The sequence below is a fragment of the Streptomyces dangxiongensis genome, assembly GCF_003675325.1.
GTDB classification, from domain to species: Bacteria; Actinomycetota; Actinomycetes; order Streptomycetales; family Streptomycetaceae; genus Streptomyces; species Streptomyces dangxiongensis.
The window spans coordinates 6,142,800-6,257,693 of record NZ_CP033073.1 but is presented as its reverse complement, the minus strand read 5'-3'; the positions used below and the strand labels follow the sequence as shown (position 1 = coordinate 6,257,693).

Here is a 114,894-nt window from a genome sequence, read left to right as displayed (position 1 = left end):
TCGCCGACCCCGAGACGGCACGCCTGCTGGAGGTCCCGCTGCTCAGCCCGATCCTGCACTACACAGGCGTGACCTACGACGGCGAGGGCCGGGTGCTGGACGTGGCCGTCATCCACTACCGGGGCGACCGCTTCTCGTTCACCGTCACCCTGGACGCCTAGTACTCCAGTCAGAAATCGTTGCCTGAGCTGGTTCTTCTTCGGTAGTGGCAGCGGCGGGCTGTGGCTTGGTGTCGTCTGCGCCAGAGGGACCAGTTCAGGGCATGTGCAACGGGTCCGAGGCGGGGTGTGGGGCGGGGCAGCAGAGCGTCCAGGAGTCGGCGGACTTCTGCCACGGTGAAGTGGATGGTGCTGGTGGGCTCGTTTCTGCGGCCCCCCTTTCGGTGGTCTGGGCTGCGACGGCGGCCAGGAACGCGTGGGCGAGCATGGCAAGTGTGATGTGCCGGTACCAGCCCGGGTAGCGGCGAACTTCGTACTGGTCGAGGCCGCATTCGTTCTTCGCTGCCTGGAAGGCTTCCTCGATCGCCCAGCGCGATCCGGCGATGCGGACCAGGTCGGTGACGCTGGTGCCGTTGGGTGCGTAGGCGAGGTAGTAGGCGATCTCCTCCGGTCGGGCCGGGCTGCGGCGGGCCAGCACCCACCGCTGATGGGTGGGCCGGTCACCGTCGAAGACTTCGATCACCGGCAGACGGGCGGCTGCCCAGTCGTAGAGGCGCGGGCCTTTGGCGCCGTCGCCGCAGGAGCGTCGTTCCCACGCCTGATCGGGAACGTCGGCGATGGCCTGGTCGATACGGCCGAAGGGAGCGTGCAGTTGCTGGGACTTCGGCACGGCCAGGACATAGCCGATACCGGCTTCCTCCAGGGTGCGGCGCATGCGCCATTCCTGTCCATAGGCGCAGTCGCCCGTCACCCAGGCGATCGGGAGGGGGGAGGCAAGAGCCCGCAGGATCATCGCGCGGGCCAGTTCTCCCTTGGTCGCGAAGCCACGGCTGTCAGGGACTCTCGCCGCCCGGCACCGGTCTGCATCCGAGGTCCAGGACTTGGGCAGGTAAAGCTCCCGGTCCACCAAAGCCCTTCCTTTGGAGGAGGCATACGCGGCGAAGACCCCGATCTGGCAGTTCTCGGTACGGCCGGCGGTGCCCGAGTACTGCCGCTGCACGCCGGCAGAGGTGGTGCCCTTCTTCAGGAAGCCGGTGTCGTCGACGATCAGAACCCCGTCCGGGGTGCCGAGCCGCTCGGCGACGTACTGCTGCAGGTCGTCCCGGACCGCGTCAGCGTCCCAGGAGGCACCGTTCAGCAGGTGCTGGAAGCCGGCCGGTCCGCGGTGACCTGCGTACTCGGCCAGCTGCCAGCCGTTCTTCCGCTCCACCGGAGCCAGCAGACCACGCACGTAGTCCCGCATCCGCCACCGCAGATCCACCCGCGAGAAGCGGCCCGCCACACGGGCGAACACCGACTCCAACTCCCCAGCCCACAGGTCAGCTTCGCCCATCCCCACCATGCCTGGAACAACGAGGCCGACCAGCTCAGGCAACGATTTCTGACTGGAGTACTAGGCGGTTTCGTTTGGATCACCTGGCTGACCAGAGGAAGATGTTCGCAACGTGGAGTCCGGCCAGGTAGACGGCTGCTGTCTTCTCGTAGCGGGTGGCGATGCCTCGCCACTGTTTCAAGCGGTTGATGCAGCGTTCGACCGTGTTGCGTTGCTTGTAGGTCTCGCGGTCGAAGGCGGGTGGCCTGCCACCCCGGCTGCCGCGTCGCAGACGGTGGCCGCGTTGATCGGCCGGCACGGGGATGACCGCCCGGATGCCGCGCCGCCTGAGGTGCTCACGGATGGCACGCGACGAATACGCCTTGTCTGCGAGGACTGCCGCTGGCCGGGTCCGGGGCCGTCCACGCCGTCGGGGAACACGCAGCCGCGCCATCACGTCAGCGAAGGCAGGCGCGTCACCGGCCTCCCCGGCCTGTCCGGCGGTGAGATGGAAGGCCAGGGGCCGGCAGTTGCCATCGGCCGCGAGATGGATCTTCGTGGTCAGTCCGCCACGGGACCGGCCGATGGCGTGGTCGTACGGCTCGTCGGCCGGGGCCCCTTTTTGCGGGCTCCGGCCGCGTGCTGACGGGCTCGCACGATCGTGGAGTCCACCGAGACGACCCAGTTCAGCTCCTCGTCGGCGTCGGCCTGTGCCACAAGCGCGGTGAACACCCGCTCCCATGTGCCATCGGCGGACCACATCCGCAGCCGGTTGTAGACCCCCCGCCAGTTGCACCCGTGCATGGTGTTCTCCGGTGGATCGATTCGGTCCGTGGTACCTGGTCGGGCGGTCGGCGTCATGCGGGCCGGCTCAGCGCCCGCAGCGCCAGCCGGCCGCACAGCGCGGCGAGCGGCAGCTCGGCGCCGAGCGCCATGGCAACCGCGGTGGCGAAGTCGCCGCCCGGGGCCGCGGTCGTGGTGTCGAACCAGGCGTCCACCACAAGCAGCGTCGCGGTCGCGGCGGCTGCCAGGGCGTGCCGCCGGTCGCCGCGGGCGGCAAGGAGGCCGGTGGCGATCAGGCCGAGCGCCTCCAGCGCGTCGAGCCCGACCCAGGCGACCGGCCAGTGCACCGCGGTCGCGGTGGCCGGCAGGCCGGTGGCCAGCACGTACAGCCACGGCAGCAGGGCGAGCCCGCAGGCGACCAGCAGCCACCCGGCCCGCCGCATGCCCCGCGCCGGGCGCGGCTCCTCCGCCTCTTCGTGGAGCGGGATGACCTCGGCGCGGTCGAAGCCCTCGGCACCGGCCACTTCCTCACCGCACAAACCCAGTTGACGCATCGTCTTCCCCCGCTCCCCGCCGGCTCTCCCCTTCACGTGCTCCACCCTCCGCCGCACACCAGGGCGCCGTCAGTCACGCAGGGTTCCGACCCAGGGTGGAGATAAGTGCACCCCCGAACCGGGCGGGAGCGTCATGGCACGGGGATGGCCTGCGGCTTTACCGTTTGACGCATGCAACTCACGACGTGGCTGCAGCTTGTGCTGGGCCGGCCGTTCCGCAGGGCGGGACACCGGACCGCGCTCGTCGCCGCCGGCCTGCCGCTCCACCTCGCCGTGGTGCCACTGTGGCTCTGGCTGCTCGGCACGATGGCGGCGTTGGTGCCGGCCGTGACTCCGCTGCCCGTGCTGCTCACGCTCGTGGCGCTGCCCGTGCTGCTCACGCTCGTGGTGACACCCCTGCTGACCGTCGGGCAGCGGCGGCGCTACCGGGCGCTCGTCGGCAAGGACCTCCCGCGCCCCGCCGTACCCGGGCCGGGACGCAACTGGAAGTCGGCGGTGCGCCGGCTGACCGCGCGGGCCTTGTGGCGGCAGGTCTGCTACCACGCCGTGGCGGGTCCGCTACTCGCCGTCCTGGACCTCGCCGTCCTCGCCGTCTGGGCCGCCGCTCTCGTGGCCGCCTCCATCTACGTGTGGAGCTGGGCGCTGCCCCCGCAATGGCGGGTCACCGACCTCGGGTACACCACGCAGGCCGCGTACATCACCGCCGGCGGCCTCGCCCTGCTGTTCCTCGGGCCCCGGCTGACCGGCGCTCTGGTGCGGCTGGACACCCGGGCGGCCGAGGTCCTGCTCGGCCCCAGCCGCACGGAGAAGCTGACCCGCCGGGTCGCCGACCTCGCCGAGAGCCGGGCCGGCGTGCTCGACGCCGCCGACGCCGAGCGGCGGCGGATCGAGCGCGACCTGCACGACGGCGCGCAGCAGCGCCTCGTCTCACTCGCCGTCAACCTGGGCCTGGCCAGGGCCACCCTCGGCGACCTGCCGGAGGACGCCCGCAAGGTGATCGACGAGGCGCACCGAGAGGCGAAGGAGGCGATCGCCGAGCTGAACAACCTGGTGCGCGGCCTGCATCCGGCCGTCCTTGAGGACCGCGGCCTCGACGCCGCGCTGTCCGGGGTCGCCGCCCGCCTCCCGATCCCGGTGCGCGTGGCGGTGGACCTGCCGCAGCGACCCTCGCCCACGGTCGAGGCCGTCGCGTACTTCGTGGTCTCCGAAGCCCTGACGAACGTGGTCAAACACGCCCAGGCGACCCGGGCGGACGTGACCGTGGACCGGATCGGGGAGACACTGCTGGTGGTCGTCGCGGATGACGGCGCGGGCGGCGCGGATCTCGCAGCGGCCGACGGCGGCACCGGGCTCTCCGGGCTCGCCAAGCGCGTCGCGTCCGTCGACGGCACGTTCTCCTGCCGCAGCCCCGCCGGGGGCCCGACCGTCATCACCGTGGAGCTGCCGTGCGCGCCGTGATCGCCGAGGATTCCCTCTTGCTGCGCATCGGCGTGGTCAAGGTGCTGGAGGCGGCCGGCTTCGAGATGTGCGCGCAAGTCGCCGACGCAGAAGGGCTGCTGGCGGCCGTCGAGGAGCACCGTCCCGACATCGCCGTGGTCGACGTGCGCATGCCGCCCGGCTTCACCGACGAGGGAGTACGTGCCGCGCTGGTGATCCGCCGCCAGTATCCGCGTACCGCCGTGCTCCTGCTGTCGCAGTACGTGGAGGAGCGGTACGCCGCCGATCTGCTCGCCGCCAACACCTCGGGCGTCGGCTATCTGCTCAAGCAACGGGTCGCCGACGTCGAGGAGTTCGCCGAGGCGGTACGCCGGGTGGCGGCCGGCGGCACCGCGCTCGACCCGCAGGTCGTCGCGCAGCTACTGGTGCGCCGGCACAGCGATCCGCTCGACCGGCTGACAACGCGCGAGCGGGAGGTGCTGGAGCTGATGGCGGGCGGCCGGTCCAACTCCGGCGTCGCCGCCGAGCTGGTCGTGAGCGAGAGCGCTGTCGCCAAGCACATCAACAGCATCTTCACCAAGCTCGACCTGCCCAAGGCCGACGCCGACCACCGCCGCGTCCTAGCGGTGCTGCGCTTCCTGGGCGTTGCGACCGCATAGTGCGCGATCACGCCCCCATGCCCACAACACGGTCGAACGCTGCATCAACCGCTTGAAACAGTGGCGAGGCATCGCCACCCGCTACGAGAAGACAGCAGCCATCTACCTGGCCGGACTCCACGTTGCGAGCATCTTCCTCTGGTCAGCCAGGTGATCCAAACGAAGCGGCCTAGGCGCTCCCCCGTCCCGCGGCCCGCGACGGCCCACCGTCCGTCCGCGGACCCGTCGCAGCCACGCGCCGACCCGCCCCGGCCGGTCGTTCGCGCGGTGGAGCCGGGTGCCGCACACGGCCCCCGCCCCGCCGGAGCGCTGTCGTACGATGCCCCGCGTGACGCACGACGACGCTCCGCCGCTGGCGGACCTCATGCCGTGGTCGGTCGCACCCCTGCGGCTGGGCCGCGCCTGGCCGGCGGCGCCGGATCCGGCGTCCCTGCGGGCCCGTTGGGACGCCCTGCTGAAGGCCGGGGGGCCGGACCGGGAGGCCCTGTTCCAGCCGAGTCGCGCCCGCACGCTCACCTCGGCGGTGGGCCGGCTACCCGGCCGGGCCGGCGGCACGCAACGCCTGGTGCGCGCCGAGGGTCCTTGCGCGGAGCCGGTCCGGGTGCTGGCCGCTCCCTTCGACGAGCAGTGGCTGATCCCGGACCACCGGCTGATCGACACCGCCCGCCCGGAACTGTGGCGGGTGGCGGACGCGCACCAGGTGTTCACGGTGGAGACGGGCGATGCCGGCACCCCGCTGCTGGCGACGTCGGTGCTGCCCCTGCTGCGCACCGGCCGCGTCCGCCCGCTCTACCGCCGCCCCGGGGGCACGGAGCCCAACCTGGTGCCCGGCCTGCCGGACCACCTGGCGGCCCGGCTGGGCGCGCCCCCGTCGGCACCGGACGTGCTGGCGTGGATCCTGGCGGCGGTCCGCCCGGACCTCACCGTCCCGCTCACGGCGGACCCCGGTCTGTGGTCCGCGGGCGTGGACCTGGGCCGCCGCATGCTGTGGCTGTTGCGTCGCGACGGCGAACGCCCCAAGCTGCCGGGCGGGCGCCGCCCCTACGTCCGCGCGCCCCTGCCGGGCCGCCCGTCGACCCTGAGCTACGACCGTGCCGAGGAGACGCTGCACCTCGACGAGGGCCGCGTCTCCCCCGTGCCGCCGGAGGCCTGGGACCTGGAGGTGGCCGGGGTGCGGGTCCTGGAGACCTGGTTCGCTGCCCGCACGGCCCCGTCCGGGGCCGGCACCCTCGCCGCGATCCGCCCGGCGGCCTGGCCGCAGGCCTGGACGTCGGAACTGCTGGAGCTGATCACCGTCCTGGCCCTGCTGGCGGAACTGCGTCCGCTGCGGGCCGCGCTGCGGACGACGTCACCGGTCACGGCGGCCGACCTGCGCGACGCCGGCGTCCTCCCGCCACCGGAGCGCTCCCGCCGCCCCGCCTCGGTCCTGGACCACCACGAGGAGGGCCCGGACGGCCAGTTCGCCCTGGTCTAGCGCACGGACACGACACGACGACGGAGGGAACACGCCACGGGTCCGGACGGCCGGCAGCCGCGGACGCCGTCTCCCCGGCGAGGTCCCGGGCCGGCGGCCAGGCCCCCACTGCTGACAAAGGCGCCGCTCAGGGGCCATGATCCGGGCATGGATCAGCCGATGGACCCGCACGCGCCCGAGAGCCAGCCCCTGCCCCAGCCCCTGCCTCTGGCGGGCATCACCGTCGTCGCCGTCGAACAGGCCGTGTCCGCGCCCTTCGCGACCCGGCAACTCGCCGACCTGGGCGCCCGGGTCATCAAGGTGGAGCGGGTCGACGGCGGCGACTTCGCGCGCGGCTACGACACGGCGGCCGGCGGTCTCGCCTCGCACTTCGTGTGGTGCAACCGCGGCAAGGAGTCCGTGGCCCTGGACCTGAAGGACCCGCGCGGCCTCGACGTCGTACGGCGGCTGGTCGCGGACGCGGACGTGTTCGTGCAGAACCTGGCGCACGGCGCGGCGGCCCGGCTCGGCCTGGACGCGGCCACGCTGTGCGCCGCGCACCCGCGGCTGGTCGCCGTGGACATCTCGGGGTACGGCGGCTCGGGACCGTACGCGGACAAGCGGGCGTACGACATGCTGGTGCAGTGCGAGGCGGGGCTGGTGTCGGTGACCGGGACGCCGGAGCAGCCGGTGAAGGCGGGGATCCCGGCGGCGGACATCGCGGCGGCCATGTACGCGTTCTCGGGGGTCCTGGCCGCGCTCGTGCGGCGCGGGACGACCGGGCGGGGCGGTCCGGTGGAGGTGTCGATGCTGGAGGCGCTCGCCGAGTGGATGGGGCATCCGCTGCACCACGCGATGCACGGAGGCGAGCCGCCGGCGCGCACCGGGCTCGCGCACGCCGTCATCGCCCCGTACGACGCCTATCCGACGGCGGACGGCGGGCGGGTGCTGCTGTCGGTGCAGAACGACCGGGAGTGGCGGCGGCTGGCCGGACAGGTCATGGGCCGCCCCGAGCTGGGCACGGACCCGGCGTACGCGACCAACGCGGCCCGGGTGGCGCACCGGGAGCGGACCGATTCCCTGGTCGCGCGGGCGCTGGGGGCGCTGGGCACCGAGGAGGCCCTGGCGCGGCTGGAGAAGGCCGGCATCGCCTGTGCGCGGCTGCGGGATCTGCACGAGCTGGCGGAGCATCCGCAGCTGGCGGCCCGGGAGCGGTGGCGTCAGGTGGGTTCGCCGGCCGGGCCGCTGAAGGCGCTGCTGCCGCCCATCACGATGCCGGGCGGGGACGAGGCACGGATGGGCGACGTGCCCGCGCTCGGGCAGCACACCGGGGCGCTGCTGCGCGCCGTGGGGATGACGGACGACGACATCGCAGCGCTGCGCCGGGACGGTGTGGCGGCCTGAGCGCGGGAATCGCCGCGCGGTGGCCGCTTCGGTGGGCGGGTGACCGCTCGGTGACCGCTAGTGGCCGCCGAACAGCGAACGGCGCAGCCTGCGCAGCGGCGCGAAGAGGGAGACGCGACTGACTCGTCGGCCCCGGTCACTGCGCTCGTGCACGGCGTCACGCGCTGTCAGCTCACGCATCAGCAAGGTCGCCTCGATCGTCTCCCGCTGCGGTATGGCGGGACCCGCCAGTACCGACAGATGGCGGTCGAGGCGCGAACTGCTCGCGCTGCTCCCGCAGGTGATCGCAGGGACCCTGGCCCTGCTGCGCACTGCTATCTGCTCCATGTCACTCCCCACCCGTACGAGTCCACCCGGCCCGGGCAGGGTAACCCTATCGCCCCGGTGGGGCACGCGTGTATCTCGGCCACAGGATTCACCTTCCCTGCAAGGCGGTTGACCATCCCTCGTCGGCTACTCTCCGAATCCGACCGATTCCAGGGTGAGTTGGACAATCGGCTGGCCGGTGGGCCGTGTTGAGCCGCCGTCAGGTTCGACGGTCACGGCGAGTGACGTCGAGGAGGTGTCGAGACTCCGCGCGACCAAGGGCGTGTCGCCCGTGAAGAGCCCCAGGGAGCGCGGTTGCGCACGGGGACGCACGAGCCAGAGCTGGTGTACGCGCCCGCCGGCCGGTGCGCCGTACCCGCTGAGGGTGACGACGGCATCCCGTCCGGAAGCGGAAGCGATCACTCCGATCCGGCGCCCCCGCGCGTCCACGCTGCTCGCCGCGCGGGCGTCCGGAGCGGCGAGAACGTGGGCGATCTCACGTGCCCGGTCCTGCTCGGCGGCCAGCCGGTCACCGGTGCGGTGCGCCTGGACCGCGAAGAGGGAGGCGACGACGAGGGCGGCGGTGGCGGTGGCCGTGGCGAACGGCGCGAACAGGGGGCGCCTGCCGGGGGCGTGCGACCGTCCCGGCGGTGGCTGGACGCCCCAGACGTGCGGCGGCAGCCGACGTGGTCCCTCCAGGGCCGGCGCCTGCTCCTGCGGGGTGGTGCGCACGGCGGCCAGCACCCTCTCGCGCAGGGCGGCCGGCGCGGGGACCGCCGCGGACCAGGCGAGCCGCACCGCGTCCTCGGCGAGGTCCCGCACCTCGGCGGCGCAGCGGTCGCAGCCCGCCAGATGTTTCTCGAAGCGGCGCCGCTCGCCCGGTTCGAGGGCGTCGAGCGCGTAGGGCGCGGCGAGCGAGTGCGGGTCCTCGCGGCGCACCAGTCTGCCGAGGATGCTCATACGGCCCCTCCCAGGCACTGGCGCAGCCGGGTGAGCCCGTCGCGCATCCGCGTCTTGACCGTGCCGAGCGGCAGCGAGAGCCGCTCGGCGACCTCACGGTAGGTGTAGCCGTCGTAGTAGGCCAGGGTGACGGACTGGCGCTGGAGGGCGGTGAGCCGGTTCAGGCAGCGGCGCACCCACTCGCGTTCCAGGCCGGCCTCGACCTCCTCGGCGACCTGGTCGAACGCGGGTTCCCCGGCGCGCAGGGCCTCGCGCTGCTCGCGTTCCCCGGCCGCGCGGGCGCTGCGCACCCGGTCGACGGCCCGGCGGTGGGCGAGGGTGAGGACCCAGGAGAGGGCGCTGCCCCGGCGGGGGTCGAACCGGGCGGCGGAGCGCCACAGTTCGAGCAGCACCTCCTGGGCGACCTCCTCGGACTGGGCGGGGTCGCGCACCACCCGCCGGACGAGTCCGAACACGGGCCCGGAGACCAGTCCGTACAGGTCCTCGAACGCCCGCTGGTCGCCGCGCGCGACGAGCACCAGCAGGTCGTCCGCCTGTGCGCGGGTCCCCTCCCCGTGCCCGCAGCCGGCCCTTCCTCGCACCCCGCGCATCCGCACCGAGACACACCTCCCGGGAAACATACGGATCAGCGGGCCGAAAACGCGGGCCGGCGGGCGCAGAAAAGTTTTTTCCCGCGGACCAATCCGAACGGCGTGTCCGTTCCGTATACCCGTCCGTCAAGGCAAGACGGCACTGAGGACGGACGGCATGACACCTCTCATCTCCAGGAGCGGCACAGGACGCAAGGGCCTGGTCTCGCTCATCTGTGGCGCGCTGGCCGCCGGAGGGCTCGCAGCCGCCGGCGTCGCCACGCTGGAACCCGGGGCGGCCTCCGCCTCCTCCCACCGGGAAGCGCCACTGATCTCGGGGACCCCGCAGTACGACAACACCGACCTGTACGCGTTCGTCAGCCCGGACAAGCCCGACACGACGACGATCGTGGCGAACTGGATCCCGTTCGAGGAACCGGCGGGCGGACCGAACTTCTACACGTTCGCGGACGACGCGCAGTACGACCTGCACATCGACAACAACGCTGACGCGCAGGGCGATGCGGTCTTCCGCTACACCTTCAAGACGCACACGAAGAACGGGGACACGTTCCTCTACAACACGGGCCCGGTCAGCAACCTGGCCGACCCCGACCTCAACATCACCCAGACCTACGACCTCGACCTCATCCGCCTGAAGAACGGGCACGAGGCATCGAGGACGAAGCTCGCGGACGACGTGCCGGTGGCGCCGTCCGACGTCGGCAAGGCGTCCATGCCGGACTACGGCAAACTGCGCTCGCAGGCCGTCTACAAGACGGCGGGCGGCGCCACCACCTTCGCCGGGCAGGCGGACGACCCGTTCTTCGCCGACCTGCGCGTCTTCGACCTGCTGTACGGAGGCAACCTCAGCGAGGTCGGCCGGGACACCCTCAAGGGCTACAACGTCAACACCATCGCCCTCCAGGTGCCGAACGACCTGATCCGCGAGTCGGCCCACCAGCCGGTCGTCGGCATCTGGTCGACCACCCAGCGCCGTAACGCCCAGGGCTACTACAGCCAGGTCTCACGCCTGGGCAACCCGCTGGTGAACGAGGTCGTCAACCCGCAGAAGGACAAGGACAAGTTCAACGCGTCGCAGCCCGCGTACGACGGCCAGTTCCTGAAGAACGTCACCAACCCCGAACTGCCGAAGCTCATCGAGTCCATCTACAAGATCAAGGCGCCCGCCGAGCCGCGCAACGACCTCGTCGACGTCTTCCTCAAGGGCGTCAAGGGCCTGAACCAGCCCCCGAACGTGCGGGCTTCGGAGGAACTGCGGCTGAACACCTCGGTCCCGCCGAGCATGCACCCCAAGCGGCTGGGCGTGCTGGACGGTGACAACGCGGGCTTCCCGAACGGGCGCCGGCTCGGCGACGACGTGATCGACGCCGCGCTCCAGGTCGTCGAGGGCGAACTGGTCGGCTCCAAGAACGACCTGGGTGACGCGGTCGACAAGAACGACAAGAAGTTCGAGAAGTACTTCCCGTACGTCGCCGAGCCCACGGCCGGTTCACGCGGCCGGCTCGCCAAGGGCACGACCGCGGGGACGGACGTGCGCAGCCAGCTCGGGGACGCGCTCCAGCCGGCCGGCTCCTCCGCCGGCGGCTCCGGCGACACGACGCTGATCGCGGCCTCGGCGGCCTCCGGCGCGGCCGGGATCCTGCTGCTCGGCACGGCGTTCGCGTGGTGGCGCCGGCGTATGCAGCGCGCGTACTGACCCCGCACCCCACCCCCAGACCGGCGCGGCCCGTGTTCCCCCCATCCCCCACGGCGGGCCGCGCCTCCCACACGACCGACGGAGGAACAGGCATGGGCCCGCGCGGGCAGCACGAGGAGCACGAGGAGAACCAGGCGCACGGGGAGAACGGGGAGCGGCCGGTGAGCACGACCCACGACCCCCGACCGGCGGTGTCCCCGCGCCGCAGACGACGGCGACGCCTGACACCGGGGGGGACCGCAGGTGCCGGTGAGCGTGCCGGCGAGGGAGCCGGAGACGGCGTGGGTGCCGGGCCGGGTACGGCCGGTCGCGCGGGCGAAGGGGCCGGAGGAGGCGTGGGTGCCGGGCCGGGCGCTGCCGGTGGTGGGGGTGAGGGCGGCCGGGGTGGGGGGCGGGTCGCTGCTGTGCGGCGGGTCGGGGAGGCCGGGCGGCGGTGGCGGGCCGCGCGGCTGGCCGGGTCCGCCGTGCTGGTGGCCGTCGCCCTGACCGGCGGCGCGATCGCCCTCGGTGCCCAGCGGGCACCGGCGACCGCGCCCGTCGTGGCCGACGCCGTCGACCCCGGTGTCCTCGGCGGCGGGAACCTGGACGCGAGCATCGCCGCACTCCAGACGCATCTGCGGTCGCAGCCCAAGGACTCCGGCGGCTGGGCCACCCTCGGCCTGGCCTACGTGGAACAGGCGCGCACCAAGGGCGATCCGGCCCGCTATCCGCAGGCGGAGCAGGCGCTGCGGCGCTCCCTGTCCCTGGCACCGGACAGCGACCAGGCCCTGGCCGGCCGCGCCGCGCTCGCCGCGGCCCGGCACGACTTCGCGCACGCCCTGACTTTCGCGGACGCGGCCCTGCGGCGGAACCCGTACAGCGAGCGCGCCCTGTCCTCCCGTATCGACGCCCTGGTCGAACTCGGCCGGTACGCCGACGCGGCGAAGGCCGCCGCGACCGCCGACGCGCGCAAGCCGGGCGTACCGGTCTTCACCCGGTACGCGTACGTGCGCGAACTGCGCGGGGACGTCACCGCGGCACGCCGCGTTCTCGAACAGGCGCTGTCCGCGGCCACCTCACCGGGCGACACCGCGTACGTGGCCACGCAACTCGGCCAACTCGCCTGGAACCAGGGCGACTACCGGTCGGCCCTCACCTGCTACGCCCGCGCCCTGGCCGCCGACGACGGCTACCTCCCGGCGCTGGAGGGCCGGGCCCGCGCCCAGGCGGCCCGCGGTGACCGGACCGCCGCGATCAAGGGGATGGAGGCGGTGGTCGCCCGGTATCCGGTGCCCGGCCCGCTCGTCGTCCTGGGCGAGCTGTACGAGGCGCGCGGCGCGGCCGGTGACCGGGCGCGGGCCCGGCGGCAGTACGCGCTCGTCGACGCCTGGACGGCGCTGGCCCGCGCCAACGGCGTCAACGCCGACCTGGACACCGCGCTGGCCGCCGCCGACCACGGCGACAGGACGGCCGCCCTGCGCGCGGCCCGCGCCGAATGGGCCCGCCGGCACACCGTGCACACGGCGGACGCGCTCGCCTGGGCGCTGCACGTCAACGGCCGTGACCGCGAGGCCCTGCCGTACGCCCGCCGCGCCACCGCCACCGGCTACCGCAACGCCGCCTTCCGGTACCACCGGGGTGTGATCGAGCTGGCCACGGGCCACCGGGCGGCCGGCCGCGCCTCGCTGACGTCGGCCCTGGAACTGAACCCCGGCTTCTCCCCGCTGGGTTCCGCCGCGGCCCGCAAGGCCCTGGAGGGATCCGAGTGAAGCCACGCCCGCTGTATCTGCTCGTCCTCGCCGTGTGCGCGCTCACCCTCCTCCCGGCCGGCACCGCGAGCGCGCACCCCCTCGGCAACTTCACCGTCAACCGCTACGACGGCCTCGTCGCCGCTCCCGGGCAGCTCCGGGTCGACCATGTGGAGGACCTCGCCGAGATCCCGGCGACCCAGGCCGGGCCCGAGATCGAGCGGCTGGGGCTGGACGGGTGGGCACGGCGGCGGTGTGCGCGGGCCGCCGCGGACAGCACCCTCACCGTGGACGGGCGTACGACGGCCCTGACCGCCGCCCGCGGCACCGCGCGCCCCCGCCCCGGCCAGGCCGGGTTGCACACCCTGCGCGTGGAATGCCGGCTGACCGCCGCGCTCCCCCGCACCGGTACCGTCACCGTCCGCTTCCACAGCGCGGGTGCCACCGGCGGGCCCGGCTGGCGGGAGATCACCGCGCGCGGCGACCGGATGACGCTCACCGCGACGGACGTACCGCGCACGTCGGTCTCGCACGAACTGACGACCTATCCGAAGGACCTGCTGTCCTCGCCCGCCGACACCGCGACGGCCGCCCTACGGCTGCGGCCCGGTGGTCCGGCGCTCGCCGGGGACGCGGCGCGGCGGGAGACCCCGGGCGCCGGCGTGCTGCCCCGGGGTGCCGACCGCTGGACCCGGGCCCTGGACGATCTGGTGGCCCGGCGTGATCTCACCGTCGGCTTCGCCGCGCTGGCGCTGCTCATCGCGGTCGCCCTGGGCGCGCTGCACGCGCTCGCACCGGGGCACGGCAAGACCCTGATGGCCGCGTCGGCGGCGGCGCGCGGGGGCCGGGCCCGGCCGCGGGACGTGCTGCCGCTGGCCGCCTCGGTCACCGTGACCCACACGCTCGGCGTCGTCGCCCTGGGCCTGCTGGTGACGGCCGGTTCCGCCGCCACACCGGCGGTGATCGCCTGGCTGGGCCTCGCCAGCGGGGTCCTGGTGCTCGCGGCGGGCGTCACCCTCGTACGCCGGGCGTGGCACAGCCGGCCGCGTCCGGCCGCCGTTGCCCGCGAGGAAGTGGTGCGGCGGGAGTTGGCGGTCGTGGGCGCCGCAGGTCGCGGCGCCGCCCCACACCCTCACCACCACGACGGTGTGGAGCCCACCCATGGTGGCCACACCCACACCCACCCACGCACCCCCGACGGACACACCCACGCCCACGACGGTCACACGCACACCCACGGCAGTCACACCCACACCCATGGGGGACATACACACACCCACCCCACCGCGCCCACCCTCCGCGGGACGCTTCTCCTCGGGTTCGCCGGTGGGCTGGTGCCCAGTCCGTCCGCCGTGGTGGTGCTGGTCGGCGCCGCCGCGCTCGGCAAGGCCTGGTTCGGGCTGCTGCTCGTCGTGGCCTACGGTGCCGGTCTCGCGCTGACGCTCACCGCGGCCGGGTTCGCCGTCGTCCGGCTGGGCTCGGGCGCGGCCCGGGTGCTGGAGCGGCGTCCGCGCTGGACCGCGCATCCGCTGGCCACGCTGGCGCGCCGTACCCTGCCGTTCGCGTCCGCGCTGGTCGTGGTGGCGCTGGGTACGGGGCTGGTGCTCAAGGGGGCGGCGTCCGCGCTGGGCTGAGCCGTTCCGGCGGGACGACGGCGGCGGAGACCCCGTGGGACCGGGTCTCCGCCGCGCTGTCTGGTTCGCCCTGAGGAACCGGCCCCGGGGAGGTTCACCCTGCCGGGCGAGCCCTGACGGATCAGGCCGCGTTCGTGAGCACCGGCAGGTAGCCGCCGGAGTGGCCGGCCGCGGTCGGGTGGTACGACGTGCCGATGTCGAGCCAGTTGACGCTGTGCAGCCAGGAGTCGCTGGAGCAGATCTCGTGGCCGGTAAACGTGGTGCGGACGTCGCCGAAGGCGAAGTTGTGGGCGGTGGCGCGGGCCTTGATGACGGTGTCGATGTAGTCGGCCGCGCCGTTGATGGCGGACCGCTTGGTCTCGGAGAGGCCGAGGCAGGTCTGGCCGAGCAGGTAGAAGCGGGGGTAGCCGATGACGACCACCCGGGCGGACGGGGCCTTGGCGCTGATCGCGTTGTAGACGGTGTCCAGCTTGCCGGGGAGCGTGTTGGCGACGTACGCCCTGGCGGTGTCGATCTTGGAGAGGCAGGCGCTGTCGGACTGGATCACACAGGTCGTCATGACGTCGGAGAAGCCGGCGTCGTTGCCGCCGATCGTGAGGGACACCAGCGAGGTGGCGGAGTTGAGGGAGCCGAGCTGGTTGGCGAGCACGTCGTCCGTCTTCGCGCCGGAGCAGGCGTTGAAGGCGAACGAGGAGTAGCTGTGGGCGGCGTTCCACAGGTAGGGGTAGGCCTTCGTGCTCCGGTCGCAGCTACCGCTCGAGCTGATGTAACTCCCGGCGCCCACCCCGGAGGAGTAGGAGTCGCCGAGCGCCACGTAACCTCCGGCCGCGGCCGTGCCGGACGCGTTCGCCGAAGCGGCCCCGGTGAGACCGAGGCCGGCGGCGAGGAGGAGTGAAGTGAGGAATCCGGTAAGTCGGGAACGTCTCATGGAACCTCCCTTTAGCAGGATCTCTGCCTCAACGTTGGTACCAACTACGCGTGTTGACGGGAAGTGTTCATGCCAAGAATTTTGTGATCTCAACAGGATCGGTCCGAGATGTTCACTGCTCATCTATTGCATGTGCATGTCACATGTGTAGGCGCTCGCCCGGGTGCCCACAGGCCTCGCAGGATCGCCTTCTTGACGCCCACTCCGGTCTGCGCCACATTGAAGCCCGGCATCCGGCGCGTCGGGGGGCGAAGTCGCCAATGCGGACCTCACGCAGCGGAACACGCATCGAGGGACACTTCCGGGCAGGGCCGGGACGGCTCCTGCCACCCCTGCTCGCCGGGGCCGCGACCGCCGTGGCGGTGGCCGGTGCGCTGCTCGCCCTCCTCGACCTCGGCTCACCCCTGCGCGCCCCGTGCACTCTGTTCTTCCTGCTCGCGGCGCCGGCCGGGGCGATCGGCGCGGCGCTGCGCGGACTGGAGCCCCGAGGCCGGGCACTCACCGCCCTCGCGGGCGCGGTCGCCGTGAACATGCTGGTCGCCCAGAGCATGCTGGCCGTGCACCGCTGGTCGGTCCGTGGCGGGGTGGCCGCGGTGGCCCTCCTGAGCCTGCTGCTCCTCCTCCCGATGCCACTGCGGGAACGAGTTTCCGGAAAACACACACAAAAGTGACCGGCATGGTCCAAGGTGGTCTAACGGTCGAACCAGCATGAAGGTGAGGCAGCCTTCCGTGTCTTGCTATTCGGGTGCAACCGTCAATACCGTCGTACATCTCACCCGCACCGGTCCGCCGGCACTCGGCTCCAGGGGAGGGCTCAGGGCCGCGGTGTGCCCGGCGCGGGGCGCGGTAGGGGGGTGCCGTGCTCGGTGACCACAACCGTGACCGAGTCGTGCCGCGCGACCGGTTGCCGTCGTTCCCCGGCGGACCGGCAGCTTTGCCAGCTCGTCCACGGAGACGGAGACCACCCCGGGTACCACCCCGGAGACCGGCCCGCCGTACCGAGGATGAGAACCCCCCTTTCGAACCGGACACCGAGCCGGACCGCCCGTGGGCGGGCGGTCCACCGGACGAGAGGGAAACACTCATGAGTTCCGTGCTGCGCCCGCCGGGTCCGGGTCAGGATCCGCTGATCGCCGCCGACTACCGGCCCATCTCCTCCCACCTGGCGATCACCGTGCCGGTGAGTGTGGTCATCCCCGCCATGAACGAGGCGGAGAACCTGCCCTACGTCTTCAAGAGTCTGCCCGGCTGGATACACGAAGTGGTCCTGGTGGACGGCAACTCCACGGACGGCACCGTCGGCGTGGCGCGTTCCCTTTGGCCGGAGGTCAAGGTCGTCGAACAGCGGGGCAGAGGCAAGGGGGATGCCCTGATCAGCGGGTTCGAGGCCTGCACCGGCGACATCATCGTGATGGTCGACGCGGACGGCTCGGCCGACGGCGGGGAGATCGTGTCGTACGTCTCCGCCCTGGTCTCCGGCGCCGACTTCGCCAAGGGATCGCGCTTCGCCAACGGCGGCGGCACCGACGACATGACCTTCGTGCGCAGGCTGGGCAACCGGGCGCTGTGCGCCACCGTCAACCGCAAGTTCGGCGCCCGCTACACCGATCTCTGCTACGGCTACAACGCGTTCTGGCGGCACTGCCTCGACAGGATAGACCTCGACTGCACCGGCTTCGAGGTCGAGACTCTGATGAACATCAGAGTGGTCAAGGCGGGACTGAGGGTGCAGGAGATACCGAGCCACGAGTACCTGCGCATCCACGGCACGAGCAACCTGCGGGCCGTACGGGACGGGTTCCGGGTGCTGAGGGTGATCCTGCGGGAACGCTCCAACCGGCGGGAGCTGCGCCGCCGGGCACGCCGTTCACCACTGCTCGACACGGTCCGGGGCGAGGCGTCTTGACCGCTCCCGGCATCTCCGTCGTGATCTGCGTGTACACCGAGGACCGCTGGGAGGACATCCTCGCGGCGGTCTCCTCGGTACGCGCACAGTCGTGTCCGGCGCTGGAGACGCTCCTGGTCGTGGACCACAACCCCGCCCTGCGGGCCCGGCTGGAACGCGCGTACGAGCGGGGCGACGGCGTCCGGGTCCTGGCCAACGCCGGCCCGCGCGGCCTCTCCGCGGGCCGCAACACCGGCATCGCCGCCTCCCGGGGCGAGGTGATCGCCTTCCTCGACGACGACGCCGTCGCCGAACGGGACTGGCTGCGCCGCTTCACCGAGGGGTACGCCGACCCACGTGTCCTGGCGGTCGGCGGCCGTACGGTACCGGTGTGGGCGTCGGGCCGGCGGCCGGCCTGGTTCCCGGAGGAGTTCGACTGGGTGGTGGGCTGCACCTACAAGGGGCTGCCGCCCGGCCGGGTCCGGGTCCGCAACGTCCTCGGCGGCAACGCCTCCTTCCGGCGCACGGCGTTCGAGGCGGCGGGCGGCTTCGCCACCGGCATCGGCCGCGACGGCGACCACCGCCCGCTGGGCTGCGAGGAGACGGAACTGTGCATCCGCCTCAGCCGCGCCCGCCCCGACGCCGTCCTGCTCATCGACGACCGCGCGGTGATCCACCACCGGGTGCCCGCGTCGCGCGAGCGCTTCGCCTACTTCCGCAGCCGCACCTACGCCGAGGGCCTGTCCAAGGCCCTTGTGGCACGCAGCGTCGGCACGGGCAAGGGCCTGGAGTCCGAACGCCGTTACGTGGCACAGGTGCTGCCGGCCGGGATCGCGCGGGGTATCAGGGACGCACTGCTCGGCAGACCGGGCGGGGCGGGCCGCGCGGGCGCGATCGTCGCCGGAACGCTGAGCGCCGCCGCCGGCTACACACTGGCCGGCCTGCGGACCCGGCGAACGGCCGGTACGGCGCCCCCGCCGCCGCCACCCCAGGAACCGGCCCGCGACCCGGCCGAGGAGCCAACCCCCGGCCGGGCCGAGGAGCCGACACCGACACCGACCCAGGAACCACCCCGCGACCCGGCCCAGGAACCGACCCCAACACCGACGCGGAACCCACCCCGGGCATCCGTCCAGGTGCCCTCGGAGGCGTCGGCCCCCGGGGGTGGTCCCGGTGAGTGACGCCGGCGTGCCCATCCTCATGTACCACTCCGTCGCGACCGCCCCCAACGACGCCACCCGTGGCCTGTCGGTCGCCCCGGAGGCGTTCGCGGAGCAGATGGGGCTCATCGGCGACCTGGGGCTGACCCCGGTGACCACCGCCGACCTCGCGGCCGGCTGGCGCAGTGGCCGTCCGCTGCCCGCCCGGCCGGTGCTGATCACCTTCGACGACGGTTACGAGGGCGTGCACCGGCACGCGCTGCCCGTCCTCGCCCGGCACGGCTTCCCGGCCACTGTGTTCGTCTCCACCGGCTGGCTCCGGGGCGTCCACGACACCGGCTGCGGCCCGGACACCATGCTCGACTGGCCGCAGGTCCGCCAACTGGTCGCCGTCGGGGCCGAGATCGGCGGGCACAGCCACACCCACCCCCAGCTCGACCAGCTTCCCGACGACGTACTGCGCGCCGAGCTGGACCGCTGCACGCGGATCGTCACCGACGAACTCGGCGCCCCACCCGTGTCGTTCGCCTACCCGTACGGTTACTCCAGCCGCCGGGTCCGCCAGGCGGTCCACGCGGCCGGGTACGCCCAGGCGCTCGCCGTCGGCAACGCCCTGGCCCGTCGCCGCCAGGGCCCGTACGCGCTGCGCCGTGTCACGGTCCGCCGCGGCACCGGCGCCGAGGAGTTCGGGCGGCTCCTCGAAGGTCGCGACCTGGCACGGCACTTCGCCGGGGACCGCGTCCTCACCAAGGGGTACGCCCTCGTCCGCAGAGCCCGCCAGCTCCGCCAGGTCCGTCAGCTCCGCCAGCTCCGCCGGAAGGCCGTCCCCGGCCGTGTCTGACACGACCACCGCGCCCACGACGGCCGGGACGGCGGCACCCGGCGCCACGGCACCCGGGTCCGGCCGGTCCACCGGCGGCAGCCCGCTGTTCCGCAACGCCTACGCGCTGATGCTCAACACCGGCATCTCGGCCGTCCTCGGGCTCGGCTTCTGGCTGGCCGCGGCGCGCTACTACTCCGAGTCGGCGGTCGGGCAGGGCTCCGCCGCCATCGCCGCGATGAAGTTCCTCGCCGGACTGACCGCGGTGACCCTGACCGGCGCCCTGGCCCGTTTCATCCCCGTCGCCGGTGACCGCACCGGGCGGCTCGTCCTGCGTACCTACGCGGGCGGTTCGCTGGTCGTGGCGGTCGCCGCCGGGATCTTCCTGCTGACCCTGGACGCGTGGGGGCCGTCGTACCGCTTCCTGCACGGCACCCCGAACGGGCTGGGGTTCGTCGTGGCCGTCGCCGCCTGGAACGTGCTCACCCTCCAGGACGGCGTGCTCACCGGGCTGCGCAGCGCGCCCTGGGTGCCGGTCGGCAACACCGTGTTCTCGGCGGTCAAGCTCGCCCTGCTCGCCGCGTTCGCCGTCGCCCTGCCGACCACCGGTGTCTTCGTGTCCTGGGTGGCCGCGATCGCCACCTCCGTGGTGCCGCTGGGCTGGCTGGTGTTCCGGCGGCTGGTCCCCCGGCACGTGCGGGCCACCGCGAACCGGGCCGGCCCGCCGACGCCGAGGGAGATCGGCAGGTTCCTGGCCGGGGACTACACCGGTTCGCTGTTCTCCCTCGCCGTGGTCTACCTCGTGCCGGTGATCATCGCCGCGCGGGTCGGCTCCGAGCAGAACGCGTACTTCTACATCGCCACCACCATCGGCGGCACGACCAACCTGCTCGCCGTCAACATGGGCGCCTCCCTCACCGTGGAGGGCTCGCACGACCCGGCACGGCTGGCCGCCGACACCCGGGCCGTGCTGAAGCGGATGGCCCGGATCATGCTGCCGGTCGCGGCCCTGCTGTTCACCGGCGCGCCCTGGATCCTCGGCGTGTTCGGCGAGGGCTACGCGGACGCGGCGACCCCGCTGCTGCGCTGGTACGCGGTCGGCGCGGTGCTGCGGACCGTGATGGAGACCCACTTCGCGGTGTTGCGCGCGCAGAGCCGCACCGCCGGACTCGCGTGGCTCCAGGGCCTGTTGTGCGTGCTGGTGCTGAGCCTGACCGTGCTGCTCCTGCCCCGGCTGGGGCTGACCGGCGCGGGCGTCGCCGAGATCTCCAGCCTCGCGGTGGTCGTGGCGATCGCCGCGCCGAAACTGTGGCGGACGGCGCGGTCCACGCCCACCACCGTGCCGGACACCACGGCACCGGACGGTGACCTCGCCGACCTGGAGCCGCTCTCCCGCGCCCGGCTGCGCTCCGGCGGGGGCACCCCCGCCGTCCCGGCGCGCCGGTCCGGCCCGGCGTGGGTGCGCGACCGCGACACCTGGGCCGGAGTGCTCCTCGGGGGTCTGCTGGTGGCCGCGCTGGTGCTGTACTGGGTGCCCGCGCTGCGGCTCGGCGAGGCGGACCTGGACCGGATGGGCGGGCTGGGGCTGGTCTCGGTGCTGCCGCCGCCGACCCTGGCCGGGGCGGCCCTGCTGGTCACCGTGTTCGCCGTGCTGCTCCGGCTGCGCCGCGAACACCGGGCGCTGCTGCTGCTCACCCTGCTGGCGACCGTGGTCTGCCTGCACGCGCTGCCCGCGGTGATCGAGGCCGAGCCGCGGTTCCCGACGGCCTGGCAGCACCTCGGCTTCCTCGACCACATCGACCGGACCGGTGCCGCCGTACCGGACCTGGACGCCCGCTGGAGCTGGCCGGGCTTCTTCGCGCTGGCCGCGTTCGCCGGCCGGGCGTGCGGGATCACCGACTTCACCGAGGTCATCCGTTGGTGGCCGACGGCCGTACAACTCGCTTACCTGGCCCCGATGTTCTTACTCACCCGGGTGATGCGGGCGAGCTGGCGGGCGAAGTGGAGCGGGGTGTGGATCTTCGCGCTGAGCGGCTGGGTCGGTCAGGACTACTTCTCCCCGCAGGGCTTCACCTATCTGCTGTACCTGGTGTTCGTGGCCGTCCTGCTGGTCTGGTTCCGCCCGCCCCGGGTCATCTGGACGGGACGGCGCCCGGGCGAGGCCGAGGTGGAGCCGGCCGGCCGGCGGCAACGCGCCGTGCTGCTGCTCGTGCTGATGGCGCTCTACGCGGCGACGGTGCCCGCGCACCAGCTCACCCCGTTCATGATGCTGGGCGTGCTCACGGTCCTCGTCCTGCTCGGCCGGTCCGAACTGCGCGGGCTGCCACTGCTGTTCGCGGTGCTGGTGGCGGTCTGGGTCGGCTTCATGGCCGAGCCGTACTGGTCGGGGCACTTCGACGAACTCTTCGGCGGGGTGGGCGGGGTCGGCGGCAATGTCTCCACGTCCGTCTCCGGCCGTATCCAGGGCGGCAGTGCGACCCACAAGCTGGTGCTGTACACCCGGGTGCTGCTGGCCGGTTCGGTGCTGGGCCTGGCCTGCTGGGGCTGGTGGCGGCGGCGCCTGCACCGGTACCGGGAACGGTCCCTGCCGGTCCTCGCGTTCGTCCCGTTCCTCGGCTTCGGCATGCAGTCGTACGGCGGTGAGATGGCGCTGCGCGTCTTCATGTTCGCGGTGCCGGGCGCGGCCCTGCTCGGCGGGCTCGCGCTCTTCCCGCGCACCGGTGGCGCCGTGGGGAAGGTCCGGGTGCGGCTCGCCCCGCCGGCCGTGCTGCTCATGGGGCTGCTGCTGATGGGCGGTTTCCTGGTGGCCCGCTGGGGCAACGAGCCGTTCGAGCGGGTCCGGCCCGGTGAGGTCGCGGCCATGGACTGGGTGTACGCCCACGACCGGCCGACGGTACGGCTGCTGTGGCTCAGCCAGGACCCGGTCAACGAGGTGACGCCGGCGCTGCCGTGGGGGGCGCGGGACATGGAGCGGGTGAGCTACGTGCCGACGCTCGCACCGGCCGACCCCCGTCGGGTGGCGGGCCTGGTGAAGGCGCTGGAGGACGCCGGGCCGCACGCGTATCTGATGGTCGACCGGAGCCAGGCGACGTATCTGGAGCTGGACGCGGGCTACCCGGCGGCCTGGCGGTCCCGGCTGGTCCGTCGCCTGGACGGCCGGCGGGAGCTGACGCGGGTCCTGGCCGACGAGGACGTCACGGTGTACGCGCTGCGGGAGCGGCCGGCGGGGCCGGTGCCCGAGCCGGATCCGGGGCCGGCCGGACCGCAGGTGACGTGGACGCCGTGGTCGGTGGCCGGAGCGCTCGCCGCCGTCGTCCTGGTCCTGCTGCTGGCCGCCCGTGAGCTGGTCCGGGTCGGGGCGCGGCCGGGGGTGCGCCGGCTGCGGCTGGTCCAGGGCGGTTTCTGGTTCTCGCTGCCGCTGCTGGGGCTGGTGCTGGCCTCGCTGGTGCAGCGGTTCGTGACGCTGAAGTGAGGGTGCGGTGGCTCAGCGGCCGAGCCACTTCACCTCGTACGCGCCCATCGTGAACCGCCGGCCGTCGACCCGTGCGCTGATCCGCCGGCCGAGGGTGTTGACGACGAGGACGGTCCGCCGGGTGGCGAGGACGCGGAGGTGGGGCGCGGCGTCCGGGGCGACGGACACGGTCGCGTACCGGGTGCCCGGCGGGAACGCGCGCGCGAAGCGGGACACCAGGCCGTACAGCGGGAGTTCCCGGCCGCCGCCGGCGGTGTCGGTCGGGGACCACAGGCAGCCGGGGCACGGGCCGGTCCGCTCCTGCGGGTTCCAGTAGAAGCCGGAGCCGGCGCCGCCCCTGACCATGGCGATCATGCCGGTGGCCTGGACGGCGACGCGGTGCGGTTCGCTCCAGCCGGTGCGTTCGCCGTCGCCGTCGCCGGGCTCGACGTAGTACTCGGCCCACCACAGGGGCAGGTCGCGGGTCAGCCGCCGTACCCAGGTGCCGACGGCGGTGAGCTTGGCGGTGGCCGCGAACTCGTCCGGGAGCAGGGCGTCGTCGCGGGTGTAGCTGGCGCCGTCGACCACGGTGAAGTCGGCGCCGGCCCGGTGGGTGTTCCAGTAGGCGAAGGCGTCCAGGACCCGTTGGTCCATGGCGCCCCAGGGGCCTCTGAGCGCGGTCGAGGCATGGGGGCCGCGTGGGTCGACGCTGTCCATGACCAGGTACGGGCCGCCGACCATGACGTCCCGGTCGACGTTCTTCAGCGCCTTGTACACCAGGTTGTACATCCGGGTGTAGCCCTCGTAGTCCCAGCGGGACCCGGCGTCGTTCCAGAAGCCCTTGAACTCGTTCCAGACGATGAAGTGCCGTACGTCCGGGTAGCGCCGGGCGACGGTCGCGGCGAGGTCGGCGAAGTCCTGGTAGTGGGCGGGGAGCGGGGCGCTCTCCAGTGCGGCCCGGCTCCAGTCGGTGCGGCCGGCCCCGGCCGTAGCGCCCTTCATCCAGTCCGGGGAGCAGCACAGCGTGATCACCGGGGTGCCGCCGGAGGCGCGGACGAGGCCGATGCGCCGGTCCAGCGCGTCGAAGTCGTAACGTCCTCTGGCCGGCTCGGGGTTGTCGGCGCCCCAGCCCATGATGTGCTGGTTCTGCGCCAGCCCGCCGTCCCGGCCGAGGAGCCGTGTCACGCGCGCGGTGGCGGCCGGTGAACCCTGGTCGGCGCTGTACCGGGTGTGCGTGAAGCCCCAGCCGACGTGCGGTCGGGGGCTGCCGGCCGGGGCGGCCGGGGTGCCGTGCGGCCTGTCGCCGTCGTGTGCGGTGCCGAGGCCGCCGGGCTGTGTGCCGAGCAGGGTGAGCAGCAGGGCCAGCGCGGCCAGGCCCGCGCCGAGCAGGGCGGTGAGCCGCCACCGCCGCCTTCGCGCGTCCCCGCCAGGGCGTCCCATCGGGGACCACAGTAACGGGGGGAGCCGGGCGGCGGGCAGGTGTCGGCCGGGACAGCGGTCACGGCCCCGGGAGGTCGGGCGACCGTCCCGGGACACCCGGAACAAGCGGCGGAAATGCCGTGCGCGGAGCGCATCCGTGCCGGATCATGGCGGCATGGCTGCCAACCCGCACGACGCTCTGCCGATCCGGCTCCACGTCGACGACTCCGACTCGCCGTCCGACGTCGTCGACGCGCTGTTCCTCGGCCGTTTCGCAACGGGCGAGCAGCCGTACTCGCACGCGGTGAACATCGACCGGGTGCGCTCGGGCGCGTCCCTGCTGCCGGAGGGCGCCCAGGTGCTGCGGGTCGCCCGCGACGACGACCGCAGCGCGACCCTCGCCGAGGGCGAGGGCTGGACCCTGCTGGTCTCCCGCTGGAACCGGGGCGCGGACGTCACGGTCACGGCGACCAGCGCCGAGCTGGCGAAGCGGATCCTCGACCAGGCCACGGACGGCGCGACCGACGAGCCGGAACCCCAGCCGGAGAACGTGGCGATGGGGTTCTGGTACGTCTCCCCGCGGCGCGGCCCGCACCGCACCACCCGTCAGATCTCGGCGGGCACCTGGAACGAGGTCCGGTCCAACTACACGGCGCCGGTGGCGGGCGCGATGGACCGCCTCATGAAGACGACCCCCGAGGACATCGCGGGCCGGCTGCTCCTGCTCCACGGACCGCCCGGCACCGGGAAGACCTCCGCGCTGCGCACCCTGGCCCGCTCCTGGCGGGACTGGTGCCAGGTGGACTGCGTCCTGGATCCGGAACGTCTCTTCTCCGACGTCGGCTATCTGATGGACATCGCCATCGGCGAGGACGACGGTGCCGGCAAGGGCCGCTGGCGGCTGCTGCTGCTGGAGGACTGCGACGAGCTGATCCGCGGTGAGGCCCGGCACACGGCGGGCCAGGCCCTGTCGCGCCTGCTGAACCTCACCGACGGCCTGCTCGGCCAGGGCCGCAACGTCCTGGTGGGCGTCACCACCAACGAGGACCTGGAGCGGCTGCATCCGGCCGTGGTCCGCCCCGGCCGCTGTCTGGCCCGCATCGAGGTCGGCCCGCTGACGCACCGGGAGGCGGTCGACTGGCTCGGCACCGAGGAGGGCGTCGGCCGCGAGGGCGCCACCCTGGCCGAGCTGTACGCACTGCGCCGGGGCACCACGCCGACGTCCGTGCCCGGCGCGCGGGAGGGAGCGGACGCGGGCCTGTACCTGTGATGCTTTCATGAGGGTATGACCGTGTTCGTCGGCACGTCGGGTTGGCAGTACAAGGACTGGCGGGACGTCGTCTACCCGGCGGGTGTCCCGACGCGGCTGTGGCTGGAGGAGTACACACGGCTCTTCGCGACGGTGGAGATCAACAACGCGTTCTACCGGCTGCCGTCGTACGACACCTTCGCCGCCTGGCGCGACCGCGTCCCGCCGGACTTCGTCGTCACGGTCAAGGCCAGCCGCTTCCTCACCCACATCAAGCGGCTGAAGGACCCCGAGGAGCCGGTCCACCGTCTGATGACCCACGCGGCGGGCCTCGGCGACCGCCTGGGTCCGGTCCTGCTCCAGCTCCCGCCGACCCTGCGCGCCGACCCGCCCCTGCTGGACGCCTGCCTGGCCCGCTTCCCGCCGGGCACACGGGTCGCGGTGGAACCCCGCCACGACTCGTGGTGGACCCCGGAGCTGCGGCGCGTGCTGGAGTCCCGGGGCGCGGCCCTGTGCTGGGCGGACGTCCTGGCCCGCCCGGCCGGCCCGCTGTGGCGCACCGCCGACTGGGGCTACGTCCGCTTCCACCAGGGCCGCGCCCAGCCCTGGCCCCGCTACGGCCGCCGCTCCCTGGAGACCTGGGTGGACCGGATCGCGACGGCCCGGCCCGGCGGGGAGGACGTGTACGCGTACTTCAACAACGACCCGGGGGGCGCGGCGGTGCGGGACGCGGTGGCGTTCGCGGCGGCGGCGCGCAGGGCGGGTCTGACGGTGACACGGACACCGGAACCCGTGCGACCGCGGTGACCGCGGTGACCGCGGTGACCGCGCGGGCCCGACGCGAGCGCTATCCCGCGTAGGCCGCCAGCACGGCGTCCCGTACGGCGGCGAGCGCCTCGTCCTCCCCCAGCCCGAGCCTGCGCACCCGCTCCGCGTACGCCTGCGCGGCCGAGGACGCCTCCCGCTGTGCGGCCGAACCGGCGGCGGCCACGAACGTGCCGTTGCGTCCGCGCGTCTCGATCACCCCGTCGCCCTCCAGCGCCCGGTAGGCCTTGGCCACCGTGTTCACCGCGAGCCCCAGGGACTCGGCCAGCCCCCGCACGGTCGGCAGCCGGTACCCCACGGGGAGCGCGCCGGACCGCGCCTGCTCGGAAATTCGCGCCCGCACCTGCTCGTACGGAGGCGCGCTGTCATCGATGCGGATCTTCAGGCTCACGGCCCGATTGTCCCGCACCCGGCGGGAAAATCGGGAGGCGGTCGGCCGTTCCCGCCGCGTACGGTCCCCCACATGACCGTGCTCGTGCGCGACCTGCGCCCCGGCGTCCCGGCCGACACCGAGGGCTTCGCCCGTGTCCGCCGCCTCGCCCTCCCCTTCTTCCTGTGCACCCCGGAGTCGGTGCGGCACGCGGCCGCCCGGGTCCATCCCGGCGCCCGCTACCGTCCGCTCGTCGCGGAGGAGGACGGCGAGGTGATCGGCACGGCACAGGTGTATCTGGCCCACGACAGCCCCGAGCCGGGCCAGGGCTGCCTGAACGTCCACGTCCGCCCGGACCGGACCCACCGGGGCGCCGGCGGGCTGCTGGTGCGGGCGCGCCGAGGAGTACCTGACGGACCTGGGCGTGACCAGGCTGCTCGCCTGGGCGATGGACGAGCCGGCCTGCCGGGCCTTCGCCGAGCGGCGCGGCTACCGGCGGGGCCGCTCCGCCCATTTCCTCCGGCTGGACCTCGCCCACGGCACCCTCCCCCCTGCGCCGCCGGTCCGGCCCGGCGTCGAACTGCGCACCGGCGCCGACCTCGCGGACGACCCCCGGCCGCTGTTCGACCTGGACGCGGAGACGGTACTGGACGAACCCGGCGACGTGACCGCCGAGTTGGGGGACTACGACGCCTGGGTCGAGGAGACCTGGAACCATCCGCTGCTGGACCGGGAGCTGACCACGGTCGCCTGCGTGGACGGCCGTCCGGTCGCCTTCACCATGGCCCGCACCGACGGCGGCACCCGGTACGAGACGGCCATGACCGGCACCGCCCGCGCCCACCGCGGCCGGGGCCTGGCCAGGCTGGCCAAGAGCCGTTCCCTGCGCCTGGCCCGCGCCGCCGGTCTCACCGAGGCCTTCACGGGCAACGACACCGGCAACGCCCCCATGCTCGCCGTCAACACCTGGCTGGGGTACGAGAGGTGCGCGTCGGAGGTGCGCTGTGTCCGTGAACTCGGCTGAGTCCGTGCGGTGGCTGGAGGTCGTCCTGGTCAAGGGGGGCCGTACGAAGATCCGTTACCCGGCGCAGTCACTCCGGGACGACGGCACCCGGATCGCCGTACGCGCCCGCTGGGCGGGCTCGGGGGTGCGCGACTTCGGGTTCGTGCGCTTCGAGCCGGGCGACGTGTTCACCGAGTACTACTGGCGGGACCGGTGGTATTCCGTGAAGGAGGTCCGCGGCGCGGACGGGGTGCTCAAGGGCTGGTACTGCGACATCACCCGCCCCGCGGTCCTGTCCGGCACGGAGCTGGTCGTGGAGGACCTCGACCTGGACCTGTGGCGCTCCGGGGACGGGCGGGACGTACGGCGGCTGGACGAGGACGAGTTCGCCGGGAGCGGGCTCGCGCGGACGGACCCGCGGGCCGCGTCCGCCGCCATGGCCGCCCTGGACACCCTGGAGGCGCTGGCCCGGGCCGGCGGCTTCGAGGAGCTGCTGACCTGAGCCGCCGTCGCCCGCGCTGTCACACGGTCGCCACCACTGTGTACCGCTCGTCGGTGACGGTCTTCCCCCACAGCAGCGGGTCGTCGGACAGTCGCTCCACGTGTACGTCCCCGGCGAGCGGCCGGAGCAGCGCGGTGAGCCGCTCGGCGGGTATGCCGACCGGGGTGAGGGTCCCCCACACGCCCTCGGTCAGCACGAACCGGCCGCCGGGCCGCAGCAGGCCCCGCCGGTGCCGCAGGACGCGGGCGGGGTCCGGCAGCGTCCACAGCACGTGCCGTACGAGGACGACGTCGAAGCGGCGGGCGCCGACCGGCGGGCTCGCGGCGTCCCCGCACAGGATCTCCGCGCCGTGCCCGGCGAGCTTGGCGCGGGCCCCAGTCCACTTCCGGGGCAGCCGCAACCGTGTGCCGCTTCCTGCTCGTCATGCTCAGAGAGTGACACATGCCATTGACAGTGCGGACGTGACTGCCGCCACTGACATCCCGGCACCGATGAGGAACTCTCCCCGAAAGCGTCTACCTCCGTGACAACACGGAACCCGGTAGGCACTGAAGGAGGCAGCCATGCGCCCGCGTGACCGTGCAGAAGCCCCTGAAGAGGACGGACAGCCGCCGGATCCGCGAGGAGGCGGAGGAGCCTCCCGCGGGACGTCCCGAGGTGCGCAAGGACATCGCGCGCACCTGGTGGCCCGAGGCCTGACACCGCGGCGCCCCGGCCCGGCCGGCGCCTTCCACCTCAGCGCAGCCTGAGCACTGCCTTAAGCGCACCATAAGGATCGTCTCCGGCCGCCCGCGGCGGGCGGTTCCGCGGTTTCCTGGAGGCGGCTTCCGAACACCCCCACGGGCTTCGGTGAGCGGCCGGTCAGCCACGTCCCGCGGCGCTGTCCGGGGCCTGTCCGGCGGCTCAGGCCGGTCAGGCCCCGGTGGCCGTCAGCCGAACACCGACGCGCAGGTGGTCGCGGTGGCGTGGGCCGGGTCGAGCGCGTTGGCCACCTCGTGGAACGCGATGCGGTCGAGCAGGCCCGATCGCGACGTGTTCGGAGAGGTCGAGCGGGCACAGGTCCTGGAGCAGGACGTTGTGGACGTCCGGGCCGTTCAGGTACTGGCTGCGCCAGGGGGTGACGACCTCGTCGTCGCGGGTGGCGATGACCGTGTAGTGCACTCCGGGGACGGTGTCACCGCCCGCCGTTGAGCCTGGTGAGGAACGCGGAGCCGGTGATCTGGTCGGCGAGGCCGGGCGTGGTGGCCCTGAGCAGGTCCTCGGCGCCGGGGAAGTAGGGCAGCAGCCGGGTGAGGCCGCTGAGGTTCGTGCCGTGGTTGTCGGGGGCGATGCCGACGAGCGCGTCGACCTTGTCCGCCCCGCCCAGGAACCGCAGGTAGTAGCGGGGCATCATGCCGCCCTGCGAGTGACCGACCAGGTCGGCCTTGGCGGCGCCGGTCGCGGCGAGCACCCGGTCGACGAAGGCGGCCAGTTGTCCGGCGGACTCGTCTATGGGGGCCGAGTCCGTGGAAGAGGGGGACGCCGGGGAGCTGACCGTAGTCCAGGGAGTAGACGCAGTACCCGCGGCTCTTCAGGTAGGGGGCGAGGGAGAGCCAGTTGTCGACCGAGTTGCCCAGGGTGCCGTGGACGAGGACGACGGGGCGGGGGTGGGCGGCGGAGGGCTTGCAGGTGTAGTCGTTCCAGCCCGCGCTCGGGGCGGCGGTCTCCGAGGCGCTGGCGGTGGCGGCGGGTACGGCGGCGAGGGTGGCGGTCAGGAGGAGGGCGGCGAAGGGTCTGAGCGCTCGCTTCCAGGGCAGCATCGGGGGATCTCCTTGCGGCTCAAGGGAGGTGCACGGCCTCAACCTGTGATCCGGATCACGGGATGCTGTTCATTCGTCAAGTTACGGGCGGGTAGTGGACGTGTGAAGTTACGCGTCGGTAAAAACTTCCGGCGCTCACCGGCGGCCCGGCGACCGGCGGCTCACCGCGGGGCCCAAGGCTCACCGTCCGACCGAAGGCTCACCGCCGGACCGGCGGCTCGTCATCAGGCCGGCCGGACCGGGCCGCGGGGAGCGAGCCGCGCCACCCGGTCCCCGAGCAGGCGGACCTCGCCCTCGCCCAGCAGTTCGCCCCACCCTCCCACCACCTCGGCGGCCGCTTCCTCCGCGGCCCGGGCGCACGCCCGCCCGCGCTCGGTCAGCACGATCAGCCGCGCCCGCGCGTCCTCGGGATGGGGCCGCCGCTCCGCGTAGCCCTTGCGTACGATCGCCGCCCCCGTCGGCCTGACGGCGGAGCCGGCCGACGGTACGCACCTCACCCCGCCGTGGGCCAACTGACGCCGGGGCAGGGCGGTCAGGCGGCCAGCCGCCCCGGCAACACCGCCCGCGGCCCGAACTTCGCCCGCACGCGGTCCGCGACCTCCTCGATGCGGCGGACCTTCTCGTCCACGGGGTCGAAGGTGAGCTGGTGGGAGGCCTGGTCGGCGGCCCCCAGGTCCTCCGCGCGCAGGGCGATCGCACGGACCCGGGCCCGCTGGAGGCCCAGGGACTCGTACATGCCGTAGGCCGTCCTCGTCAGCGCGGCCGAGTGCGCGGTCGGCTCCGCGAGGGTCCGGCTGCGGGTGGTGGAGGAACGGTCGGCGTAGCGCACGGTGAGGGTCAGGGTGCGGCAGACCTTCTCCAGGGCGCGCAGCCGGGCGCCCAGCTCCTCGGCCGCCGAGAGCAGGGCGCGGCGGTGCCGGTCGGGGTCCAGCTCGTCCAGCCGGAAGGGGCGTTCGGTGGCCAGGGAGCGGGAGACGGCGTTCGGTACGACCCGGCCGCGGTCGACACCGGCCGCCTTCTCGCGCAGTTCCCGGCCCGCCCTCGCGCCGATCAGGCGCTGGAGCGTGGACAGCGGCGCGGCGGCGACCCGGCCCAGGGTGTCCAGGCCGTACTCGTCCAGAGTGCGGGCGGTCGCCGTGCCGACGCCGGGCAGCGCGGACACCGGCCGGTCGGCGAGGAACCCGGCGATGCCGTCGGGGTCCTCGGGCACCGCGCAGGTCACCCCCGGCCGGGCGTCGCGCAGCGCCACGCGGGCCAGCATCGGGCCCGGTCCGGCGCCGATCACGCAGTCGACGCCGTACCGCGCGAGGGCGCGTACCCGGATCACCGAGGCCAGCTCCACCGCGCCGCGCCCGAAGTACCGCTCGGCGCCGCGCAGATCGGCCAGCGCCCCGTCCGGGGGCAGCGCCTCCACGACCGGTGTGAACTCCTCAAGCAGTCCGAGCAGTTCCGGCAGGGCCGCCTCGTCCACCGGCGGCGGCTGGAAACGTACGCAGAGGATGGTCATCCCGCACTCCCCGGACTCTGGTGCCACAGTTTCCTTCCCACCGCGGGCCCTTCGCCTGCGGGGCGCAGATCGGCCCAGGGGTGCATCTCGTACCCCGTGGGCAGGCGGATCCGCCGCCGGTCCATCGCGTCCTGGGCCGCGGAACCCGCCGGGGCCGGCAGCCCGTCCGAACCGGCGAGCCGGGCCCGGGCCGGACCGTCGCCGTCCCCCGCCGGGGACCCCTGCCCGGCCGTGCCGGACGGTGCGGCCAGCCGGGCGGCGACCCCGTCGAGTCCCTCCTCGTGGCGTACGTCCACCAGCTCGGCGAGGTTCCAGGCGGCGGAGGCCACCACGCTCAGGCTGCGCGGGCCGCGCCGTTGCACCACTCCGCGCACCAGCAGCAGCCAGGAGTGGAAAACGGTGTGGGCGCACGTGTCGTGCGAGTCGTCGAAGAACGCGAGGTCGACCAGTCCGGTGCCGTCGTCCAGCGTGGAGAAGATGACCCGCTTGCCGGAGCGGATCGGCGGGGTCTGGGTGGCCGCCTTGGCGCCCGCGACCAGCACGGTCTCGCCGTGGCGTGCCTCGCGCAGCCGGCGCGCGGAGACCACGCCCAGCTCGTCGAGGAACTCCCGGTGGTCGTCCATCAGATTGCGGGAGGCGTCCAGGGACAGCACACCCAGCTCGGCGCTGAGCCGCTCGGCCGGGGTCAGGTCCGGCAGGCCGGCCGGCGCGGTCTTCCGGCCTCCCGCGAGCGGGAGCTGGCCGCCGCCACCGCCCCGGGCGCCCCGGTGCAGCTCGGTGAGGTGCAGTTGCAGGTCGCGCCGGTTGGCGCCGAAGGCGTCCAGCGCCCCCACCTGGGCGAGCCGTCCCGCCAGCGGCCTGCTGGGCCGGGCCCGCTCCCAGAAGTCCAGCAGGGAGGCGTACGGCTGGCCGTCCTCGATCCGCTTCGCCTCGGCCTCGCTGATGCCGTGCACGTCGCAGAGGGCGAGGCGCAGCCCCCACACCCCCGGGGATTCAGACACCAGTTCGATCTTATGGGCGACCCCGGAGACGTTCACGTCCAGCGGCAGGACCGGCACCCCGCGCCGCCGCGCGTCCGCCAGCAGCAGCCGCTTCGGGTACATCCCGGGGTCGTGCGTGAGCAGCCCGGCGTAGAAGGCGGCCGGGTGGTGCGCCTTCAGCCAGGCCGACTGGTAGGTGGGTACGGCGAAGGCGACCGCGTGCGCCTTGCAGAAGCCGTACGACCCGAAGGCCTCCACGGTCCCCCAGGTCTGCTGAATCGTTTCTGCGCTGTATCCCCTGGCCGCCGCCCGCTGGGCGAACCACACCTTGATCCGCCCCTGCGACTGCGGATCGGACAGACCGCGCCGCATCCGGTCGGCCTCGCCCCGGCCGCAGCCGGTCATGACGGCGATGATGTCGATGATCTGCTCGTGGAAGACGACGACCCCGTACGTCCCCCTCAGCGCCTCCTCCAGGTCCGGGTGCGGACAGCGCACCGGCGCCCGCCCGTGCCGCGCCTCGATGAACGGCCGCACCATGTCGGCGGCGACCGGGCCGGGCCGGAACAGCGAGATGTCGACCACCAGGTCGTGGAAGGTGGCCGGCTGCAACCGCCCCACCAGGTCCCGCTGGCCCGGCGACTCGATCTGGAAGCACCCGAGGGTCTCGGTGGACCGGATCAGCCGGTACGTCTCCGGGTCCTCCGGCGGCACCGCGTCCAGGTCGATCCGCTCCCCGCTCGCCCGCTCCACCTCGGCGACCGCGTGCGCCATCGCCGACTGCATCCGCACGCCCAGCACGTCCAGCTTGAGCAACCCCAGGTCCTCCACGTCCTCCTTGTCGAACTGCGACATGGGAAGCCCCTCGCCGCTGGTCGGCACCACCGGCGTACGGGCGAGCAGGGAGGCGTCGGACAGGAGCACCCCGCACGGGTGCATGGCGATCCCGCGCGGCAGGGCGTCGAGAGCCTCCACCAGCTCCCACAGCCTGCCGTACCTCTCCTTCTCCCCCGCCAGCCGCCGCAGCTCGGGCAGCTCCGCCAGGGCGGCCCGGGCGTCCCGGGCACGGATGTGCGGAAAAGACTTGGCGATCCGGTCGATCTCGGCCGGGTCCATGGACAGCGCGGCGCCCACGTCCCGGATCGCGTGCCGGACCCGGTAGGTCTCCGGCATGGAGACGGTCGCGACCCGCTCCGCACCGAACCGGCCGATGACCGCCCGGTAGACCTCCAGCCGGCGCGCGGACTCCACGTCGATGTCGATGTCGGGCAGCACGACGCGCTCCCTGGACAGGAAGCGCTCCATCAGCAGCCCGTGCCCGACCGGGTCGGCGTGCGCGATCCCGAGCAGGTGGTTGACGAGCGACCCGGCGCCGGAGCCCCGCGCGGCCACCCTGATCCCCATCTCCCGTACGTCGTCGACCACCTGGGCGACCGTCAGGAAGTAGGAGGCGAAGCCGTGGTGGGCGATGATGTCCAGCTCGTGGTGCATCCGCTCCCAGTACGCGCGCCGGCCGCCGTACCCGAGCCGCAGCATCCCCGCCGTCGCCCGTGAGGCGAGCGTCCGCTGTGCGGTGCGCAGGCCGGCGCCGACGAGGCGCGGCTCGGGAAAGTGGACGGTGCCGATGCCGAGGCCGTCCTCGGGGTCGACCCGGCACTCGGCGGCCGTGGCCCGGGTCTGCTCCAGCAGCCGGCGGGCGGTGTCCGGGCGGAACCCGGCGGCCTCCACGACCCGCTCGGCGACCCGCAGCATGGCCCGCGGGTCCTTCAGCCAGGCCTCGCCGGAGTCCAGCTCGCCCCGGGGGTCGACCGGCACCAGACGGCGCGCGGCGTCCAGCACGTCGGCGACCGGCCCCTGGCCGGGGTCGGCGTACCGGACGGCGTTGCTGAGCACCGGCCGGATCCCCTGCTCGGCGGCGAAGCCGACGGTACGGGCCGCGAGCCGCAGGGAGCCGGTTCCCGTGCCGGTGCGGCCGTGCCAGACGGCCTCCAGGCGCAGCGCGTCGCCGTAGATCTCGCGCCACGGGGCCAGCAGCGCCGCCGCCCGGTCGGGCCGCCCGGCGGCCAGCGCGCGCCCTACGTCCGATCCCGGGCCGAGGAGCACCACCAGGCCGTCCCCCTGGTGCGCGGACCAGGGAAGCAGCGGCGTGCCCCCGCCGGCGTGCGCCTGTGTGACCAGCCGGCACAGGCCGCCCCAGCCACGGGCGCCGTCCCGGGCGAGGAAGGTCACCCGGGGTGCCGACTCGTCCACGAAGGCGCCGCCGCGCACCGGGGTCCGCCGCCGGTCCCGCCGTACGTCCTGCCCCGCCTCCACCGCCAGGTCCACGCCGAACAGCGGACGGACGCCCGCGCCGGCGCAGGCCTTGGCGAAGCGCACCGTGCCGGCGAGGGTGTCGCGGTCGGTCAGGGCGAGGGCGTCCATGCCCCGTTCCGCGGCGCGCTCGGCCAGCCGCTCCGGGTGCGAGGCCCCGTATCTCAGGGAGAACCCGGAGACGGTGTGCAGATGCGCGAAGCCCGGCACGCCCACCTCCCGCACTCGTGAGCCCCGAACGGCTCTCGAACATCTGTTCCAACTCCCTCACCCCACCATACCCCCATTCCCGAACATGTGTACGACAACCGTTCGGGCGCCTCCCACCTGCGCAAACACCCGCACCGGCCGGACCGCGGGGACACGGCGCAGGCGGCCCGGCAAGGCCCGCCGACCGCCGTGATCCCCGCCGGGGCCGCCATGGCCGGCCGGTCCGGGGCACGGCGAAGCCCCCGCTCGCGCTCGCGCTCGCCAGCGGGGGCTCATGTCACCGGGGCGAGCCCCGGCGACCGTCAGGGCAGGGTGACCCCGTAGTAGCTCAGCGCCTCGGTGACCGGCTGGAAGAAGGTCGTACCGCCCGAGGAGCAGTCGCCGCTGCCGCCGGAGGTCAGACCGTAGGCCACGCTGCCTCCGTAGAGCGGGCCGCCGCTGTCGCCGCCCTCGGCGCAGACGGTGGTCTGGATCAGCCCGGAGACGACGTCACCGCTGCCGTAGTTGACCGTGGCGTTCAACGCCGTCACCCGGCCGCTGTGGGTGCCGGTGGTGGAGCCGCGCCGGTAGACGGTCGTCCCCACGGACGGGGTGGCCGCGCTGCTGATGGTCTGGCTGCCCACCGCACTCGGATGCGCCACCGAGGAGTTGGTGTAGCGCACCAGCGCGAAGTCGTTGCCCGGGAAGCTGTAGCCGACGTTGGTGCCGAGCACCGTGGTCTTGCTGGAGTTGCTGTACCAGGTGGAGGCGACCTCGCCGCAGTGTCCGGCGGTCAGGAAGTAGTACGTGCTGCCGCTGTGCACGTTGAAGCCGAGCGAACAGCGGTAGGCGCCGCCGTAGATGGCGTCGCCGCCGGTGATCAGCTTCTTGAACCTGCCGGGGGTGTGCTTGATGGTGAGCGCGCCCGCGTCGGCGCCCGCCCGTTGCTTGATCGTGGCGATCTCGGCCGGGGACACCGTGCTGTCGACGGTGACGACGACGCGGTGGGTCCTGCCGTCGACCGCCCAGGCCGTACCGGGGATGTCCGCCTTGCGGACGGAGTCGCTCGCACTGCTCAGCTCGGCGGCGCTGAACGTGTGGGTGTCGCTGGCGTTGGCGGTGGGGGCCGCGAACGCCGCTGCGGCCAGGAAGCCGGTGGCCACGGCGGTCAGCCGGGTCCGTCTCGTGGCACCGTTGCGGGGAGTGATGCGCTTGATCCTCACGTGTCGTTCCCTCCAAGGGAAGTCGGGGGGCCCGCGTGGGGTCGGGGCCCGTGAGGCGCAGCCAGGGAGCCGACCGGATCCGAATTGCATGCCCCTGACAAGCGCTGGGGGGAGTATTCGGCCGAACGGCCGGTCGGCACAAGGGTGCCTTTCGGCCGTCGCCCCCGAACCACTCGAAAGCATCAAGGCGCCCCGCGCCGGCCCCGGCCGCGCGCCCCGGTCAGCCCACCCGGCGCTCCCCCGCCGGCACCGCCACGTCCAGCGTGTTCCCGGGGGGCGGGAAGGGGCAGAGGAAGTGGTCGGCGAAGGCGCACGGCGGGAGCTGGGCGCGGTTGAAGTCGGCGGTCGTGCGCCCCTCGCCGTCCGGCGCCCCGGCGAACAGGAAGCGGAACCGGAAGCTCGTGTCGCCGCTGGTGGCGTCGGCGAACACCGCCCACAGCGCCCCGTCCGCCTGCCGCGCGACCTTCAGGGTCCGCTCCCGCCCGGCCAGGGTGAAGCCCAGTTCCCCGGCGAGGTCGAACCCGCGGTCACGGCCGTCCGCGTTGCCGACCCGTACGGTGCGCGTGACGTCGTACGGCGTGAACCGCGCCGGCACCGCCCAGTCCGGGTCGTAGGGGCCGGCCTCGATGCCCGGGAAGGCGCGGCGGGCCTCGGCACCGGGGTCGTGGACCCGTACTCCCCAGACGCCCTCGCGGACCAGGACGACCAGTCGCTTCTCGCCCAGCGCGACCCGCGCCCCGGCCTCCGGGCCGCGGTCGGCGGCCAGCCGAACCGCCCCCGCGAGGGGCCGGCCGTCCAGGGTCAGGCCGTCGGCGTCGCCGGCGGTGAGCACCACCCCGTCCTCTTCGGCCACCCAGTTCCCGGGAATGTCCGGAAGTCGACCCTCCGGATAGTCCTCGATCCAGTGGGTCCCGGTCAGCGCGAGCGGCCCGTAGGGGGCCGTGACCGCCTTCACGCGCTCCTCGTGCCACTGCTTCCAGGCGTCGGATGCGTCCGTCGTCATACCGTTGTCTCCTTTCCTGTGCGGCCTGCCGCTCCCCGGCGGGTGCGGCAGGCCGGGACCGGGGGCGCGGGGTGCGCCCCGGTATCGCGTGCGGAACGCGCCGCGCTCCTGGAGCGGCGGCACGACCCGGTCCACGAACTCCTCCGGTCCGCCGGCCGGGACCTCGGGGCGGGACTGACGGCCGCTCACCTCACGGCCGCTCACCTCACGGCCGCCGGATGCACCCGCCGCCGTACGGCCATGACGTCCCGCCCGGTCATGAAGTCCCGCCGGTCATGAAGTCCCCCCGGTCACGGCGTACCGGTCGGCGGCGGGCCTGCCCAGGTCCAGGTGCTCGCGCAGCGTGTCGCCCGGGTAGAAGGTGCGGAACAGACCGCGGTGCTGGAGCAGCGCCACCGTGCCGTTGACCAGCCGCTCCAGGTCACGGCGCGGCTCGACGGGGATCAGGTGGAAGCCGTCGGTGACGCCGTCCGCGTGCCAGGCGGTGACCAGTTCCGCGAGATCGACCGGGCCGCCCCGGTACAGCGGGCCCCGCGCGGTGGGCCGCGGGCCGCCCCCGCCGTGTCCCGGCTCGGCCGCCCGCTCGCCGTCGCCGAGGTCCACGAGCAGGCTGACCAGGATCCGCAGCGTACGCGGGTCGCGGCCGGAGGCGCGGGCCCGTTCCCTCAACAGGTCGCGTAGGCCGGCGGCCTGGGCCGGGGCCGTGGCCCGCACCAGGGCCACGTCCGCGTACCGGGCGGCGACCGTGAGAGCGTGGTCGTCGGTGGCGTCGACCACGCGGACGGGGTGGCCCTGCGGCGGCCGGGGCACGGTGGCGGGGCCCCGGACCGAGAAGGCGGTGCCGGTGAGGTCGGCCCGGTCCGGCCGGTCCCGGTCCGGGAACCGGCCGGTGGCCGCGTCCCGGATCCCGGCGCCGTCCTCCCGGCTGTCCCACGGCCCGGCCGCCGCGTCGGCGCCCCCGCCCGCCTCCCGCCACGGTGTCTTCGGCGGTCCCGCGTACCGGCGGCCGGACAGCCGGGCCTCCCCCTCGGTGGCCGAGGCGTCGATCCGCCAGCCGGCCCGCCCGCGGCTGACCCGGTCCAGGGCGGCCACGGCGGCCTGCACCCGGAAGGGCTCGGTGTGGGTGGTGGTGACGGTCGGCACCAGCCCGATGCGCCGGGTCGCGGGTGCCAGCCGGGACAGCACGCCGAGCGCGTCGGCCCCGGGCCGGGCGAAGCAGTCGTCCAGCGTCACGAAGTCCAGCCCGCCGCGCTCGGCGAGCAGGGCCAGCTCGGCGCAGGTGCCGGCGTCGGGGGTGCCGGGCTGGTCCACGGCGGCGGCGAGGTGCAGCAGACTGCTCATGCCGGGTGCCTCCGCGGTTCCCGTTCCCCCCGCGACGGCGAGCCGCCGCCCGGGCGCGGCCGGGGGGCCGCCGACGCCGTCCGGACGGCCGGTGCGGTGCCCGGCGCGCCGCCCCCGGTGGCCACGGCCGCCATCCTCACAGCACCTTCGCCAGGAACGTCCGCGTCCGTTCCTCCCGCGGGGCGCCGAGCACCTCCTGCGGCGGCCCCTGCTCGACGATCCTCCCGTCGGCCATGAACACCACCGTGTCGGCGACCTCCCGGGCGAACGCGATCTCGTGCGTGACGACGATCATCGTGCTGCCCCGCGCCGCCAGGTCCCGGATGACGTCGAGGACCTCGCCCACCAGTTCGGGGTCGAGCGCCGACGTCGGCTCGTCGAACAGCAGCAGCTTCGGCTCCAGCGCCAGTGCCCGCGCGATGGCGACCCGCTGCTGCTGCCCGCCGGACAACTGCCGCGGATAGGCGCCGGCCTTGTCCGCGAGCCCGACCCGCTCCAGCAGCCGGCGCGCGTTCTCCAGCGCCTCCTTCCGGGGCCGCCTCAGCGCGGACACCGGCGCCTCGACGACGTTGTCGAGCACGGTGAGGTGCGGGAAGAGGCGGAAGTTCTGGAAGACGAACCCGATCCGGGTGCGCTGGCGGAGCACCTCCCGTTCGGGCAGCTCGTACAGTCGGTCCCCGGCACGCCGGTAGCCCATCAGCGCGCCGTCCACACTGATCTCGCCCCGGTCCACCTTCTCCAGGTGGTTGATGGTGCGCAGCAGCGTGGACTTGCCGGAGCCGGACGGGCCGAGGACTACGGTGACCTCGCCGGCGCGCACCTGGAGGTCGATGCCCCGGAGCACGTCCAGCGGGCCGAAGCTCTTGTGCACCGACCTGATGTCGACCATGACGGTCATGGCGGGTGAGTTCCTTTTCGAGTCGAGGGGTTCAGGCGGCCAGGCGGCCGGCCAGGTCCCGCAGGAGGACCAGCGCCGCCCGGGCGGTGGCGTCGTTCTGCCGGAACGCGGGTCCGCCGGTGCGGGGGCGGGTGAAGGCGCCGGGGGTGCGGGTGTCGGTGTACGGCCCGAGCGCGAAGCGCCGCGGGTGCGGGCGCCCGGCGCCGTCGAGGACGCGGCCGTCGCGGGGGTCGACCCGGAGAAGCCCGTCGGGGGTCGCGGCGGCGCCGTCGGCGTGCAGTTCGCGCAGCAGGCCGTCCCGGGCGCGCCCGACGGTGGGCTCGGGCAGCCGGGCCTCGACCAGCGCCCGGGCCTCGACTGAGAACCCCGGCACGGTGGGGCCGGTGGCCCGGAACACCCCGTCCTCGGCGGTGACGGTCATGCCGGCGCCGACGAACTTCAGCAGCCCGGCCCGGGACAGCGCGAGCATCTGCCGCAGCCGCGGGCCGGGCGGCCCGGACGCCAGGTGGCTGAAGAAACCGTGCCACCAGGGCCCGATGTCGCCGAGCCGCACGAGCTGCCCGTAGACGGAGAGCAGCCCGAGAAAGACGCCCAGGTCCGCGCTGTGCGCGGGGTCGTGACGCCGGTCCAGGTCGGCTTCGACATAGTCCCTGAGCCCCGCCTGGAACTCCTCGTGCGAGGCGTACCGGACGCCGTCCAGCGGGCGGTCGAGCGCGGCGAGGTCGAGCCGGTCGGCCGGGTCCGGTACGGCCGCGGCGACCAGCACCCGCAGCTCGGCGGGGTCGCCGGCCACCGCGTACCTCTTCTCGAATTCGGCCCAGGTCATCGCCGTACGCCCGGGGTGGGCGGTGAACAGCCGGTGGTAGTGGGCGAAGCCCAGCTCCTTCTCGACCAGGGGCCACACATCGCGCCGGAAGTCGAAGCCGCCGGGCCGGGCCAGCAGTTCCGCCACCTCGGTGGGGCCGAGGAAGCGGGGCAGCGGCGGGCGGTCGCCGGTCCAGTCGTAGCCGATCTTGGAGTGGTACGGCACTCCGCGCCGCGAGCCGACGTACAGCACCGGCTCCCGCCCCGAGGGGAGGTACGTCTCCCCCTCGTACCGTCCGCCGCGGCCCTCGGTGAGCAGCACCATCAGGTCGACGAAGGCCAGGCCGAACCCGCGGACGAGGACGGGTTCGCCGGGCGCGAGCGACGAGAGGTCGCTGTCGGCGGTGAAGTCGGGCGGCAGGTGCACCAGGCCGTGCTCGCGGGCGTACTCCGCCAACTCGGCCTGCTCCTCGTCCAGTTCGGTGTCCAGGTGGCCGAGGGTGAGGATCACCAGGTCGGCGAGGAGGGGGCGCGGGCGGCCCTCCAGCCACACCTGCTGCCGGCCCTCGCGCGGCCCGCCGACCCGGAGGGCGCGCCGGGGGTGGTGGTACACGGAGACGTCGGCGGGGAGGTCGGCGAGGGCCCGCTCGTACACCCAGCGCAGATAGCGGCCCTGGACCCGGCGGCCGGCGAAGACGCGGCCGTCGAGCCGGGCCCACTCGTGCAGGGTGGGGCCCTCGCGCACCGGGCCGTCCATCGCCACCGTGTCGTCGGTGAACATGGTGACGTCCTCGGCGTGCGAGTTCATCCACAGCAGCGGCGACTGCTCCTCACGCCAGATGCGTCCGCCGCCCGGCGGATGGGGGTCGACCAGGTGGATGTCGAGGCCCGAACCGGCGGCCAGGGCGGGCGCGTTGGCGGCGAGGCGTTCGAGGATGCCGGTCCCCCGCGGACCGGCTCCGACGATCACCAGTTGCTGTCTCATCGGGCGCTCTCCGTGCCGCGCGCGTAGCGCTTCTCGACGTAGTACTGGCCGACACCCAGCAGCGAGGTGACCACGGCGTACCAGAGGGTGGCGACCATCAGCAGCGGGATCACCTGATAGGTGCGGTGGTAGATCAACTGGGCCGAGAAGAGCAGGTCGTTGACGGCGATGACGCTGACGATCGACGTGCCCTTGAGGGTGCCGATGAGCATGTTCCCGGCCGGCGGCACGATGGCGCGCATCGCCTGCGGCAGCACGATCCGCCACCAGCGCCGCCACCGGCTCAGGCCGAGCGCCTGGGCCGCCTCGATCTGGCCGCGGTCCACGGAGAGGATGCCGCCGCGGACGACCTCGGCGGCGTAGGCGGCCTCGTGCAGCGTGAGGCCGACGACCGCGACGGCCACGGGGCTGAGCAGGTTGACGGTCTTCACGCCGAGGACCTGCGGGTACAGCGCCCCGATGTTGAACCACAGCAGCAGTTGCACCAGGATCGGGATCGACCGGAACAGCCACACGTAGCCCCAGCCGACCGCGCGCAGCACGGGGTTTGCGGAGAGCCGGAACGCGGCGAGCAGGGTGCCGAGGGCGAAGCCGAGGACCATCACCACCGCGGTCAGCCACAGCGTGAGCCACAGCCCGCGCAGGACGGAGTCCGAGGTGAAGTAGTCGGCGACGACGTCCCATTGGAACGCCTTGTTGCGCACGACCGAGTTGACCGCGAGGCCGAGCAGGACGAGGACGGCGACGGCGGCGGCCCACTGCCCGTACCGGCGCTGCGGGACGATCCGCGGGACGTCCGGCTCGGGCAGATCCGGGACCGCGGGGGCTTTGGCGAGGGTGTCGGATGACATGCGAAGGCTCCGTGACGGGGCGAGTCCCCCGCTCGGGCCAGGCCGGGAGTGGGGGAGAGTCGTCGATACGGGGTGGTGCCTTCACACGGACGCGCCATGCGGCGCGCTACGGCCGAGCCCCTCAGCAGGGCCGTGCACCGAGAGTACGGGGGCGTTTCCCTCCGCTGTCAAGGCTGTCCGTACTGTGAGCACTACATCTCAACTCGGTTGACGCGGAACCGAATGCCTGTTCCACTTGGCCCATGCATCCACAGCAGTGGCTGGTCACCCGCTCCCACATCGACTTCGGTCGCGTGTGGTCCTCCTCCTGTTGAGCTGACCCCCTGCGCACACCCGCCCTCACGGCGGGCGCACTCGCGTTCTCCCGCTTCTCCGCCTTCACACGCGCACCCCTCCCCTCGCGTTGTCGCACCCCCTTCGGCTCCAGGAGACCGCTCCCCGATGCGTAAGCCTGCCTATCGCCATTTCATATCTTTTGTCGGCATCACGTCGGCGGCCCTGCTCCTCACGGCCTGCGGTTCCGGATCCGGCGACGCGGGCGGGACGGACGCCTCCGGAGTGGCGGCCAGGTCCGTCAAGGTGCCCACCACGGACGTCGTCTCCGCCGAGAAGAAGGACGAGGCCGCGGCGAAGCTGCTGCCGGCGGGCACCACCGGCCTCACCGTCGCGGTCAGCGTCGGCGGCACCCCGCCCGGCACCACCTACCTCGCCGACGGCACGACCCTCACCGGGCAGGACGTCGACTTCGCCAAGGCGGTCGCCCGGGTGCTGGGCATCGAGCTGAAGCTGGAGCAGGCGAGTTTCGAGGCGATCCTGCCGGCCCTGGACAGTGGCAAGTACGACGTGGGCGCGAGCAACTTCGGCGTCACCGACGAGCGCCGCAGGACCATCGACTTCGTCACCTACATCAACGACGGCCAGGGCTTCGCCACCCGCAAGGACAGCAAGCTCTCGAAGATCACGGAGCTGACGGAGCTGTGCGGCCTGACCGTCGCGACCGCCGCCGGCACGACCTTCGAGGCCACGCTGGAGGAGAACAAGCACGTGTGCGCCGACGCGGGCAAGAAGGCCTACCAGGTGCAGACGTACGGCGAGACGAGCGCGATCTGGTCCTCGCTCCAGCAGGGCCGCAGCGACGTCGTGATGTCCACGATCAACGGGCTGCGCTACGCCGTCGCCCACCAGCAGGGGCTGAAGTTCCTCAACGAGTTCCACCGCCTGGACGTCGGCTTCGCGTTCAAGAAGGGCACCGCGCTGGCCCCGGCCTTCCGGGCGGCGGTGAACAAGCTGCTCGCGGACGGCACCTACGACCGGATCCTCAAGAAGTGGGACACGACGGGCTCCGCGATCGACAGGTCGCGGATCTCCCCTCCGGAACTGAAGAACTAGGGAAGCGGGACCTCCGGTCCCCCGTCGCACCCGAGCCCCTGGCGAAGCCGGCCGAACGGCCCCGGCCCCGCCGGGGGCTCGGCGCGTCCCGGCCCCGGCTCCGCCTGAGGCTCCGTCAGGGCGGATATGAGCAGCCCGTCATAACGTGTCACGATCCCCGGGACCGGCCGTGGTCACGGCGGCGCGCGGGCCCGGGTCCGCGCGCCGGAGCGCCGGGTGCGCCGTCCGCATTACGCACACGCGGTCTGCCGGTTTCGCCCGTAGTGTGGTAAGACGTTGGGGTTCACCCATACGCACTGTGCATCACCCGTCCGCCGTGAACCATCATATTTCACTCTCAGTCAGCACCCGTATGAGTCCGGCCCCTTGGGGCACAAGGACTCTCGACGGATCTGCTGTGCACCAGTACCGTCACAAACCCCCCGCGCGGCGTCTATCCACTTGGCGCACCGTCCGCATCATGGATGACCATAGGGATACGGAAAGCAAGAAAGAACGCTGTGAGAGGAGGCGTCCATGGGATCGGTACGCAAGGCGAGTGCGTGGCTCGGCCTCGTCGACGACAACGATGACGAGCGCTACTACGACGACGACTACTCCGAGGGCTCCGAGTCCGGGGACGCCTGGGTCACCGACCCGCGCGTGAAGGTGGCCACGGACACGGCCGAGGAGAGGGACCGCAGAATCGGCACGGTCACCCCGGACAGCTTCCGGGACGCCCGCGCCATCGGCGAGCTGTTCCGGGACGGTGTCCCGGTCATCATGAACCTCACCAACATGGAGCCCGGTGACGCCAAGCGCGTCGTGGACTTCGCGGCGGGGCTCATCTTCGGGCTGCGCGGTTCGATCGACCGTGTCTCCAACCGGGTGTTCCTGCTGACCCCCGCCGACACCGAGATCATCAGCGGTGAGGCGTCCTCGCACCGCTCCGACGGCTTCTTCAACCAGAGCTGAGGCGGGGCCGCTCCCGGCCCCGCCCCGACGGGGCTCACCGGAAGGCGTCGAGCCCGGTGAGCGCCTTGCCCAGCACGAGCTGGTGCATCTCGACGGTGCCCTCGTAGGTGAGCACCGATTCCAGGTTGGTCGCGTGCCGCATCACGGGGTATTCGAGGGAGATCCCGTTGGCACCGAGGATCGTCCGGGCCGTACGGCAGATGTCGATGGCCTCGCGGACGTTGTTGAGCTTGCCGAAGCTGACCTGCTCGGGACGCAGGCGGCCGGCGTCCATCCGCCGCCCCAGATGGTGGGCGAGCAGGATGCCCTTGTGCAGTTCGACCGCCATGTCGGCGAGTTTGGCCTGGGTCAACTGGAAGCCGCCGATGGGCCGGCCGAACTGCTCCCGCGTCCGCGCGTACTCCACGGCCGCCTCGAAGCTGCTGCGGGCCGCGCCCATCGCGCCCCAGACGATGCCGTAGCGGGCGTGCGACAGACAGCTGAGCGGTCCGCGCAGTCCGGTGACCTCGGGCAGCACCGCCGTGGCGGGCAGTCGTACGTCGTCGAGGACGAGTTCGCTGGTGACGGAGGCGCGCAGGGACCACTTGTGCCTGATCTCGGGCGCGGAGAAGCCGGGACTGTCCGTGGGCACGACGAATCCGCGGATGCCGTCCTCCGTCTGCGCCCACACGACGGCGACCCCGGCCACGGACCCGTTGGTGATCCACATCTTGCGGCCGTTGAGCACCCAGTCCCCGCCGTCCCGCTTGGCGTGGGTGCGCATGGCGGCGGGGTCGGAGCCGTGGTCGGGCTCGGTCAGCCCGAAGCAGCCGATCACCTCACCCGCGGCCATCCGGGGCAGCCACTGCTGCTTCTGCTCCTCGCTGCCGAACCGGTGGATGGCGTACATGGCGAGCGAGCCCTGCACCGAGACCAGGGAGCGGATGCCCGAGTCGGCCGCCTCCAGCTCCAGACAGGCCAGCCCGTACTGCACGGCGCTCGCGCCCGCGCATCCGTACCCGGTGAGGGACATGCCGAGCGCGCCGAGCGCGCCGAGTTCGCGGGCGAGGTCCCGGATCACGGGCAGCTCGCCCTTCTCGTACCAGTCGGCGACGTACGGCAGCACCCGGTCGGCCGCCCAGCCGCGGACGGTGTCCCGGACGGCCAGGTCCTCCGGCTCCAGCAGGTCGTCGATCCCGAGCGGGTCGGCGGGGTCGAACGGGGGCAGCTTGGCGGACGCGGACATGGAACACCCTCCGGGACATGGATCCGGGACATGGGAACGGAGTAAAACTAGCAGCGCTAGTCACGGCTCTCCGGCCGACGTTACGGTGCGGTGTCCCGCACGTCCAGAGCGGCTCAGGCGGAGACCCGTGGCCGGCCGGCCGCCGCCTCCCGCGGTGCCGGCACCTCGGCCCCGGTTCCGTCCGGCCCCTCGTCGCACTGCATGGTCCGCGGCAGCCGCAGGGCCATCAGCGCGCCCAGCAGCAGCAGGCCCGCGCTCACCAGCAGGGTCACATGCAGCCCGTGCACGAAGGAGTCCCGCGCCGCCCGGCGCAGCGCGGCCCCCGCGGGCCCGCCGAGCCGTCCGGCGACCTCGTACGCCTCGCCGAGGGAGTGTCCCGCCGCGTCCGAGGCGCCCCGCGGCACGCCCGGCACCGACCGCAGCGCCGGGGCGTAGGCCGCGTTCATCACGCTGCCCAGCAGCGCGATGCCCATGCCTGCACCGAGCTGGTACGACGTCTCACCGATCGCCGCCGCGCCGCCGGCCCGGTCGGCCGGGGCCTCGCTGAGCATCGACTCGTACGCGCCGAACAGCGTGGTCTCCAGACCGAAGCCCAGCAGCACGAAGCCGGCCAGCAGCAGCGGCGGATCGTCGGCGCCGCCCATCACGGTCAGGGTCAGCACGGCCACCGCCGTCAGGCAGAAGCCCGAGGACACCGTCCGGCGCGGCCCGAAACGGCGCAGCATGCGCGCGCCCGCCAGCCCCGCCGCCATCGCGGCGACGGTCAGGGGCAGCAGCCTGAGGCCGGTCTCCAGCGGCGACAGGCCCAGCACCAGTTGCAGGTACTGGGCGGCGATCAGCTCCAGGCCGACCAGCGCGAGCATGGCCAGCACGATGCAGCCCACCGAGGTGCTGAACGCGGGCCGGCGGAACATGCGCAGGTCCACCAGGGGGTACGGGAGCCGTCGCTGACGCCGTACGAAGAGCAGGAGGAGACCCGCGCCGGTCAGCAGTGGCAGCGCGGTGAAGGGACTCGCCACCGCCTCCCCGCCGCCGAGCCGCTGCACGGCGAGGACGACACCGAAGAGACCGGCCGCCGCCGTCAGCGCGCCGGTCACGTCCCAGGGGCCGTCGCGCTCCCCCCGCGACTCGGGCAGCAGGAGCCGGCCCACCGGGAGGCTGACCAGCATCAGCGGGATGTTGACCAGGAAGACCGCGCCCCACCAGAAGTGTTCGAGGAGGAAGCCGCCGAGCAGCGGTCCGACCGCCGCGCCGACCGCCGCCACCGCGCTCCAGATGCCGATGGCGAGGGCGCGCTCGCGCCGGTCGGGGAAGGCCTGGCGCAGGATCGACAGGGTCGCGGGCATGATCATGGCACCGCCGACGCCGAGCAGCGCGCGGGCCACGATGAGCATCTCGGCGGTCCCCGAGAACGCGGCCACGGCCGAGGCCACGCCGAACAGGGCGTAGCCGAGCAGCAGGACGCGTCTGCGGCCGACCCGGTCGCCGAGGGTGCCGAAGAGGATCAGCAGCGCGGCGCAGACCAGTGGATAGGCGTCGACGATCCAGAGCAGTTCCACGGCCCCGGGCCGGAGGTCCTCGGTGACGGCGGGAACCGCCACGTGCAGCACCGTGGCGTCGAGGGCGACGAGCAGCAGGCTGGCACAGAGGACGACGAGGACGACCCAGCGGTGGGCATCCGCCCCGGGCGCCCGACGGCGCGGCCCTGCGGCAGCCGTGGTCGTCCCGGACATGTAGGTACCTCCCAGATGATCCCTCGTGCGGGGCGGACCGGCAGGGTGGGGACTCCCTGTGGTACGGCCGGGGAGGAGCGGTGTCCCCGGCCCGCGCGGACCCGTGCGAGTGACTCGTCAGCGTACGCGAGTTCGCCGCGCGGCCACGTGGCGGACATCTCACACGCGCGACGGGACCCGTGTGGCGTACGCCACGCCTCCTTCTCCTGACCGCGCCCCGGCGACCGGTGCGGTTCCGGGTGCGGTCGATAATCGAGCCCGTGACCGATCTCGCCGCGCGCGCAGCCGCGCCCCCCGCCTCCCTCCTGCGCCGGGCGGCCCCCGCCGTCCTGGGCTACGCGGCGGTGCGCGCCCTCGGGCTGGCCGTGCTGGCGGTGTGGAGCGCCGCGCGCGACAGGAGCGCGTACACCCTGCTGACCGCGCGCTGGGACTCGCTCTGGTACGCCCGGGTCGCGGAACGGGGGTACGGCTACGAGGTGCGGCTGCCGAACGGGGACGTCCACTCCGACCTGGCGTTCTTCCCGCTGCTGCCGTGGCTGGAGCGGCTGCTGCACGCGCTCGCCCCGCTGTCGTACGCGGACGCCGGCTTCGTGGTGAGCCTGCTGGCGTCCCTGGCCGCGGCGGCCGGGATCTTCGCGGTCGCCGACCGGGCGTACGGGTCCCGGACCGGGGTCTGTGCGGTGCTGCTGTGGGCGGTGCTGCCGGTCGGGGCCGTGCAGTCGATGGCGTACAGCGAGTCGCTGTTCACGGCGCTGGCGGCCTGGGCGCTGTACGCGGTCCTGGACGGGCGGTGGCTGACCGCGGGCGTGCTCGCCGGGCTGGCGGGGCTGACCCGGCCGGTGGGGGTGGCGGTGGTCGCCGCGGTGTGGGTGGTGGGCGTGGTCTCGTTCGTGCGAGCGCGCGGCGCGATGCGCGCGCCGGGTGCGTCGACGGTCCCGCGAGCCCTGGCGCGCACGCCGGGCGGGCGAGGCGGCCTCCACGCCCAGGCGCGCACACCGGGCGCGCCGACGGACACCCCCGCCCGCTCGCCCGCCGGCCCTGTCGGCGCACCATCCACCTCGTGCGCCCCCGCCCGGCGCCGCGCGCTCGGCATGCTGATCGCTCCGCTCGGTGCCGCCGGTTACGTCCTCTGGGTAGGGCGGCGCACGGGCGGGGGGCCGCTCGGGTACCTGGACGTCCAGGCGGGGTGGCGCAACGGGTTCGACGGCGGCTACGCCTTCGCCCGCTTCGTGGGCGACAAGTTCACGTCATTCCCGTCGGCCCTCGCCGGCCTCGCCCTGATCACCGGCGTCGCCCTGCTGATCTGGCTGTACGTCAGCGGCGTCCGCGCGCGTCAGCCTGTCGCGCTGCTGGTGTACACGGGGGTCGTCCTCGCCCTCGCCCTGTGCGCGTCGAGCTACTTCGGCTCCAAGCCCCGGCTGCTGATGCCCGCCTTCCCGGTGCTGCTGCCGCTCGCCTGCGCCCTGGCCCGGTCGCGCACCTCCCGAGCCGCCCTGGTCACGGCGGGGTTGGCGGTGGCGGCGGCGGTCTACGGCGCGTTCTGGCTGAACGGCTCCGGTCCGCCGTGACCGGCCCCGGCGCCCCCGATGACGCCCGGGAGAAATCCGCGCCAGGACCGGGTTAACGCATTCATAAGCGCCATATAAACAACACCCGGCATGATCAAAGGAATTGGCGCGGGTGGCCTCGCACGATTGCGGAATCCCGGGAATTCGGGCCGCCCTTGAGAGGTTTGCCACATCACATCGTCATCACAAAGCCGCTGTTTCGACCGGGGACACAGCTCACTCGCTGTAACGTCGATTGGGTGCGTACCGAACGAAACCTCATCCGGCGTCTGGACCGGGTGTTCACCAGACTGGACCGTGAGCCCGAACGACCGGCTCACATCGATGTGCCGAGGATGAGCCGGCACCGGGTCGTCCTGTTCTCCGCGACCCTGGCTTTCTACCTGGCGATCGTGTGGGCCGTGGTGACCACCTCCTGGCTGGTCCGGCTGGACTGGCAGGTCATGTTCTTCCGGCCGTACCAGCAGTGGCCGCAGATCCACGCCTTCCTCGACTACTACGTGGTGCTCGGCCAGCGCGGCCCCACCGCGGTGATGGTCGCGGCCTGGCTCGGCTGGCGCTCCTGGCGGCAGCACACACTCCGCCCGCTGCTGACCCTGGCCGCCTCGCTGCTGCTGCTGAACATCACGGTCGGCGCCGCCAAGCTCGGCATGGGGCGGCTCGGTCCGCACTACGCCACCGTGATCGGCTCCAACGAGATGGGCCTCGGCGGCGATATATTCCCCAGCGGCCACACCGCCAACGCGGTCGTGACCTGGGGAATCCTGGCGTATCTGGCCTCCACCCCGAGAGCGCGCCGCTGGCTGTCGGCCCTCTCGGCGGTCACCTCGCTCGGCGTCGGCCTCACCACCGTCTACCTCGGTACGCACTGGCTGAGCGACGTGCTCCTCGGCTGGGCCGCGGGCCTGCTGATCCTGCTCGCCCTGCCCTGGTTCGAGCCGCTGATCGCCCAGGCCGAGCTGTGGCTCTTCGTCCTGCGCGACCGTCTGCGCGCCCGCGGCGGCCTGCCCGCGCCGGAACCGGCCGTCCCGGTCCGGCCGGTGGCGCTCCGGCCGCGCGGCACCGCGGCGGAGCCGGCGCCGGTCCGCGAGCCGGTCTCCGCGACCCGGGCCTCCAGGGGTCCGGCCCACCTGGCCCCTGGGCCGCACACGGCCCGTTCGGAACGCACCCCGGTCACCCCGGTGGGCAGCCGCCGCCCGCCGCACTCCGACCGTCTCCCCCGCGGTACGTCCCAGCCGGCCCGCCCACTGACAGGCGGCTGACGGCGGGAACGGCGCCGGGGTCCGGTACGCACCACCACCCCGCGCCACGGCGAAGGCCCCGCTCCTCCCCGGGGAGGAGCGGGGCCTTCGCCGTGTCGGTGTCCGTGTCCCCGGCCGGGGGTCAGCCCTTCCAGGCGCGGGCCACCCGGCCGTCCCGCACCTCGAAGTTCAGCCGGCCCGCACGGTACTCCATGGTGATGACCGTGCCCGGCGGCAGCGACCGTACCGACGGCCAGCCGCGCTCCCGGGCGAGCCGCTCGGCCTGTGGGGCGTCGAGACCGACGTACCCGTCCGGACTGTCCTGGGGCTCCGCTGGCGGAGTGGGAATCGGTGCCATGCCGCCACGCTAGGCCGCATACGGCGATGACGGAAGCGGGCACAGCGGGGTAAGAGCCGTATCCGGTTCCGGTCACACCTTCGTCACAGCCTCCCGGCCCGGTTTCAGCCATCCTGACATCCGCTGACATCGCTGCCTGCCATCACCCGAACGAGGGTTTCCGTTCGGCCTATCGGGGTAATCGAGCGCAATTCACGCGTGTCGGCGAACCGTTTGGAATTACCCGGCGGAAAGTGCCCCGGTGGAGATCGGGGCGGGCCCGCGCCGCGATTCCCCCCGCAATCCCGTGCGGTGCCACGGGAGCTGACGCCGCATACGAGATTTCACGGATTCAGCACACAACCGCCGTACGCCCCGTGCCGGGCACACGGCCCGGGGCGCGGCGGGACGGCGGCCCGCGGGGCACGCGCGCCGCGTGCCGCGGCGGGCCCGGGCGCGACGACGCGAAGGGGCGAGCGAGCGATGGGGACCGAGGTCGCGGGGACGACGGCACGGCCGGTGCGCAGCGGCCGGGGCGGCCGGCTGCTCGTCGAGTGGCTCATCACCACCGACCACAAGAGGATCGGGCATCTGTACCTGATCACGGGGTTCTGCTTCTTCCTGGCCGGCGGGGTCATGGCCCTGCTGATGCGCGCCGAACTCGCCCGGCCGGGACTCCAGCTCATGAGCAGCGAGCAGTACAACCAGTTGTTCACGCTGCACGGCACGATCATGCTGCTGCTGTTCGCCACCCCGAGCTTCGCCGGCTTCGCCAACGAGCTGATGCCGTTGCAGATCGGCGCGCCGGACGTGGCGTTCCCCCGGCTGAACATGCTGTCGTACTGGCTCTTCACGTTCGGCGGGCTGATCGTGATGGGCTCGCTGCTGGTGCCGGACGGGCCGGCCGACTTCGGCTGGTTCGCCTACGCGCCGCTCAACGACTCCGCCCACTCCCCCGGCCTCGGCCCGGATCTGTGGATCATGGGGCTGGCGCTGTCCGGCTTCGGGACGATCCTCGGCGCGGTCAACTTCATCACCACCATCATCGGGATGCGCGCCCCCGGGATGACGATGTTCCGGATGCCGATCTTCACCTGGAACACGCTGTTCACGTCGATCCTGATCCTGCTGGCCTTCCCGGTGCTGGCGGCGGCGCTGCTGGTGCTGGAGGCGGACCGGCGGTTCGGCGCCCGGGTGTTCGAGGCGGCCAACGGGGGCGCGCTGCTGTGGCAGCACCTGTTCTGGTTCTTCGGGCACCCCGAGGTGTACATCATCGCGCTGCCGTTCTTCGGGATCGTCACGGAGATCATCCCGGTGTTCAGCCGCAAGCCGGTCTTCGGATATCTGACGCTGGTCGGCGCCACCATGACGATCACCGGGCTGTCGGTGGTGGTGTGGGCGCACCACATGTTCGCCACCGGCGCGGTGCTGCTGCCGTTCTTCTCGCTCACGTCGTTCCTGATCGCGGTGCCGACGGGCGTGAAGTTCTTCAACTGGACCGGCACGATGATCAAGGGCTCGCTGTCCTTCGAGACGCCGATGCTGTGGACGCTGGGCTTCCTGGCGACCTTCCTGTTCGGCGGGCTGTCCGGGGTGATCCTGGCGTCGCCGCCGCTGGACTTCCACGTCACGGACTCGTACTTCGTGGTCGCCCACTTCCACTACGTCGTCTTCGGCACGGTCGTCTTCGCGGTCTTCGGCGGCTTCTTCTTCTGGTGGCCGAAGTTCACCGGCAGGATGCTCGACGAGCGGCTCGGGAAGATCCAGTTCTGGACCCTGTTCATCGGCTTCCACACCACCTTCCTCGTGCAGCACTGGCTGGGCGCCGAGGGCATGCCCCGCAGGTACGCCGACTACCTGGCGGCCGACGGCTTCACGGCGCTCAACACGGTCTCCACGATCGGCGCGTTCCTGCTGGGCGTGTCCACGCTGCCGTTCCTCTACAACGTCTGGACGACGGCCGTGCACGGCGCGAAGGTCGAGACGGACGACCCCTGGGGGTACGGCCGTTCCCTGGAGTGGGCGACCTCCTGCCCGCCGCCCCGGCACAACTTCGTCACCCTGCCCCGGATCCGCTCGGAGTCCCCGGCGTTCGACCTGCACCACCCGGAGTACGCGGGCCAGGCTCCGCAACCCGAGCCCGAGCGGCACCAAGCCGGTCGCTGATCCTCTCGACCGCCCCGGCCGGCTCCAGGGGCGCCGGGGCCGCCGGTGGACGCGGACAGCCGCTGCCCTCGTCGGTACAGCGGCTGCCTGCCGTGAGCGGCCCGGGGCTCAGAACCCGGGGCTCAGGACACGGGGGCTCAGAGCGCGAGGTGCTGGCCGGGCACGATCAGGTCGGCATCGGCGCCGATGACGGCCCTGTTGGCGGCGTAGAGCCGCTGCCAGCTGGTTCCGTACCGGGCGGCGATGATGCTCAGGGTGTCGCCCTCGCGGACCGTGTAGGCCCCGCGGGACGCGCTGCGGTTGGTGGTGGCCGCCGGGCGTTCCGGCGTCGCGGCCGGGGCGGACGGCGTCGTCGCGCTCCTCGGTGTCGCGGTGTTCCGGGCCGGGCTGTTGTTCCCGGTCGAGCTGTTCCCGGTCGCGCTGCTGTGGGACGCGCTGTTCCCGGAGGACGTGCCGGAGGCGGACGCCGGGGCGGCGCCGGCGGCTCCGGCGCGGGCCGAGCAGACCGGCCAGGCGCCCCAGCCCTGAGCGCCCTGGACCTTGGTGGCGACGGTGATCTGCGCGCTTCTGGAGGCCTGGTCGGCCGTCGGGGCGTAGGCGGTGCCGCCGTACGCGCGCCAGGTGCCGGCGGAGAACTGGAGCCCGCCGTAGTAACCGTTGCCGGTGTTGATGTGCCAGTTGCCGCCGCTCTCGCACTGGGCGATGCGGTCCCACACCCCGTTGTCCGCCGCGGCGGCGTTGCCGGTCGCGGCCAGCAGCCCCAGCGGGGCCAGCAGGGCGGCTCCGGCCAGCGCGGCCGTCGTGCGGCCCTTGCGGGCGCTGCCGGGGCGGTCGGTGTTGCGGGTGGTATCAGCACAGTCGGACATGTGGTTCCCTCTCCACGAACCCGGGCTCCCCCGGACGGAGCGCGTCTTGCCGCGTATGGCCGCGGTTCGTCGCGCCCGCCCCGTCCGCCGCCGCCGGAGCGGCGGTCGTGCTCTGCCTGATGCCGGCCGGCGGACGTACCCGAGCGGTGCTCGATGCACACGGCGGAGGAATGTAGAGAGGGCGGGCCACCGGAATCAACCAACTCACCGTCGCACCAGGCCAATTGGCCGTTACCAGAGGTAGCGGCGATTTCCGGACACCCACCTCATCCCCTTATGTCCGGACGAGTCGACCACGGGGCCGAACGACCTGTGACCCACCTCACCCGATCAAGACCTCTCGTGCGACGCATCAACTACACACAGCAATCATTCACATACCCATCGTGAGCGTATGCGGCAGGCGGTTCGAACCGGTGCTCTCCGGGGCGTGACCCCCACCACAGGACGCCCGTTGTCTTCTTCATGAGCCCGGAACCCCGGGGCTCATCGGCCGGGAGCCACCCGGCCGATCCCCGCACCGCATTCCGAGGGAGCCACCCGTGCCGCGCATGCTCGACGTCAGTGACGACGTACGCGCCGAGATCGGTGACGAAGAAGCCGACCGGCTGCTCGCCGGAGAGAACGCCCCGGGCAGTTACGACTGCACGTCATGCCGCACCCCGGGCGACTCCAAGCAGGAGCGCACCAGCACCGTCCTGTTCGTCGGCGACGAGACCGCCGTCCTCGCCTTCGCCCACGCCGGCTGCCTGCCCTCGCAGGTCGTCCAGGTCACCGAGGAGCAGTTGCAGGGAGCCGTCCGGTCCATCGGCGCCGCGGGTGAGATGGCCGGTGCCGACGCCGCCGGCGCGCCGCACGTGACCGTCCCCGAGCAGGCGGTGCTGGGTGTGACCAGCGGACTGGTACTGGTCGACGGGGAGTTGCACCCCGCGCTCGTCGTCGAGCCGACCTCGGCGATCGCGCGTCCGGGCACCACCGGGACCGGTGACGCATTCCTCCCGCTCCTCGTCGAGCAGGGCTTCACGCCGGTGACCGAGCTGGCGTCCGTCCCGCCGGTGCTGCACGGCTGGTCCGTCCTGCTGGCCGTGGGACAACTGCACGCGGTGCTCCAGCCGTCGCTCAACGGGGGCCAGCCGGTGGCCTGGTGGCAGGCGCACCAGCCGCTCCAGGTGACCGAGAGCTGGCGGGCCGCCGCCAACAAGCACCAGCAGGCGCTTCTGTTCGCGGCGCCGGTGGGGTCGATCGGGCGCCAGCCCCGGGAGGACCTGCTGCGCGGCGCGCTGGACAGGGCCGCCGCCCACGGCAGGCTGGTCGCCGCGGCGCTCCCCCTCGCCGGTACCTGAGGGCTGCCCGGACAGCCGCACGACCGCGCCGGCCGCATCCCTTTGCACGTCCGGTCGTTTGGACATACGTGCACGCATACGACACTCCTCCCCGCCGGTCCTTCTCCTCCGTGCCGTCCCCCCGGACGGGCCACGAACCGTCCGGCGGATCTTCGGCCACGCCGATCTACGACTCGCTCTACGCGGAGTGGGTCAGGACCTTCCGCACGCTCCCGGGGGACCGCAGCGGTGAGGAGGGGCTGAGGTTCAGTGCCTTCGGCGACTTCCCGGACGGCACGGACGGGTACGGCGGTCACCGGGCCGGGTCCTTCAGCAGCTCCTACAGCGCCTACAGCGCGGGGGCCTACAGCGCCCGGCAGCAGTCGCAGTGGCAGCGGGTCGGCACGCTCGGGCGGCAGCAGGACACCACCACGCACTACGTCCCGGCGGCCCTGCCGCCGGGACCGCGCCGGGGCGTGTGACGGACGCGGGCACGGCGAAGGGCGCCCCCTGGAGAGCCAGGGAGCGCCCTTCGCGGCGTACCGCCGTCACTTCTTCTTCGCGCCGCGCTTCTCGCGCACCCGCACCGAGAGGTGGATCGGGGTGCCCTCGAAGCCGAACTGCTCGCGCAGGCGGCGTTCGATGAAGCGCCGGTAACCCGCCTCGATGAAGCCCGAGGCGAAGAGCACGAACCGCGGCGGCTTGGTGCCGGCCTGGGTGCCGAAGAGGATGCGCGGCTGCTTGCCACCCCGGACGGGGTGCGGATGGGCCGAGACAAGCTCGCCGAGGAAGGCGTTCAGGCGGCCCGTCGGGACGCGCGTCTCCCAGCCCGCCAGCGCCGTCTCGATCGCCGGGACCAGCTTCTCCATGTGCCGGCCGGTGCGGGCCGAGACGTTGACCCGGGGCGCCCAGGCGACCTGGGCCAGCTCCGTCTCGATCTCCCGCTCCAGGTAGTAGCGGCGCTCCTCGTCCAGGGTGTCCCACTTGTTGAAGGCGAGGACGATCGCGCGTCCCGCATCGACGGCCATGGTGACGATGCGCTGGTCCTGGACCGAGATGTTCTCGGAGGCGTCGATCAGGATGACCGCGACCTCGGCCTTCTCCACGGCGGCGGCCGTACGCAGCGAGGCGTAGTAGTCGGCGCCCTGCTGGAGGTGGACCCGCTTGCGGATGCCCGCCGTGTCGACGAACTTCCAGGTGACGCCGCCCAGCTTGATCAGCTCGTCGACCGGGTCGCGGGTGGTGCCCGCCAGTTCGTTGACGACGACGCGCTCCTCCCCGGCCACCTTGTTCAGCAGCGAGGACTTGCCGACGTTCGGGCGGCCGATGAGCGCGATGCGGCGCGGACCGCCGACGGCGGTGCCGAAGGTCTGCTCGGGCGCCTCCGGCAGCGCCTCCAGGACGGCGTCCAGCATGTCGCCGGTGCCGCGGCCGTGCAGGGCGGAGACCGGGTGCGGCTCGCCGAGGCCGAGCGACCACAGGTAGGTCGCGTCCGCCTCGGCGCTCGGGCCGTCGACCTTGTTGGCGCACAGCACGACCGGCTTGCCCGCCTTGCGCAGCAGCCGGACGACCGCCTGGTCGGTGTCGGTCGCGCCGACCTTGGCGTCGACGACGAAGACGACCGCGTCGGCCGCATCGATCGCGTACTCGGCCTGCGCTGCCACGGAGGCGTCGATGCCGAGGACGTCCTGCTCCCAGCCGCCGGTGTCGACCACCTTGAAGCGGCGGCCGGCCCACTCGGCCTCGTAGGTGACACGGTCGCGGGTGACGCCCGGCTTGTCCTCGACGACCGCCTCGCGACGGCCGATGATCCGGTTCACCAGGGTCGACTTGCCGACATTGGGGCGGCCGACGACGGCGAGCACGGGCAGCGGGCCGTGGCCCGCCGCCTCGATGGCGCCCTCGACGTCCTCGATGTCGAAGCCCTCTTCCGCGGCGAGCTGCATGAACTCCGCGTACTCGGCGTCGCCGAGAGCCCCGTGCTCGTACTCGTGCGCGGCCGAGCCGTCGGGCTGGATGTCGTCGTTCATGAAGTCCGTACCTCGTCGTTCATTCGTGGTGATCGGTGGAGCGGCCCTCCTGGGCTGATCCACTACTCAAGTGTCGCCTAGCGCCCGGTCAGGCGCCTGGCGTTTTCCAGGTGGCTGGTGAGCTGCTTGCGGATCCGTTCCGTCGCCTCGTCCAGCGCGCCGCGCGTGCACCGCCCGGTGCCGTCGCCCGCGTCGAACGGGTCACCGAAGACGACGTCGACCCGGGAGCGCAGCGGGGGCAGCGCCTTGACCAGTCGTCCGCGCCGCTCGGAGCTGCCCAGGACGGCGACGGGCACGATCGGCGCCCCGCCGCGGACCGCGAAATAGGCCAGCCCGGCGCGCAGCGCGGCGAAGTCGCCCTCCCCCCGGGTGCCCTCCGGGAAGATGCCCAGCACTCCCCCGGCCGCCAGCACGCCGAGGGCCCGGGTGATCGCGCCGCGGTCGGCGATGGCGCGGTCCACCTTCAACTGGCCGATCCCGGTCAGGAAGGGGTCCAGCGGGCCGATGAACGCCTCTTTTTTGATCAGGAAGTGCGTCGGCCGGGGCGCCACGCCCATGACCATGGGGCCGTCGACGTTGTGGGAGTGGTTCACCGCGAAGATCACCGGACCCGTCGCGGGCACCTTCCAGGCGCCGAGCACCCGCGGCCGGAACAGCCCGTACATGAGGCCGACGCCGATGCGCCGCCCGATCTCGGCGCCCCGCTCCGACGGTACCGGGGGACGGCTCACTTCCCGGCCCGCTTCCCCTCGACCAGGGTGACGACGCACTCGATGACCTGCGCGAGGGTCAGCTCGGTGGTGTCCACCTCGACCGCGTCGTCGGCCTTGGCCAGCGGCGAGGTCTTGCGGCTGGAGTCGGCCGCGTCCCGCTTGATCAGGGCCTCGCGGGTGGCGTGGACGTCGGCGTTCCTCAGCTCACCGCTGCGGCGGGCCGCACGGGCCTCCGGGGAGGCGGTGAGGAAGATCTTCAGGTCGGCGTCCGGCAGGACGGTCGTACCTATGTCCCGGCCCTCGACCACGATGCCGTGCTCCGCGGCGGCGGCCAGCGAGCGCTGGAGCTCGGTGATCCGGGCGCGCACCTCGGGGACCGCGCTGACCGCGCTGACCTTGGAGGTGACCTCCTGGGTGCGGATCGGGCCGGCCACGTCGACGCCGTCGACCGTGATGGTCGGGTGCGCCGGGTCGGTGCCGGAGACGATCTCCGGCTTGCCCGCGACGGCGGCGACGGCGGTGGGGTCCGCCAGGTCGACGTCGTTGTTCACCATCCACCAGGTGATCGCCCGGTACTGGGCGCCGGTGTCCAGGTAGCTCAGGCCGAGCTGCGCGGCCACGGCCTTCGACGTGCTCGACTTGCCCGTGCCGGACGGACCGTCGATCGCGACGATCACGGGCTTGGCGGTCGGGGCGGCGCCGTTTTCCACGGGAGGGCACCTTCCTGGTGAAGGGTGGTGGGCGGGGGCGGGACGCGAGGGCGCCCCGCACAAGGTTACTGGCTCGCGGCAGGCGCCCTCACCGGGCTTCACTGCCGCAGGGCCCAGCCCCGCTCGCTCAGTGCCTCCTTCAGCGTCGCCGCCGCCTTCGGCTCGACCATGAGCTGGACCAGGCCGGCCTGCTGTCCCGTCGCGTGCTCGATGCGCACGTCCTCGACGTTGACCCCGGCCCGTCCCGCGTCCGCGAAGATCCGGGCTAGCTGGCCGGGCTGGTCGTCGATGAGGACGACCACGCTCTCGTACACGCGGGGCGCGCTGCCGTGCTTGCCGGGCACCCGCACCTGGCCGGCGTTCCCCCGGCGCAGCACGTCCTCGATGCCGGCGCCGCCCGAGCGCCGCTTGTCGTCGTCGCCGGACTGGAGGGCGCGCAGCGCCTGAACGGTCTCACCGAGGTCGGCGGCGACGTCGGAGAGCAGGTCGGCGACGGGGCCGGGGTTCGCGGAGAGGATGTCGATCCACATGCGCGGGTCGGAGGCGGCGATCCGGGTGACGTCCCGGATGCCCTGCCCGCACAGCCGTACGGCGGCCTCCTCGGCGTGCTCCAGGCGCGCGGCGACCATGCTGGACACCAGGTGGGGCATGTGGGAGACGAGGGCGACGGCGCGGTCGTGGGCGTCGGCGTCCATGACGACCGGGACGGCCCGGCAGTACGAGACCAGTTCCAGGGCGAGGTTCAGCACCTCGGTGTCGGTGTCCCGGGTCGGGGTGAGCACCCAGGGCCGGCCCTCGAAGAGGTCGGCGGTCGCGGCGAGCGGGCCGGACTTCTCCCTGCCGGACATGGGGTGGGTGCCGAGGTACGTCGTGAGGTCCAGGCCGGACGCCTCCAGCTCGCGGCGGGGGCCGCCCTTGACGCTGGCGACGTCCAGGTAGCCGCGGGCCACGCCGCGGCGCATGGCGTCGGCGAGCACCCGGGCCACGTGGGCGGGCGGGGCGGCCACGATCGCCACGTCGACCGGGCCCTCGGGCGCCTCGTCGGTGCCGGCGCCCAGCGCGGCGGCCGTACGGGCCTGGTCGGGGTCGTGGTCGGCGAGGTGGACGGTGACACCGCGCCGGACGAGGGCCAGGGCGGCGGAGGTACCGATGAGACCGGTGCCGATGACGAGTGCGGTCCTCACTGGGCGATGTCCTTGCGCAGGCCGGCCGCGGCGCCGAGGTAGACGTGGGCGATGCCGGCGCGGGGCGTGTCCGACTCGACGTGGGCGAGGATCCGCACGACGCGGGGCATGGCGCCCTCGACGTCCAGTTCCTGGGCGCAGATCAGCGGGACGTCCACGAGGCCGAGCCCGCGGGCGGCGGCGGCCGGGAAGTCGCTGTGCAGGTCGGGGGTGGCCGTGAACCAGATGCTGATGAGGTCGTCGGCGGTCAGCCCGTTCCGCTCCAGGACGGCGGTGAGCAGGGCTCCGACCTGCTCCTCCATGTGTCCGGCCTCGTCGCGCTCCAGCTGGACGGCCCCCCGGACCGCTCGTACCGCCACGGTGCTGCTCCTCGCTGACATACGTGTGTGTTCTTGGTCCGTCCAGCGTAGTCAGCCCGCGCGGGGCGGGCGTGCGCCGCCCGGTCACTGAGACGATGCGCTCGTACCGCTGTCTACCGTTTTGACGTCCTGCAGGGAGGCGTGACATGACCCAGCCCTCGACCCGGCGCACGGTTCTGGCGACGAGCGCGGGGGCGCTCGCCCTGGGATGCGTGGGATGCGGCGGCGGCAAGAGCGGCGGCGGCTCCTCGTCGTCCGCCACGCCCACCGGGGCCGGCAGCGGCTCCCCGTCGTCCGCCCCGCCCAGCGCCTCCCCGTCCTCCGCTTCGCCCAGCGGCTCCCCGTCCTCGGCCGGCGGTGCGGAGCTGACCCGGACCGGCGACATCCCGGTGGGCGGCGGCAAGGTGTTCGGCGACCGGAAGATCGTGGTCACCCAGCCGACGAAGGGCGAGTTCAAGGCCTTCTCGGCGATCTGCACGCACCAGGGCTGCACGGTGAACAAGGTCGCGGACGGGACCATCGACTGCCCCTGCCACGGCAGCAGGTTCCGCGTGGCCGACGGCTCGGTGGCGCACGGCCCCGCGACCCGGCCGCTGCCCGAGAAGCGGATCACCGTGCGGGGACAGTCGATCCGGCTGGCCTGAGGGGCCCGCGTAGGCTCCGGGAATGCAGCCGCAGGATCTCGTACGCGACCACACCGTCTACGCCTGTGTCATGGGCTCCCGTGCCTTCGGTCTGGCCACGGACGCCAGCGACACCGACCGGCGGGGCGTGTTCGTCGCCCCCACCCCGCTGTTCTGGCGGTTCGAGAAGCCGCCGACGCATGTGGAGGGGCCGGGTGAGGAGCGGTTCTCCTGGGAGCTGGAGCGGTTCTGCGAGCTGGGGCTGCGCGGCAACCCGAACATCCTGGAGTGCCTGCACTCCCCGCTGGTGGAGCACGTCGACGACACCGGCCGCGAGCTGCTGTCCCTGCGCGGCGCCTTCCTGTCGCGCCGGGCCTACGACACGTTCACCGGCTATGCCCTCGGCCAGCGCAGGAAGCTCGACGCCGACGTCCGCGTCACGGGCGCCCCGCGCTGGAAGCACGCGATGCATCTGCTGCGGCTGCTGGCGAGCGCCCGGGACCTGACGCGCACCGGCGAGCTGCGGATCGGCGCCGGCAACCGGCGGGAGGCGCTGCTGGCGGTGAAGCGGGGCGAGGTGCCGTGGGCGGAGGTCGAGCGGCGGATGGTCCGGCTCGCCGCCGAGGCCGAGGAGGCCCTGCGGGGCAGCCCGCTGCCGCCGGAGCCGGACCACGCGCGCGTGGCCGACTTCCTGCACCGGGTGCGCCGGGCGTCGGCCCTCCGGGCGGAGCCGGACCGGCGGTCGGTGCGGGACGTTCCGGGTGCGGGGCGCGTCGTTGGACACCCCGCAGGCCTGCACCCGGGTCCCGGCCTAGGCGTCCCAGAGTGATCCCAGCGCCAGCAGATCCGCCCGGTACTCGATCCGCCCGGTCCAGTCGGCGGGCCAGGCGCCGGCGCCCAGCCGGGCGCCCGCGAAGGCGCCGGTGAGGCAGGCGATGGAGTCGGAGTCGCCGGCGGTGCAGGCGGCCCGGCGCAGGGCGGTGACGGGCTCGTCGGGGAAGAGCAGGAAGCACAGCAGCCCGGTGGCGAGGGCCTCCTCGGCGATCCAGCCCTCCCCGGTGGCCAGGCAGGGGTCGGTCTCCGGGGAGACGGTCCGTACGGCCTCCCGGAGGCGGTCGAGGACCGCCAGGCACTCGTCCCAGCCGCGCGCGATGAACTGCTCGGGGCCGGGGTCCCCGGCGCGGGTCCACAGGTCGCCGAGCCAGCCGTGATGGTAATGGGTGCGGTGGTCCAGGGCGTACGAGCGCAGGGCGTCGACCAGTTCCGCCGGGCGGGTGCCCCGCGCGAGCAGGTGGACGGCGTGGGCGGTGAGGTCGGAGGCGGCCAGCGCGGTGGGGTGGCCGTGGGTGAGCGCGGACTGCAACTGGGCGGCGCCGGCCCGCTGTTCGCCGCTCAGTCGGGGGGCGAGGCCGACGGGGGCGACCCGCATGTTGGCACCGCAGCCCTTGGAGCCGGCCTGGCTGGCGTCCTGCCAGGGCCGGTCGGGCTCCGCGAGCAGGGCGCACGCCCGCAGACAGGTGCCGCCGGGGGCGCGGACGTTCTCCGGTGACCGGTACCAGGCCACGAACTCCTCGCGCAGTGGCCGCTCGAACCCCCTCGGCGTGAGGTCGCCGCGCTCCGTGGCCGTCCTGAGGGCACGGCCGAGGGCGAGGGTCATCTGGGTGTCGTCGGAGACCAGGGCGGGCCGCGCCGGCTCCAGCGTCCGCCAGGGCCCGAAGGCGGCGAGGATCGCCGGCACGGTCTTGAACTCGGTCGGGTAACCGAGGGCGTCCCCGAGGGCCAGGCCCAGGAGTGCGCCGGTCGCGGCTCGTTGTGACACGCGGTTCACCATCCCCTTTATCGTCATTATGACAATAAACGGGGATGGTGATCACGGCAAGGTGCTCTAGAGGTCGACTTCCTTCATGAGCATGCCGACCTCGGTGTTCGACAGGCGGCGCAGCCAGCCCGACTTCTGGTCGCCGAGGGTGATCGGACCGAAGGAGGTGCGCACCAGCTTCTCGACCGGGAAGCCGGCCTCGGCGAGCATGCGCCGCACGATGTGCTTGCGGCCCTCGTGCAGGGTCACCTCGACCAGGTAGTTCTTGCCGGTCTGCTCGACCACCCTGAAGTGGTCCGCGCGGGCGTAGCCGTCCTCCAGCTGGATGCCGTCCTTCAACTGCTTGCCCAGATCGCGCGGGATCGGACCGACGATCGCCGCCAGGTAGGTCTTCTTCACGCCGTACTTCGGGTGGGTGAGACGGTGCGCCAGCTCGCCGTGGTTGGTGAGCAGGATGACGCCCTCGGTCTCGGTGTCCAGCCGGCCGACGTGGAAGAGCCGCGTCTCACGGTTGGTGACGTAGTCGCCGAGGCACTGGCGGCCCTCCGGGTCCTCCATGGTGGAGACGACACCGGCGGGCTTGTTGAGCGCGAAGAACTGGTACGACTGCGTCGCGACCGTCAGGCCGTCGACCTTGACCTCGTCCTTCTCCGGGTCCACCCGGCGGCCCTGCTCGGTGACGATCTCGCCGTTCACCTCGACGCGAGACTGCTCGATCAGCTCCTCGCAGGCCCGCCGGGAGCCGTAGCCCGCGCGCGCGAGCACCTTCTGGAGCCGCTCGCCCTCCTGCTCCGCGCCCGGGAAGGTCTTGGGCAGCTTGATGTCCGGCTTGCCCGCGTACCGCTCCCGGTTGCGCTCCTCCACCCGCGTCTCGTACTCACGCGAGCGCGCCGGGGCCGTACGGCCGCCCTGCTGGGGCCGCTTCGGGCCGCCCTTGGTGCCACCGCGCGCGGCGCCGCCGCGGCCCGCCTTGGGGCCGTCCGTGGTGGCCCCGGGGCCCACGTCGTAGCGGCGCTCCTCGGGGCGGGGCTTACGGGGCCGGCCCTGCCCCTGCTTGTCGTCCCTGCCGTTGCCGGCCCCGCGGTAGTTCCCGCGTCCGCCACCGCTCTTGCCGCTGCCGCTGCTTCGCATCAAAGTTCCGTCTTAGTCGTCTGCGTCGTCTGCGCCGGGCGCGTCGGGCGCGTCCGGCTCGAACGACGGGACTCCCTCCTGGGTCTCGGCCTCGATCGCCTCCGCCTCCGGGAGGAAGGGCGCGAGTTCCGGAAGCTCGTCCAGGCCGCGCAGGCCCATCCGCTCCAGGAAGTAGTTCGTCGTCCTGTACAGGATCGCACCTGTTTCGGGTTCCGCGCCCGCCTCCTCGACCAGACCGCGCTGAAGGAGGGTGCGCATCACACCGTCGCAGTTCACTCCGCGCACCGCGGAGACGCGGCTGCGGCTGACCGGCTGGCGGTAGGCGACGACCGCCAGGGTCTCCAGCGCGGCCTGGGTGAGCCGGGCGGTCTGGCCGTCCAGGACGAGCCGTTCGACGGCGGGCGCGTAGGCGGCGCGGGTGTAGAAACGCCAGCCACCGGCGACGAACCGCAGCTCGAAGCCGCGGCCCTGCGCGGTGTACTCGTCGGCCAGCTCCCGCAGGGCGTCCGCGATTCTCCGCTTCGGCCGCTCCAGGAGCCTCGCCAGGTGCTCCTCGGTCGCGGGCTCGTCCACGACCATGAGCATCGCCTCCAGGGCGGGCTTGAGGTCGAGGCCGGCGGCGGTCCGGGGCCCCGCGGCCGGTTCCGCGGTCTCCTCGCTCATGCCTTCTTCTCCTCGGGCCGCTCGGGCGGCCGGTCGAACTCGTCGGTGACCACGGGCGCCGCCTCCCCGTCACCGGTCCAGCGCACGAGCAGCGGTCCGAGCGCGGCCTCCTGGTCCAGGGCGACGGCCTTCTCCCGGTACAGCTCCAGCAGGGCCAGGAACCGGGCCACGACCGTGAGGGTGTCGTCGGTGTCCTCGACCAGCGTCCGGAAGTCCGCCTCGCCCAGTTCCCGCAGCCGGGCCACCACGATCCCGGCCTGCTCCTGCACGCTGACCAGCGGGGCGTGGATGTGGTCGAGGTAGACCTGCGGCCTGGGTCTGGGCTGCATCGCCTTGACCGCCAGCCCGGCGAGACCCTCGGGACCGATGCTGATGACGACCTCGGGCAGCAGCTCGGCGTGCTGCGGTTCGAGGCCGACGGTACGGGGATAGCGCCGGGCCTCGTCGTCGAGCCGCCGGTCGAGGATGCGGGCGATCTGCTTGTACGCGCGGTACTGGAGCAGCCGCGCGAACAGCAGGTCCCGCGCCTCCAGCAGCGCCAGGTCGCCCTCGTCCTCCACCTCGGCGGCGGGCAGCAGCCGGGCCGCCTTCAGATCGAGCAGCGTGGCGGCCACGACGAGGAACTCGGTCGTCCGGTCCAGGTCCCAGTCCGGCCCCATGGCCCGGATGTGCGCCATGAACTCGTCCGTCACGCGGGACAGGGCGACCTCGGTGACGTCCAGCCGGTGCCGGGAGATGAGCTGGAGGAGCAGATCGAAGGGCCCCTCGAAGTTGGCGAGCCGAACCGTGAAGACACCGCCGGAGGGCGCGTGCGGTTCCTGCGGCGCGAGGGACTGGGCAGCCTCCCGGGGCGCGGAGGGCTCCGCGGGCTCCTGGGGCCCCTGCGGCTCTCGCGGCCCGTGCGGTTCCTGCGGCGTTCCTGGAGTGGGTGGCGCCGCGGCTTTCGGTTCGCTCCGGGTGGGTGCGGGCTCACCGCCGGGAGTCCCGGGGGCGTCCTCCGGTCCGCGCCGGGGAGCGCCCGGCCCCCGCCCCAGCGCACGCCGGCGGCCGGCGGATGCGCCGGGGGCGGGGGCTGCGTTCGAGGTCATGGCCCCCGCAGGCTACCGCTACCGCCCGCGCAGCCGTCGTACGAGGATGCTCGCGTCCCCGCGGGACTCCAGGTCGGCCAGGACCACGGCCACCGCCTCGCGGACGATCCGCCCGCGGTCCACCGCGAGCCCGTGCTCGCCGCGGAGCACGAGACGGGCGTGCTCCAGGTCCATCAGTTCCTCGGCCGAGACGTACACGGTGATCTTCTCGTCGTGCCGCTCGCGCCCGCTGGGCCGCCGGGCCGCCGCCCGCCCGCGCTTGCGCGGCTGCCCGGCGGGATCGGTGCCCTCCGCCGCGTCCTGCCGTCGCGCCGGGCGCGTGCGGGACTCACCGGACCCGCCCGGCTCGGCCTCGGCCGCCGCGTGCTCCGCACCCTCTCCGTCACCGCCCTGGACGGGCACCGACTGCGGCCCGTCCTCGGCGGCCCTCTCGTCGCTCTCCCCCGCGGGAGCCGGCACCCGGGCCTCACCGTTCGCCCCGCGCCGGGGGCCGGACGGCTGGAGCGCCGTCCCCCCCGTCGTGCGGAACAGTTCGTCGGCCCCGGGCAGACTCACTCGGCGTGACACCGGGCGAGCACCTCCCTGGCGAGCTGGCGGTAGGCGGCGGCACCTACGGAGTTGGAGGCGTACGTGGTGATCGGTTCACCGGCGACCGTGGTCTCCGGGAAGCGGACCGTGCGCCCGATGACCGTGTGGTAGACGTGGTCGTCGAACGCCTCGACGACACGTGCGAGCACCTCACGGCTGTGCACGGTCCTCGAGTCGTACATCGTGGCGAGGATGCCGTCCAGTTCCAGCTCGGGGTTGAGCCGTTCCTGGACCTTCTCGATGGTCTCGGTCAGCAGGGCCACACCGCGCAAGGCGAAGAACTCGCACTCCAGCGGCACGATCACCTTGTGCGCGGCCGTCAGGGCGTTGACGGTCAGCAGGCCGAGCGAGGGCTGACAGTCGATCACGATGTAGTCGTAGTCGGGCAGCAGCGGCTTCAGGGCCCGCTGGAGCGTCGACTCGCGCGCGACCTCGGAGACGAGCTGGACCTCGGCGGCCGACAGGTCGATGTTGCTGGGCAGCAGGTCCATGTTGGGGACCGCCGTCTTCAGCAGGACCTCGTCCGCGGACATGCCCCGCTCCATGAGCAGGTTGTAGACGGTGAGGTCCAGCTCCATCGGGTTGACACCGAGGCCGACCGACAGCGCGCCCTGCGGGTCGAAGTCCACGAGCAGCACGCGCCGGCCGTACTCCGCGAGCGCGGCACCCAGGTTGATGGTCGACGTGGTCTTGCCGACGCCGCCCTTCTGGTTGCACATCGCGATGATCTTCGCGGGGCCGTGGTCGGTCAGCGGGCCCGGGATCGGGAAGTACGGCAGCGGACGGCCGGTCGGGCCGACGCGCTCACGGCGCTGGCGGGCAGCGTCGGGCGCGAGCGTGGCCGCGTACTCCGGATCGGGCTCGTACTCGGCGTCGGGGTCGTAGAAGTGCCCCTCGGGCAGGTCGTCGTAGTCGGCGAGTTGGTTGTGGGGCGCGCCACTTCCGTCGCCGGCCATGGCGTTCACGTGATGGCCATCCATGCTCTGGTGTGCTGTCCGGTCCGCTTGCGGCTCCGGACTCTGGTGGGCTGCGAAGGTGCGCACAGCTACGGAGCCGACAGCCTCGAATCCCGTGGGGTCCTGGCCCCGTACCGGCATTCCTGGTTGACCACCCCCGGGAGAAAATGTCGACTCATTCACAAGTCGTCTTACCTCCTTGGTGACCAGGAAACTTCTAGACAAGGTCAGCGTGGCACCATGCCGACGGTTGGCGACTCTATGGCGTGTCGGCGGTCCGCAGCAACACAATCCGCCGGACCCGGCAGGATGTGTCGGCAATGAAACATCCCTCTGTCAAGGGCTCACGGCCGTCGCACGGCAGGTTTCACCGGTGTGCGAATCGGTCGAAGGGTTACGTTCGAGGCGAGTTGACCGAGAGCCGCAAAGTGACCATACACACATCCGGCCGGACCTTGTCGGGCAAGGTCCGGCCGGGTGTGCGCGGTTGACGAGTCGTGTTGACGAATCGCCTTTTGCCTGGTGGTGACTTGGGCACCCACCTGGGCGGGAGGGGTCAGCCGAGCAGGGCGGCCAGTTCGACGTGGTCCAGACCGTGGGCCTCGGCGACCTCCCTGTACACGACCTTGCCGTCATGGGTGTTGAGGCCCTGGGCGAGCGCGGCGTCACGGCGCAGCGCCTCCACCCAGCCGTTGTTGGCGAGCGAGACGATGTACGGCAGCGTGGCGTTGGTGAGCGCGTTGGTGGACGTGCTCGGCACCGCGCCCGGCATGTTGGCCACGCAGTAGAAGACCGAGTTGTGGACCTGGAAGGTCGGCTCGGCGTGCGTGGTGGGACGGGAGTCCTCGAAGCAGCCGCCCTGGTCGATCGCGATGTCGACAAGAACACTTCCGGGCTTCATGCGGGACACCAGCTCGTTGGTGACCAGCTTGGGGGCCTTGGCGCCCGGGATGAGGACCGCGCCGATGACCAGGTCGGCGTCGAGGACGGCCTTCTCCAGCTCGAAGGAGTTGGACATGATCGCCTTGACCTTCGTGCCGAAGATCCGGTCGGCCTCGCGCAGCTTGTTGATGTCGCGGTCGAGCAGGGTGACGTCGAAGCCCATGCCGACGGCGATCTGGGTGGCGTTCCAGCCGGAGACACCGCCACCGATGACGACGGCCTTGGCGGGGGTCACGCCCGGGACGCCACCGGGGAGCACGCCACGGCCGCCGGCCGCGCGCATCAGGTGGTAGGCGCCGACCTGCGGGGCCAGGCGGCCCGCGACCTCGGACATCGGGGCGAGCAGCGGCAGGCCGCGGCCCGGCAGCTCGACGGTCTCGTAGGCGATGGCCGTGGTGCCGGACTCCAGCAGCGCGTCCGTGCACTCCTTGGAGGCGGCCAGGTGCAGGTAGGTGAAGAGGGTCTGGTCCTTACGGAGGCGGTGGTACTCCTCCGCGATCGGCTCCTTGACCTTGAGCAGCAGGTCGGCGGCGGCCCACACCTCGTCGGCGGTGTCGAGGATCCCGGCACCGGCGGAGACGTACTCCTCGTCCGTGATCGAGGAGCCGAGGCCGGCGCCCCGCTCGATGACGACCTGGTGGCCGTTGCGCACCAGCTCGTGCACGCCGGCGGGGGTGATGGCCACCCGGAACTCGTTGTTCTTGACCTCGCGGGGGATGCCGACCTTCACGTCGATCACGGTCCTTGGCTCAGAAGGTATGGGGGGTGCAATACATGACATACCCGGGCATGCAGGGCACACCGGGAGACACCGCAGGGGAACGAGCGGCAGAGCCAGTCTAATGAAGGCGTTCCGGCTGTCTAGCCTTTCATTGCATCAATCTTCGTCGGATGGGCTGCGGATTTCGCAGGCGTCAGCGTCCTTTTCCTGGCCGGTGCCCTCCTCGGACGGCTCCTCAACCAGCATGCGCTCCGCCGCCGCGCGGTGCAGACGGGCCGCCGTCGGGTCACCGATCCGGTCCAGGGTGTCCGCCAGCCGCAGCTCCAGCGCGGCGTGCAGCCGGACGTCCTCGGCGCGCCGCGCCCAGTCCACGGCCTCCTGGCAGGTGCGCAGCGACTCCTCGGGCCGCCCCGCGTACTCCTGCACCCGGGCGATCTCGCTCAACGCCCGCGCGCTGGCGGCGACATCACCGCTCCTGCGGTAGCCGGCGAGCGCGGCCCGCCAGTTGCGCAGAGCCTCGCCGTACCGGCCGGCGTAGGTGTGGGTGGTGGCGATCCGGCCGTGGAGCCGGGCGGCCTCCGGGCGCTCCCCGCGGGCCAGCCGCTCGGCCAGGGCCCGGCCGAACCAGTCCGCGGCCCGGTCGTAGTCGCCCAGCTCCTGGTACGCGCCGCCTACGGATTCCATCGCGCGGCCGGTCGCGTACGGGTCGTTCGCCTCGCGGCCGGCCTCCAGGGCGGCCCGGTAGCGCACCAGGGCGTCCCGGGTACGGCCGGTCTGCGCGTCCAGATCGCCCAGGTTCAGCAGGGCCGCGGCCTTCTCCCGGGGCAGCCCGCGCCGCTCGGCGACATCGAGGACCAGGCCGTGGACGCCGTACAGGTCGGGTGCGGCGGCCTGGGTGCCGACATGCGCCGCGATGGCCCGGACGAGCTGGGACAGCAGCCGCCTCGCCAGGGTGTCCAGTTCCCCGTCGGCCACCGCGAGCCGGGCGGAGGCCAGCAGGGCGGGCCGCCGGATGCGCAGCCAGTCGGCCGCCGCCCGCGGGGTGGGGAAGCGCACCTCCCGGGGCATGGCGCTCAGCTTCTCCCGGGCCTGCGGGCTGTCCGTCTCGGTGATGACCCGGCAGGAGTGCAGCAGCCGCACCGTCCGCTCCAGCATCCGCGCCCGGGCGAGCTGGAGTTCGGCGGGGCGCTCCTGGCTGTCGGCGAGGACGCGCAGCAGCGGGTGCAGCCAGCCGGGGACGACGTACTGGGGCAGCGGGGAGTCCACCGCGCGCAGCAGGCCGAGGGCGACGAAGTCGTCCAGTACGCCGCGGACGGAGTCGACCGAGCAGCCGGCCAGGGAGGAGGCGGTGTGCGGGTCGACCAGGCCGGCCGGGGCGAGGCTGAGCAGGCGCAGTATCCGGGCGCCCGGGCCGGGTAGCTGCTCGTACACGAGCCGCAGGACACGGGCCGTCGGGCCGGCGTCCGCGCCGTCCGCGCCGTCCGTGTGCATCCGCTTGGCGAGGTCGGAGACGGCGGCCTGGGGCCGGGCCGCCAGCCAGCCGCCGGCCAGGACGAGCGCGGCCGGGTGCCCCTGGCAGGCCTCGGCCAGGCTCTCCGCGGCGCGGGGGTCGACGGTGACGCGGACCGCGCCGGCGTAGCGGGTGAGCAGTTCCACGGCGGACTTGGTGTCCAGCCCGCCGAGCGTGCAGGGGCGGACGTCCGCGATACCGGTGAGCGGGCCCCCGGAGACGGCCACCGCCAGGCAGTCCGGGGCGTCCGGGAGCAGCGCGTCGACCTGGTCGGCGCCGGCCGCGTCGTCCAGCAGGAGCAGCATGCGCCGGCTGGCGAGAGCCCCGCGCAGGGCAGCGGTGAGGTCGTCCTCGGCGGCCCCGGCCGGTGCGGGCAGACCCAGGGCGCCGAGCAGGTCGCGGGCGACCCGCTCGACGGGCACCGGTGTGCCGTCGGGTTCGCTCAGCCGGGCCCGCAGCACGCCGTCGGGGTAGCGGTCGGCGACCTGGCGGACGAGTTCCTCGGCGAGGCTGGTGCGGCCCGAGCCGGGGCGGCCCGCGATGAGCAGCACGCGCGCGCGGGGCGCCTTGCGGCCGGAGAGCGTGTCCAGGCCGGCGCGCTCGATGTCGGCGCGCAGCTCCTTCAGCTCCCGCGCGCGGCCCAGGAAACGGTCCCGTGCGGCCGGGTGCGCGGAGAGCCGCACCTCGCCTGTGTCCACCGCCTGATCCGTCACGGGCCACACTCCCGTCCCACCGCACGCGCAAGCCCGCCGGTGTCTTCCGGTACGGGCGTTTCGCAGAGCCTAGTTCACGCTCTGCTACCTCCCGGGAGGAGCGCGGCGCACGGATCGCCCGATCGGATCAGGCGATCGTCACACCAGTAGGCCGGACGGATGACCGGGTCAGGACGTGAAGGGACGCGCGGGCCACGGCGCGTCGGCCGGGCGCAGCGCGTCCAGCCCGTCCCCGCCGCGCGCCGCCACCAGGGAGAGCACCCCGACGACGAGGCAGTTGTTGTGCACGTCACCGGCCAGTACCCGGCGCACCAGCTCCTCGACCGGCACGCGCGCGTGCTCCATGTCGGTCTCCTCGTGCTCCGCCTCGAAGCGCTCCTGCTCGGCCTCGGACAGGTTCCGGGCGAGGAAGATCCGTACGGCCTCGTCGCAGCCGCCGGGGGTGGTGTAGACGTCGGTCAGCACCCGCCAGTCCCCGGCCTTGACGTGCGCTTCCTCGTACAGCTCCCGCTGGGCGGCGTGCAGCGGGTTCTCGCCGGGCACGTCCAGCAGGCCGGCCGGGATCTCCCACAGCTTGTGCCGGACCGGGTGCCGGTACTGGTTGATGAGCAGGACCCGGTCCTCGTCGTCCAGGGCGAGGACGGCGACCGAGCCGGGGTGGACCTGGTAGTCACGGCTGGCCACCGAGCCGTCGGGCATGACCACGTCGTCCGTGCGGACGGAGGTCTTGCCGCCCACGAAGGGGGTGTCCGTCGCCCGGATCTCCCACTCCTCGGGGGTGTCCTTGATCGTCATGCCGTGTCCTTCCACGTGCGCACAGACAAAACCGGGGTGCCCACCTTTCGCAGGTGTGCACCCCGGCCACCGTACAACCGGTGGGTCACTTCACGATCTTCCGCGCGCCTCAGCCCCGCTGGCGCTCGACGGCCGCCTTCACGAGACCGGCGAAGAGCGGGTGCGGGCGGGTCGGCCGCGAGCGCAGCTCGGGGTGCGCCTGGGTGGCGACCAGGTAGGGGTGGACCTCCCGCGGGTACTCCACGTACTCGACGAGCTTGCCGTCCGGGGAGGTGCCGGAGAACAGGATGCCGGCCTTCTTCTCCAGCTCCGCACGGTAGGCGTTGTTCACCTCGTAGCGGTGGCGGTGGCGCTCCTCGACGTACTCCCTGCCGTCGTACACCTCGCGCACGATGGAGTCCTCGGCGAGCTTGGCCGGGTACATGCCCAGCCGCATCGTCCCGCCCATGTCGCCCTCACCGGCGACGATGTCCATCTGCTCGGCCATGGTGGAGATGACCGGGTGGCCCGTGGCCGGGTCGAACTCGGTGGAGTTGGCGTCCGGGATGCCGGCCAGGTTGCGGGCGGCCTCGATCACGATGCACTGCAGGCCCAGGCAGAGACCGAGCAGCGGGATCCTGTTCTCGCGGGCGTAGCGGATGGCGCCGACCTTGCCGAGCACACCGCGGTCGCCGAAGCCGCCGGGGATGCAGATGCCGTCGACGTCACCGAGCTGGGCCTGGGCGCCGGCCGGGGTCTTGCAGTCGTCCGAGGTCACCCACTTGATCTTCACCCGGGCGCGGTGGGCGAAGCCGCCGGCGCGCAGGGCCTCGGTGACCGAGAGGTAGGCGTCGGGCAGGTCGATGTACTTGCCGACCAGCGCGAGGGTGATCTCGTGGTCGGGGTTGTGGACCCGGTCGAGCAGGTCGTCCCAGGTCGTCCAGTCCACGTCCCGGAAGGGCAGGTCGAGCTTGCGGACGACGTAGGCGTCCAGGCCCTCGCCGTGCACGGTCTTCGGGATGTCGTAGATCGAGCGGGCGTCCGGGCAGGCGACGACGGCGGCCTCGTCCACGTCGCACATCAGCGAGATCTTCCGCTTGATGGCGGTGGGCACCTCGCGGTCGCAGCGCAGCACGATCGCGTCCGGCTGGATGCCGATGTTGCGCAGCGCGGCCACGGAGTGCTGGGTGGGCTTGGTCTTCAGCTCGCCCGACGGGCCGATGTACGGCAGGAGCGAGATGTGCACGACGAAGACGTTGTCCCGGCCGACCTCGTGGCGGACCTGGCGGACGGTCTCCAGGAACGGCAGCGACTCGATGTCGCCGACGGTGCCGCCGACCTCGGTGATGACGACGTCGACCTCGTCGGTCGCCATGCGGCGGATGCGGTGCTTGATCTCGTTGGTGATGTGCGGGATGACCTGGACGGTGTCGCCCAGGTACTCGCCGCGGCGCTCCTTGGCGATCACCGTGTTGTAGATCTGGCCGGTGGTGACGTTGGCGCTGCCGTCCAGGTCGCGGTCGAGGAAGCGCTCGTAGTGGCCGATGTCCAGGTCGGTCTCGGCGCCGTCGTTCGTGACGAACACCTCACCGTGCTGGAAGGGGTTCATCGTGCCCGGGTCGACGTTCAGGTACGGGTCGAGCTTCTGCATCACGACACGCAGGCCGCGGGCCTTGAGCAGCATGCCCAGGCTGGAGGCCGTCAGCCCCTTGCCGAGCGAGGAGGCGACACCCCCGGTGACGAAGATGTGCTTGGTCGTCGTGGATTTGGAGGGCATGGCCAAGAGGGGGCTCCCGTGGTCGCTGTCTGTAATGCGGGGCGGCTGCCGGACTGGAGGGTTCCGGGTTACCGTCGCTGCGGTTCGGGGGTTCGTCGCCCACCGCTCCACGGGCTACCAGCGTATCAGCGCCCGGACGGGATGGCTCCCGGGCACGCTCCGCGCACACCCGGGCACAGGGCGCTTCGTCCGGTACGCCGCTACGGACAGTTCTCACCCGCCGGTCACCCGTTCGGCCTACACGGGTTGTCCGGAGCGGCGCGCGGATCATCTACGTGCGTCGTATCCTGCTCGGACACTCGCTGCCGAGCCCGGCCGGAAAAGACGGCACACCCCCGCTGCATCACCGGAACAACGAGAGCGCGGCAGTTCGTTGAGCAAAGACTGTCGTGTTGCCTCAGGGCTCGGCGGGCTGCTTTGCTTCACCGCTCAACGACGCACAACAACGACCCCCTTGACCGCACTAAGCGATATCCCCCTGCGCGGGGGTGACGTGGCCGTTCGACTGGAGTTGCACGTGGCCGGGCGCATCGAAGACTACGCACTCATCGGAGACATGCAGACCGCGGCACTGGTCTGCCGGGACGGCACGGTGGACTGGCTGTGCCTGCCCCGCTTCGACTCGCATGCCATCTTCGCCGGCCTGCTGGGCACCGAGGAACACGGCTTCTGGCGGCTCGGCCCGGCGCACGCGGCCGACGCCGAACCGCCCACGGCCGCCCGGCGCGGCTACCGCGGCGACTCGCTGATCCTGGAATCCGAGTGGGACACCCCGCGCGGCACGGTGCGCGTGACCGATTTCATGCCGCCGCGTGACGGCGCCCCCCAACTGATCCGGATCGTGGAGGGCGTCACCGGCCGGGTGCCGATGCGCTCGGCCCTGCGGATGCGGTTCTCCTACGGCCGCGTCGTGCCGTGGGTGCACAAGCACGAGGGCCGCACGGTGGCCGTCGCCGGACCGGACTCCGTGTGGTTCGACACGGAGGCCGAGACCTACGGCAAGGCACTGACCACGTACGCGGACTTCACGGTCGCCCCGGGTGACCGGATCGCCTTCACGATCTCCTGGGAGCCCTCGCACAAGCAGCCGCCGCCGCTGCCGGAGCCGGAGCAGTCGCTGGAGGCCACGGAGACCTTCTGGCGCGAATGGGTCGAGCACTGTACGTACCACGGGCCGTACCGCGAGGCGGTGGTCCGCTCGCTGATCACCCTGAAGGCGCTGACGTACGCCCCCACGGGCGGCATCGTGGCGGCCCCCACCACCTCCCTGCCCGAGGACATCGGCGGCGTCCGCAACTGGGACTACCGCTACACCTGGCTGCGCGACGCGGCGATCACCCTCTCCTCGCTGCTGCGCACCGGCTACCGCGAGGAGGCCCGCGCCTGGCGCGAGTGGCTGCTGCGGGCGGTGGCCGGCGACCCGGAGAACCTCCAGATCATGTACGGCATCGCCGGCGAGCGGGAGCTGGGCGAGGCCGAGCTGGACTGGCTGCCGGGCTACGAGAACTCGGCCCCGGTCCGGGTCGGCAACGGCGCCGCGCACCAGCTCCAACTGGACGTGTACGGCGAGGTCACCGAGGCCCTGCACCTGGGCCACATGACGGGCCTGGCCCGCAACGACTACGCCTCGCTGCTCCAGCTCAAGCTGATCCGCTACCTGGAGGACCACTGGCAGGAGCCGGACGAGGGCATCTGGGAGGTCCGCGGCCCGCGCCGGCACTTCGTGCACTCCAAGGTGATGGCCTGGGTGGCGGTGGACCGCACCATCAAGCTGATCGAGTCCGGTGACGCGGACGGCCCGCTGGAGCGGTGGAAGGAACTGCGCGACGACATCCACCGGGACGTGTGCGAGAAGGGCTACGACCAGGAGCGCAACACCTTCACCCAGTCCTACGGCTCCCGGGAGCTGGACGCCTCGCTGCTGCTGATCCCGCAGATGGGCTTCCTGCCGCCGGACGACAAGCGGGTGATCGGCACGATCGAGGCGATCCAGCGGGAGCTGTCCACCGCGGACGGGTTCATCCTGCGCTACCCGACGGAGGGTGACAGCGCGGGCGTCGACGGCCTGCCGGGCGACGAGGGCGCCTTCCTGGCGTGCTCGTTCTGGATGGCGGACGACCTGGCGATGATCGGCCGGGTCGACGAGGCCCGCCGGCTGTTCGAGAAGCTCCTCTCCCTGCGCAACGACCTCGGTCTGCTCGCCGAGGAGTGGGACCCGCGCCTGAAGCGCCAGGTCGGCAACTTCCCGCAGGCGTTCAGCCACGTCCCGCTGATCGACACGGCCCTGCGCCTGACCGCCTCGGGGGCGTACGGCGGCTGAACGCGACCGGACGACCGCGCCCGCGGCCTCCGCACGATCCGGAGGACAGCTCTAGGCTGGAGGCGGACGACAGCCCCTGTTGCGGAAGGGGGCGGCCATGGCTCCCCTCTCGAAGGCGGGCGCGGCCCTCGCCGCGCTGCGTGACGATCTGGTCGGCGCGGTCCTCGCCCCGGGAGACCCGGGTTACGACGAGGCCCGCACGGTCTTCAACGCGATGATCGACCGGCGGCCGGCCGTGATCGCCCAGTGCGCGGACGCGACCGACGTCGTCCGGGCCGTGCGCTTCGGCCGGGAGCTGGATCTGCCGATCGCGGTGCGCGGCGGCGGGCACGGCGTGGCCGGTGCGGCGCTCGGCGACGGCGCGCTCGTGGTGGACCTGCGCCGGATGCACGAGGTGAGCGTCGATCCGGCGGCCGAGGCGGTCCGGATCGGCGGCGGCGCCGTGATGAGCCGGCTGGACCGGGCCACCGAGCCGTACGGTCTGGCGACCACCGGCGGACGGGACTCCACCACCGGCGTCGCCGGTTTCGTCCTCGGCGGCGGCACCGGCTGGCTGGACCGGGCCTTCGGCCTCGCCGCCGACAACCTCCTCGGTGTCGAGCTGGTGACCGCCGACGCCGAGCGGGTGCACGCGAGCGCCGACGAGAACCCCGAGCTGTTCTGGGCGCTGCACGGCGGGGGCGGCAACTTCGGCGTCGCCACCGCGCTCACCCTGCGGCTGCACGAGCTGCCGGAGTTCTCCGTCGCCCTGCTGCTGCACCTGCCGGAGTCCGGCCCAGACGCGGTCCGCACCTTCCGCGAGATCGTCGCCGGCGGACCGGACGAGCTGGGCGGCGCGGTGCTGTACGGGGCCGGGCCGCCCGCGGAGTTCGTGCCGGAGCGGCTGGTGGGCACGCTGCTGTGCGGGGTGCTGCTGACGTACGCGGGCGGCGAGGACGACCTGCGCAAGCTCGCCGAGCCGCTGCTCGCGCTGCCGCACGAGGTGGAGCTGGCCGGTGACATGCCGTACGCCGACGTGCAGTGCATGCTGGACGTCCCGTCCGGGCTGCGCAACCACTGGTCGGCGGAGTGCCTGGCCGGGCTGCCGGACGAGTCGGTGGACGTCTGCTGCGCCCGCGCGGACGGCATGCCGGTGCCGACCGGCTGCCGGTTCCTGCTGTTCCCGCAGGGCGGGGCGATCGCCGCCGGACCGCACGAGTACCCGGTGCCGTACCGGGACGCGCCCTGGGCCGCGCACCCGATCGCCGTCTGGGAGCATGACGACGACGACGAGCGGGCGATCGGCTGGGTGCGGGAGGTGCGCGACGGTCTGCGGCCGTGGAGCACGGGCGCCGTCCACCTCAACTTCATCGGCGACGAGGGCCCCGAGCGGGTACGGGCGGGCCTGGGCGCCGGCAACACCCTGCGCCTGGAGAAGGTGAAGCGGCGGTACGACCCCGACAACGTGTTCCGCTTCAACCACAACATCAGGCCGGTGTAGCCGTCCGCCGGACCTGTCGTCGGGCCGTTCGCGCAGGTAGCGTCCGCTGCATGGACAGCCGTACGGACCACCGTCTCGACACCCAGGGCGCCGGCATCACCGTGCAGCGGGCGCTGGAGCTGCCCGGACTGCGCAGCGGGCTGCCGGAGATCCTGGCGGGCGCCGACCGGCTCGGCCGTACTGTGCGCTGGGTGCACGCCGGAGAGGTACCGAACATCGCCTCGCTGCTCAAGGGCGGCGAGCTGCTGCTCACCACCGGGTACGGCGTGGGGACCCGCCCCGCCGAGCAGCGGGCCTTCGTCCGCACCCTCGCCGAGCGCGGGATCGCCGCCCTGGTGGTCGAGCTGGGACCGCGGTTCACCCGGCTGCCCGCCGCCCTGGTGGACACGGCCCGGGCCGCCGGCCTGCCCCTGGTCCAGCTTCACCGCGAGGTGCCGTTCGTGGCGGTGACCGAGGAGATCCACACCGAGATCGTCAACCACCACTACGCGCTGCTCCAGCGGGCGGAGGAGGTGCACCGGCGGTGTACGCAGGCCCTGCTGGGCGGCGGCGGGATACCGCAGGTGCTGGGCATCCTGGCCGACTTCGGCGGCAACCCGGTGTTCCTGGAGACCGCCGACGGCCGCCTGTTGTACGCCGCCGGGTCCGGCCCCGAGGGCGCGGACCCGCTCCAGGTGTGGGAGGGGCTTCGCGGCCCGCACAAGGACGCCCCGCCGCCCGCCGGTTCGGTCCTGGTGGACGTGCCCGGCGGCGGACCGGGTACGACGGGCTCGGTGCGCGCCCGTCTCGTCCTGCTGCCGGTGCGCGCACCGCTGGCCCCGGTGCACCGGATCGCCGCCGAGCGGGCCGCGGGCATCCTGGCCGTGGTGCTGATGCAGGCCCGGCAGGAGGAGGAGCTGGCCGCGCGCGGGCGCGGTGACTTCCTCACCGACCTCGCCGAGGGCCGGATCGCGGCGGAGGACGCGCCCGCGCAGGCCCGGGTCCTGGGCTTCAAGCCCGGCGGCAGCCCGCTGCTGCCCGTGGTCATGCGCGTCGGCGACATCCTCTCCCCCGACGGGGGCTGGGCGGTGCTGGCCCGGGCCGTCTCGGAGGAGCTGGCCGCGGTGGGCGTACCGGTGCTGCTGGGGGTGCGGCCGGTGGAGGGGCGGGTGCTGGTGCTGCTGGGGCTGCGTTCTGAGCCGGAGCGTGCGGCGGTCGCGGACCGGGTGGCGGCGGCGCTGCGGGCGGGCGTGGAGCGGGCCGGGATGCGGCGGCCGGGTTCCCCTCCCCCGGTGGTCGTCGTCGGCGTGGCGGGCGGCTGGGCGGCGGCCTCGGCGGGGCTGCGGCACGCGGCGGAGACGGCGACCGCGGCGCAGGGCCTGACGGACCGGCCCTGGTACGACGCCCGCCGCCTCGACATCGACCTGCTGCTGTGGCGGCTGCGCGACCATCCCGACCTGGCGGCCTTCGTCGACCGCGCGATCGGCCCGCTGCGCGACCACGACCACCGCTCGCGACCGCCGCTGCTGCCCACCCTGGAGACGTACCTGGCGCATGCCGGCCGCAAGGCGGAGACCGCCCGCGAGCTGCACCTCAACCGGCAGACCCTCTACAACCGGCTCGCCCGGATCGGTGAGTTGCTGGGCACCGACCTCGACGACCCGCAGACGGTCCTGGCCCTGAGCCTGGCCCTACGAGCCCGCCGCCACGTGCCGTAGCCCCGGCGCTCGGTTAGGCCAGGGGCCGGGGCTGGGTCAACTCGTCGTACACGCTGAGCACCTGGGCGACGGTCTCGTCCTCCGTCGGCCAGGTCGCGGCCTGCCGCACCCCGCGCTCGCGCAGCCGCGCGCACCACCCGGGATCCGCCAGCAGCCGTACGACGGTGCCGGCCAGGGCGTCCGGGTCGCCGTACGGGACGAGCGCCGCCGCGTCGCCGACGAGATCCGGGATGCCGCCGACGCGGGTCGCGACGAGCGGCACGCGCGCGTGCAGCGCCTCCTGGGCGAGGACGGACCGTGACTCCAGACTGCTCGTCAGCAGCGCCAGATCGGCGGCGGCGAGCAGCTCGGACACGTCGTCCCGGCGTCCGATGAGCCGCACCGGCAGCTCCTCGTCCTCGATCCGCCGCTGGAGCACCGGGCGCAGCGGCCCCTCGCCCGCGACCACCACCAGCGGCACGGGGTCGAGGTCCCGCCAGGCCCGCGCCGCGTCGAGCAGGACGTCGTAGCCGCGCTGCCGGTCCAGGGAGCCGACGGCGATGAGCAACGGGCGCCCGGTGGCGCCGAGTTCGGCCCGGGTCTTGGGCCTCAGCAGGTCGTGGTCGTCGGGGTCCGCCAGGTGACCGGGCCGGCGCCGGCCCGGCAGGGCGACGGCCGCGAGCCGGGCGTCGCGCGCACCGTCCCGCCGGGCCTGGTCGACCAGGTCGGAGCTGGCGCCGAGGACCACGGCCGCGGTCCGCACGACCCGCCGCTCGAGCACCCGCAGCAGCCGTGCCCGCGGGCCCTTCGCGCGAGTGCGGCCGTGCCAGGTGACGACCAGTGGGGTGGCGCGCCCGCTGAGCGCGAGCACGGCCCGGAAGGAGGCGTGCAGACCGTGTGCGTGCACCAGGTCGGCGTGGGCGCAGGCCGTCCGGAGCGCGGCCACGGAGACCGGGTCGCTGCTGCGCGGCACGTGCACGTGTTCGGCGCCGGCTCCGGTGAAGCCGTAGGCGCGTTCGGCCTCGACGGGGGCGCACACGGTGACCCGCACGCCCCGCGCCACGAGCCCCTCGGCCAGGGAACGCACGTGCGCGCTGCTGCCGGCGTTGGCTCCGCCGAGCACCTGCACGGTGCGCAGCGGCGACTGGCCGTGCGGTGCGGTGCTGCTCACGGGGGTCACGTGGCCGGTGCTCCTGGTTCGCGTGGGGCGGTACGAGGAAACGTACAGAAGGTAGCGGGCTCAGGGGGCCGGAAGGGCGCACCCCGCGCGCCTCCCGCGCGGGCGGTCCGGACCCGCCGCCCGCCCCCCGTTCCCCGCCAAGCATGCCAGGGCGTACGGCCGTTCAGGGACAGCCGGGAGGGCGCACCGCGCGGCGGGCCGGGGCAATGCGCCGGAGCACATCACCCACACGGGGGAGGGAAATCCCGCCACGGCCGAACGGCGGCCCGGCATACGGTGAGGTCAGCCCCGCGCGGCCCGCGCCCAGGCGCTCACCCGGTCCCCGTACCGGGCCGCCGCCACCACCGCGACCGCGTGGGCGAGCAGCCCCGCGCGCCGGTCTCCCGCCGCCACGGCCGCCCCCAGCGCGGCACCGAGGGCGTGCGCCCCCGCGTCCCCGAGCATCGTCCGCTCCGCCAGGTCCTCCGGCAGTACGGCCGCGGCCGCCCCCACCGCACCGGCGGCCCGCCCCGGCCGTACGTCGACGAGGTTGACCAGATGGGCGGTGCCCGCGACGGCGACCCCGGCGAGCAGCCGGTCGAGCGGGTGTTCGTGCAGCAGGGCTCCCGCGGCCAGAGCGGCGGCCGAGATCCCGAACAGCTTCACGGCGCCGCTGATGACCTCGCCGTCGCGCAGCGCCCGCAGATGCGCGCGGAAGCCACGCCGGTGGTCCCCGGCCACGTCGTCGTAGGCCCCGCACGCGCCGGCGGCGAGGACCGCGAGCCCGGCCGCGGGACGCACCCGGGCCGCGGCGAGGGCCGCACCGGGTGCCGCGGCGGACCCGGCGTACGGCCCGACGGTGCGCCCGGCGTGGTTCGTCCGCTCCCAGCGCGCCCGCCCGCCGGGGCGCGGGCGCTCGGGCAGGGCCTGGCCGGCCCGGGTGAGTCCGGCGGCCAGGAGGAAGGCGCGGGACGACCGCGTCGCGCTGATCATCCCGCCACCCTGGTCACCGGCAGGGGGCCGTCTCAGAGGTCGGCCCTGGCCGTCGCCAGGAGTTCCTCCGCGTGCGCCCGGGCCGTCTGGGAGTCCTCCTGGCCCGCCAGCATGCGGGACAGCTCGCGGATGCGGTCCTCACCCTCCAGGACCTTGACGCCGGACCGGGTGACCGACCCGTCGTCGGTCTTCTCCACCAGTAGCTGCCGGTCGGCGAACGCGGCGACCTGCGGCAGGTGGGTGACCACGACGACCTGCGCGGTCCGGGCGAGCTTCGCCAGGCGCCGGCCGATCTCGACCGCGGCCTTGCCGCCGACGCCGGCGTCGACCTCGTCGAAGAGGTACGTCGGCACCGGGTCGGTACCCGCGAACACGACCTCCACGGCCAGCATCACCCGGGACAGCTCACCGCCGGACGCGCCCTTGGCGATGGGCCGGGGCGGGGCTCCGGGGTGCGGGGCGAGCAGCAGCTCGACCTCGTCCACGCCCGACGGCCCGTAGGCGACCGTACGGCCGCCGACCTCGACACCCTCGGGGTCCTCGGTGTGCCGGATGTCGAAGGACACGCGCGCGTGGGGCATCGCCAGCGAGGCCAGCTCGGCGGTCACCGCGGCGGCGAACCGCTCGGCGGCCTCGGCGCGCGCGTCGGTCAGCGCCTGCGCCAGCCCGCCCAGCTCGGCCCGCAGGGCGTCCCGCTCGGCGGCCAGCTCCCCGGTCCGCTCGTCGTCGCCGTCCAGTTCGGTGAGGCGCGCGGCGCTCCGCTCGGCCCAGGCGAGGACGGCGTCCACGTCCTCGCCGTACTTGCGGGTCAGTGCGGTGAGCGCGGCCCGGCGCTCCTCCACGGCGGCCAGCCGCAGCGGATCGGCGTCCAGGTCGTCGGCGTATCCGGCCAGTTCGCCCGCCACGTCGCCGAGCAGGATCCCGATCTCTCCGGCCCGGTCGGCGAGCGCGGCCAGCGCCGGGTCGTGGGAGCGTACGGCCTCCAGCGCCCGGTGGGCGCCCGCGACGAGGGTCGAGGCGTCGATCCCCTCCGGGTCCTCCGGGTTGCCCGCGAGAGCGGCGTGCGCGACCGTCGCGGCGGACGCCAGCGCCTCGGCGTGCCCGAGCCGCTCCGCCTCCTCGGCCAGCTCCGCGTCCTCACCGGGCCGCGGCTCCACGGCGGCGATCTCCTCCAGCCCGTACCGCAGCAGGTCGGCTTCCTGCGCCCGCTCCCGCGTGCGCGTGGTGATCTCCTCCAGCTCGGCGGAGACGGCCCGCAGCCGCCGGTACGCCTCCGTGTAGGCGGCGAGCGGCACGGCGACGGCGTCGCCCGCGTACCGGTCCAGCGCCTGCCGCTGCCGGGACAGCTTCAGCAGCCCCTGCTGGTCGGTCTGCCCGTGCACGGCCACCAGGTCGTCGGCCAGCTCGGCGAGCAGCCCGACGGGCACGCTGCGCCCGCCCAGATGCGCCCGGGAGCGTCCCTCGGCGGAGACGGTACGGCTGATCAGCAGCGCCCCGTCGTCCAGCTCGGCGCCGGCCTCCTCGGCCCGGACGACGGCGGTGGCGTCGGCGGGTACGGCGATCCGCCCCTCGACGACGGCCTTCTCGGCGCCGATCCGCACGAGCGCCGGGTCCGCCCGGCCGCCGAGCAGCAGCCCCAGGCTGGTGACCACCATGGTCTTGCCCGCACCCGTCTCACCGGTGACGGCGGTGAACCCCGGTGACAGCTCGACGACAGCGTCGTCGATGACCCCGAGTGACCGTATCCGCATCTCCTCCAACACGGAACAGACCATACGAGGTCCGGGGCGGGGAGCGCACATGGCCCGCCCGTGTCACCCCGGCGAGTGGCCGGGCCGAAGGGGCGCGGGGAACCGCGCGACAGGCCGCGAAGCACCCGCGCCCGCCGACGAACCGCGACGAACCCCGTCACCCGCTAGTGCGGCGCTCCCCGCCATCCGGTCGTAGGCAGCGCGAACTTCGCCACGATCCGGTCCGTGAACGACGAGTGGTGCAGCCGGGCCAGCCGCACCGGCACGGCCCCGCGCCGCACCTCCACCCGCGCCCCCGGCGGCAGCTCGACGGTCCGCCGTCCGTCGCACCACAGGACCCCGGGCGGGACATGCGGCAGGACCTCCACCGCCAGGACCGAGTCCGGCGAGGTGACCAGCGGCTTGGCGAACAGCGCGTGCGCGCTGATCGGCACCATCAGCAGCGCCTCCACCTCGGGCCACACCACCGGTCCCCCGGCGGAGAACGCGTACGCGGTGGACCCGGTCGGTGTGGACAGCACGACCCCGTCGCACCCGAACCCCGTCACCGGCCGCCCGTCGATCTCCAGCACGACTTCCAGCAGCTTCTCGGCGCCGGCCTTCTGCACGGCCGCCTCGTTCAGCGCCCAGTCGGTGTGCACGATGTCCCCGTTGCGGTGCACGACGACGTCGACGGTCATCCGCTCCTCGACCTCGTACGACCGTGCCACCACCCGGTCCACCACCCGGTCCAGGTCGTCCCGCTCGGCCTCCGCGAGGAACCCGACGCGCCCGAGGTTGACGCCGAGCATCGGCACCCCGGAAGCCCGCGCGAACTCGGCGCCGCGCAGCAGCGTCCCGTCACCGCCGAGCACGATCAGCAGCTCGCACCCGTCGAGGCACTGCGGGGTGGCCTCCTTGACGAGCCCCACCTCGTCGGGGAGCGGCAGGTCGCGGGCCTCCTCCTCCAGCACCCGCACCCCGATGCCGTGCCGGAGCAGGCCCTTGACGACGAGTTCCGCGCTGCGGATCGCCGCGGGCCGCCCGGTGTGGGCGAGCAGGAAGACAGTACGCGCCAGGTTCTGTGTCACCGGGGCCCCTCCGCCACTGCACGGTCGACGTCGGCCGGGTCCACCTGGGGTGCTCCCGCCCGCAGCCAGAGAAAGTACTCCACGTTCCCCGAGGGCCCGGGCAGCGGGCTCGCGGTGACGCCACGCACCCCGAGTCCCAGCTCCCAGGCCCTGCGGGCCACTCCCCGCACGGCCTCCGCCCGCAACTGCGGACTCCGTACGACACCTCCGCTGCCGAGCCGCTCCTTCCCCACCTCGAACTGCGGCTTGACCATCATCACCAGGTCGGCGTCCGGCGTCACGCACCGCTTCAGGGCCGGCAGCACCAGCCCGAGCGGGATGAAGGACAGATCGCCCACGACTAGATCCACCGGCACCCCATCGATCGCCTCGAGCGTCAACTCGCGTACGTTCGTACGGTCCCTGACGGTGACGCGTTCATCGTTGCGCAGACTCCAGGCGAGCTGCCCGTAGCCGACGTCCACCGCGACGACGTGGGCGGCGCCCGCGCGCAGCAGGACGTCGGTGAAGCCGCCGGTGGACGCGCCGGCGTCCAGCGCGCGCCGGCCCTCGACGGCGAGGCCCTGCGGCACGAAGGCGGCGAGCGCGCCGGCGAGTTTGTGGCCGCCCCGGGACACGTAGTCGGGGTCGTTGTCGTCGGCCTGGACCACGATCGCCGCCGCGGCCTCCACCTGGGTGGCCGGCTTGGTCGCCACGGTCCTGCCGACGGTGACCCGGCCGGCGGCGATCAGCTGGCCGGCGTGCTCGCGCGAGCGGGCGAGCTTCCGGCGGACCAGCTCCGCGTCGAGACGGCGGCGTGCGACTCCTGCCACGTTCGGTTCAGCTCCTGCTGTCGGTACGACGGTCGAGGGGTGCGACCCGGAGGGTCTCACCGGGGGGCGGCGGTCGGGTGACGGTCCGGAACCGGGGGTCCCGGGCGGGCGTCGAGCGCGGTGAGCGCGTCGCGCAGCCCCCGGTGCACATCCTCGTACACCTCGGTGTGTCCGTCGGTGGCGAGGTGGCCGGCGTCGGCCAGCCGCTCCAGCAGGGCGTCGACCCCGGCGTCGCCGGTGGGGGTGCGCGGGATGTTCAGGGGGGCCGGGGCGGCGGGCTCGTACGCGGGCTCCGCCGCGGCACGGGTCCCGGCCTCGGACACGGACTCGCTCATGCCCAGACGCTACCCCGAACCGCTGGGGTACCGTCGGTGGCGATGGCCACGATCGAGGAGTGCCGCGCCGCGCTGGGGAAGCTTTCGGACAACATGCAGGGGGCCGGGGGCGACGTCCGCGCCGCCGCCGCCCTGGACCGCTCGGTGAGCTGCCACATCACCGACCTCGACGTCACCTTCGCCGGCCGGCTGACCGACGGCCGGCTCGAGATCGACGCGACCCGTCCGGGGGCACCGGGCGAGCGGGCACAGATCCGGCTCGCCATGGCGGGCGACGACCTGGTCGCCCTGGTGAGCGGCCGGCTGAACTTCGCGACCGCCTGGGGCTCGGGCCGGGTACGGCTGGAGGCGAGCCTGCTGGACCTGTTCCGGCTCAGGAAGCTGCTGTGACCCGCTGCGCCCGCGCCTTCCGGGCGGCCGGCACCACCAGCGGGGTGCCGGTCTCGGGGTCGTCGATGACCTGACAGCGCAGTCCGAAGACCTCCTCCACCAGCTCCGCCGTGACGATGTCGCCGGGGGCGCCCTCGGCGACCACCTCGCCGCCGCGCAGGGCGATCAGATGGGTGGCGTAGCGGGCGGCGTGGTTCAGGTCGTGCAGGACGGCGACCAGGGTGCGGCCCTGGGTCTCGTGCAGCTCGGCGCACAGGTCGAGGACGTCGATCTGGTGCTGGATGTCCAGGTAGGTGGTCGGCTCGTCCAGCAGCAGCAGCGGGGTCTCCTGGGCCAGCGCCATGGCGATCCACACGCGCTGGCGCTGTCCGCCGGACAGTTCGTCCACGTACCGGTCGGCCAGCCCGTCCACGCCGGTCTGCCGCATCGACTCCTGGACGACCCGCTCGTCCTGCGCCGACCACTGACGCAGCAGGCCCTGGTGCGGGTAGCGGCCCCGGCCGACGAGGTCGGCGACGGTGATCCCGTCGGGCGCGACCGACGACTGCGGCAGCAGACCGAGGGTACGCGCCACCTTCTTCGCGGGCATCGACCGGATGGCCTGCCCGTCCAGCAGCACCCGGCCCCGGCTCGGTTCGAGCATCCGGGACAGCGCCCGCAGCAGCGTCGACTTGCCGCACGCGTTCGGGCCGACGATCACCGTGAACGAGTGGTCGGGGATCTCCACCGACAGTTGGTCCGCGATGACGCGCTGGTCGTAGGCGAGGGTGACGTTCTCGGCGGACAGGCGGTTCACAGTGCTCCTTGGGGTGTTCGGGGACGCGCCGCTCATATCCGGCCCGCCCGGCGCTCGGCGACCAGCAGCCACAGCAGATAGCCGCCGCCGAGGACACCGGTGACGACGCCGACGGGTAGCTGGTCGGCGCCGAACACGCGCTGGGAGACCCAGTCGGCGGCGACCAGCAGGGCGGCCCCCATACAGAGGGAGGGCACCAGGTTCGGCCCCGGCGAACGGGTCAGGCGCCGGGCGAGCTGCGGCGCGGTCAGCGCGACGAAACTGACGGGGCCCGCGGCGGCGGTGGCGGTGGCGGTGAGCAGTACGGCGCATACCATCAGCAGGAGCCGGACGCGCTGCACGCGCACACCGAGTGCGTTCGCGACGTCGTCGCCCATCTCCGTCATCCGCAGGCCGCGCGCGTTGACGAGGACCAGCGGGACCAGCACGGCGCACAGCGTCAGGAGCGGCCGGACCTGGTCCCAGTCGCGGCCGTTGAGGGAGCCGGTCATCCACACCACCGCGCGGGCCGCATCGACCAGGTCGGCCTTGGTGAGCAGGTAGCCGTTGACCGCGGTGACGATCGCGTTGACACCGATACCGACCAGAACCAGCCGATACCCGTGCACACCCTGCTTCCAGGCGAGCAGATAGATGGCGAGACCGGTCACCAGTCCGCCGATCAGCGCGCCGACGGTGACCTGCGCGGCGCTGCCGGACATCAGCACGATCACCACGAGCGCGCCGGCCGTCGATCCCTGCGACAGGCCGAGCACGTCCGGACTGCCGAGGGGGTTGCGGGAGACGGACTGGAACAGGGCGCCGCCGAGCCCCAGCGACGCACCGACCAGCAGGCCGACGAGGACCCGTGGCAGCCGCAGTTCGTTGACGATGAAGTCCTGGTAGGCGGTGCCGTTCCCGGCGAGCGTCCTGAGCACGTCGGCCGCCGGTATCCTCGCCTCGCCGGTGCCGATCAGCGCGATCCCGGCGGCGAGCGCGCCGGCCAGCACCAGCACGACGACGGTCAGAGCACGGAGGTCCAGCCGCAGGGACAGCCCGCCGGGCATGCGGACGGCACGGCTCCTGGAGTGGGTCTTCACAGTTGGGCCGTCCTCCGGCGTCGTACGAGAAAGATGAAGACCGGGCCGCCGATGACCGCGGTCACGATGCCGACCTGCACCTCGGAGGGCCGGGCCACGACCCGCCCGAGGACATCGGCGCCGAGCAGCAGCACGGGCGACGACACCGTGGCGTACGGCAGGATCCAGCGCAGGTCGGGGCCGGTGAAGGAGCGCACCACGTGCGGGACCATCAGGCCGACGAAGACGATCGGGCCGCAGGCGGCGGTCGCCGCACCGCACAGCACCACGGCGGACAGCATGGCCAGCGCGCGGGTGCGGTTGAGGTTCGCGCCAAGGGCCCGGGCGGTGTCGTCGCCCATCTCCACGGCGTTCAGCGGCCGGGCCAGAACGAGCGCGAGGACGGTGCCGACCGCGAGGAACGGCAGCACCTGGAGGATGGTCGAGTCGGTGGCCGAGGCCAGTGAACCCACCGTCCAGAAGCGCATCTTGCCCAGCGCCGCGCCGTCCGTGATCATCACGGCCTGGAGATAGCCGTAGAGGGCCGCGCTGATCGCCGTACCGGCGAGGGCGAGCCGCACCGGGGTGGCGCCCCGGCTGCCGCCGAGGAACCACACCAGCGCGCCGACCGCCGCCGCGCCGAAGAACGCGAACCACACATAGCCGGTCAGGCTGGTGACGCCGCAGTAGGTGATGGCCGTGACGACGGCGGCGGAGGCGCCCGCGTTGATGCCGAGCAGGCCGGGGTCGGCCAGCGGATTGCGGGTCAGCGCCTGGAGCACCGCGCCCGACAGCCCGAGCGCGGCACCGACCAGGAGCCCGAGGACCGTGCGCGCGAGCCGGTCGTCCACGACGACGTCGCCGTACGTCCCCGAGGCGTGGAACAGGCCGTGCCAGACCTGGTCCGGCGACAGCGCCTTCGCCCCGATCGCGATGCTCGCCAGGGCGACGAGCACCAGGAGGACGATCGAGAGCAGGAGCCCAAGAGCCCTGGTGGCTCGGCGGGTTGGGGGCGCGGCCGCGGCTTCCGCGCGCTGTTCCGGAGGACTGTCGACCAACACCAGGTTAGGGTAGCCTACCCTGCCCGCGATCTCGATCCCCGAAGCCCACTGATCCCACCGGGGACCGCCCCAGAGCCCGAGCCGCGTCAGAGCCTCAACCCGCCTGTCTCAAAAGGTCGACGGCGTCCGGACCCCAGCCAGTTGCCTCAGCATCTCGGCCGCCTCAGAGCTCCAGGCGGGCCAGCGCCTTGCCTCCGTCCAGCTCGCACGCGCCGTCCCCGGCCGACGTCCATGCCGCCGCGCACAGCGCCCGCAGCCCGTCCAGCGCCTCCCCGTCACCCTCCAGCGCCAGCCCGCCGGACCCGGCCGTCGCCGTCCAGCCACCGCAGCGGAAGCCGTCGCCGTCCGCGGCGACCTCCGGCTGCCCGGTGAGCAGCCCGCGCAGATCGGCGTCCACGTACGTCGGCCGGTGCCGCGGCGGCGCGGCGAGCAGTTGTGCCGCGTCGGTGACGCCGGTCAGCACCAGCAGCGAGTCGACCTCACCGTGGAACGCGCCCTCGATGTCCGTGTCCAGCCGGTCCCCGACCACCAGCGGGCGCTCGGCACCGGTCCGGATGATCGTCTCCCGGTGCATCGGGGGCAACGGCTTGCCCGCCACCTGCGGCTCGGCACCGGTCGCGATGCGCACGACCTCCACGGCCGCCCCGTTGCCCGGTGCGATGCCCCGCCCGCTCGGGATCGTCAGATCGGTGTTGGACGCGAACCACGGCACCCCGCGCCTGACCGCGTACGACGCCTCCGCGAACCGCCCCCACGGCAGATCGGGCCCGCCGTAGCCCTGTACCACCGCCGCCGGGTCGTCGTCCGCCGACTCCACCGGCACCAGGCCGCGCTCACGCAGCGCCACCCGCAGCCCCTCCCCGCCGATCACCAGCACCCGCGCCCCGGCCGGCACCTGTTCGGCGATCAACCGGGCGACGGCCTGCGCGGAGGTGATGACATCACCGGCACCCGTCGGTATCCCCAGCTCCGTGAGGTGCCCGGCCACGGCGTCCGGGGTCCGCAGCGCGTTGTTGGTGACGTAGGCGAGACGCATACCGCCCTGACGGGCCGCCTCCAGCGAGTCGACCGCGTGCGCGATCGCGCTCCCGCCCGCGTACACCACCCCGTCCAGATCGAGCAGCGCCGTGTCGTACGCCTCGCTCAGGGGCCGCCCACTGCCCTCGGGACTCGTCCTGACCGCCTGGCTCATGTCGCATCGCTCCTCGTTCGCTCGCCTTTCCCCCGATCATCCCGCACGCCGCCGGCCCCACGTACGATGCCGGGATGAAGACAGCAGGTCACTCGGAGGCAACGGCGCGCCGAGGCCTGGAACTCACCCCGTTCCGAGGCCTCCGTTACGACCCCGACCGGGTCGGCAGCCTCGCCTCCGTCACGTCCCCTCCCTACGATGTCGTCGTGCGCCCCGACGGCCTGCACCACCTCCAGTCCGCCGACCCCTACAACATCGTCCGGCTGATCCTGCCCCAGGCCGGCACCCCCAGCGCCCGCACCGAGCAGGCGGCCGACACCCTCCGCCGCTGGCTGGACGAGGGCATCCTCACCGCGGACCCGGAGCCCTGCCTCTACGTGTACGAGCAGCAGGACACCGACGGCATGCTCCAGCGCGGGGTCATCGGCACCCTGCGCGTCACGGATCCCGCGGAGGGCGTGGTGCTGCCGCACGAGGACGTCATGCCGCCCGTGGTCGCCGACCGCGCGGCCCTGATGCGCGCCACGCGCGCGAACCTCGAACCGCTGCTGCTGACGTACCGGGGCGACGGCACCGCCGCCGAGGTCGTCGAACGCACGGCCGCCCGCCCGCCGCTGCTGGCCACGACCACCGAGGACGGCTTCCACCACCGGCTGTGGTCCGTCACCGACCCCGACGACGTCACCCGCATCCGGTCCGACCTGGCCGGCCGGCAGGCCCTGATCGCCGACGGCCACCACCGCTGGGCCACCTACCTGCGGCTGCGCGCCGAACACCCCTCCCCGAGCCCCTGGGACCATGGCCTGGTCCTCCTGGTGGACACGGCCCGCTATCCACTGCGGGTCCGCGCCATCCACCGGCTGCTGCACGGCCTGCCGGTCGCCGACGCCCTGACGGCCGTGACGGGCATGTTCCGGATCCAGCGTCTCGACGTGCCGCTGCCCCAGGCCCTGGAGGCGCTCGCCGACGCCTCCTGCGAGGGCAACGCCTTCCTGCTGGCCGGCGACGGCTCCTTCCACCTCCTCGACCGTCCGGACCCCGACCTGCTGGCCCGGACGATCCCGGCGGACCGCCCGGCCGCCTGGCGTTCCCTGGACGCCACGGTCCTGCACACCACGCTGCTGGAGCACGTCTGGCGGATCCCGGAGGACTCTGCGGCCCACATCGCCTACATACACGACACGTCCGCGACGGTCGCCAAGGCGGAACGCGACGGCGGTACGGCCGTCCTGATGCACCCGGTCCGCGAGGAGGTCGTCCGCGACCTGGCCCGGCAGGGCGTCACGATGCCCCGCAAGTCGACGTCGTTCGGCCCGAAACCGGCCTCGGGACTGGTGCTGCGCGCGCTGGACATCTGACCGGACGGAAGCGGCGACCGAGACGGCACAAAAAAGAGGGCAGGCTCCCCAGGGAGCCTGCCCTCTTCGTCACCGGCCTGCGTCAGTCCTTGTCGCCGGCCTCCGGGGAGGCGACATGCCCGGACTCGTCGGACTCGACGGCCTCCGTGGACTCGATGGCCTCCGTGGACTCGACGGCCTCCGTGGACTCGACGGGCTTGCCGGGCTCCTCAGCCTCGTCGGCCTCGTCGACCTCGGCGGCCTCCTCGGCGTCCTCGACCCCGGAGGTCTCCTCCTCGGCCAGGGCGTCGACGAACTCCACGCCGTCCAGCTCGGCCAGCCGGTCCGACGCGTCCGTGCTGCTGTCCCGGTCGGCCTCGACCGCCTTCGCGAACCACTCACGCGCCTCGCGCTCCCGGCCGGCGGCCAGCAGCGCGTCGGCGTACGCGTAGCGCAGGCGAGCGGTCCACGGCTGCACCGACTGGGAGGCCAGCTCGGGGCTCTGAAGCGTCACGATGGCCGCGTCCAACTGCCCCATGTCACGCCGGGCACCGGCGGCGACGAGCCGCATCTCGACCTGCCCGGCCTTGTCCAGCTTGTGCACCTCCGGGGCACCGGCCATGTCCAGCGCCTTCTCGGGCCGACCGAGCCCACGCTCGCAGTCGGCCATCACCGGCCACAGCTCCACGGTGCCCGTCATCCGCCGGGCGGCCCGGAACTCCCCGAGAGCCTCGGCGTACTTCTGGGTGGCGTACGCGGCGAACCCGGCGGCCTCCCGTACGGCGGCCACGCGGGACGCCAGACGCAGGGCCACCTTGGAGTAGCCGTACGCGCCCTCGGGGTCCTCGTCGAGCAGCCGGGCGACCATCACCAGGTTCTTGGCGACATCCTCCGCGAGCGTCTTGGGCAGACTCTGAAGCTCCTGCCGGACGTCCTTGTCGATCTCGTCACCGGTGACGTCCTCGGGGATCGGCAGCCGCTTGATCGGCTCCCGGTCCCGGTCCCGCTCGTCACGGAACCGGCCACCGCCACGGTGGTCGTCCCGGCGGTCGTCACGGCGGTCATCGCGCCCGTCACGACCCCGGAAGCCACCGGGTCGGCCACCACGGTCGTCACGGCGGGGCCCATGGCCACCGCGGTCGTCACGGCGGTCGTCGCGACGGAAATCGCCGCGCTCACCGCGGTCGTCACGACCCCGGAAGCCGCCACGGTCCTCACCACGGCGGTCGTCGCGCCGCTCGACACGGCTGTCGTCACGGCGGAAGCCACCGCGGTCGCCACCGCGGTCGTCGCGGCGGAAGCCGGCGCGGTTGTCGTCGCGGCGGTAGGAGGGACGGTCGCCGCCCCGGTCCCCGCCACGGTCGTCGTCGCGGCGGAACGGCGGACGCTCGCCACCGCGGTCGTCGCGGCGGAAGCCGCGGTCCCCACGGTCGTCCCGACGCGGCCCACGGTCACGGTCGTCCCGCTTAAACGCCGGACGCGAAGACCGCTCGCCCTCACGGCGGTCGTCCCTCTGGAACGCCGGACGCGAAGTGCGGTCACCCTCACGGCGGTCGTCGCGTCGGCCGGCGTAACCGCCACGGTCACCGCGGTCGCCGTAGCCACCGCCACGGCGGTCGTCACGGCGGTCGTCGCGACGGAAGCCACCGCGGTCGCCACCGCGGTCGTCGCGGCGGAAGCCGGCGCGGTTGTCGTCGCGGCGGTAGGAGGGACGGTCGCCGCCCCGGTCCCCGCCACGGTCGTCGTCGCGGCGGAACGGCGGACGCTCGCCACCGCGGTCGTCGCGGCGGAAGCCGCGGTCCCCACGGTCGTCCCGACGCGGCCCACGGTCACGGTCGTCCCGCTTAAACGCCGGACGCGAAGACCGCTCGCCCTCACGGCGGTCGTCCCTCTGGAACGCCGGACGCGAAGTGCGGTCACCCTCACGGCGGTCGTCGCGTCGGCCGGCGTAACCGCCACGGTCACCGCGGTCGCCGTAGCCACCGCCACGGCGGTCGTCACGCCGGTCGTCACGGCGGTCGTCGCGACGGAAGCCACCGCGGTCGCCACGGTCGCGGTCGCCACCGCGGTCATCGCGGCGGTCGTCACGGCGGTCGTCCTTGCGGAAACCACCGCGGTTGTCATCGCGCCGGCCGAAGCCGCCACGGTCGTTGTCACGAGGGCCGCTGTCACGACGGTCGTTGTCCCGGCGGAAGCCACCGCGGTCACCGCGGTCACCGCGGAACCCGCCGCGGTCGCCCCGGTCACCACTGTCCCGTCGCCGCTGGTCGCGCTCCGGTCGGTCGTCGGGAGAGTTGGTGGACATGGTGACTCCTGTCATCGGTACACAAGCATTGTAAAAACGAAAGGACCCCTGGTCCCAGCTGAACGCTGGGACCAGGGGTCCTCCAAAGATTGTTCGGCGGCGTCCTACTCTCCCACAGGGTCCCCCCTGCAGTACCATCGGCGCTGTGAGGCTTAGCTTCCGGGTTCGATATGTAACCGGGCGTTTCCCTCACGCTATGACCACCGAAACCCTAATGGTTTCGAGCGAACAAGCACACTTTTTTGTTATGTGTTCTGCTCAAGAAACCGGCAACGGTCGTTGCCTCAGAACCAACACAGTGAACGCGAGCATCAATGGACAAGCCCTCGGCCTATTAGTACCGGTCACCTCCACACGTTACCGTGCTTCCAGATCCGGCCTATCAACCCAGTCGTCTACTGGGAGCCTTACCCCATCAAGTGGGTGGGAGTCCTCATCTCGAAGCAGGCTTCCCGCTTAGATGCTTTCAGCGGTTATCCCTCCCGAACGTAGCCAACCAGCCATGCCCTTGGCAGGACAACTGGCACACCAGAGGTTCGTCCGTCCCGGTCCTCTCGTACTAGGGACAGCCCTTCTCAAGACTCCTGCGCGCACAGCGGATAGGGACCGAACTGTCTCACGACGTTCTAAACCCAGCTCGCGTACCGCTTTAATGGGCGAACAGCCCAACCCTTGGGACCGACTCCAGCCCCAGGATGCGACGAGCCGACATCGAGGTGCCAAACCATCCCGTCGATATGGACTCTTGGGGAAGATCAGCCTGTTATCCCCGGGGTACCTTTTATCCGTTGAGCGACGGCGCTTCCACAAGCCACCGCCGGATCACTAGTCCCGACTTTCGTCCCTGCTCGACCCGTCGGTCTCACAGTCAAGCTCCCTTGTGCACTTACACTCAACACCTGATTGCCAACCAGGCTGAGGGAACCTTTGGGCGCCTCCGTTACTCTTTAGGAGGCAACCGCCCCAGTTAAACTACCCATCAGACACTGTCCCTGATCCGGATCACGGACCCAGGTTAGACATCCAGCACGACCAGACTGGTATTTCAACGACGACTCCACAACCACTGGCGTGGCTGCTTCAAAGTCTCCCAGCTATCCTACACAAGCCGAACCGAACACCAATATCAAACTGTAGTAAAGGTCCCGGGGTCTTTCCGTCCTGCTGCGCGAAACGAGCATCTTTACTCGTAGTGCAATTTCACCGGGCCTATGGTTGAGACAGTCGAGAAGTCGTTACGCCATTCGTGCAGGTCGGAACTTACCCGACAAGGAATTTCGCTACCTTAGGATGGTTATAGTTACCACCGCCGTTTACTGGCGCTTAAGTTCTCAGCTTCGCCCACCCGAAAGTGAGCTAACCGGTCCCCTTAACGTTCCAGCACCGGGCAGGCGTCAGTCCGTATACATCGCCTTACGGCTTCGCACGGACCTGTGTTTTTAGTAAACAGTCGCTTCTCGCTGGTCTCTGCGGCCACCCCCAGCTCAGAGCGTAAAGCTCATCACCGGACATGGCCCCCCTTCTCCCGAAGTTACGGGGGCATTTTGCCGAGTTCCTTAACCATAGTTCACCCGAACGCCTCGGTATTCTCTACCTGACCACCTGAGTCGGTTTAGGGTACGGGCCGCCATGAAACTCGCTAGAGGCTTTTCTCGACAGCATAGGATCATCCACTTCACCACAATCGGCTCGGCATCAGGTCTCACCCTGCATGAGTGACGGATTTACCTACCACTCGGGCTACACCCTTACCCCGGGACAACCACCGCCCGGGATGGACTACCTTCCTGCGTCACCCCATCACTCACCTACTAACCGCTTGGTCCGGCGGCTCCACCACTTTCCTTTCCCCGAAGGGTCCGGAACGGCTTCACGGCCTTAGCATCACGATGCTCGATGTTTGACGCTTCACAGCGGGTACCGGAATATCAACCGGTTATCCATCGACTACGCCTGTCGGCCTCGCCTTAGGTCCCGACTTACCCTGGGCAGATCAGCTTGACCCAGGAACCCTTAGTCAATCGGCGCAAACGTTTCTCACGTTTGTATCGCTACTCATGCCTGCATTCTCACTCGTGAACCGTCCACAACTCGCTTCCGCGGCTGCTTCACCCGGCACACGACGCTCCCCTACCCATCACAGCACCCGTTGGGGCTATATGCTGCAATGACACGACTTCGGCGGTACGCTTGAGCCCCGCTACATTGTCGGCGCGGAATCACTAGACCAGTGAGCTATTACGCACTCTTTCAAGGGTGGCTGCTTCTAAGCCAACCTCCTGGTTGTCTGTGCGACTCCACATCCTTTCCCACTTAGCGTACGCTTGGGGGCCTTAGTCGATGCTCTGGGCTGTTTCCCTCTCGACCATGGAGCTTATCCCCCACAGTCTCACTGCCGCGCTCTCACTTACCGGCATTCGGAGTTTGGCTGTAACCCGGTAGGGCCCATCGCCTATCCAGTGCTCTACCTCCGGCAAGAAACACACGACGCTGCACCTAAATGCATTTCGGGGAGAACCAGCTATCACGGAGTTTGATTGGCCTTTCACCCCTAACCACAGGTCATCCCCCAGGTTTTCAACCCTGGTGGGTTCGGTCCTCCACGAAGTCTTACCTCCGCTTCAACCTGCCCATGGCTAGATCACTCCGCTTCGGGTCTTGAGCGTGCTACTGAAACGCCCTATTCGGACTCGCTTTCGCTACGGCTTCCCCACTCGGGTTAACCTCGCAACACACCGCAAACTCGCAGGCTCATTCTTCAAAAGGCACGCAGTCACGAGAAACCAGCAAGCGGATGTCCGACGCTCCCACGGCTTGTAGGCACACGGTTTCAGGTACTATTTCACTCCGCTCCCGCGGTACTTTTCACCATTCCCTCACGGTACTATCCGCTATCGGTCACCAGGGAATATTTAGGCTTAGCGGGTGGTCCCGCCAGATTCACACGGGATTTCTCGGGCCCCGTGCTACTTGGGTGTCTTTCAAACGAGCCGTTGACGTTTCGACTACGGGGGTCTTACCCTCTACGCCGGGCCTTTCGCATGCCCTTCGCCTACATCAACGGTTTCTGACTCGTCTCACGGCCGGCAGACCGTAAAAGAAAGATCCCGCAACCCCGTATACGCAACCCCTGCCGGGTCTCACACGCATACGGTTTGGCCTCATCCGGTTTCGCTCGCCACTACTCCCGGAATCACGGTTGTTTTCTCTTCCTGCGGGTACTGAGATGTTTCACTTCCCCGCGTTCCCTCCACTTGCCCTATGTGTTCAGGCAAGGGTGACAGCCCATGACGACTGCCGGGTTTCCCCATTCGGAAACCCCCGGATCAAAGCCTGGTTGACGACTCCCCGGGGACTATCGTGGCCTCCCACGTCCTTCATCGGTTCCTGGTGCCAAGGCATCCACCGTGCGCCCTTAAAAACTTGGCCACAGATGCTCGCGTTCACTGTGCAGTTCTCAAACAACGACCAGCCACCCGTGTCACACACCGCTTCTCGCGATGCTTCACCCGGGGCCGGCGACTGAGGAAAAATCCATTCCCTCAGACACCCAACAGCGTGCCCGACACCCTCACCCCACCCAACTCACGTTCCACGCCGAAGCAGTACTAGTGACCTGAAGCAGGCCGAGTGTGCCGAATAGTCAACGTTCCACCCATGAGCAACCAGCATCAGACATTCGCCGATGTACTGGCCTCTGACCAACCGAAGCTGGTGAGAAGTGCTCCTTAGAAAGGAGGTGATCCAGCCGCACCTTCCGGTACGGCTACCTTGTTACGACTTCGTCCCAATCGCTAGTCCCACCTTCGACAGCTCCCTCCCACAAGGGGTTGGGCCACCGGCTTCGGGTGTTACCAACTTTCGTGACGTGACGGGCGGTGTGTACAAGGCCCGGGAACGTATTCACCGCAGCAATGCTGATCTGCGATTACTAGCAACTCCGACTTCATGGGGTCGAGTTGCAGACCCCAATCCGAACTGAGACCGGCTTTTTGAGATTCGCTCCACCTCACGGTATCGCAGCTCATTGTACCGGCCATTGTAGCACGTGTGCAGCCCAAGACATAAGGGGCATGATGACTTGACGTCGTCCCCACCTTCCTCCGAGTTGACCCCGGCGGTCTCCTGTGAGTCCCCATCACCCCGAAGGGCATGCTGGCAACACAGGACAAGGGTTGCGCTCGTTGCGGGACTTAACCCAACATCTCACGACACGAGCTGACGACAGCCATGCACCACCTGTACACCGACCACAAGGGGGGCACTATCTCTAATGCTTTCCGGTGTATGTCAAGCCTTGGTAAGGTTCTTCGCGTTGCGTCGAATTAAGCCACATGCTCCGCTGCTTGTGCGGGCCCCCGTCAATTCCTTTGAGTTTTAGCCTTGCGGCCGTACTCCCCAGGCGGGGAACTTAATGCGTTAGCTGCGGCACCGACGACGTGGAATGTCGCCAACACCTAGTTCCCACCGTTTACGGCGTGGACTACCAGGGTATCTAATCCTGTTCGCTCCCCACGCTTTCGCTCCTCAGCGTCAGTAATGGCCCAGAGATCCGCCTTCGCCACCGGTGTTCCTCCTGATATCTGCGCATTTCACCGCTACACCAGGAATTCCGATCTCCCCTACCACACTCTAGCTAGCCCGTATCGAATGCAGACCCGGGGTTAAGCCCCGGGCTTTCACACCCGACGTGACAAGCCGCCTACGAGCTCTTTACGCCCAATAATTCCGGACAACGCTTGCGCCCTACGTATTACCGCGGCTGCTGGCACGTAGTTAGCCGGCGCTTCTTCTGCAGGTACCGTCACTTTCGCTTCTTCCCTGCTGAAAGAGGTTTACAACCCGAAGGCCGTCATCCCTCACGCGGCGTCGCTGCATCAGGCTTTCGCCCATTGTGCAATATTCCCCACTGCTGCCTCCCGTAGGAGTCTGGGCCGTGTCTCAGTCCCAGTGTGGCCGGTCGCCCTCTCAGGCCGGCTACCCGTCGTCGCCTTGGTGAGCCATTACCTCACCAACAAGCTGATAGGCCGCGGGCTCATCCTTCACCGCCGGAGCTTTACACCATCAAGGATGCCCAAGATGGTCATATCCGGTATTAGACCCCGTTTCCAGGGCTTGTCCCAGAGTGAAGGGCAGATTGCCCACGTGTTACTCACCCGTTCGCCACTAATCCCCACCGAAGTGGTTCATCGTTCGACTTGCATGTGTTAAGCACGCCGCCAGCGTTCGTCCTGAGCCAGGATCAAACTCTCCGTGAATGTTTTCCCGTAATCGGGATGACACCACGAGAGCGGTGCGAGAGGAGGAATGATCCTCTCGCACACAGCGTCCTCGCTGTGTTATTTCAAAGGAACCTCGCCCCCTCGTAACCGAGAGGAACGGGGTATCAACATATCTGGCGTTGACTTTTGGCACGCTGTTGAGTTCTCAAGGAACGGTCGCTTCCTTTGTACTCACCCTCTCGGGCTTTCCTCCGGGCGCTTCCCTTCGGTCTTGCGTTTCCGACTCTATCAGATCTTTTCTCGACCCGATTTCCTCGGCGCTTTCCAGGTTCCCGCTTCCGCGTTTCCCTTTCCGGCGGTTCCGACTCTATCAGACCCTTTCGGCGTCCGATTCCCGGTCGGCGGGATTTATCTGCGGGCTTTTGGCTTTCACCTCCGGCCTTTCGACATCCACTACTTTAGCCGATTCCCTCGGCGGCTCATAATCGAGTCCCGCGAGTTCGAATTCGGGCGCGCGGACGCGACAGAATCCGACCCCGCTGAGGGGCTGTAGCTAAGTGGAGGTTTTGCCGCTCCGGCTGCTGGCGATCGCCGTACCCGGTTCAGCGGCTCGGGCCACATTACGCACCTTGGCGGGCCGCGTCAACTCTGTCGGCGCCTCGGCGTGTGCGCCCGGTAGGGGCTCACCGTCGGGTCGTCCGCCACCCAGTAACGCCAGGGATGGCGCTCCCCGCTCCCGCCCTCGCCGGCGACCCCGGTCCGGGGGCCGCTGCGTACCTGGCCGGCGGGGACGGGCGTGCCGGCCAGCATCCTCAGTGGTGTCTCTCCCGAGGCGCACGCGTCCGTGCCGTCCAGGGCGCGGTCGACCTCGAGGGCGGTGGCCAGCCGGGCCGGCCCCTTGGCCAGTTCCTTGTCATTACGAGCGGAGGCGCGCCGCTTGCGGGCCAGCTCGACTCCCTCGACGACCTCGCCCGCGCGGAGCAGGATCCCGCTCGCCCGGCCCTCGGGTCCGCAGACGAGGTTCATGCAGTGCCACATGCCGTAGGTGAAGTAGACGTACACATGTCCGGGCGGGCCGAACATCACCGCGTTGCGGGCGGTGGGGCCACGGTAGGCGTGGGAGCCGGGGTCGTTCGGGCCGTCGTACGCCTCGACCTCGGTGAGGCGGAGGGCGATCGGGCCGTCGGGGGTCGTCCGGACCAGGATGCGGCCGAGGAGGTCCGGTGCGACGTCCAGTACCGGGCGGTCGAAGAAGGTACGGGGCAGTGGCGTACGGTCCGGGGGCGCGATCATGCTCTCCGAGGGTAGCCCAGACGGAGCACCGCACCGGCCGGAACCGGCCGGGGTCGGATCGCGTTCGTAGGGGTCGAGAATCCATTCGCGAAGGGAGAGTCATGGCGTTCAAGAAGCTGCTCGCGAGCCTCGGGGCCGGCGGTGCCTCGGTCGAGACGGTGCTGACCGAGGTCAACGTCGTACCGGGTGGTGTCGTCCAGGGTGAGGTGCGGATCCAGGGCGGGTCCGTCAACCAGGCGATCGAGGGACTGTCCGTCGGTCTCCAGGCCAAGGTCGAGGTGGAGAGCGGCGACCAGGAGTACAAGCAGGACGTCGAGTTCACCAAGGTGCGGCTCGGGGGTGCGTTCGAGCTGGAGGCGGGGGCCGTGCACGCGGTGCCGTTCGGGCTGGAGATCCCCTGGGAGACGCCGGTCACGACGATCGACGGGCAGGCGCTGCGCGGTATGCACATCGGGGTGACCACCGAGCTGGCGATCGCGCGGGCCGTGGACTCCGGTGACCTGGACCCGATCAACGTGCACCCGCTGCCGGCGCAGAAGGCGATCCTGGACGCCTTCATCCGGCTGGGCTTCCGCTTCAAGAACGCGGACATGGAGCGCGGCCACATCCGCGGGACGCGGCAGAAGCTGCCGTTCTACCAGGAGATCGAGTTCTTCCCGCCGTCGCAGTACCGGGGTCTGAACCAGGTGGAGCTGAGCTTCGTGGCCGACGAGTACGCGATGGACGTCGTACTGGAGATGGACAAGAAGCCGGGTCTGTTCAGCGAGGGTTCGGACACCTACCGGTCCTTCCAGGTGGGTCTGGACGACTGGCAGGGGACCGACTGGGCGGCCTACCTCAACCAGTGGCTGTCCGAGGTCGGCAGCAAGCGCAACTGGTTCTAGGCTCGGAACTGCTGATTCCAGTCCACGACCAGGAGGGTACCGAGGTGACCGAGCTGAAGCGGCGGCCGCTCCCCCACGACTTCCATCCGCCCGTGCCGTCGTTCACGGTGACGAGCGAGGACGTCGAGGAGGGTGCGACGCTGAAGAGCACCCAGGTCCAGGCGGAGGGCAACACCTCGCCGCAGTTGCGCTGGGAGGGCTTCCCGCGGGAGACCAAGAGCTTCGCCGTGACCTGCTACGACCCGGACGCGCCGACGGGCAGCGGGTTCTGGCACTGGGTCCTGTTCGACATCCCGGCCTCGGTGACGGAGCTGCCGGCGGGTGCGGGTGGCGGGAAGTCCGAGGGGCTCCCCGAGGGCGCCGTCCACGCGCGCAACGACTACGGGACGAAGGACTTCGGGGGTGCCGCTCCGCCGCCCGGGGACGGCCCGCACCGGTACGTGTTCACGGTGTACGCGGTGGACCGGGAGAAGCTGGGTCCGGATGCGGACGCCTCGCCGGCCGTCGTCGGGTTCAACCTGCGGTTCCACACGCTCGCGCGTGCCCAGCTCATCGGTGAGTACGAGAATCCCGCCGAGAGCTGACCGCACCCCCTCGCCGCAGCCCGGCGTTCATGGAAGGTTTGCCCGTCTCCGGTCTTGGAAGTGATCGGGGGCGGGCAGTTTTTATTGCGTTGTCCATCTCGGCGCGCCCGTCCAGAGTTGGTCCGAGCCCGCCGGGGAGTGGGCCGGCGCACATGGGAGGTGGGCTGGATGCGTGACACGCTGGTTCTGAACGCGAGCTTCGAGCCGCTGTCGACGGTGACTTCGAACCGGGCCGTTGTCCTGGTGCTGCAGGACAAGGCCGTGGTCGAGCAGGCCCACTCCGAACTGCGTATGCGCGGTGCGGACGTGGACATACCCGTGCCCCGGGTCATCCGGCTGTGCCGGTACGTACGGGTGCCGTTCCGAAGACAAGCTCCGTGGTCGCGGCGGGGTGTGCTGGTCCGGGACCGGTACCGGTGCGCGTACTGCGGGCACCGGGCGACGACCGTGGACCACGTGCTGCCGCGGTCACGGGGTGGGCAGGACACGTGGCTGAACACGGTGGCCGCGTGCGCGCAGGACAACCACCGCAAGGCGAACCGGACTCCGGAGGAGGCCGGGATGGCTCTGCTGCGGGAGCCTTTCGAGCCGACGCCGGCGGACGCGATGCTCCTGGCCCTGGGCCGGGGGGACTTCGACGCGCTTCCCGAGTGGCTGGGCCGGGACGCGGCCTAGGCGTACGGCGGGATCGGTCGTGCCGACGGGCCAGACGCCGGGGCGGTGACGTGCGTGCCGGCCCGGTGCCCTGATCGACTACGCGTCGCACGCCGGGCCCCGGCACTGTTCGGAGCACGGTGCGTCGGTTCGGCAGCGGTCGGGAGGCCCGGAGAACGGGCTCAGTCGATGGTCGGCTTCTCGCGGCGTTCCGTGGCCGTGCCGGTGTTTTGGGGCGGGACGGAGTTGCCGCCGTTGCCCGAACCGCCGCCGAAGGGGCCGAAGTTGCCCATCGCGCCGGAGAGGCCCTTGAGGGCGTCGCCGATCTCGCTGGGGACGATCCAGAGCTTGTTGGCGTCGCCCTCGGCGATCTTGGGGAGCATCTGGAGGTACTGGTAGGAGAGGAGCTTCTGGTCCGGGTCGCCGGCGTGGATGGCCTCGAAGACCGTGCGGACGGCCTGGGCCTCGCCCTCCGCGCGCAGGGCGGCTGCCTTGGCCTCGCCCTCGGCGCGCAGGATCTGGGACTGCTTCTCGCCCTCCGCGGTGAGGATGGCGGCCTGCCGCGTGCCCTCGGCGGTGAGGATGGCGGCGCGCTTGTCACGGTCGGCGCGCATCTGCTTCTCCATCGAGTCCTGGATGGAGGTGGGCGGTTCGATGGCCTTCAGCTCGACGCGGTTGACGCGGATGCCCCACTTGCCGGTGGCCTCGTCGAGGACGCCGCGCAGGGCCGCGTTGATCTCCTCGCGGGAGGTCAGGGTGCGCTCCAGGTCCATGCCGCCGATGATGTTGCGCAGCGTGGTGACGGTGAGCTGCTCGATCGCCTGGATGTAGCTGGCGACCTCGTAGGTGGCGGCCCGGGCGTCGGTGACCTGGTAGTAGATGACCGTGTCGATGTTCACGACCAGGTTGTCCTGGGTGATCACCGGCTGGGGCGGGAACGGGACGACCTGTTCACGCAGGTCGATGCGGTTGCGGACGGTGTCTATGAACGGGACCACGATGTTCAGGCCCGCGTTCAGCGTGCGTGTGTAGCGGCCGAAGCGCTCGACGATGGCGGCGCTGGCCTGTGGGATGACTTGGATCGTCTTGATCAGGGCGATGAAGACCAACACCACCAGGATGATCAGGACGATGATGACCGGTTCCATCGTCGCTCCCCGTACCCTTCTCCGCTTCGGCGCCTACGGCAGATCTCATGACTGTTGAGGATCTTGCTGGTCGAGTCTGACAGACCGTCGCGCAACTCGTGAGTCGTTCTCGGTGAGTTGTTCTCAGATGACGACCGCGGTGGCTCCTTCGATGTCCACCACGTCCACCTCTTGGCCCACTTCATAGGCGCGGGCGGTGTCGAGCGCGCGGGCCGACCAGATCTCGCCGGCGAGCTTGATACGGCCGCCGGAGCCGTCGACCCGCTCCAGCACCACGGCCTGCCTGCCCTTCAACGCCTCGATACCCGTGGCGAGTCGGGGGTGCTGTCTGCCGTGCCGGGCCGCGATGGGCCGGACGACCGCGATGAGGGCGACGGAGACGGCGACGAACGTGAGGACCTGGATGACCGCGTCGAAGCCGAGGGCGGAGACGACCGCCGCCGCGACGGCTCCCACCGCGAGCATGCCGAACTCGGGCATGGCGGTGACGACGAGCGGGATTCCGAGCGCCGCCGCGCCGACGAGCCACCACACCCATGCGCCGATGTCGTTCACATGGTCATGGTAGGACCGCGATCGGGCGGCGGACAGGGCGCGAACGGGAGCGGAACCGGCTCGGGGGCGGGTCAGGACAGGGGGAGGCCCTGTGCGGTCCAGCGCTCGCCGACCTGCTCCACGACAAGCGGAAGGCCGAAGCAGAGGGAGAGGTTGCGGGAGGACAGTTCCAGCTCGATCGGGCCGGCGGCGAGGACCTTGCCCTGGCGGATCATGAGCACGTGGGTGAAGCCGGGGGCGACCTCCTCGACGTGGTGCGTGACCATGATCATCGAGGGGGCGATGGGGTCGCGGGCGAGCCGGCCGAGACGGCGGACGAGGTCCTCGCGGCCACCGAGGTCCAGGCCGGCGGCGGGCTCGTCGAGCAGGAGCAGTTCGGGGTCGGTCATCAGGGCGCGCGCGATCAGGGTGCGCTTGCGCTCGCCCTCGGAGAGGGTGCCGAACCTGCGGTCCAGGTAGTCGCTCATGCCGAGGCGGTCGAGGAAGGCGCGGGCACGCTGCTCGTCGACGGCCTCGTACTCCTCCTGCCAGCCGGCGGTCATGCCGTAGGCGGCGGTGAGGACCGTCTGGAGGACCGTCTGGCGCTTGGGGAGCTTCTCGGCCATGGCGATGCCGGCCATGCCGATGCGGGGGCGCAGTTCGAAGACGTCGGTGCCCGGACTGCCGAGGGTCTCGCCGAGGATGGTGGCAGTGCCCTTGCTGGGGTAGAGGTAGCTGGAGGCGACGTTCAGGAGAGTGGTCTTGCCGGCGCCGTTGGGACCGAGGATGACCCAGCGCTCGCCCTCCTTCACCGACCAGGAGACCTGGTCCACCAGAGCCCGGCCCTCCCGGACCACGGATACGTCCTGAAGCTCCAGAACATCGCTCATGAGCGTGTTGTCTCCCCTTGCAGTGTCGCCGGTCTCGGCTGTCGCGTACGCCTGTGGCTCGGGTCCGCCACGCCCGTGGGCGCAGCCCTCATGAAATCTACGCCACGAGCGTCCCGCACCATTCCATCGGTCCGGTCCTTAGGGTGGGGGCATGCTCTCGGAACCGCGTTCAGGACGCCTTGCCGCTTGGGGAAACGCCCTTCTGGCCGGACTTGTCTCTCCGGACGACGCCGTGCTCGCCATCGTGGGCGAGGACGCGGTGCACCGGGTGGAGGGGCTGCCCGGTGAGTCCGCGCCGGTCGGGCTGACGCTGGCGCTGGGGCGGCTGCGCGCGCTGGGCGTGTCCGGGCTGCGGGTGGCGCTGCCCGCGCCGGGGCATCCGCTGGGGCTGAGCGGACCTGTGGAGTTCAACGCGCGGGCGCTGGAGGCCGGGGAGGCGGTGGTCTGTCACGGCGCGGCGTCCGGGCTGGTGCCCGAGGTGTTCCAGGCCGGCCCGCGGGGGGATGTGCACGTGGAGGTGGTGTGGCACGTGCTGCCGGTGCGGGAGGCGCCGCCCGCGGACGTGCCGTCGCTGGGCGAGGCCGAGCGGGAGCTGGCGGAGGCGCTGCGCGAGGCGACGGAGGTGCTGTCCGGGCTGGACGTCGCCGGATCGGGTCCGGTGGCGGAGGCGGCGATCGGCGCGTACCGGGCGCGGGCCGAGCGCGGCCGGGAGGTGCTGGCGCCGGGGTATCCGCCGCGTGCGGTGCGGGTGCTGGAGCTGGCGCAACGGGTGAGACTGCTGGTGTCGCTGGCGTACGACCACGGGCACGGGGGTGCGGTCAGCTCCGCGGAGATGGCGGCGCGTGGCGAGGCGCTGCGTCCCGTCGAGCGGACGGCCCGGCGGGCGCAGGTGGCGGCGTACAACGCGGTCGTGGAGGAGCGGGAGCGGGGACTGCGGTGAGCCCCGGGGCGCTGTGCGCCGGACAGCGGACCCCCGGGGCGATGGGCAGCGAGCCTCCGGGGCGTCGGAAGCAGCGGACCCCCGGGTCGATGGGCAGCGGACCCCAGGGGCGATAGGCAGCGAACCCCCGGGGCGCCGGGCGGCGGACCTCCGGGGCGCGTCCGGGGCCGGGTGCGGTCTCGGCCGGGGCGGCTCAGCCGGCCATGCCGTGGCGTACGGCCCACAGCGCGGCCTGGGTGCGGTCGGCGAGGTCGAGCTTCATCAGGATGTTGGAGACGTGTGTCTTGACGGTCTTCTCGGACAGGACGAGGGCGCGGGCTATCTCGCGGTTGGAGCGGCCGTCCGCGATCAGGCCGAGCACCTCACGCTCCCGCTCGGTCAGCGTGCCGCCCCTGCCGTGACCGGTGCCGGTCTCCTCCTGTGAGAGCAGCGCACCGGCGACCTCCGGCTGGAGCAGGATGTGCCCGGCGTGCACGGAGCGGATGGCGCCGGCGAGGGCGTCGGGGTCCACGTCCTTGTAGACGTACCCGGCGGCGCCCGCGCGCAGCGCCGGGACGACCGTGCGCTGCTCGGTGAAGCTGGTGACGATGAGCACGCGCGCGGGGTTGTCGAGTTCGCGCAGCCGGCGCAGGGCGTCGATGCCGTCCGTGCCCGGCATTTTGATGTCCATCAGGACGACGTCGGGGCGCAGCTCCTCGGCGCGGTCGACTCCCTCGGCGCCGTCGGCCGCCTCGCCGACGACCTCGATGTCGTCCTGGACCTCCAGGAAGGTGCGCAGGCCCCGGCGGACGACCTGGTGGTCGTCGACGAGGAGCACCCTGATCGGTTCACCCACCGGGGACCTCCATCTCGATCGTGGTGCCCTTTCCGGGCGCCGATTCCACGGTCAGCGTGCCGCCGGCCCCGCTCGCCCGGTCCCGCATCGAGACCAGGCCGAGGTGGCGTCCGGCGCGGCGGACCGCCGTCGGGTCGAAGCCGCCGCCGTCGTCGGTGACGCGCAGGACCGCTCCGCAGCCGCGCCGCCGCACGCTCACGTCGACGTGGGCGGCGCCGGAGTGGCGCAGGGCGTTGTGCAGGGCCTCCTGGGCGACTCTGAGCAGGGCCTCCTCCTGGGCGGCGGGCAGGGCGCGGAAGCCGTTGCCGGTGAAGGTCACGCGCGCGGTGTGGGCGCGGTCGAGGACCTGGATCTGGGTGCGCAGGGTGGCGACCAGGCCGTCCTCGTCCAGCGCGGCGGGCCGCAGCTCCACGACGGCGGCGCGCAGTTCGTCGGCGGCCTCGGCGGCGAGAGCCGCGACCTGGTGCAGTTCGTCCTTGGCGCGGGCGGGGTCGCGGTCGACGAGCGCGGCGGCGGCCTGGGCGGTCAGGCGCAGCGAGAAGAGTTTCTGGCTGACCGCGTCGTGCAGTTCGTGGGCGAGCCGGGAGCGTTCCTCGGCGATGGTCAGTTCGCGGCTGCGCTCGTAGAGGCGGGCGTTGGTCAGGGCGATGGCGGCGTGCTGGGCGAGGATGCCGAGCAGCTCCTCGTCCTCCTCGGTGAAGCCGCACCCGCCCTCGGGCCGGGGGCGCGGTGGGTGGCCGTCCGCAGCGCACAGCTTGTTGGCGAGGAAGAGCGCGCCGATGACCTCGTCGCCGTCGCGGATGGGCAGGCCCAGGAAGTCGACCAGGTCGGGGTGGGCGGACGGCCAGCCCTCGAAGCGGGGGTCCTTGCGCAGGTCGGCGAGGCGCTCGGCCCTCGCGTCGCGGAGCATCGCGGCGAGGATGCCGTGCTGGCGAGGGAGCGGGCCGATGGCGCGCCACTGCTCGTCGCTGACGCCGTCCACGACGAACTGGGCGAAGCCGCCGTGGTCGTCGGGGACCCCCAGGGCGGCGTACTGCGCGTCGAGCAGTTCACGGGCGGAGGCGACGATCGTCTTGAGGACGTCGCGCACCTCCAGGTGCCTGCTCATGGCCAGCAGCGCGGAACTCACCGCGGCGAGGCCGGACCGGGGGCCTTGACTCTTGCGCTCACCGTACCGGCGGGCTGTGACAGCGCGGATCGGTCCGGTGGCGGCGGAAGCCGGTCCGCCGGACCTAGGGCGGGTGGCGTATGCCGCCGGGCGCGGGGCACGGGTGGTGGGGTGGCGGTCGACAGGACCTGCTTCGAGGCGCCGCGCGGGCTCCACCTGTGGCGGGAGGTCGGCTACGTCCCTCTCCTCCTCACGCGGGAGGACCCTCACCCATCGCGTTGCGGTGGCAACGCACCGTGAGAGTGCGTGGGGCGCGGTGTGAGCCCGCGCATAGGGCCTGCATCACGTACGAAGAGGCATAGGAGACGAACCGGCCCGCATGAACGGGACCGATGGCCCTGTCTGTCCCGTTTTGCCCTTCCCTGATCCACTACCCGGCTTCGTACGTCACACCTTTGCCTGGGGATTTTGCGCCAGCTAAGAATGGCTCTCGTCGCTCAGCGCCGCGGGTTCCGCCCGCGGCGTTCGTGTGGGAGGAGCCGATTCCCCCGGCGGACGCAGAGCGGCCTCCGCGCTATCGAAGAGGTCCATCAGCCATGCCCAAGAACATCCTCGGCCGTGCTCGCAGTCGTGCCCTCACGAAGCAGCACGGGATCGTCCTTTCCGGTGTCGCCGCGCTCGGCACCGCCGCCCTCGCCTTCTCGGCCGTCCCCAGCAGCGCCGGAACCGTCACGACCGGCGCCCCCGCCACGACCGCGCAGGTCGCGGCCGGCATCTCCCTGAAGAACGTGAAGGGCACGGTCACCGACCAGCTCGCCGGCACGAACGTCAAGCTCGACGCATACGCGGCACAGAAGAAGGCCGTGGACGCGGCCGCCGCGAAGAAGGCGGCCGACGCCGCCGCACAGAAGAAGGCCGCCGAAGCCGCGGCGCAGAAGACGGCCGCGCAGGCCGCCGCCGTCCGGCAGGCCGTACAGGAGCACGCCGCTCGTCAGGCGGCCGACCGTTCCGCGCAGCGCCCGCAGATGCAGCCGGTCGCCGCGAAGACGTACGCCGACAACCTCGACGGCTGGATCCGCCAGGCCCTGGACATCATGAAGGCCAAGGGCATCCCGGGCTCCTACAACGGCCTGCACCGCAACATCCTGCGGGAGTCCTCCGGCAACCCCAACGCCATCAACAACTGGGACGTCAACGCCGTCAACGGCATCCCGTCCAAGGGCCTGCTCCAGGTCATCCCGCCGACCTTCACCGCGTACCACGTCTCCGGCACGTCCTGGAACATCTACGACCCGGTCGCCAACATCACCGCCGCCGCCAACTACGCGGCGGACAAGTACGGCTCGATCGACAACGTCAACAGCGCGTACTGAGGGCCGGCGCGGACCTCGGTGACGACGGCGAAGGGCGGCACCCCCACTGCGGGGGCGCCGCCCTTCGGTGTCGTACGGGCACGGAACGCTCGCGCGTGTCGTACGGGTGCGGTTACTTGCGCATGACCTCCGGCTCGTGGCGGCGCAGGAAGCGGGCCACGAAGAAGCCGCAGGCCACACCGAGCGCGATCAGCGCGACCATGTCCAGGCCCCAGGCCGCGGCCGAGTGGTCCCACAGCGGGTCGGTGCTGCCGGGGTCGTCGGTGTTCGGGGCGATGTTGTTGAAGTCCAGCGTGGTACCGGCCGCGGCCACCGCCCAGCGCGACGGCATCAGGTACGAGAACTCGTTGACGCCGAGCGTGCCGTGCAGCGCGAACAGACAGCCGGTGAAGACGACCTGGATGATCGCGAACATGACGAGCAGCGGCATGGTCTTCTCGGCGGTCTTCACCAGCGAGGAGATCACCAGGCCGACCATCATCGAGGTGAAGCCCAGCGCCATGATCGGCAGGCACAGCTCCAGCAGCGTCGAGCCGCCGAGGACGAGCCCCTTCGCGGGGATCTCCCGGCTGGCGAAGCCGATCACACCGACCATCAGGCCCTGGAGCACGGTGACGGCACCGAGCACGACCACCTTCGACATCAGGTACGCCGAGCGGGACAGACCCGTCGCGCGCTCCCGCTCGTAGATCACCCGTTCCTTGATCAGCTCACGGACCGAGTTCGCGGCACCCGCGAAGCACGCGCCGACGGCGAGGATCAGCAGGACGGTGGTGGCCGTGCCGTTCGGGACGTGCGTGCCGGTCCTCGGGTTGATCGCCTCGTTGACCAGCAGACCGCGGCTGTGGTCGATCAGCAGACTGACCGCGCCGAGGACCGCCGGCAGGATCACCGTCAGCGCCAGGAAGCCCTTGTCGGAGGCGATGACCGACACATAGCGCCGGATCAGGGTCATGAGCTGGGAGCCCCAGCCCTGCGGCTTGGGCGGCCTGATCGCCTGGGGCACCGGCACGGGTGCGGACTGCGGTGCGACCGAGTCGAGGTCCGCCGCGTACATCTGGTAGTGCTGCGAGCCCTTCCAGCGGCCCGCCCAGTCGTAGTCGCGGTAGTTCTCGAAGGCGGAGAAGACGTCGGCCCAGCTGTCGTAGCCGAAGAAGTTCAGCGCCTCCTCCGGCGGACCGAAGTAGGCGACCGCACCGCCCGGCGCCATCACCAGCAGCTTGTCGCACAGGGCCAGCTCGGCCACGGAGTGCGTGACGACGAGGACCGTGCGGCCGTCGTCGGCGAGGCCGCGCAGCAACTGCATGACGTCACGGTCCATGCCCGGGTCGAGACCGGAGGTCGGCTCGTCCAGGAAGATCAGCGACGGCTTGGTGAGCAGCTCCAGGGCCACCGACACGCGCTTGCGCTGGCCACCGGAGAGCGAGGTGACCTTCTTGTCCTTGTGGATGTCGAGCTTCAGCTCGCGCAGCACCTCGTCGATGCGGGCGTTGCGCTCCTGCGCGGTGGTGTCGGCCGGGAAGCGCAGCTTGGCCGCGTACTTCAGGGCCTTCCTGACGGTCAGCTCCTTGTGCAGGATGTCGTCCTGCGGGACCAGACCGATGCGCTGGCGCAGCTCGGCGAACTGCTTGTACAGGTCCCGGTTGTCGTAGAGGACCTCGCCCTGGTTGGCGGGCCGGTAGCCGGTGAGCGCCTTGAGCAGGGTCGACTTGCCGGAGCCGGAAGGGCCGATCACCGCGACCAGCGACTTCTCCGGTACGCCGAAGGAGACGTCCTTCAGGATCTGCTTGCCGCCGTCGACCGTGACGGTCAGGTGGCGCGCGGAGAAGGAGACCGCACCGGTGTCGACGAACTCCTCGAGGCGGTCGCCGACGATGCGGAAGGCCGAGTGACCGACACCGACGATGTCGGTCGGGCCGAGCAGCGCGCTGCCGCCCTTGGCGATCGGCTGGCCGTTGACGTACGTGCCGTTGTGCGAGCCGAGGTCGCGGATCTCGAAGCGGCCGTCGGGTGTGGCGTGGAACTCCGCGTGGTTGCGGGAGACCTGGAGGTCGGAGACGACCAGGTCGTTCTCCAGGGCACGGCCGATGCGCATCACGCGGCCGAGGGCGAACTCGTGGAACGTGGTCGGGCTGCGGTCGCCGTGGACCGGCGGCGCCCCCGCGCCACCACCGGGCGTCTTCTGCGCGTACTGCTCGGCGGGCCCGCCCTGCTGCTGCGGGAACGCGGGCGCCTGCTGCCACTCCGGCCCCGGGGCCTGCGGGTGCGCGGGCGCCTGGTGCGGGACGGACGCCTGGTACGCGGGCGCCTGGTGCGGGTCGGGCTGCTGGTGTGTGGGCGCCTGCTGGGGCCAGCCGGACGCGCCGGACGCCGCGTAGGGCGCCGACTGCGGCTGCTGCGCCGGGTCGCCGGCCGGCGCGGCGGCCACGGACAGGTTCAGCCGCGGTCCGTCGGTCGCGTTGCCCAGGTGCAGCGACGCGCCGGGGCCGATCTCCATGTGCTGGATCCGTCGGCCCTGCACGAACGTGCCGTTGGTGCTGCCATGGTCCTCGACGGCCCAGCCGCGGCCGTCGAAGCTGACCGTGGCGTGCCGCCAGGACACCCTGGCGTCGTCGAAGACGATGTCTCCCTGCGGATCGCGTCCGAGGGTGTAGGTCCTGGACGGATCGAGCGTCCAGGTACGTCCGTTTGTTTCGAGTACGAGTTCCGGCACTCCATGCCCCACTGAGTTGTCCCCCGAATTTGCCCCCGTCGCGGGGAGTCTAGGGATGTCGAACATCGTGGGGAACTATTTCAGGCTCGGCCCTCTGACCGAAATCCGGGCCTTGCCAAGGATGTCGGTACGCGCTTCGGATCGCCCCCGATCCGGCCCGGGCCCTAGTACGGCGGCCGTTGGTGCCCCCGGACCACAAGGCGTCGAGGGCCACTGCTGCATCGGGTTCACGCCACTCGCGGTGAAGCGGGCCGGCGCCCTGCCGCTGTCGCGGTTCCGCCTACGACCCGTACGTCCGGCCGGAGTTGTGACCGCACCGGCCGAACTCCGCGGGTACGCGAACACGGTGACCCTGGCCCTGGCCCCATCCCTGTCGCTGGCCCTGCTCCTGCTCCTGCTCCGGGTCATCGGGGCGCCGCGCCCCGCCGCCCCGCGGGCCCTCGTCGCCTGGATCTGCCGTTCTGTACCGGCCGTGCGATCCTCGTGGGGGAGGCGGGGCCGGCAGCGCGTGCGCAGGGCGGCGCCGGCTTTCGGTGGCAAGCTGGTCGACACCGGCCCTCCACCTGTTGTTCCGTGTCCGTCAGGCGGACCTCGACGGCAAGAGGCACGGGGTGCCGGATACGGTGGTGACACCATGAGCGCTTCGCAGATCCCCGCTTCGCAGACCCCCGAGGTGCCCACCCTCCTCGTCAAGATATTCGGCAAGGACAGGCCCGGCATCACGGCCGGCCTCTTCGACACCCTTGCCGCCTACCTCGTCGACGTGGTCGACATCGAGCAGGTCGTCACCCGGGGCCGCCTGGTGCTCTGCGCGCTGGTGACGCAGCCCCCGGCCGGCCTGGAGGGCGACCTGCGGGCCACCGTGCACACCTGGGCCGAGTCGATGAAGATGCAGGCGGAGATCATCTCCGGGCACGGCGACAACCGCCCGCGCGGCCTCGGACGCTCCCTGGTGACCGTGCTCGGCCACCCGCTGACCGCCGAGTCGACGGCCGCGATCGCCGCCCGGATCGCCAAGGCCGGCGGCAACATCGACCGTATCTTCCGGCTCGCCAAAATCCCGGTCACGGCCGTGGAGTTCGCGGTGTCCGGTGTGGAGACCGAGCCGCTGCGCACGGCCCTGGTCTCCGACGCGGCGGCACTGGGTGTCGACATAGCGGTCGTCTCGGCGGGCCTGCACCGGCGGGCCCAGCGGCTGGTGGTCATGGACGTGGACTCGACCCTGATCCAGGACGAGGTCATCGAGCTGTTCGCCGCCCACGCGGGCTGCGAGGACCGGGTCGCCGAGGTGACGGCGGCGGCGATGCGCGGGGAGCTGGACTTCGAGCAGTCGCTGCACGCGCGCGTGGCGCTGCTGGAGGGGCTGGACGCGTCGGTGGTGGAGAAGGTGCGCCAAGAGGTCCGGCTGACGCCGGGCGCGCGCACGCTGATCCGCACCCTGAAGCGGCTCGGCTACCAGGTCGGCGTGGTCTCCGGCGGCTTCACCCAGGTCACGGACGATCTGAAGGAGCGGCTCGGGCTGGACTTCGCGCAGGCCAACACGCTGGAGATCGTCGACGGGAAGCTGACCGGCCGGGTCGTCGGCGAGATCGTGGACCGGGCGGGCAAGGCGCGGCTGCTGCGCCGGTTCGCCGCGGAAGCCGGGGTGCCGCTGTCGCAGACCGTGGCGATCGGTGACGGCGCCAACGACCTGGACATGCTGAACGCGGCGGGGCTGGGCGTGGCCTTCAACGCAAAGCCCGTGGTGCGCGAGGCCGCGCACACGGCGGTGAACGTCCCCTTCCTCGACACGGTCCTGTATCTCCTCGGCATCACCCGCGACGAGGTCGAGGCGGCCGACACCCACGACGAGGACTGAGCCCCCGTCCCCATCCCCGGCCCGGCCCGGTCGGGAACGCCTGCCGGAGGGCTCGGCACCCGGTGCGGTGCCGGCCCTCCGGCGTACCGGGTCAGTCGCGGCTCACCTGCCGGCGGCGACCCTGCCGGCGGCGACCGGGCGGGGTCACTCGGAGGGCGCCCAGTAGTCCGTGAGGGTGGCCACGCCCGGCTCCACGCTCTTCCACGGGCCGTCGAAGGTCAGCAGGGCGAACCCGGCGGTGGGGAAGCCACGGCGGTTCATCCGTTCCCGGACGTCGCCCTCGGCCGCGCCGGCCAGGATCTCGGCCAGGCCGTGCACGCCCGGGTTGTGGCCGATCAGGATCACGTTCCGCACGTCGTCCGAGATCTCGTCGAGCACGGCGATCAGCTCGCCGGGCGAGGCGTCGTACACCCGCTCCTCGTAGACCGTCCTCGGCCGGTGCGACAGCTCGTGGACGGCGAGCTTCCAGGTCTCGCGGGTCCGGGTCGCCGTGGAGCACAGGGCCAGGTCGAAGGTGAGACCGGTGTCGGCCAGCTTGCGTCCGGCGACTGCGGCGTCCTGGCGGCCCCGCTCGGCGAGCGGGCGCTCGTGGTCGGAGACCTGGGGCCAGTCGGCCTTCGCGTGCCGGAAGAGGGCGATCCTGCGGGGTTCTGCGACGCTCATGGAATCCAGCTTCGCATGAAACAGGCCACCCGGCTCAGGGAGTTGACATGCGGATTCACCGCGTGAGGGACTCCGTCAGCGCGCGAGGAGCCGGTGAGCGTGCTCCAGGAGGGCGCGCTGTGGCCGGGGCACCGCCGGCCGCGTGGGCGTCCGACGGGTTCAGTACCAGCAGGGAGAGGAACGCCAGGGCGGGCAGGGCGAGCGCCCACCAGGGCAGCCTGGTGTCGACGCGGCCCGGGACGGCCGGGTGGGGCCGGGAGTGGGTGCGGGTCGGCATGATCGCCTCCGTGGATCCTCGAGCGGTTCCGTCACCGCCGGGTGCGGTCACCTCTCCAAGCTACGGACTCCGGGGCCGCCAACCCATCCGGAACTTCACCCAGTTGCCCCTGACCCTGGCCCCCTAGGGGATGGTGGTGCCATCCCACCGTCCGCCGCGGAAAGCGGCTCCGGACGAGGCGGCGGACCGCCGCGGGACAGCGGCCGTTCGCCGGAAGAGGCGGCCGGCCGGGAGCGTGGCGGTCTGCGGGGCCGGGCGGTCGGTCAGGGAGACGCGATGATCGCGATGATGGCGATGATCACGAAGATGGCGAAGAACGAGCCGAAGACGAGCAGCATCTTCTTCTGGCCGTTCTGCGGGTTCGGGTCGAGCACAGGCTGCATGGGCCCAGTCTCGCACCTCGCCGCCCGCATCGGGCCGCCGGGGCGCCCGCGCGGGTCAGCGCGCCGCCTCCTCCTCCACCGTACGGTCGCGGCCCGCCAGGAAGCCCACCACCATCTGCGGCACCATGAGGCCCGCCATGAGGGCGATCGGCAGGCCCCAGCCGCCGCTCTGCTGGTACAGGACGCCGACCAGCAGCGGACCGGGGATCGAGATCAGGTAGCCGGTGCTCTGCGCGAACGCGGACAACTGGGCCACGCCCGGACCGCTGCGGGCCCGCATGCCGACCATCGTCAGTGCCAGCGGGAAGGCGCAGTTGGAGACGCCGAGGAGGACCGCCCAGGCCCAGGCGCCACCGGCCGGGGCGAGGTACAGCCCGGCGTGTCCGGCGAGCCCGCAGACACCCAGGAAAAGCACGATCGGCCCCTGGTGGGGCAGCCGCGCGGCGACGCGCGGGATGACGAAGGCCAGCGGTACGCCCATCACCATGGTGACGGCGAGGAGCACGCCCGCGGTGCCGGC

94 protein-coding genes, 3 rRNA genes and 7 pseudogenes (2 of these 104 running past the window's edge) are annotated in these 114,894 nt (G+C 72.3%); 39 read left to right on the top strand and 65 right to left on the bottom strand.

Annotated elements, in window-relative coordinates:
• On the top strand, nt 1-161 hold the final stretch of the coding sequence (locus D9753_RS28255; protein ID WP_121789572.1) for a GntR family transcriptional regulator. 586 nt of this gene lie to the left of the window's left edge; the window shows 161 of its 747 coding nt (coding positions 587-747); its start codon lies off the left edge, out of view; its stop codon occupies nt 159-161.
• A gap of 94 nt (nt 162-255) precedes the next feature.
• On the opposite strand, the gene D9753_RS28250 is transcribed toward D9753_RS28255, so the two are convergent.
• The 3 genes and pseudogenes from D9753_RS28250 to D9753_RS28240 all read right to left on the bottom strand — a co-directional run bounded on the left by D9753_RS28250 (nt 256) and on the right by D9753_RS28240 (nt 2,843).
• Nucleotides 256-1,491 carry an IS701 family transposase gene (locus D9753_RS28250; RefSeq protein WP_121789571.1) on the bottom strand — a complete coding sequence of 412 codons (1,236 nt, stop codon included), beginning with the start codon at nt 1,489-1,491 and terminating at the stop codon, nt 256-258.
• Nucleotides 1,492-1,570: 79 nt separating this feature from the next.
• Nucleotides 1,571-2,247, bottom strand: a pseudogene (locus D9753_RS28245) (IS5 family transposase); the annotation flags it as partial.
• Between the two features lie 80 nt (nt 2,248-2,327).
• Nucleotides 2,328-2,843 carry a hypothetical protein gene (locus tag D9753_RS28240; RefSeq protein WP_121789570.1) on the bottom strand — a complete coding sequence of 172 codons (516 nt, stop codon included), beginning with the start codon at nt 2,841-2,843 and terminating at the stop codon, nt 2,328-2,330.
• A gap of 135 nt (nt 2,844-2,978) precedes the next feature.
• On the opposite strand from D9753_RS28240, the gene D9753_RS28235 reads away from it, so the two are divergent.
• The 5 genes and pseudogenes from D9753_RS28235 to D9753_RS28215 all read left to right on the top strand — a co-directional run bounded on the left by D9753_RS28235 (nt 2,979) and on the right by D9753_RS28215 (nt 7,760).
• Nucleotides 2,979-4,265, top strand: coding sequence for a sensor histidine kinase (locus D9753_RS28235; RefSeq protein ID WP_121789569.1), 1,287 nt, complete (start codon nt 2,979-2,981; stop codon nt 4,263-4,265).
• Entirely contained in the window at nt 4,253-4,903 is a 651-nt protein-coding gene (locus D9753_RS28230; RefSeq protein WP_121789568.1) for a response regulator transcription factor, read from the top strand. The genes D9753_RS28235 and D9753_RS28230 overlap by 13 nt, the downstream gene beginning before the upstream one ends.
• A 25-nt stretch (nt 4,904-4,928) precedes the next feature.
• Nucleotides 4,929-5,057: pseudogene (locus D9753_RS28225) on the top strand (IS5/IS1182 family transposase); the annotation flags it as partial.
• Nucleotides 5,058-5,222: 165 nt separating this feature from the next.
• Complete coding sequence (locus D9753_RS28220; protein WP_121789567.1) at nt 5,223-6,377, top strand: type ISP restriction/modification enzyme; 1,155 nt, start codon at nt 5,223-5,225, stop codon at nt 6,375-6,377.
• Nucleotides 6,378-6,524: 147 nt separating this feature from the next.
• Nucleotides 6,525-7,760, top strand: a complete 1,236-nt coding sequence (locus D9753_RS28215) for a CaiB/BaiF CoA transferase family protein (protein WP_240468306.1) — start codon at nt 6,525-6,527, stop codon at nt 7,758-7,760.
• A gap of 57 nt (nt 7,761-7,817) precedes the next feature.
• Here D9753_RS28215 and D9753_RS28210 read toward each other — a convergent pair whose 3' ends face one another.
• The 3 genes from D9753_RS28210 to D9753_RS28200 all read right to left on the bottom strand — a co-directional run bounded on the left by D9753_RS28210 (nt 7,818) and on the right by D9753_RS28200 (nt 9,616).
• The gene (locus tag D9753_RS28210; RefSeq protein ID WP_121789566.1) at nt 7,818-8,087 is read right to left on the bottom strand and encodes a hypothetical protein; all 270 of its coding nucleotides are present in this window, start codon (nt 8,085-8,087) and stop codon (nt 7,818-7,820) included.
• A gap of 126 nt (nt 8,088-8,213) precedes the next feature.
• Complete coding sequence (locus D9753_RS28205) at nt 8,214-9,026, bottom strand: anti-sigma factor (protein ID WP_121789565.1); 813 nt, start codon at nt 9,024-9,026, stop codon at nt 8,214-8,216.
• Entirely contained in the window at nt 9,023-9,616 is a 594-nt protein-coding gene (locus D9753_RS28200) for a sigma-70 family RNA polymerase sigma factor (protein ID WP_121789564.1), read from the bottom strand. The genes D9753_RS28205 and D9753_RS28200 overlap by 4 nt, the downstream gene beginning before the upstream one ends.
• Before the next feature lie 157 nt (nt 9,617-9,773).
• Here D9753_RS28200 and D9753_RS28195 point away from each other — a divergent pair, with 157 nt between their 5' ends.
• From D9753_RS28195 to D9753_RS28185, 3 genes are all read left to right on the top strand, one after another.
• Complete coding sequence (locus D9753_RS28195; RefSeq protein ID WP_121789563.1) at nt 9,774-11,315, top strand: DUF4331 domain-containing protein; 1,542 nt, start codon at nt 9,774-9,776, stop codon at nt 11,313-11,315.
• A 92-nt stretch (nt 11,316-11,407) separates the two neighbouring features.
• Nucleotides 11,408-13,063, top strand: coding sequence for a tetratricopeptide repeat protein (locus D9753_RS28190; protein ID WP_240468305.1), 1,656 nt, complete (start codon nt 11,408-11,410; stop codon nt 13,061-13,063).
• Nucleotides 13,060-14,676, top strand: coding sequence for a HoxN/HupN/NixA family nickel/cobalt transporter (locus D9753_RS28185; RefSeq protein ID WP_121789562.1), 1,617 nt, complete (start codon nt 13,060-13,062; stop codon nt 14,674-14,676). The genes D9753_RS28190 and D9753_RS28185 overlap by 4 nt, the downstream gene beginning before the upstream one ends.
• A 121-nt stretch (nt 14,677-14,797) precedes the next feature.
• On the opposite strand, the gene D9753_RS28180 is transcribed toward D9753_RS28185, so the two are convergent.
• A complete protein-coding gene (locus D9753_RS28180; RefSeq protein ID WP_121789561.1) occupies nt 14,798-15,604 on the bottom strand; it encodes an SGNH/GDSL hydrolase family protein in 807 nt (268 codons plus the stop codon).
• A 260-nt stretch (nt 15,605-15,864) separates the two neighbouring features.
• Here D9753_RS28180 and D9753_RS28175 point away from each other — a divergent pair, with 260 nt between their 5' ends.
• From D9753_RS28175 to D9753_RS28155, 5 genes are all read left to right on the top strand, one after another.
• Nucleotides 15,865-16,275, top strand: coding sequence for a hypothetical protein (locus D9753_RS28175; protein WP_240468304.1), 411 nt, complete (start codon nt 15,865-15,867; stop codon nt 16,273-16,275).
• A gap of 413 nt (nt 16,276-16,688) precedes the next feature.
• Nucleotides 16,689-17,510: a glycosyltransferase family 2 protein gene (locus D9753_RS28170; RefSeq protein WP_121789560.1), complete on the top strand. Its 822-nt coding sequence runs from the start codon at nt 16,689-16,691 to the stop codon at nt 17,508-17,510.
• Nucleotides 17,507-18,670 (top strand): glycosyltransferase, encoded by a 1,164-nt coding sequence (locus tag D9753_RS28165; protein WP_240468303.1) that lies wholly within the window; start codon nt 17,507-17,509, stop codon nt 18,668-18,670. The genes D9753_RS28170 and D9753_RS28165 overlap by 4 nt, the downstream gene beginning before the upstream one ends.
• Nucleotides 18,663-19,490, top strand: a complete 828-nt coding sequence (locus D9753_RS28160) for a polysaccharide deacetylase family protein (protein WP_240468302.1) — start codon at nt 18,663-18,665, stop codon at nt 19,488-19,490. Before D9753_RS28165 ends, D9753_RS28160 begins: the two co-directional genes overlap by 8 nt.
• Entirely contained in the window at nt 19,483-22,941 is a 3,459-nt protein-coding gene (locus D9753_RS28155) for a lipopolysaccharide biosynthesis protein (RefSeq protein WP_121789559.1), read from the top strand. The genes D9753_RS28160 and D9753_RS28155 overlap by 8 nt, the downstream gene beginning before the upstream one ends.
• A gap of 12 nt (nt 22,942-22,953) precedes the next feature.
• Here D9753_RS28155 and D9753_RS28150 read toward each other — a convergent pair whose 3' ends face one another.
• On the bottom strand, nt 22,954-24,360 hold the full coding sequence (locus tag D9753_RS28150; protein WP_121789558.1) for a glycoside hydrolase family protein: 1,407 nt from the start codon (nt 24,358-24,360) through the stop codon (nt 22,954-22,956).
• Between the two features lie 154 nt (nt 24,361-24,514).
• On the opposite strand from D9753_RS28150, the gene D9753_RS28145 reads away from it, so the two are divergent.
• Both D9753_RS28145 and D9753_RS28140 read left to right on the top strand, forming a co-directional pair.
• Nucleotides 24,515-25,609, top strand: coding sequence for a DUF5925 domain-containing protein (locus tag D9753_RS28145; protein ID WP_121789557.1), 1,095 nt, complete (start codon nt 24,515-24,517; stop codon nt 25,607-25,609).
• Nucleotides 25,610-25,624: 15 nt separating this feature from the next.
• A complete protein-coding gene (locus D9753_RS28140) occupies nt 25,625-26,395 on the top strand; it encodes a DUF72 domain-containing protein (RefSeq protein ID WP_121789556.1) in 771 nt (256 codons plus the stop codon).
• Between the two features lie 40 nt (nt 26,396-26,435).
• Here D9753_RS28140 and D9753_RS28135 read toward each other — a convergent pair whose 3' ends face one another.
• A complete protein-coding gene (locus D9753_RS28135) occupies nt 26,436-26,804 on the bottom strand; it encodes a GntR family transcriptional regulator (protein WP_121791327.1) in 369 nt (122 codons plus the stop codon).
• A gap of 72 nt (nt 26,805-26,876) precedes the next feature.
• Here D9753_RS28135 and D9753_RS28130 point away from each other — a divergent pair.
• Both D9753_RS28130 and D9753_RS28125 read left to right on the top strand, forming a co-directional pair.
• Nucleotides 26,877-27,807, top strand: a pseudogene (locus D9753_RS28130) (GNAT family N-acetyltransferase).
• The gene (locus D9753_RS28125) at nt 27,788-28,288 is read left to right on the top strand and encodes a DUF402 domain-containing protein (protein WP_121789555.1); all 501 of its coding nucleotides are present in this window, start codon (nt 27,788-27,790) and stop codon (nt 28,286-28,288) included. The pseudogene D9753_RS28130 and the gene D9753_RS28125 overlap by 20 nt, the downstream one beginning before the upstream one ends.
• Nucleotides 28,289-28,307: 19 nt before the next feature.
• Here the strand turns inward: D9753_RS28125 and D9753_RS28120 are convergent.
• Nucleotides 28,308-28,661: pseudogene (locus D9753_RS28120) on the bottom strand (class I SAM-dependent methyltransferase); the annotation flags it as partial.
• A gap of 200 nt (nt 28,662-28,861) precedes the next feature.
• On the opposite strand from D9753_RS28120, the gene D9753_RS38765 reads away from it, so the two are divergent.
• A complete protein-coding gene (locus tag D9753_RS38765; protein ID WP_121789554.1) occupies nt 28,862-28,987 on the top strand; it encodes a hypothetical protein in 126 nt (41 codons plus the stop codon).
• 230 nt (nt 28,988-29,217) lie between these two features.
• Here D9753_RS38765 and D9753_RS28110 read toward each other — a convergent pair.
• The 10 genes and pseudogenes from D9753_RS28110 to D9753_RS28060 form a co-directional block, all read right to left on the bottom strand.
• Nucleotides 29,218-30,087: pseudogene (locus D9753_RS28110) on the bottom strand (esterase/lipase family protein).
• Nucleotides 30,088-30,311: 224 nt separating this feature from the next.
• A pseudogene (locus tag D9753_RS28105) lies at nt 30,312-30,533 on the bottom strand (MarR family transcriptional regulator); the annotation flags it as partial.
• Nucleotides 30,534-30,619: 86 nt separating this feature from the next.
• On the bottom strand, nt 30,620-31,594 hold the full coding sequence (locus D9753_RS28100) for a DNA polymerase Y family protein (protein ID WP_121789553.1): 975 nt from the start codon (nt 31,592-31,594) through the stop codon (nt 30,620-30,622).
• Nucleotides 31,591-35,094: a DNA polymerase III subunit alpha gene (locus D9753_RS28095; protein ID WP_121791326.1), complete on the bottom strand. Its 3,504-nt coding sequence runs from the start codon at nt 35,092-35,094 to the stop codon at nt 31,591-31,593. The genes D9753_RS28100 and D9753_RS28095 overlap by 4 nt, the downstream gene beginning before the upstream one ends.
• Nucleotides 35,095-35,396: 302 nt before the next feature.
• Complete coding sequence (locus tag D9753_RS28090) at nt 35,397-36,296, bottom strand: S1 family peptidase (RefSeq protein ID WP_121789552.1); 900 nt, start codon at nt 36,294-36,296, stop codon at nt 35,397-35,399.
• A gap of 220 nt (nt 36,297-36,516) precedes the next feature.
• Nucleotides 36,517-37,299 carry a DUF1684 domain-containing protein gene (locus tag D9753_RS28085; RefSeq protein ID WP_121789551.1) on the bottom strand — a complete coding sequence of 261 codons (783 nt, stop codon included), beginning with the start codon at nt 37,297-37,299 and terminating at the stop codon, nt 36,517-36,519.
• Nucleotides 37,300-37,572: 273 nt separating this feature from the next.
• Nucleotides 37,573-38,640, bottom strand: coding sequence for an LLM class flavin-dependent oxidoreductase (locus D9753_RS28075; protein ID WP_121789549.1), 1,068 nt, complete (start codon nt 38,638-38,640; stop codon nt 37,573-37,575).
• 136 nt (nt 38,641-38,776) lie between these two features.
• Nucleotides 38,777-39,538: an amino acid ABC transporter ATP-binding protein gene (locus D9753_RS28070; RefSeq protein ID WP_121789548.1), complete on the bottom strand. Its 762-nt coding sequence runs from the start codon at nt 39,536-39,538 to the stop codon at nt 38,777-38,779.
• 31 nt (nt 39,539-39,569) lie between these two features.
• Complete coding sequence (locus tag D9753_RS28065; RefSeq protein ID WP_121789547.1) at nt 39,570-41,327, bottom strand: FAD/NAD(P)-binding protein; 1,758 nt, start codon at nt 41,325-41,327, stop codon at nt 39,570-39,572.
• The gene (locus D9753_RS28060; protein WP_121789546.1) at nt 41,324-42,178 is read right to left on the bottom strand and encodes an amino acid ABC transporter permease; all 855 of its coding nucleotides are present in this window, start codon (nt 42,176-42,178) and stop codon (nt 41,324-41,326) included. Before D9753_RS28060 ends, D9753_RS28065 begins: the two co-directional genes overlap by 4 nt.
• A gap of 441 nt (nt 42,179-42,619) precedes the next feature.
• On the opposite strand from D9753_RS28060, the gene D9753_RS28055 reads away from it, so the two are divergent.
• The gene (locus D9753_RS28055; protein WP_121789545.1) at nt 42,620-43,567 is read left to right on the top strand and encodes an ABC transporter substrate-binding protein; all 948 of its coding nucleotides are present in this window, start codon (nt 42,620-42,622) and stop codon (nt 43,565-43,567) included.
• A 516-nt stretch (nt 43,568-44,083) separates the two neighbouring features.
• Nucleotides 44,084-44,521: a cell division protein SepF gene (locus D9753_RS28050; protein WP_121789544.1), complete on the top strand. Its 438-nt coding sequence runs from the start codon at nt 44,084-44,086 to the stop codon at nt 44,519-44,521.
• 34 nt (nt 44,522-44,555) lie between these two features.
• Here the strand turns inward: D9753_RS28050 and D9753_RS28045 are convergent, their stop codons facing one another.
• Both D9753_RS28045 and D9753_RS28040 read right to left on the bottom strand, forming a co-directional pair.
• Entirely contained in the window at nt 44,556-45,746 is a 1,191-nt protein-coding gene (locus tag D9753_RS28045; protein WP_121789543.1) for an acyl-CoA dehydrogenase family protein, read from the bottom strand.
• Nucleotides 45,747-45,859: 113 nt separating this feature from the next.
• Nucleotides 45,860-47,479, bottom strand: a complete 1,620-nt coding sequence (locus D9753_RS28040; RefSeq protein ID WP_121789542.1) for an MFS transporter — start codon at nt 47,477-47,479, stop codon at nt 45,860-45,862.
• A 260-nt stretch (nt 47,480-47,739) separates the two neighbouring features.
• On the opposite strand from D9753_RS28040, the gene D9753_RS28030 reads away from it, so the two are divergent.
• Both D9753_RS28030 and D9753_RS28025 read left to right on the top strand, forming a co-directional pair.
• A complete protein-coding gene (locus D9753_RS28030) occupies nt 47,740-49,047 on the top strand; it encodes a glycosyltransferase family 39 protein (protein WP_121789540.1) in 1,308 nt (435 codons plus the stop codon).
• Nucleotides 49,048-49,286: 239 nt separating this feature from the next.
• Complete coding sequence (locus tag D9753_RS28025) at nt 49,287-50,309, top strand: phosphatase PAP2 family protein (protein ID WP_121789539.1); 1,023 nt, start codon at nt 49,287-49,289, stop codon at nt 50,307-50,309.
• A gap of 121 nt (nt 50,310-50,430) precedes the next feature.
• Here the strand turns inward: D9753_RS28025 and D9753_RS28020 are convergent, their stop codons facing one another.
• The gene (locus D9753_RS28020; RefSeq protein ID WP_121789538.1) at nt 50,431-50,646 is read right to left on the bottom strand and encodes an I78 family peptidase inhibitor; all 216 of its coding nucleotides are present in this window, start codon (nt 50,644-50,646) and stop codon (nt 50,431-50,433) included.
• A 462-nt stretch (nt 50,647-51,108) separates the two neighbouring features.
• On the opposite strand from D9753_RS28020, the gene ctaD reads away from it, so the two are divergent.
• Nucleotides 51,109-52,791 carry an aa3-type cytochrome oxidase subunit I gene (ctaD, locus tag D9753_RS28015; protein WP_121789537.1) on the top strand — a complete coding sequence of 561 codons (1,683 nt, stop codon included), beginning with the start codon at nt 51,109-51,111 and terminating at the stop codon, nt 52,789-52,791.
• Between the two features lie 137 nt (nt 52,792-52,928).
• On the opposite strand, the gene D9753_RS28010 is transcribed toward ctaD, so the two are convergent.
• Nucleotides 52,929-53,657 carry a transglycosylase family protein gene (locus tag D9753_RS28010; protein ID WP_121789536.1) on the bottom strand — a complete coding sequence of 243 codons (729 nt, stop codon included), beginning with the start codon at nt 53,655-53,657 and terminating at the stop codon, nt 52,929-52,931.
• Nucleotides 53,658-54,199: 542 nt separating this feature from the next.
• Here D9753_RS28010 and D9753_RS28005 point away from each other — a divergent pair.
• The gene (locus D9753_RS28005) at nt 54,200-55,000 is read left to right on the top strand and encodes a hypothetical protein (protein ID WP_121789535.1); all 801 of its coding nucleotides are present in this window, start codon (nt 54,200-54,202) and stop codon (nt 54,998-55,000) included.
• 68 nt (nt 55,001-55,068) lie between these two features.
• Nucleotides 55,069-55,461, top strand: a complete 393-nt coding sequence (locus tag D9753_RS28000) for a hypothetical protein (protein ID WP_121789534.1) — start codon at nt 55,069-55,071, stop codon at nt 55,459-55,461.
• A 66-nt stretch (nt 55,462-55,527) separates the two neighbouring features.
• Here the strand turns inward: D9753_RS28000 and der are convergent, their stop codons facing one another.
• The 5 genes from der to aroH form a co-directional block, all read right to left on the bottom strand.
• Nucleotides 55,528-57,009: a ribosome biogenesis GTPase Der gene (gene der, locus D9753_RS27995; RefSeq protein ID WP_121789533.1), complete on the bottom strand. Its 1,482-nt coding sequence runs from the start codon at nt 57,007-57,009 to the stop codon at nt 55,528-55,530.
• 77 nt (nt 57,010-57,086) lie between these two features.
• On the bottom strand, nt 57,087-57,740 hold the full coding sequence (locus tag D9753_RS27990; RefSeq protein WP_121789532.1) for a lysophospholipid acyltransferase family protein: 654 nt from the start codon (nt 57,738-57,740) through the stop codon (nt 57,087-57,089).
• On the bottom strand, nt 57,737-58,432 hold the full coding sequence (cmk, locus tag D9753_RS27985) for a (d)CMP kinase (protein WP_121789531.1): 696 nt from the start codon (nt 58,430-58,432) through the stop codon (nt 57,737-57,739). Before cmk ends, D9753_RS27990 begins: the two co-directional genes overlap by 4 nt.
• Before the next feature lie 98 nt (nt 58,433-58,530).
• Nucleotides 58,531-59,616, bottom strand: coding sequence for a prephenate dehydrogenase (locus D9753_RS27980; RefSeq protein ID WP_121789530.1), 1,086 nt, complete (start codon nt 59,614-59,616; stop codon nt 58,531-58,533).
• Nucleotides 59,613-59,975: a chorismate mutase gene (gene aroH / locus D9753_RS27975; RefSeq protein ID WP_121789529.1), complete on the bottom strand. Its 363-nt coding sequence runs from the start codon at nt 59,973-59,975 to the stop codon at nt 59,613-59,615. Before aroH ends, D9753_RS27980 begins: the two co-directional genes overlap by 4 nt.
• A 146-nt stretch (nt 59,976-60,121) precedes the next feature.
• Here aroH and D9753_RS27970 point away from each other — a divergent pair, with 146 nt between their 5' ends.
• Together D9753_RS27970 and D9753_RS27965 are read left to right on the top strand one after the other, a co-directional pair.
• The gene (locus D9753_RS27970) at nt 60,122-60,619 is read left to right on the top strand and encodes a Rieske (2Fe-2S) protein (RefSeq protein ID WP_121789528.1); all 498 of its coding nucleotides are present in this window, start codon (nt 60,122-60,124) and stop codon (nt 60,617-60,619) included.
• Between the two features lie 22 nt (nt 60,620-60,641).
• Nucleotides 60,642-61,427: a nucleotidyltransferase domain-containing protein gene (locus D9753_RS27965; protein WP_121789527.1), complete on the top strand. Its 786-nt coding sequence runs from the start codon at nt 60,642-60,644 to the stop codon at nt 61,425-61,427.
• Here the strand turns inward: D9753_RS27965 and D9753_RS27960 are convergent.
• From D9753_RS27960 to D9753_RS27915, 10 genes are all read right to left on the bottom strand, one after another.
• Nucleotides 61,410-62,429, bottom strand: coding sequence for an ADP-ribosylglycohydrolase family protein (locus tag D9753_RS27960; RefSeq protein WP_121789526.1), 1,020 nt, complete (start codon nt 62,427-62,429; stop codon nt 61,410-61,412). The genes D9753_RS27965 and D9753_RS27960 overlap by 18 nt on opposite strands.
• Before the next feature lie 54 nt (nt 62,430-62,483).
• Entirely contained in the window at nt 62,484-63,548 is a 1,065-nt protein-coding gene (locus tag D9753_RS27955) for a pseudouridine synthase (RefSeq protein ID WP_121789525.1), read from the bottom strand.
• A 12-nt stretch (nt 63,549-63,560) separates the two neighbouring features.
• Nucleotides 63,561-64,211, bottom strand: coding sequence for an SMC-Scp complex subunit ScpB (gene scpB / locus D9753_RS27950; RefSeq protein WP_121789524.1), 651 nt, complete (start codon nt 64,209-64,211; stop codon nt 63,561-63,563).
• Nucleotides 64,208-65,299, bottom strand: coding sequence for a segregation and condensation protein A (locus tag D9753_RS27945; RefSeq protein WP_121789523.1), 1,092 nt, complete (start codon nt 65,297-65,299; stop codon nt 64,208-64,210). The genes scpB and D9753_RS27945 overlap by 4 nt, the downstream gene beginning before the upstream one ends.
• 18 nt (nt 65,300-65,317) lie before the next feature.
• Complete coding sequence (locus D9753_RS27940; protein ID WP_163010810.1) at nt 65,318-65,866, bottom strand: hypothetical protein; 549 nt, start codon at nt 65,864-65,866, stop codon at nt 65,318-65,320.
• Nucleotides 65,851-66,984 carry a ParA family protein gene (locus tag D9753_RS27935; protein ID WP_121789521.1) on the bottom strand — a complete coding sequence of 378 codons (1,134 nt, stop codon included), beginning with the start codon at nt 66,982-66,984 and terminating at the stop codon, nt 65,851-65,853. The genes D9753_RS27940 and D9753_RS27935 overlap by 16 nt, the downstream gene beginning before the upstream one ends.
• A 415-nt stretch (nt 66,985-67,399) precedes the next feature.
• Entirely contained in the window at nt 67,400-68,524 is a 1,125-nt protein-coding gene (ald, locus tag D9753_RS27930; RefSeq protein ID WP_121789520.1) for an alanine dehydrogenase, read from the bottom strand.
• Between the two features lie 138 nt (nt 68,525-68,662).
• The gene (locus D9753_RS27925; protein WP_121789519.1) at nt 68,663-70,729 is read right to left on the bottom strand and encodes a tetratricopeptide repeat protein; all 2,067 of its coding nucleotides are present in this window, start codon (nt 70,727-70,729) and stop codon (nt 68,663-68,665) included.
• A gap of 168 nt (nt 70,730-70,897) precedes the next feature.
• Nucleotides 70,898-71,524, bottom strand: a complete 627-nt coding sequence (locus tag D9753_RS27920; protein ID WP_121789518.1) for an NUDIX domain-containing protein — start codon at nt 71,522-71,524, stop codon at nt 70,898-70,900.
• Between the two features lie 109 nt (nt 71,525-71,633).
• Nucleotides 71,634-73,280, bottom strand: a complete 1,647-nt coding sequence (locus tag D9753_RS27915) for a CTP synthase (RefSeq protein WP_121789517.1) — start codon at nt 73,278-73,280, stop codon at nt 71,634-71,636.
• 517 nt (nt 73,281-73,797) lie between these two features.
• On the opposite strand from D9753_RS27915, the gene D9753_RS27910 reads away from it, so the two are divergent.
• The 3 genes from D9753_RS27910 (at nt 73,798) to D9753_RS27900 (ending at nt 78,777) form a co-directional block, all read left to right on the top strand.
• Nucleotides 73,798-75,600, top strand: a complete 1,803-nt coding sequence (locus D9753_RS27910) for a glycoside hydrolase family 15 protein (protein ID WP_121789516.1) — start codon at nt 73,798-73,800, stop codon at nt 75,598-75,600.
• Nucleotides 75,601-75,697: 97 nt separating this feature from the next.
• Entirely contained in the window at nt 75,698-77,080 is a 1,383-nt protein-coding gene (locus D9753_RS27905) for an FAD-binding oxidoreductase (protein WP_121789515.1), read from the top strand.
• Between the two features lie 50 nt (nt 77,081-77,130).
• Nucleotides 77,131-78,777: a PucR family transcriptional regulator gene (locus D9753_RS27900; protein WP_121789514.1), complete on the top strand. Its 1,647-nt coding sequence runs from the start codon at nt 77,131-77,133 to the stop codon at nt 78,775-78,777.
• Nucleotides 78,778-78,790: 13 nt separating this feature from the next.
• Here D9753_RS27900 and D9753_RS27895 read toward each other — a convergent pair whose 3' ends face one another.
• The 6 genes from D9753_RS27895 to D9753_RS27870 form a co-directional block, all read right to left on the bottom strand.
• Entirely contained in the window at nt 78,791-79,936 is a 1,146-nt protein-coding gene (locus D9753_RS27895; RefSeq protein WP_121789513.1) for a glycosyltransferase family 4 protein, read from the bottom strand.
• Nucleotides 79,937-80,218: 282 nt separating this feature from the next.
• The gene (locus D9753_RS27890) at nt 80,219-80,908 is read right to left on the bottom strand and encodes a hypothetical protein (protein ID WP_121789512.1); all 690 of its coding nucleotides are present in this window, start codon (nt 80,906-80,908) and stop codon (nt 80,219-80,221) included.
• A 32-nt stretch (nt 80,909-80,940) separates the two neighbouring features.
• Nucleotides 80,941-82,683: a DNA repair protein RecN gene (recN, locus tag D9753_RS27885; protein WP_205614282.1), complete on the bottom strand. Its 1,743-nt coding sequence runs from the start codon at nt 82,681-82,683 to the stop codon at nt 80,941-80,943.
• Between the two features lie 140 nt (nt 82,684-82,823).
• Nucleotides 82,824-83,729, bottom strand: coding sequence for an NAD kinase (locus tag D9753_RS27880; protein WP_121789511.1), 906 nt, complete (start codon nt 83,727-83,729; stop codon nt 82,824-82,826).
• Nucleotides 83,726-84,541 (bottom strand): TlyA family RNA methyltransferase, encoded by an 816-nt coding sequence (locus D9753_RS27875; RefSeq protein WP_121789510.1) that lies wholly within the window; start codon nt 84,539-84,541, stop codon nt 83,726-83,728. The genes D9753_RS27880 and D9753_RS27875 overlap by 4 nt, the downstream gene beginning before the upstream one ends.
• 56 nt (nt 84,542-84,597) lie before the next feature.
• Nucleotides 84,598-84,876, bottom strand: coding sequence for a hypothetical protein (locus D9753_RS27870; RefSeq protein WP_121789509.1), 279 nt, complete (start codon nt 84,874-84,876; stop codon nt 84,598-84,600).
• Between the two features lie 42 nt (nt 84,877-84,918).
• Between D9753_RS27870 and D9753_RS27865 the strand changes: the two genes are divergently transcribed.
• Nucleotides 84,919-85,266 (top strand): sterol-binding protein, encoded by a 348-nt coding sequence (locus D9753_RS27865; RefSeq protein ID WP_121789508.1) that lies wholly within the window; start codon nt 84,919-84,921, stop codon nt 85,264-85,266.
• Here D9753_RS27865 and D9753_RS27860 read toward each other — a convergent pair.
• The 4 genes from D9753_RS27860 to D9753_RS27845 form a co-directional block, all read right to left on the bottom strand.
• Entirely contained in the window at nt 85,250-86,098 is an 849-nt protein-coding gene (locus tag D9753_RS27860) for an ABC transporter ATP-binding protein (RefSeq protein WP_205614281.1), read from the bottom strand. The genes D9753_RS27865 and D9753_RS27860 overlap by 17 nt on opposite strands.
• Entirely contained in the window at nt 86,095-87,108 is a 1,014-nt protein-coding gene (locus tag D9753_RS27855) for a FecCD family ABC transporter permease (protein ID WP_121789506.1), read from the bottom strand. The genes D9753_RS27860 and D9753_RS27855 overlap by 4 nt, the downstream gene beginning before the upstream one ends.
• A 29-nt stretch (nt 87,109-87,137) precedes the next feature.
• On the bottom strand, nt 87,138-88,181 hold the full coding sequence (locus tag D9753_RS27850) for a FecCD family ABC transporter permease (protein WP_121789505.1): 1,044 nt from the start codon (nt 88,179-88,181) through the stop codon (nt 87,138-87,140).
• Nucleotides 88,182-88,344: 163 nt separating this feature from the next.
• Complete coding sequence (locus D9753_RS27845) at nt 88,345-89,373, bottom strand: HAD hydrolase-like protein (protein ID WP_121789504.1); 1,029 nt, start codon at nt 89,371-89,373, stop codon at nt 88,345-88,347.
• 74 nt (nt 89,374-89,447) lie between these two features.
• On the opposite strand from D9753_RS27845, the gene D9753_RS27840 reads away from it, so the two are divergent.
• Complete coding sequence (locus D9753_RS27840; RefSeq protein ID WP_121789503.1) at nt 89,448-90,731, top strand: DUF1015 domain-containing protein; 1,284 nt, start codon at nt 89,448-89,450, stop codon at nt 90,729-90,731.
• Between the two features lie 82 nt (nt 90,732-90,813).
• Here D9753_RS27840 and D9753_RS27835 read toward each other — a convergent pair whose 3' ends face one another.
• The 6 genes from D9753_RS27835 to D9753_RS27800 form a co-directional block, all read right to left on the bottom strand.
• Nucleotides 90,814-91,686: a tetratricopeptide repeat protein gene (locus D9753_RS27835; protein WP_205614426.1), complete on the bottom strand. Its 873-nt coding sequence runs from the start codon at nt 91,684-91,686 to the stop codon at nt 90,814-90,816.
• The gene (locus tag D9753_RS27830) at nt 91,578-92,927 is read right to left on the bottom strand and encodes a hypothetical protein (protein ID WP_240468497.1); all 1,350 of its coding nucleotides are present in this window, start codon (nt 92,925-92,927) and stop codon (nt 91,578-91,580) included. Before D9753_RS27830 ends, D9753_RS27835 begins: the two co-directional genes overlap by 109 nt.
• A gap of 179 nt (nt 92,928-93,106) precedes the next feature.
• A 5S ribosomal RNA gene (gene rrf / locus D9753_RS27820) occupies nt 93,107-93,223 on the bottom strand.
• 106 nt (nt 93,224-93,329) lie between these two features.
• Nucleotides 93,330-96,444, bottom strand: a 23S ribosomal RNA gene (locus D9753_RS27815).
• 303 nt (nt 96,445-96,747) lie between these two features.
• A 16S ribosomal RNA gene (locus D9753_RS27810) occupies nt 96,748-98,273 on the bottom strand.
• The 16S, 23S and 5S rRNA genes sit together here, the layout of an rRNA operon.
• Nucleotides 98,274-98,879: 606 nt before the next feature.
• A complete protein-coding gene (locus tag D9753_RS27800; RefSeq protein WP_121789502.1) occupies nt 98,880-99,530 on the bottom strand; it encodes a DNA-3-methyladenine glycosylase in 651 nt (216 codons plus the stop codon).
• A 101-nt stretch (nt 99,531-99,631) separates the two neighbouring features.
• On the opposite strand from D9753_RS27800, the gene D9753_RS27795 reads away from it, so the two are divergent.
• The 3 genes from D9753_RS27795 (at nt 99,632) to D9753_RS27785 (ending at nt 101,673) form a co-directional block, all read left to right on the top strand.
• Nucleotides 99,632-100,414, top strand: a complete 783-nt coding sequence (locus D9753_RS27795; protein WP_121789501.1) for a sporulation protein — start codon at nt 99,632-99,634, stop codon at nt 100,412-100,414.
• A gap of 44 nt (nt 100,415-100,458) precedes the next feature.
• Nucleotides 100,459-100,998, top strand: coding sequence for a YbhB/YbcL family Raf kinase inhibitor-like protein (locus D9753_RS27790; RefSeq protein ID WP_121789500.1), 540 nt, complete (start codon nt 100,459-100,461; stop codon nt 100,996-100,998).
• A gap of 168 nt (nt 100,999-101,166) precedes the next feature.
• Nucleotides 101,167-101,673 (top strand): HNH endonuclease, encoded by a 507-nt coding sequence (locus D9753_RS27785; protein ID WP_121789499.1) that lies wholly within the window; start codon nt 101,167-101,169, stop codon nt 101,671-101,673.
• A gap of 161 nt (nt 101,674-101,834) precedes the next feature.
• Here the strand turns inward: D9753_RS27785 and D9753_RS27780 are convergent, their stop codons facing one another.
• From D9753_RS27780 to D9753_RS27770, 3 genes are all read right to left on the bottom strand, one after another.
• Nucleotides 101,835-102,800 carry an SPFH domain-containing protein gene (locus D9753_RS27780; RefSeq protein ID WP_121789498.1) on the bottom strand — a complete coding sequence of 322 codons (966 nt, stop codon included), beginning with the start codon at nt 102,798-102,800 and terminating at the stop codon, nt 101,835-101,837.
• 123 nt (nt 102,801-102,923) lie between these two features.
• Nucleotides 102,924-103,355, bottom strand: coding sequence for an NfeD family protein (locus D9753_RS27775; protein ID WP_121789497.1), 432 nt, complete (start codon nt 103,353-103,355; stop codon nt 102,924-102,926).
• 71 nt (nt 103,356-103,426) lie between these two features.
• Nucleotides 103,427-104,224 carry an ABC transporter ATP-binding protein gene (locus D9753_RS27770; RefSeq protein ID WP_121789496.1) on the bottom strand — a complete coding sequence of 266 codons (798 nt, stop codon included), beginning with the start codon at nt 104,222-104,224 and terminating at the stop codon, nt 103,427-103,429.
• A gap of 151 nt (nt 104,225-104,375) precedes the next feature.
• On the opposite strand from D9753_RS27770, the gene D9753_RS27765 reads away from it, so the two are divergent.
• Nucleotides 104,376-105,164: a hypothetical protein gene (locus D9753_RS27765; RefSeq protein ID WP_121789495.1), complete on the top strand. Its 789-nt coding sequence runs from the start codon at nt 104,376-104,378 to the stop codon at nt 105,162-105,164.
• Nucleotides 105,165-105,357: 193 nt separating this feature from the next.
• On the opposite strand, the gene D9753_RS27760 is transcribed toward D9753_RS27765, so the two are convergent.
• Together D9753_RS27760 and D9753_RS27755 are read right to left on the bottom strand one after the other, a co-directional pair.
• Entirely contained in the window at nt 105,358-105,999 is a 642-nt protein-coding gene (locus D9753_RS27760) for a response regulator (RefSeq protein WP_121789494.1), read from the bottom strand.
• Complete coding sequence (locus D9753_RS27755) at nt 105,992-107,107, bottom strand: GAF domain-containing sensor histidine kinase (RefSeq protein WP_121791322.1); 1,116 nt, start codon at nt 107,105-107,107, stop codon at nt 105,992-105,994. Before D9753_RS27755 ends, D9753_RS27760 begins: the two co-directional genes overlap by 8 nt.
• 596 nt (nt 107,108-107,703) lie before the next feature.
• On the opposite strand from D9753_RS27755, the gene D9753_RS27750 reads away from it, so the two are divergent.
• Entirely contained in the window at nt 107,704-108,480 is a 777-nt protein-coding gene (locus D9753_RS27750; RefSeq protein WP_121789493.1) for a transglycosylase SLT domain-containing protein, read from the top strand.
• A 112-nt stretch (nt 108,481-108,592) separates the two neighbouring features.
• On the opposite strand, the gene D9753_RS27745 is transcribed toward D9753_RS27750, so the two are convergent.
• Entirely contained in the window at nt 108,593-111,193 is a 2,601-nt protein-coding gene (locus D9753_RS27745; RefSeq protein WP_240468301.1) for an FHA domain-containing protein, read from the bottom strand.
• A 634-nt stretch (nt 111,194-111,827) separates the two neighbouring features.
• Between D9753_RS27745 and serB the strand changes: the two genes are divergently transcribed.
• Nucleotides 111,828-113,051: a phosphoserine phosphatase SerB gene (serB, locus tag D9753_RS27740; RefSeq protein WP_121789491.1), complete on the top strand. Its 1,224-nt coding sequence runs from the start codon at nt 111,828-111,830 to the stop codon at nt 113,049-113,051.
• Between the two features lie 144 nt (nt 113,052-113,195).
• Here serB and D9753_RS27735 read toward each other — a convergent pair whose 3' ends face one another.
• The 4 genes and pseudogenes from D9753_RS27735 to D9753_RS27725 form a co-directional block, all read right to left on the bottom strand.
• Nucleotides 113,196-113,714, bottom strand: a complete 519-nt coding sequence (locus tag D9753_RS27735) for a SixA phosphatase family protein (protein ID WP_121789490.1) — start codon at nt 113,712-113,714, stop codon at nt 113,196-113,198.
• A gap of 75 nt (nt 113,715-113,789) precedes the next feature.
• A pseudogene (locus D9753_RS27730) lies at nt 113,790-113,991 on the bottom strand (hypothetical protein).
• Between the two features lie 263 nt (nt 113,992-114,254).
• A complete protein-coding gene (locus tag D9753_RS38760; protein ID WP_276209447.1) occupies nt 114,255-114,374 on the bottom strand; it encodes an SGM_5486 family transporter-associated protein in 120 nt (39 codons plus the stop codon).
• Between the two features lie 55 nt (nt 114,375-114,429).
• Nucleotides 114,430-114,894, bottom strand: the 3' end of a protein-coding gene (locus tag D9753_RS27725; protein WP_121789488.1) for a CynX/NimT family MFS transporter. Its footprint extends 810 nt past the window's final position; 465 of the gene's 1,275 nt are visible here — the last part of the coding sequence; the start codon falls outside the window, past its right edge — the gene reads right to left on this strand; the stop codon is at nt 114,430-114,432.

What these genes read in the sequence shown, in the direction of transcription:
- D9753_RS27915 (WP_121789517.1), bottom strand. Translation starts at nt 73,280, where the DNA reads ATGCCCTCCAAATCCACGACGACCAAGCACATCTTCGTCACCGGGGGT.
- D9753_RS28055 (WP_121789545.1), top strand. Translation starts at nt 42,620, where the DNA reads ATGCGTAAGCCTGCCTATCGCCATTTCATATCTTTTGTCGGCATCACG.
- D9753_RS28170 (WP_121789560.1), top strand. Translation starts at nt 16,689, where the DNA reads ATGAGTTCCGTGCTGCGCCCGCCGGGTCCGGGTCAGGATCCGCTGATC.
- D9753_RS28010 (WP_121789536.1), bottom strand. Translation starts at nt 53,657, where the DNA reads ATGTCCGACTGTGCTGATACCACCCGCAACACCGACCGCCCCGGCAGC.
- D9753_RS27765 (WP_121789495.1), top strand. Translation starts at nt 104,376, where the DNA reads ATGCTCTCGGAACCGCGTTCAGGACGCCTTGCCGCTTGGGGAAACGCC.
- D9753_RS28140 (WP_121789556.1), top strand. Translation starts at nt 25,625, where the DNA reads ATGACCGTGTTCGTCGGCACGTCGGGTTGGCAGTACAAGGACTGGCGG.
- D9753_RS28060 (WP_121789546.1), bottom strand. Translation starts at nt 42,178, where the DNA reads ATGTCATCCGACACCCTCGCCAAAGCCCCCGCGGTCCCGGATCTGCCC.
- D9753_RS27795 (WP_121789501.1), top strand. Translation starts at nt 99,632, where the DNA reads ATGGCGTTCAAGAAGCTGCTCGCGAGCCTCGGGGCCGGCGGTGCCTCG.
- serB (WP_121789491.1), top strand. Translation starts at nt 111,828, where the DNA reads ATGAGCGCTTCGCAGATCCCCGCTTCGCAGACCCCCGAGGTGCCCACC.
- D9753_RS27890 (WP_121789512.1), bottom strand. Translation starts at nt 80,908, where the DNA reads ATGATCAGCGCGACGCGGTCGTCCCGCGCCTTCCTCCTGGCCGCCGGA.
- D9753_RS28220 (WP_121789567.1), top strand. Translation starts at nt 5,223, where the DNA reads ATGCCCCGCGTGACGCACGACGACGCTCCGCCGCTGGCGGACCTCATG.
- D9753_RS28250 (WP_121789571.1), bottom strand. Translation starts at nt 1,491, where the DNA reads ATGGGCGAAGCTGACCTGTGGGCTGGGGAGTTGGAGTCGGTGTTCGCC.
- D9753_RS38760 (WP_276209447.1), bottom strand. Translation starts at nt 114,374, where the DNA reads ATGCAGCCTGTGCTCGACCCGAACCCGCAGAACGGCCAGAAGAAGATG.
- D9753_RS27920 (WP_121789518.1), bottom strand. Translation starts at nt 71,524, where the DNA reads ATGACGATCAAGGACACCCCCGAGGAGTGGGAGATCCGGGCGACGGAC.
- D9753_RS27955 (WP_121789525.1), bottom strand. Translation starts at nt 63,548, where the DNA reads ATGCGAAGCAGCGGCAGCGGCAAGAGCGGTGGCGGACGCGGGAACTAC.
- D9753_RS28150 (WP_121789558.1), bottom strand. Translation starts at nt 24,360, where the DNA reads ATGGGACGCCCTGGCGGGGACGCGCGAAGGCGGCGGTGGCGGCTCACC.
- D9753_RS28070 (WP_121789548.1), bottom strand. Translation starts at nt 39,538, where the DNA reads ATGACCGTCATGGTCGACATCAGGTCGGTGCACAAGAGCTTCGGCCCG.
- ctaD (WP_121789537.1), top strand. Translation starts at nt 51,109, where the DNA reads ATGGGGACCGAGGTCGCGGGGACGACGGCACGGCCGGTGCGCAGCGGC.
- D9753_RS28075 (WP_121789549.1), bottom strand. Translation starts at nt 38,640, where the DNA reads ATGAGCAGTCTGCTGCACCTCGCCGCCGCCGTGGACCAGCCCGGCACC.
- D9753_RS28020 (WP_121789538.1), bottom strand. Translation starts at nt 50,646, where the DNA reads ATGGCACCGATTCCCACTCCGCCAGCGGAGCCCCAGGACAGTCCGGAC.
- D9753_RS28205 (WP_121789565.1), bottom strand. Translation starts at nt 9,026, where the DNA reads ATGAGCATCCTCGGCAGACTGGTGCGCCGCGAGGACCCGCACTCGCTC.
- D9753_RS27935 (WP_121789521.1), bottom strand. Translation starts at nt 66,984, where the DNA reads ATGCCGGTACGGGGCCAGGACCCCACGGGATTCGAGGCTGTCGGCTCC.
- D9753_RS27750 (WP_121789493.1), top strand. Translation starts at nt 107,704, where the DNA reads ATGCCCAAGAACATCCTCGGCCGTGCTCGCAGTCGTGCCCTCACGAAG.
- D9753_RS28100 (WP_121789553.1), bottom strand. Translation starts at nt 31,594, where the DNA reads ATGACCATCCTCTGCGTACGTTTCCAGCCGCCGCCGGTGGACGAGGCG.
- D9753_RS28210 (WP_121789566.1), bottom strand. Translation starts at nt 8,087, where the DNA reads ATGGAGCAGATAGCAGTGCGCAGCAGGGCCAGGGTCCCTGCGATCACC.
- D9753_RS28065 (WP_121789547.1), bottom strand. Translation starts at nt 41,327, where the DNA reads ATGAGACAGCAACTGGTGATCGTCGGAGCCGGTCCGCGGGGGACCGGC.
- D9753_RS28190 (WP_240468305.1), top strand. Translation starts at nt 11,408, where the DNA reads ATGGGCCCGCGCGGGCAGCACGAGGAGCACGAGGAGAACCAGGCGCAC.
- D9753_RS27800 (WP_121789502.1), bottom strand. Translation starts at nt 99,530, where the DNA reads ATGATCGCGCCCCCGGACCGTACGCCACTGCCCCGTACCTTCTTCGAC.
- recN (WP_205614282.1), bottom strand. Translation starts at nt 82,683, where the DNA reads ATGGTCTGTTCCGTGTTGGAGGAGATGCGGATACGGTCACTCGGGGTC.
- D9753_RS28195 (WP_121789563.1), top strand. Translation starts at nt 9,774, where the DNA reads ATGACACCTCTCATCTCCAGGAGCGGCACAGGACGCAAGGGCCTGGTC.
- D9753_RS28145 (WP_121789557.1), top strand. Translation starts at nt 24,515, where the DNA reads ATGGCTGCCAACCCGCACGACGCTCTGCCGATCCGGCTCCACGTCGAC.
- D9753_RS28180 (WP_121789561.1), bottom strand. Translation starts at nt 15,604, where the DNA reads ATGAGACGTTCCCGACTTACCGGATTCCTCACTTCACTCCTCCTCGCC.
- D9753_RS27900 (WP_121789514.1), top strand. Translation starts at nt 77,131, where the DNA reads ATGGACAGCCGTACGGACCACCGTCTCGACACCCAGGGCGCCGGCATC.
- D9753_RS27970 (WP_121789528.1), top strand. Translation starts at nt 60,122, where the DNA reads ATGACCCAGCCCTCGACCCGGCGCACGGTTCTGGCGACGAGCGCGGGG.
- D9753_RS27960 (WP_121789526.1), bottom strand. Translation starts at nt 62,429, where the DNA reads ATGGTGAACCGCGTGTCACAACGAGCCGCGACCGGCGCACTCCTGGGC.
- D9753_RS28085 (WP_121789551.1), bottom strand. Translation starts at nt 37,299, where the DNA reads ATGACGACGGACGCATCCGACGCCTGGAAGCAGTGGCACGAGGAGCGC.
- D9753_RS27735 (WP_121789490.1), bottom strand. Translation starts at nt 113,714, where the DNA reads ATGAGCGTCGCAGAACCCCGCAGGATCGCCCTCTTCCGGCACGCGAAG.
- D9753_RS27845 (WP_121789504.1), bottom strand. Translation starts at nt 89,373, where the DNA reads ATGAGCCAGGCGGTCAGGACGAGTCCCGAGGGCAGTGGGCGGCCCCTG.
- D9753_RS28175 (WP_240468304.1), top strand. Translation starts at nt 15,865, where the DNA reads ATGCGGACCTCACGCAGCGGAACACGCATCGAGGGACACTTCCGGGCA.
- D9753_RS27965 (WP_121789527.1), top strand. Translation starts at nt 60,642, where the DNA reads ATGCAGCCGCAGGATCTCGTACGCGACCACACCGTCTACGCCTGTGTC.
- scpB (WP_121789524.1), bottom strand. Translation starts at nt 64,211, where the DNA reads ATGAGCGAGGAGACCGCGGAACCGGCCGCGGGGCCCCGGACCGCCGCC.
- D9753_RS27945 (WP_121789523.1), bottom strand. Translation starts at nt 65,299, where the DNA reads ATGACCTCGAACGCAGCCCCCGCCCCCGGCGCATCCGCCGGCCGCCGG.
- D9753_RS28215 (WP_240468306.1), top strand. Translation starts at nt 6,525, where the DNA reads ATGGATCAGCCGATGGACCCGCACGCGCCCGAGAGCCAGCCCCTGCCC.
- der (WP_121789533.1), bottom strand. Translation starts at nt 57,009, where the DNA reads ATGAACGACGACATCCAGCCCGACGGCTCGGCCGCGCACGAGTACGAG.
- D9753_RS27870 (WP_121789509.1), bottom strand. Translation starts at nt 84,876, where the DNA reads ATGAGCGAGTCCGTGTCCGAGGCCGGGACCCGTGCCGCGGCGGAGCCC.
- D9753_RS28235 (WP_121789569.1), top strand. Translation starts at nt 2,979, where the DNA reads ATGCAACTCACGACGTGGCTGCAGCTTGTGCTGGGCCGGCCGTTCCGC.
- D9753_RS27770 (WP_121789496.1), bottom strand. Translation starts at nt 104,224, where the DNA reads ATGAGCGATGTTCTGGAGCTTCAGGACGTATCCGTGGTCCGGGAGGGC.
- D9753_RS27755 (WP_121791322.1), bottom strand. Translation starts at nt 107,107, where the DNA reads ATGAGCAGGCACCTGGAGGTGCGCGACGTCCTCAAGACGATCGTCGCC.
- D9753_RS27860 (WP_205614281.1), bottom strand. Translation starts at nt 86,098, where the DNA reads ATGAGCGGCGCGTCCCCGAACACCCCAAGGAGCACTGTGAACCGCCTG.
- D9753_RS27785 (WP_121789499.1), top strand. Translation starts at nt 101,167, where the DNA reads ATGCGTGACACGCTGGTTCTGAACGCGAGCTTCGAGCCGCTGTCGACG.
- D9753_RS27905 (WP_121789515.1), top strand. Translation starts at nt 75,698, where the DNA reads ATGGCTCCCCTCTCGAAGGCGGGCGCGGCCCTCGCCGCGCTGCGTGAC.
- D9753_RS27865 (WP_121789508.1), top strand. Translation starts at nt 84,919, where the DNA reads ATGGCCACGATCGAGGAGTGCCGCGCCGCGCTGGGGAAGCTTTCGGAC.
- D9753_RS27780 (WP_121789498.1), bottom strand. Translation starts at nt 102,800, where the DNA reads ATGGAACCGGTCATCATCGTCCTGATCATCCTGGTGGTGTTGGTCTTC.
- D9753_RS28040 (WP_121789542.1), bottom strand. Translation starts at nt 47,479, where the DNA reads ATGTCCGGGACGACCACGGCTGCCGCAGGGCCGCGCCGTCGGGCGCCC.
- D9753_RS27855 (WP_121789506.1), bottom strand. Translation starts at nt 87,108, where the DNA reads ATGCCCGGCGGGCTGTCCCTGCGGCTGGACCTCCGTGCTCTGACCGTC.
- D9753_RS27840 (WP_121789503.1), top strand. Translation starts at nt 89,448, where the DNA reads ATGAAGACAGCAGGTCACTCGGAGGCAACGGCGCGCCGAGGCCTGGAA.
- D9753_RS28200 (WP_121789564.1), bottom strand. Translation starts at nt 9,616, where the DNA reads ATGCGCGGGGTGCGAGGAAGGGCCGGCTGCGGGCACGGGGAGGGGACC.
- D9753_RS28045 (WP_121789543.1), bottom strand. Translation starts at nt 45,746, where the DNA reads ATGTCCGCGTCCGCCAAGCTGCCCCCGTTCGACCCCGCCGACCCGCTC.
- D9753_RS28050 (WP_121789544.1), top strand. Translation starts at nt 44,084, where the DNA reads ATGGGATCGGTACGCAAGGCGAGTGCGTGGCTCGGCCTCGTCGACGAC.